Below are 115,343 nucleotides of genomic sequence, written 5' to 3'. Positions count from 1 at the left end.
TGTTTGGATTGCCAATCATTAGTCGAAGTTTGTACCCATCGCCATGGGGCGTGAGATTATCAATTGAAACGAGCAGTTCGCCGAGGTTTGTTTTTACTATGCCGTATTGCTTCGACGCTGGATCGAGCACCGTCGAAGTCTCCTCTTCGGTTGCACGATAGAACTCAAGCACACCTACGCGTTTGGATAGATCGCTTCGGTTTGCTGTGTAGCTTGCAGCTTGTTTGTCAGATCACTGACCTGCTTCTTCAAGGCTTCAATCTCAATCCCTGCTTTGTCATTCGAGGGACTCTGTGTGCACCCGAAGGCCAACGCGGCGATAATTCCGATCCCCAAAAGCTTAAAATTTGCTTTCATCTCATTCCCCTGCCCGTGTCGTTAGGTGCAGACGGCGCTATATTGTTGCCAAGGAGAAGATACCAAATACGACCCGCATCGAATTGCATCACCGAAGCCGAAATGCCCTTGTGACAGTCGTTTGGTTGCCAAGTGAACTTGTGCCGCGAAAGCGTCGACAATGGGCGATTATTGCTCGTCACGTGGGGCGTGAAGAGGTGGACGTCCCGAAAGAGCTCGGAAGCCGCCGCTCGTTTCTTGCGAGTTCCAACGTCCGCCGAGGGTCGCGTTCTGCCGATCGCTGATGGTCGAGCCGCCGGCGCGCGTAACGGCGGCTCGCTGAAATGTCAGCCCCCGGCTCTGGTGGGCAACGAAGTGCTGGTGATGGACTGCCATTCGCATGGCAGGCATCCGGCGTACTTTTCGTCGACCGACAACGACGATGACCGGCATGACGCGAAGATGGCACTCGTCATCGGCAACCGTCACCGTGCAACCCCGGGCATCGCCGTGCGCCTATGCGCAAAGGGGGCCCTCGAGGAAACGGAGCGCGCGCCGGCGTCGTGGTATGGCGCGTCGATCGGCGGCTCGTTGAACTCAACACCATTCATTTGACGCTTTCGCCTTCGAGACTCAAGTTTTTCCTGAAAATCGTCGTCAATCCGGTTACGGGACAAAGAGAGAGGAACGAATGAGCACATCAATCAGCTCGGCAGGTCCGAACGCGGCGACCTTGACCCAGCTCACGCTCGGTTCTCCCGCGTTGATGCAGTCTGTGCCAGGTACGGAAACCTCGCCGGCGCAAGCCACGGTGAGCGTCGTTGACCCGTCTGCTACAGCGGCTCGCGTCGCAAAGTATCTCGATGCCCTAGATGCACCGTTGAAGATGGGGAACGACGCGCGAAACGTCGCTAACGCCTTAACTTCCACGATGCAGTCAGTGGTGTCGGAGCGGCCGGACCTCGCCGATGCACATTTTGATTTCCATTCAAGTAACGGTTCAGTTCAGATTACATCGCAAGACATGAGCGCGAGCGACATATCGTGGCTTCAGGGCAAGCTGAACGGCAATACTTCACTGGTCGCCTCTGTAAAGGCCTTTCACGATGACGCTGTTAGCGGCTATGCGGAGTGGGCGGAAGCGGATGGAACCCCTCTCACCCAATCGCAGTCTGACGCGGTTAGTAAGAAGGCGGATGGACTTGGGGGTTTCATGTCGCTTTTCCAGTCGCTCGGACAGGATGCGCAGAAATATCAGATGCAGGACGGCAATTACGAGTTGGCGGACGGGAGCACGATGAATCTCGGCCAGGACCCGACCAGCGCAGCGGGTTTTCTGCTGTTCTCGAAAAGTGCGCAGGCGGCTGAAAACGGTACATCAAGCTTCGTTTCGACATCCGGCAAGACGCTTTATGGCGGCCGGATGGATATCTTCCAGAATACTTCCGTGATCCCTGGCTTCTTTCCGGACTCGGGAACCACGTCATTGGGATTTTCGCAGACGGCGTGAGCATAGTGGCCCGCCCGAGCGGGCCACCTTCCATCAGTAGCGGCCGAGATGCGTTTCTGAGCAAACGTGTGTGAAGTACGAGTACGACGAGTTGGAATCTAGAGCACCATTGTCGAGATAGGCCACCACGAATGAATTAGGGTTGTAGGTGATCTGCCAATGGTCGGCCGGTACAGCGGTGGTTGCAAAAGTGCCTGTGAAGGTTCCTTGTCCTTGGCAGACACCTACATTCACGGGGATAACAAGACTGCCAGCCGCGTTCGTGTATCCCGATGTAGCGGTCAGGAGCGTCAGTGCGCCGGTCGTGCTTCGGTCACGCGCCTGAACCGTTATATGTACGCTGTATCAGATGAATAGAGGCTTGATCTCTGCGCTGAGTGATTCGGGGTGCTCTCAAGATTCGGACTTTTTCGCGCGCGAGCGCCGACGCTGTCAGATTGGCGGCCTGGGCGGCCGGGAAGCAGCGACAGCCAATAACGAAACCAACTGTAGTCTGACGTGCTTCGAGAGCGGGCCTGACGTCCAGTTGAAGTACGCTTCAAGCCGCCAATCACTGGCTATCAAGGGCGCAATTCGGCCACGAAGGGACACTCGACGTCGGCACATAGATCGTTCAATTGATGCTCGAGGTAGGTCGAGCCGAATCGGATGTCTCAAGCTCCGTTAGCTTAAACTGTCGAGTCCGCGCCTCCCATGCGCGACTGGGGCGATGCTGTGCCGGCAACTGAAGTGGTGAAACTATACGGAGCCGCATGGAGTGTGTATGTGCGGATCGTCCGGCTTGCGCTGGAAGAGAAGCAGATTAACTACGACTTAGTCGAGGTAGATGTATTCGCGGCGACCGGCGTTCCACAGGAGCATTTGAAACGTCACCCGTTCGGCCGCATTCCGACCCTTGAGCATGGCGATTTCCATCTTTATGAGACAGGCGCGATTGTTCGCTACATCGACGAGGCTTTTCCCGGATGCAAACTTCAGCCGACAGATCCGAAAGCTCGCGCCAAGGTAAACCAGATTGTTGGGATACTGGACGCCTATGCATATCGCACGCTCGTTTGGGACATATACGTCGAGCGCGTGGCGTCAACTCGCGAAGGCCGGTTCGCAAATGAGCAGGTGATCGCCGCGGCGCTGCCGCGTGCCGGTGTATGTTTATCTGAGCTGGCCCGCCTGTCCGACGACCGGGGGTTCTTGGTCGGCAACAGCGTGACACTTGCTGATCTGTACGCTGCGCCGATCTTCGCATGCTTCATGCAGGCGCCTGAGGCCGGTCCACTAATGGACGGTTGCGAAAAATTGATCTACTGGTGGCAACGCTTCACGACCCGCGACAGCATGTTCCGGACACAGCCGTGATTGACCGCGTGCGGCACGCAACGGCCAAGTTCAGCCACTCGATCTAAGAGGCCAAAGTGTTGAAAATTTGACGATAGGCGTCAAGGACGCTTCGCCGTCAACAGCTTGATACCAAGAGAGAAAAAGATCAGTCCTGTGCTGCGTTTCGCTACCCCTAGCCATCGGCTGCTGCTTCCAAGTCCGTTGTGAATTCCACGAATGCTCACCGAGTAGATCGTGTGAACAAGCGCCACGATTGCCGCTACGGTCAAATACATGACGATGAACTGCTCGGGCACCGGACGGTCATGCGTGATGAACTGTGGCAAGAAGGCTGAAAGGAAAATAAGTGTCTTGGGGTTGCTGCCCGAAACCAGAATCGCTTCCCGAAAAATCTTTCCTTTGTTTAATACGTGCGCAAACTGCGCGTTGACAGAACGTGTCACCTCAGGCGCGGGACTTCTCAACTGCTTCAGGCCGAGGTACATGAGATAGACCGCACCGATCACTTTCATGCCGACGAACAGCGGCGGCATCGCAGCCAGCACTGCGCCCACGCCTAGGGCAACAAGGACGACCACCACCAACTGAGCCAACAGGTTCCCGGCAATTGTGGGAGCGGTGCCCCGGCCTCCGTACCTGACCGTGTTACGGATAACAAGTAGCACATTGGGACCTGGTGAAATCGTAGTGACCAGATATGCCGTTGCAAAAAGAAACCAGGTATGAAAGGACATTCTTTATTCACTGAATTTTTAGAAGATTCGCGCGGCAACCTGATTTTGCCATATTGTCTGGCTAAACGAATTTAAAGTCTCCAGCCAGTCGAATGCAGAGGCAGCGGATCGAACGACCGCTTTGGGAAACGGCGACGGGCTAGAGTGGGTTGAGTACCGGCGGTCGTAGTCTTAATAGATCCGATTGTGCATGCTGATTGCATTAGACAGAGGTCGGGCGACTTCCGGCCACTCGAACGCAGGCTCTAGGTCGTCAACAATAGCTATGCTCTGGGTACGTTGACATATGCGTGCCAGTTGGGCCAATCGCCCACTCTGGAAACGACGGTGGAATACGCATCGCCGTCCGTGCTCGTTGCAATCAAGCGCCAACACGTGCGCCGTCTGCGAAGACCTGCTTCCATGTCAGCACGCGAACCGATCGGCGCAAACCGGTGGGCCAGAACGGATCGTCCCGCACCAACCGGTCGACTGCGTCTGGCGCATCAGCCTCTACCAGCCAGAGCCCGCCAGCGGCCAAACCTTCCTGGTTGCGAAGGGGCCCGGCAGACCTGATCATTGACACATGTCTCGTCAGAAATTCCAGATGCGCTGGCATGTACCGGCTGCGCACATCGTCTGCGCAGTCGTCGTTGTCTTCAAATAAAACGGCGAACAGCATTGTGATATCTCCGGTAACAGTAGAAGTGCTCAGGCTAATACGGCATCATTGCCGCTTCAACGTAGAAAACCGCCGATCAAGACTGCAAAAATGCCTGCCCTCGACTGGAACGATCTTCAGTACGTTCTGGCGGTCGCCCGCGACGGTGCCTACGCCGCAGCCGGGCGACGCCTGAACGCCGATGCGACGACGGTCGCGCGGCGGTTGCGTGCCATCGAGTCGGCTCTGAACGCGAAACTCTTTGAGCGCGCGACGGACGGTCAGATGCGCCCGACTGAAGCCGGTGAAGTGGTGATCGAACGCGCGGGAATAGTCGAGGCACAGCTTGGAGGCCTGGGCGAGATCGTCGAGCGCGTGAATGCCGCCGTGAGTGGCTGCGTACGAGTGACCGCCGTGCCGGTGCTTGTCAATCGCGTATTTGTTCCCGCCTTGCCTACGTTGCTCGCCCAATTCCCCGACTTGCGAATCGAGCTGATCGCGGATGCGCACGACGTGAATCTCAGCCGACGCGATGCTGACATCGCCGTGCGTCTCGCGAGGCCCGGCACCGCCGTTGGCAATCGCGTATTCGCCCGTCGGATCGGCACGCTTCGTTATGCCGTGTATGCGTCCGTCTCTCGCCGGCAAGAAGCGCTGCAACTCCCTTGGGTGACGTACGAAGAAGCGATGTCCACGCTGCCTCAAGCGCAGTGGATCGACGAAACAGCTCCATGCTGTGGCGGTTTCGCCGCGGTTGCAGTCAACGATGCGGAGTCGGTCCTCCAATGTGTGCAATCCGGACTCGGGAAATCACTATTGCCCGTTGTGGTTGCCGATCGCACGGCTGGAATCGTTCGCGTTGACTCAGGCGGCCGAGTACTTCCCGAGCGGGAAATCTGGACGTTGACCCACCCGGATGTGCGGCACCTCGCGCGCGTGTCGGCGGTACTGGCCTGGATCGAAGCGACGCTAGACTGCGGCAAATAGCATCCGGGCGGATCGACACGCGTCCGCTACGGGTCCGATCGCGGGCGGTGGCATGAGGCTCTGATCGGCCAAGAGGCGACGCTCACTTGGGCGTTTGACCAGACGTTTGTACGGCGGCTTCACCTCCGCCATCGTTCATTCGCGACTTGCGGGTAGCGACCTGCCGTTCGACTCATAGGCGCTTCCCAGGCGGAAAGCCATGGGCCTTCGATCGCCATGCCGCGAACACGCCAATCACTAGTAGCGACGCGACCACCCACGGAAAAGAAGCGACACCTGCAGTCTCGAGTAGTACCCCGCCGACGATTCCACTGCCAGCAAACGAAAGATTGAATACCGTCACCAATGCGGACTGCGCGACGTCAGCGCCTTCGCCGGCTGCATCCGCCAAAGCGGTCTGAAGAAGTGTCGGCGCTCCACCGAAACTGAAGCCCCAGATCACAACGCCAACGCAGATGACCGTGGGTGACGTGGCACCCAACCCGAATATCAGCGAAACGAAGGCGAACGCTCCGAGCCCAGCCAGTACCAACAGACGAAGCCACCCGTCAACGAGAGAACCAATAAGCCAAATGCCGAGCATGGAAGAGATACCAAAGATCAGCAGCACAGAATCCACATCGCTCGCGAGTCCGACCGATGCCAGGTAAGGCGCGATGTACGTATAAAGAATGTAGTGTGGAAGAATCCAGGCCATCACCACAAACAGCACGGGTCGCACACCCTGCATCATGAGGACTCGCCACATCGGCAAACGGTGGTTCGTCATCTCGCCGGGATAATCGGGGACCTTCCAGCACACCAAGGCCATCAACGCTAGTGACATCCCGGACATAATGCCAAAGATGTTGCGCCAGCCGACCATACTGCCGAGCCAGACGCTTAACGGTACTCCGACCGACAACGCCAAAGGGATGCCGATCATCGCCACTGAAAGCGCGCGTCCCTGCATCGAAGCGGGAACCATACGCCGCGCGTATGACGCCAAAAGGCACCATGTCAGTCCGGTGGCGAGTCCCACAGCAAAGCGCGTAGCCAGCGTCAGCACGTAATTCGTCGACACCGCGGTGATCGCATTGCAAACCAAAAACGCGGCCAACGTCAGTAACAAGACATGCCGCCGTTGCCACTTACGGACAACTGCGGTCAGCGGAATAGCTGCAATACCTGACCCAAGCGCGCAGAAGGTCACAAGTTGCCCCGCCCAGGCTTCGCTGATGTGAAACCCTTGTGCAATCTCTGGAAGCAAGCCGGCCGGTACCGTTTCGTTCGCTGTGGCGATGAAGCTGGCCATTGCCAGCGCAAACAACGCTCCCACGGGGAGACGATTTGCCGTCGCCGCGCATCCGAGACCAACGCTCGCTTCCCCGCAATTTTCATCCATCTTGTTCTCCATTTCACCGTCTATCCCCGTTGGGGGCTTGCAGAGTGGCAGTCTGCCTGGTAAACATAGATTTGATAATTGGCTATACATTTGAATACTTTTCAAATCCGGATGAAGAATGGCAACTGATCGGCTGGGCGACATGCGTTTGTTCGTGGAGGCGGCGGCACTGGGCAACTTGTCCGCTGCCGGTCGTAAGCTGGGATTCTCACCGGCAGCAGCGAGCGCGCGGCTCACCAAACTGGAAGCTGCACTCTCGACAAGGCTTTTCGACCGCAATACGAGGCAACTGCGACTGACCGAAGAGGGCCGGCTGTACCTCCACCACTGCCGTATCGCATTGAGGGCCATCGAGGATGCCGAGGCCGCACTAAACGCGGGCCAGGAGGCAGCGCGTGGCAAGGTTCGGATTTCGGCATCGGCCGATTTCGGCCGTAATCTACTGACTCACTGGCTGGAGGCCTTCGTCCGCACGCAACCCGAGTTGAAAATCGCCCTTAACCTGACCGACTCCCTCTCCGACTTGCTACAAGACGACGTGGATCTTGCAATCCGATTTGGATGGCCAAACAACCCTTCACTGATCGCACGGCAACTTGCACCGAACTGGCGAGTGCTATGTGCGTCTCCTGAATATCTGGCCAACCACGGCACGCCGCGAGTCCCAGCTGACCTGGTTGCGCATCAGTTTGTCGTTCTGGTTACGGCCGCAGGCCCGTTGAACGATTTCCACTTCGTGTCCCAAGGCAAGCGCTGGAATCACACCGTAGCAATGGAAAACGCATGGGAAACAAATGATGGCGCCTTGGCCCGCGCGTGGACACTTTCCGGATTTGGTATAGCCCGCAAGACGATCTGGGACGCCGCAGCGGACATTCGTGCCGGCAAACTTCAGGTCGTGTTGCCGGAATGGGTCGAAAGTGAGCCCGGCATTTATGCCGTGTTGAACCGAAATCGGTATATGACTCCACGCGTGAGGGTGCTACTGGACTTCCTGGTCGACCGCTTCCAGCGTGCGATATCCGAGGGCATCCTGGCAGGGATACCCTCGCCATCCGTGTCGGAAAACCTAGACTAACTTGCGATAGCCACTCACCGTCAAAGTGCGCCAGCGGTGAGATTCTTGATTAGGCTTCGCTACTAGGTGTGGCTTGTGTAATGCGGTGAACAGACATTCGAGGCGCCTCTAAGTGAGAGTCTCACAAGGTCGGAATACGCACTGCCGACTGGCCGCTTCGGAGCAGCTGAATTCCAATGGCCGCTTTCCGGCGATGAAATTTGAAGCGCGGAGGGACGCAGAGCGACCCTTCTCGGCCGCTCGGGCTGTCGCCGACCGAATGGCGGTTCGCAGAGTATATCGGCCTTCCAATTGATCGGTGTCAGGCGGATCGTTGGCCGATTGTGCTTCGCCAACGAACGTTCGCGATTCCCGGCCATGCGTACGGGTAGCAAGACGGCTTTCGGTCGTACGCGCTGCGTGAATCGGTGCATGTCATCCGCCGGGAAGAACGACCACGGCAGGGCGAAACTCGCGAAAAATCTGTCTGCCGCGTCTCGCGACGCGGCAGACGCTCATGCAAGCGTCGGTGCGGTGGCTAAGGTTCAGTGCCCGGTGACTTGCCAGGTCAGAACGGGGTGCGTCGCTCCGGGCGGCATCGTCCATGCGCCGTTCGGCCCGAAATCCCAGCCAACAAAACTGGCCGGGTCGCTCATTTGGGCCGTAGTGAGCCCGTTCGACGTTGGCAGGTTGCCGCCGCTCGACGACTGTCCGGTTGTCTGTACGTTCCAGTAAACGTCGCTCCCAATGATGCCACCGCAACCGGGTGCGCAGATGCCGCCGGTCGCGGTCGAACTGCCGGTCGTGCCCGAACTCACGGGACCCGCAACGAAAGACTGAGTGATCGTTCCTTGTATGATCGTTCCTACGTGTCCCACGTACATTACACTTTCGTTGCTCAACACGAGTCCTCCCGCGGAGACGTAGGAACGTTCAGATCCGGTGACTGATCCGGTCGTGTATGACTCAGTGATCGTGCCCCCGTTAGTGATGGCCAGCCCGGCGGCACCAGCCCCCTGTAGGGTTGCGCTGCTGCCCGAGCGGGCGATCAGCCCGTCGTTCTCAGCGACAAGTCCGGCGATGTCGGTGTATGAATTGCTGACCTGTGTGCCAAAGGCCCCGGAGGTAAAGACGTTGGCGATCGTTCCGTAGTTATAAAAGGCCAGTATCCCGGCGCCGAGGGGTAAGGTTACAGGGGGAGCCGTGGGGCTGACGTTCGAGATGACGTTCACATCGCGCACGACACCGGTTGCGCCAATATCTTGAAAGATCGCGAGACGGCTCGGCACGACGTTGGAAATCGTATGCCACATACCGTCGAACTGGCCGGTGAACAAAATCGGAACCTCAGGGGGAGGAACACCGAGTGTTACGAACGCGAAATTGGTTCCATCGATGTCCTTGCCGAGTGCGTAGTTGCCGGCCATGTTGTTCGCGACATTCTGCAGGTCTGTCACCGAATTGACGAGTTGATAACCAGTTATCTGTGTCACGAGCCCGCTGTAAAGCGGTGCGCTCCATACCGAATTGGCGACAAGCGTGCCGGGGCTGTAACTACCGTTCATATCGTAGAGCGCGCTGACGATGCCCGTACTCTTCGACCAGTCGATCGTGCCGTTGTTGATGACGCTGCCACCGTTGTCAATTCCCGACGCGTCGGCGCGCAACGTCAGGTTGCCCGCACCGGAGTTCGCGACGGTCGTACCCGTCGCTACCGAGACATCGTGGTACGCGGCAAGCGTGAGCGAAGCCGGACCGGACCAGCGCAGGCTCGACGCGACGCCGAGGTCGCCCGTTGCACCGTTCGCGCCCGTCGTGGTCACGTCGACCGAAGTGCCCGCGTTCAGACTGCGCTGCAACGCATGCGCGGCGGCGTCATCGATCGTGAAAGCGGGCGTCGAGAGATTCCATTGGCCTGCATCGACCACCGCGTGCTGGCCGAACGTCAGTTGTGCCGCTTGTGTATCGACCGTTCCGCCGCTGCCGTCCGCGTTGCTTGCGGCGATCTTGCCGAGCTGCTCGACGCGGCCGCTGTCGGCGACCAGCCATACATGGCCGTCGCGGCTTGCCGTGCCCGTCGCGCGGATGCGCGTGCCGCCGCCTGCGAGCGCATACACGTTGCCATCGGCGGCCTGCAGGCTGACCTGCGCGGCGTTGATGGGCCCCCTGTTGACCACGGTGCCCTCACTGCCCGTCTGCACGAACACCTGCCTGCTGCTGGCCGAGTCCTGCAGCAACACGGTCTCGCCGACAGCCAGTTCCGCCGTACCGTTGGGCGCGGTGATAGTGCCCGCGTTGATGGCGGCACGCCGGGCGATCAGGAACACATCCCCGCCGCTCGAACTGACCTTGCCCAGGTTGATTACGCTTGCAGCGGAGTCGCCCGAGAATGTAAGCGCGCTGCTTCCGGTCATGAATGCACAGTTGCAGACATCGAGCGTCGACGCGACGAAGCGGCCGCCCGTGCTGATCACGCCCGATGGGCCCACAACGATGCCTTGCGGATTGATCACATAGAGGCTTCCCGTTGCACTGAGCCTGCCGAGAATGGCCGACGGCGAGCCTCCCGCTACCCGGTTCAGCGTCGCGCCCGAGCCGTTATCGAACATCACGCTGTTGTGCCTGCCGATCGAAAAACTGTTCCAGTCGATCACGCCGCGCGTCGAACCGGGTTGCGTGATGACGAGACCGTTCCCGTTGCTGGCTATCGTGCCCGTGCCCGCCACATAAGTGCCGCCTCGTGGAAGTGTGCCCGCCGCGAGCGCCGCCTGGGTAAAGGACAGTCCGGTGAGCGCGCCGCCGATGACGAGCCACCGGCGTCCGTGTGACTGGCCATGGTGCGGTGCGCGTAGCGCGGGCCGAGGTAGTTTTAGATTTGACATACAACCCCCTTTCCGCGTGGGGCGCGGAATGGCTGACGACGACGCGCGAGCCGTCCTGGAACGCGTTAGTCCCAGCGTCTGAAGAATAGCCGCTGGAGTCGCGAATGCATGCCGATACCTCTGCTTTTTGCGCCTGCTTGACTCGCCGTTTGTGGCCGCTTCTCGTGTGGGATCTTTTGACGCGCTTGCGAAATCGGCTCGAAACTGCTCGACGGCGAATCAAATGCGCCCCGTTACCGCGCCTGATGCCGAAAGAACGGGGACACTAGGCAGTGACGTTGGGCCGACGTGTTCGAATTGGCCGAACCCGGGCCAACGAATCCAACAGATCGTTCGAACGTTGAGCCGAATTCGGGCTGCGCCTTGAAGCAAATATGTGGGCAAGATGATCCCGCGTCGAAAACCCCGCTTACAGCCCTATGACTGACTCCACGTCTGTCATTGCGCCAGTTGCCAGCGCAGCACCGGATGCGTCGCGCCGGCAGGCATCGCCCACACCCCCGTCGGACTGAAGTCATAACCCACGAATGATGCCGGTGTGCTCATCTGCGCGGTGGTCAGCCCGTTCGCCGCGGGAATCGGCGTGCCGTACACGACGCCGACTGTGGCGGTCGTGGTGTCGGTGTCCCAGTACACATCGTTCCCGATCGTGCCGGTATTGGCCCGCGCGATACCGATCGGTCCATACAACGGCTGCGTCACGAGGCCGGTTGCGAATGACTGGCTGATCGTTCCTTCGTTCGTAACGACGAGTCCCGCGCCACCGCATGGCGTACCGAAAGCACCTCGGCAATAGCCCCGAAGCGTTGTCGAGCCGGTTGCATAAGACTGGTTGATCGTGCCGCTGTTATCGCCGACAAGGCCGCCGCCGCCCTCATTGATATAACTCAGCGAAACGACAGGACCCGTGGCGAACGACTGGTTGATCAGGCCGCTATTCGCGCCCGCCAGACCACCGAGCACATGCCCCGCGGTCACGGCGGCGCTGCTCGAAGAACGCTGGATTGAGCCGGCGTTAGCGCCCACGAGCCCACCGGCTATCGAACCGTCGCTCATAACAGCGGCCTCGGGTCTGCTGTTCACCACCACCGTGCCGGACGTGCTCACGCGCAGGACGGTACCGAAGTTCGCGCCGGCGAGTACCCCATATCGAGGGTTGGGTACTCGAGGTCCACGCTCACGTTAGACAGGTTCGCCGTGCCCGAAACGTCGAGGTTGCGTATGACACCTTGGGTGCCGATCACACCGAACATGCCCATCTGTGGCCGTTCGGCCCTGGTACCCACCCACTCGCCCAGCGTGAGCGAACTAATCGTATTGCCTTGTCCGTCGAACTGGCCCGTGAATCGTGTGTCGACGTTGCCGATCGGAACGAATGGCGTGTTGCTCGTCGCGCTCGCATCGATATTCTTGCCGAGCGCGTAGTTTCCGGTGAGATCGTTGGCGACGTTCGACAGATCGGTCAGCGAGTTCACAAGCTTGTACGCGGTGATTTGCGTAACGAGGCCGCTGAAGGCTGGAGGCGTCCACGCCGGGTTGCTCAGCTGGGTACCGGCAACGTAGGTGCCGTTCATGTCGTAGAAAGCGCTCAGCGCACCGGTGCTCTTCGACCAGTCGAGCGTGCCGTTGTTCACGACGCCGCCGCCGTTGTTGATGCTGGTTGCGTCGGCGCGCAAGCCGAGATTGCCCGCGCCATTGTTCGCGATCGTCGCGCCGCTTTCGACCGACACGTCGCGGTATGCGGCGAGCGTCAGCGACGCAGGACCGCGCCAGCGCAGGTTCGAGGCGACATCGACATCGCCCGTTGTGCCCATCGCGCCTGTCGTGGCGACATCGACAGAAGTGCCCGAATTCAGGCTGCGACGCAGTGCGCGTGCAGCGGAATGATCGATCGTGAATGCAGGCGTCGAGAGATTCCATTCGCCCGCATGGACCGCTGCCTTGGCGCCGAACGCCAGTTGTGCCGCGTCAGTATCGACCGTCCCGCCGCTGCCGTCGGCGTTCCTGGCCGTGATCACGCCCGACTGCTCGACCCGGCCGCTGTCGGCGACGAGCCACACATGTCCGTCGCGGCTTGCCGTGCCCGTCGCGCGGATGCGCGTGCCGCCGCCTGCGAGCGCATACACGTTGCCATCGGCGGCCTGGAGGCTGATCTGCGCGGCTGCGATGCGCCCACTGTTGACGACCGGACCAACGCTGCCCGTCTGCACGAAAACCTGTCTGCTGCTGGTCGAGTCCTGCAACAACACCTGATCACCTGCCGCCAGTTCCACCGTGCCGGCAGGCGCTTTGATCGTGCCCGCGTTGACGACCACCTGTCGCGCGATCAGGAAGACATCGCCGCCGCTCGAACTGATTTTGCCGAGGTTGATCACGCTCGCATTGGAATCTCCCGACAGCGTGAGCGCATCACCCTTCATGAACGCACAGTTGCAGACATCGAGCGTAGACGCGACGAATCGGCCTCCCGTGCTGATCACGCCCGATGGCCCCACGACGATGCCCTGCGGATTGATCACATACACGCTGCCTGTTGCGCCAAGTCTGCCGAGGATGGCCGACGGCGAGCCGCCCGTGACCCTGTTCAAGGTCGCGCCCGTGCCGTTGACGAACGTAACGCTGTTGTTCCCGCCGACCGAAAAGCTGTTCCAGTCGATCACACCGCGGGTCGAACCGGGTTGGGTGATCACGAGGCTGTTGCCCGCGCCCGCTATCGTGCCCGTGCCGGCGACGTAACGGCCGCCCTGCGGCAGGCTGCCCGCCGCGAACGCCACGGGTGTCAGGCAAAGTCCAGTCAGCGAAATGCCAATGGCGAGCCAGATGCGTCCGTTTGACTGTTGACGATGCGGTGCGCGTCGCGCGGACCGCGGTGGTTCTGCACGTGACATACAGCCCCCTTTCCGCATGCATGCGGAATGGCCGCCAACGACCCGCGGAGCCGACCGGAGACGCGTGAGTCGCCGTGTCTGAAGAATAGCAGTTGGCGTCGCGCATGCATGCCGATATCTCAGCGTTTGGCACCTTCTTATGGGGACTTTTGTGCCACTTCGCCAGGTCAGAACGCGGTAACCATAAGGGAAACAAGGGAAGGTCCAAACCAAGGCTGTAGATATACCGAACCCGAAGAAGGCGGACCAGGAAGATCAGTTGTGTTCCGGTGGCCAATGGCCGCTGGCGGCTGCAGAACCGACGTCTAAATGTCTGGTCAACAGTAGCGGCGAATGACACTTCCTGGCCGACTACAGCCCGATGCGTGGCGTGGCGACGGGGCATCGTCGACCCGGCCGCGTCGGTCAGAATTCGGACCCATTGCTGACAGTCGAGCGGTCAGAGGTGCAACGGCGGGTGTCGGAGTTGAGCCGTCGCTCGATACTGCAGCTCACGGACGTCAAATAGAGCGAAACCTGCTGCCAGCAGCCAGGTCTCAGTCTGGATTCCGCACACCGGCAGGCGAAAGCCTAACTCTTTGCGACGGGTGCAGGAGGTACGGGCAGGATGATCTCAGAAGCAACCTTCCAGTCCTTCCCGACCTTTATCCAGTTGATGATCATCAGAAACGGCTTGGGAGTTCCGTCCTGCCCTGCATACGAGACCGTGATGTTCACCGGCGCGTAGGATTGCGCTACGTCCGGCGTCAAGCCGACGACCTTGAGCTTTGAGTAATCCGGTCGGAGGACGACCGGGCCGGAGGTGCCGATGTCGTGCAGCTTCCGATCGATTGCCTCGTTGCCCCAGAAGCCTGCCCAGTTCCCCTCGGAGGGAATTGCGCTTTTGGCGACGAGAAGGGCCGAGGGGGATTGCCAGAACATCTCGTGCAGAGCCTTGAAATCGTGTCGGTTGGCTAATTCCATGAGTTCGCCGAACTCTGATTTGATCGTGTTCAAGGCCTGAGCGTCCAGCGGCTCCTTGTAAGCGGCAGGAGCAGCCGCGAGAGATCCGGCGGAGACGGTCAAGGTGATGGCAGCGGCCAATAACGTCCTGTGCATGGTCAGCATTCCTTTGGGGATTCCATAGCTTCGTTGTGGTGCGGAGCAATCCTACGCGGCGTTCCTGGCGGAGTTCGCCGCGCCCCAGAGCGAGCCCGAATTAGCGTGGTCGGGGTAGAGTTCGAGCATCGCGTCGTAGAGTTGGACGACCACCTCGGGACACAAGGCCCAGCATATTCGATTGGCTGATCGGAAAACTTTAAATTCCCTACATCCGTTTTCTGGCGTGCGCTTAACTCCTCCCGCTGGGGATGCGGATTTCGCGTCATTGCGCTCGTATGTGCGCGGCGTCGAGCCATGCCGGTCACCCCTTCAACTCAAAGATGCTGTCAATCTCAACCGGGATACCCATCGGCAACGAATGCACTCCCAGCGCGCTTCGAGCCGGCAGATTGTCTTGCCCAAACAGCGTCAGCAACAGATCACTGGCGCCATTGGCCACTTGCGGATGCTGGGTGAACGACTGTGCTGCACGCACGTAAACTGTTAGCCGGCTGCATCGCCGGACGTTGTCGAGTCCGCAGGCCTGTTCGACACAGGCCAAGATCATGAGCATCGTTAGGCGCGCCGCGTCTTGAGCCTGTGCCAGAGAAATATCGCGGGCGACCATTCCGACGATTGGCTTGCCATCCTCGAAAGGGCCGAGCCCCGATACATACAGTTGATTCCCCGAAACGGAAACCGTTCGATAGGACCCAAGTGGGTTGATGGGCGATGGCAATTTTAGGCCCGCTTGCGCGAGGCGTTCGGATACGTTCATGTTCGGGCTCAACGTAACGTGAAAAGGAAATGGACTTGGCCTGATGAAATTAGCGCGATGCAGTGAGCTCAACCGTCCGATACACCGAACGACGTTCGTCGGTTGAGGCTCGATACGCTCGCGGATGCTTGTCCTGCGTACGATGCATTGACGCAATCGATCAGTTCGGTCAACGCATCACGTATCAAGAAGCGTGCGAGTCCCGTTGTTCGGGCCCTGATATGTACGCACTACGGGAAAGTCAATCTCCGTGTTTGCAACGACGTTGGCGTAGTTCGTCAAGACGCTCAGTGCGATGTGCACGACAATCTCGACGATCTGCGCATCAGTGTAGCCGGCCTCCTTGAGGACGCGCAGATCTTCGTCGGATACGCGGCCACGTTCGTGCGCGACCTTCGCGGCGAACTGCACGGCAGGGGCAGCCTTTGGTTCATTCGAGCCGCCATTTCGATTGGCGGACATTTCCGCATCGTCAAGCTTCGCCACGTTCTTTCCTAAATAGCTGTGCGCCGACATGCAATAGTCGCAGCCGTTGATTTCGGCGACGGCGAGAGCTATACGTTCGCCGGTTTGTGCTGGAAGTGCACCTTTTTCCAAGGCTCCGGCCAGACCGAGGTACCCCTCTAGCGCCGCGGGGCTATTGGCTATCAGACGAAACAGATTCGGTACAACACCCAGTTTCTTGTTGACGGCCTCCAGGAAGGGCTGAGAAGCAGCTGGTGCAGCTTTGATCGTGGCGGGTATCTGAAGACGGAACATATCGGTTCTGCCTTTTGAAAACACGAGAAATTGTCGAAGACAACGGACGCGTATGCTTCTATTGGAAAGAGCATCCCGGCACAGACCATCGAAGAGCGGCCTGCAGGACGGTACGCGGAAGCCCGGATATAGCAGCCCTCTGCCCGGAGCAACACTCTCGAAGGCAAAGCGCGGGATGACGAAGCCTCCCGCCTTCGCTTCCCCGGACCGACCGTAAGCCGCCTATTTCGCAGCGGCCTCGATCGCCTTTGCCAGACCGTCGGGATCGGTGAGGAACGGCGTATGACCGGTCGGCAGGGAGTACTCGGCTCTCACGGGGGTGGCGGCAACCATCTCGGCCTGGAACGAGGGGCTGATGACCTGGTCCATGGCTGTGTGGATATAGACCTTGTCGACCTGACCAAAGTTGGGGGAAGTCACGTGTACAGGCGTAGCCAGCGGGCCGACGGGTTCATCCAGGATCAGATCCGGGATTGCCTCGCGTAGTTTGTCAGGACCTCCATTGGCAAACAGATCGGCACGTGCCGGATATTCGATGGAGGCAATGCCCTTTTCCTTATCGATCTGCAGGTGCGGGCCGATCTTGGCGTCGGCATCCTTACTGGCCATTGAAACGAGCGAGTCGCCGTCTTGCGGCAGGTAGGCAGCAACAAAGACCAAGGTCTTGATCTTCTTCGGTGCCGTTTCCGCGGCGTCGGCGATGACGATGCCGCCGAAGCTGTGACCGACCACGACGGCCGGGCGATGGGATTTGTTCAGCGCTGCGACCACGGTGTCGCGATAGAGGTCAAGGCTGACTTTGTCCGGTGTGGCTGGCGCGCCCGGACGCCCTGGCAGATCAACAGTCACCACCTTAAAGCCGTCGGTTTGAAGCCTGGATGTGACATAACCCCAGACCTGGGCGTCTTCGAAAGCCCCGTGGACCAGAACGATAGGGGGCTTTTCCGCAGCCATCGCACCGGTACCAAAGGCGAATGCTGACATGGCGAGAACAGCGAGGATGAGTTTCATCTACATTGCTTCCTTGAAGAGACATCGGTGCCGATGTCGTGAATTGAAACCTGCATTTGAAAGATCCGTGGGCATGCCTCGATCTCTCGATTCCGTTTGGGAATCCAGAACTCTATTATGTTGTGACGGAACTGAACTGCACCCGATCGACGAATTGCCCGAGATCAGCCGACGTTACTTATGCATCGCGGCATGCCCGGCCTTCATGCCGCCTATACGACGGTGAAGCTAGCGGCTCCGCTTCAGCTTCCGATCCAGACGCATGACGGAAGCGTGGGTGCTGCAACGAGAAGTGTTATCGCAAACCGTCTGAGTTGCCTGAGCATGAGAGATCCGAACCATAGTGCGTGAGAGCCTTTCCTCCTATTCAGATACCGGAGGACCTTGGCTATCCACTCTAAAGAATGTATTCGAGACTGACCATATCTCGGCGTCTGATATGCATGATCCATCGTACGATCGACGCACTCGGACAAGCGAGCAGATCGGCGCCGCCTGGGGACCGACGCGATGTCATTGAAAGGAAACCGCCGCAATGACAGTTTCAACTGACGAATCAAGCCAACAGTGTAAAGAGGACTCTCAGAGGAGTTCCGCACTTCGCGCGACAAAGACTCCGGTCTGTGCGATTCGATGCGCGTCACGCGGTGGATAGCCAAACTCCTCCTTGAAGGCGCGACTGAAGGCAGCGTCCGAACCATAGCCGGCACCGTGGGCCACTTCGGTCACCTTCAGGGTCCCTCCCCTTAGCAAGTCTGCTGCGATTGTCAATCTCCATCGTGTCAGGTAACGCAACGGTGGCAGTCCCACCACCGCCGTGAAGCGATCCGAGAACGTCGATCGCGACATCATCGCCGTCTCGGCGAGGGCCGAGACCGTCCATGCACGGTCAGGTTCCAAATGCATTGCGTTCAACGCACGGCCTACGCGTTCGTCGCTAAGTCCGGACAGCCAGCCGAGCCGATCGCCTTGCTGGCTGACCCACATCCGCAAGGTGCGGATAACGAGTAGATCAATAAGCCGCGAGATCATCAGCGATGACCCTGGGCCGGCGCTACGCGATTCCACGTCAAGGAAATGTGAGATAGAGGCCAGCCAAGGGGGCTCGCTGACTTTGTCGCATGTCAGATGAATCAGACCGGGAAGCCCGGTGAGCAAAGAGCGTAACGGCGCCCCGTCAAAATAGAATGATCCTGCGAGAAAGGATCCTGCAATGCCGTCATCAGCCGCCCATTTGAACGTCCGAGCATCTCTGCTGGGGGTAAAGTCCACCGCCGCCTCGAAGCGTTGATGTGCTTTCCGGCCCGGCTTGCTTCGAATCGCATGTCCGTCCGCATGTGGCAAAAGAACGAAGTCGCCTGACCGCAGCGTCACGGAGGGGCCATTGCGTTGAGACACCGACAGTTCGCCGGCACGCAGATGCAAAAACGTTGCCGGCCCTGGCGGAAAAATCACTTCGGTGGAACTTCCCAACTCGCCGTGGAAAACATGATCTCCGCGAAGGCGAATCAGCCTGAGTACCTGTGACAAGACATCGGCGTGCTCGGACGGCATGGGCTACTCCTCTGGGGCATATTCGCAGGGCTGCGCCCATCAACGATGTATGCGAGGTCAAGAGACTGACGGTTGCCTCAGGGCCACCATCGTACCGTGCCGCTTCCGGTATGCGGACGTATCCGAGTGTGGATACGGACAACTCAGACCCGGCGAGCTAGCGATGCGCGCGCCTCAATCCTTGCCACCACTGCGGCGAAGCCTGAATGCGATCTTCAGGTTCTGATGCGATTTGGCCGGCTACAACCGGGTCGGCCAAGCCGCCATTGACAGCAAGCCGTTGCTCTGCAAAAAACGGGTGATGTTCGCTGTGACGCAAACGCAGGCTCTGCGCCTCTGCGCGCCGACGCCAGAGCGCACTTCAAGCGGGCAGAACTCGGTTTCATATGCTTGGTTGGTTCATCGCCCGATCCGAGCACGAAGGTCTGTTATTTGAGTGGAAGGGACGCCTGAATGTCCAAGCGATCGCGTGCGCGAATGACAGTTCCTGGCCACCTCCTGCCGCTGGACCGCCATCCACCCTAGGCGCACGGTCGACGGTTATACCCGCACCGGTGTCCCGTCACGCAGCCAATCGGTGCTCGTAGTACGGTCGATATCGATCATCCAGGATCGCGTGAAGCGCCGTCAGATTCGCCGGATCCGGATTTGGCCAAGCATCGATATTCTCTGGCTTGATCGGCACGATACAACGGTCGTGGCCAGCCGAGGCAACCTCCGCCGGCAGTTCGTCCGTGATCGCAGCGAACGACAGCAGATCCGCCTCGCCAGGTGCCTTCCAGTGTGACCACAGACAGGCGACCAGCATCTGGCCGCTCGTGTTCGGCCGGAATTCCAGCACCACGTTTTCATCCTGCTCGACGTCCTGCAGATCGCGCCCTTCCATCTTGGCGCGGCTGACGTTCTCGTAGAACGCGCTGACGACCATCAGGTCGTGTGAGTAGCCGAATAACTCCTTCCAAAAGCCCTCAAGGTTGTCCCGTCGCGCGTTGTAGGTGCCGGGATATTTGGTGTCGTAGAACTTCGGTTTGCCAGCCGGCCGGCACTGGTAGCGCATGGGTTTGATCACCCGCTGGCCTTCCTCCACGACCATCACCGGCGCGTAGGTGCCGGGAAAGATTCGCGAGTCGCGGTCCTGCAGCTCGACACGCCGGAGATCGTCGAGTCGGCGGATCGTCGCGTCGATCTTGCCTGCGGCAATGCGCTTGCTCTCGGTAGCGGGAACTGCTCGCGGTAGTAAGCCGTGATTTGATCGATCCTGCCCGCCAGGCGGGCCGCTGAAACCGCATTGGATTGCAGCCAGTTATAGCCAACCGCATGCACCGGAAACTGGTACTTGTATGACAGCGAAACTTCTGCCCGATCCAGTTTCTCAAGGCCGGGAGTAACGATATGACACAGACTCTCGCGCAACCCGTTGCGCCCGTAATCGGCGTTTTCAAGCCAGACCAGCCACTCGCCATAGCTCATGGCCGCGACCTCGCCCTAGCCGCGCCGGCGAAGCTCGGTTTCCGATTGAGCCGTGCCGGACGGAATCACACCGCCGTCATGAACTTGAGTTTTTTCCGGATCCAAAACCCGCTGGCGATAAGCTGGACCCTTCGTCATCCATGACTTAACCGTTGCCGTGCTGTCGAGAAGCCAGACTGGCTGCGATTGCCCGAAGTTTTTGGTTGCCAGATTCGTTCCCATTATTCCCGGCACAAAAATCACCGGGATGATTCGGTTAGGCACCATGTGACACACGGCCGTGCTGTCGTCTGGCGACGAGCTTACAGATGAATAGTGAACCGAACCAGACCGGCTGGGTCGCTCGCTGAAAGATCTGATCTACCTGGTCGAGCGGCTTGACGCCGCCAGCGTCGGCCTGCGAAGCGTGCAGGAGAATTGACACCGCATCGATCGTGGTCGACTCGTGTTTCACCTGTTTGGCGCATTGGCTGAGTTCGAACGCAATCTGGTCCGCGAACGCGCCCGCGCCGGCCTCTCGGCCGCCCGCGCCCGTGGTCATAAAGGCGGACGCAAGAAGCGACTCGTACAACTATTTGACCGAGTCAGAACGCAATGCCCAGCGGGCGGCGTAAGGCGATTCCGCCTGACTCGCTGATGCAGCTGCGGCAGCGGCTCGACCGTCTGCCGCATAAAAGTCCCGAACGGGCCGCTCGGGTCGGAGCGGTCGCCGATCTGTACGGTGTGTCGGCGACGAGCGTCTACCGCCCGTTACATCAGCTCCAGCAACCACATTCCGCGCATCGGGCCGGCTACGGCAAGCCCCGCGTCCTGAAGCAACCTGAGCTCGAGCGTTACTGCGAAGTGATCGCGGCGCTGAAAGTGATAATCCGGGTTCGCGCGCGCCGTCAGTTCCAGTTAGTGCTGGCCGGAAATCGCGTCGAACGCAGGTTCGTCCGGTTCCAAATGCCGGTCGCTACGCATAGCGGCCGGTTGTCCCTTGGGATGGGCAGACCGCAATAGCGTAGCCAACGAATGTCCAGTATTTTTACTGTGGCTTTGGTGACCTCTTTCCTGTGGCACAAAAAAGGATTGCTCATGCTGACGCTCTACTCCTATCCGGATCTCTTCGGCGTCGCCGATAACAACCCTTTTGGTCTGAAGGTATTTGCGTTCATGCGATTGTGCGGGCTCGCCTTTGACCATCGCCACGTCCTCGACACAAGCCTCGCGCCGCGTGGCCAGCTGCCGTACCTTGTCGACGGCGATCAGACAATCGGCGACAGCGACAGCATCATCGCTCACTTGACACGTCAATACGATCTGCGTATCGACCGCGCGCTTTCGCGGGAAGATCTGAACCTTGACTTCATGGTCCGTCGAACGCTCGACGACCTGTACTGGTCCATGAGCTTTTCACGCTGGCGCGACGAGCGCTTCTGGCCGTCCTTTCGCGACGCCGTGCTTGCCGCGCACCCGGATGTCCGCGCGAGCGATCTTGACGCAGCGCGCGAGTACAACCGCCTGCGGTACCACTATCAGGGCATCGGCCGATATGAACCGGAGCAGATTTATGCGCGAGGTATCGCAGATCTGCGCGTCGTGGCTGACATGCTCGGCGACACTGGCTATGTTTTCGGCCGCGATCCTGCCACCGTTGACGCAGTGATTTATGGCTTCATCGCCAATATCTATTTTTACCAGATCGATACGCCGCTGAAGCAATACGTGGTCTCCCGCCCGTCGCTGGTGCGCCATTGCGAAGCCATCCATCAGCGGGTCGGCACGACCGCCAGCGATTCGCCAGTATGAACGACGCCCAGGTCGGACCATTTTTTAGCGGACGCTGCAGCTGTTCCCGGCTCTCGTCTGCGGTCAGTCGTGCAGATGCAGGTCGACGATCTGCATGGTGCGCCTGCAACGTTGAAGCGCAGGTCTCCGCTTTCCCGCACGAGTACGCCCATTCGATGACCGCATGGCTGCTCGGATACAAACTGAATCCGTTAAATATCGATTACGGCAGGTTTAATTGGAAAAACGTACTGTTCGTGGACGGGATCAATGAGCACGTTAATTTTTTTCTGATATGTCTTTTCGGAGATAAGTTCGCCATAGGTTGATAGCTTTCGCGGGGCCATTTATTGCCACATTACTACTGCATCTGCTTTCCTTGCACCTCCTGAATTCAAGCAAAATAAAACGCTGGCCTTATTTTTTCTATTTCGTACTTTGGATCAACGTTACCAATTTGTCAGAGTTGATAAGCTATGTCGCGCTTCGCTCGATTACCAGGCATGGCGATTTGGGACATATCGCGTTTGCGTGGGGCGTATCTCAATGGCTTGTTTTCACTGTTGGGTGTGTCCTGTTGTCTATCGCAACATGGCATTTTTTTTCGCGCACGATCCTGGATTTGTATCTACTCGCCGGGACCGACAGCATTTCAATGAAATGTTTTTTATAAGCTTGTTTTCGGCTATGTTACTCGCGTATCCCGCTGCGCGCGTGCTGATGGAAAACAATGACGTGTTCTCGATGAGTATGTCGATTCTCCTTTGCATTATTACTCCGGTTGTCGTGATTGTCTGCTGGCCGGGACGCGAATGGGTAAAAGAGCGCGAGCGCGCCTATCTCGCTTGTTAGGGCGGAGAGGTCTTGAACATCCGAGCACCGGCCGCAACAACGTAGCTACGTGCCACGCTGTCAATTGAAGCTGTGCATGCGCGAGGCACTGCCGAGAGCTGGTGGATTGTCTGAGCTGAGGCCCCCGGAGGCATTCCCTATCGGAACGGATCAATAGACGGACCCGCAGGAACCTGGCACATTACGCGAGCTCGCCGCGTCTGATTGCGGAGCTACTGTATTTGCAGCATGCGTTCGATCTCTCGGACGACGACGTCGTTTGGCAATGGGTGGAGAGGCCGTATTCGCTGCGTATGCCGCGCGTGACTTGGGGTGTCCTCAAGAAGCGGATTTTTTTGTACGCTAAACCGCTGCTGGAAGCGCGCTTTGATCCGTCGTCGCGCGCTACTCACGCTGCCAAACCGGAAATGCGTACGGCGAGTCCGGCTGCCTCAACGCCCTGAGAAGGCTTGGTTCGGCACTTTTGGGAAATCTTGAGCCGCGGAGCTTCTGTTGATCAAGGGTGCGTAGCGTCATGGCGATGACATGATACGAAGCACTGGCCTTCCGCCGACGTCTTTCAGCGCAAAAAACGAATGATGTGTAGCCGGATCGATGGCGACGACATGCGCATTCGGTCCGAGACGGCCCTCACCGATCTTTTCGATATTCGCGCCTCTGAGGCTGAACATCGAAACGATGCCAGCTTCGCCCGCCACATAAAGCGTGCCCGGTGCCGGATCGAACGCGAGCACGTCCGGGTCGCTGCCGATGCCGAACGACTGGATAATGCGCCCTGCTCCGATATCGAAAACGAGCAGTTTGTCGTTTCCCTGGCAGGCGATAAAGGCGAGCCGATCCTGAGCATCAATCAGCAGCCCGTGATTGTGTTCGGCTCCCGGAAGCCTGAAACGGGCAACGATCCGGTCGACGGCAGGGTCGATTTCAATGAGTTCGTTGCGGCTCTGAACGTTGACGAAGATGTGATGGGATCGCGGATCGTATTGGGTATTGCCGACCTCGCCGCCAAGCGGAATCGTCGCGACGCGCTGGTTGCTGCGAACGTCAATGACGGTCTCGGTATTGCCGGTCTCGTTTGACACGTAGAGCTTGTGCACCTCCGGCGCGTAAGCCATGCCGTCCGGATAATGCCCCCCTGGCATGCGGGCGACTATTTTGAGCGTCGCTTCGTCGATGGCGACGATTTGGTCCGTTCCTGTTGCCGAAGCAAACACGCGTGCCAGGTCGGGAATGGCGAGCACGCCGTGAACGGATGAGACGCCAGCAATGCGTGCGATCACGCGCGAGTCACCCACATCGAAGACGATCACTTCCCCGTCGCCGAGGTGGGCGATGAACAGCAGATGGCGAACGGGATCGTAGCTTTCGTAATCGAGCCGCGTGGCGCGACCCGGCAGCGGGATGTCGGCGACATGCGTCAGCGGCAGGCCATGGGCTCCTGCTTGCGCGGCGGCGGGTGGAACCCTGTACAGCACAACGCCTACAACTGCGGATAAAACGAGAAGGACGAGGTACGACAGGACCGCTGAGCGCAAGCGCCAAGGTTGCAAGGCTTTCATGAAACCCTCCCGCGGCGCGACCACCGCCCCCTGCGTACGAGGCGCAGCGGCTTCATCGCGCATTGAAATCCAGCGTTATTGCGTGCTTGCGCTCTGCGCGTCCAGCGCCGCCTTGACGCCCTTTGCCAAATCGACAGCCTTCCCTTTGCCCCAGTAGTGCAGGAACAGGATGCGCGGCTGCTCGTCAGTCATGTGCTGATGGATGGCCACAATGTTGATGCCCGATGCGCGCATGCTTTAGCACGCTCTGCAGCTCGCTTTCACGCATCGCGAAATCGCCATCGACGACAGCGTCGTCGTCTGTGCCGGCGAATGCAGCCCAAGTGTTGACGCCCATCTCGTTGCCGACCTTGGCGCCATGCATGCTGGCTGTTTTGCCGATGACCACCTTGAACATACCGTTGTTCGTCTGCCCTTTCGATCCGAACACTGCCTCCAGCGGCACCGGGCTGAGGCTGCTCGCGCTGGCGATATGTCCGGGAAAGACGTTCTCCGGATCGGCGTGCGCGGAACGGATCTCGCCGATCTTGTCGTAGACCTTCTTGACACCTTCGGCGAGCCGGGCCGGGTCCCCTGTGCCACCGATATGCATGAAGTAGACCTTCGGGTGATCGAAGAAGAAGTGATTGTGCAGCGCGGTGACCTCCAGTCCCGAATCGAGCGCGACGCTCATGACGGGATTCACCTCGTCTTCAAATAACACGGTGTCGCCCATCACGAAATGCGCCAAGCAGCGAGAGGTCGTAGGTGATCTTGAGCACGCCGCACGCGACCAGTGGCGCACCGGCCCAGCCCAATGCGATCAGTGCCGTGACGATTCCGCGCGACGGACCGAGCGGCGCACTAGTAGCGCGCGTCGGTGCGGAAGGCCCGGGCAAGCGCAGATACAGCAACCACAGCACGACGCCCGTCAGCGCATAGAGGACGAACGTGGCGCGCATGCCGGCAAGCAATGACATGCCCGTGTGCGACGCCAGCCAATCGGGCAGTGCCGCGACCAGCGCACCGACGGCGGCGGAAAGCCTGCGAGCCTGGTGCGATCGCAGGCGAGTGGGTTCACTGAATAGGTCATCAATGTCTCCATGCGCGGCGGCAGTCAGTGATGCAGAAGCGGGTAGGCAATCAAGCCGACGAATGCGGCCGCGACGACGATCACGGGCTCCTGCAACTTCCTGAAACGCCATAGCAGCAGGGCCGCGGCAAGTGCGAGCGCGATAGTGGGCCAATCGACGATCGATCTTCGCGCAATGACAATCACCGAGCCAGTGATGGCGCCGACCGCTGCGGCCGTGATGCCGTCGACAAGCGCTTTGACGGCGGGCAGCTTGCCGTATTTCTTGAAGTACGGCGCGGGCAGCACGGTGAATAGATAACAGGGCAGGAAGGTCCCGAGCGCGGCGACGCAGGCGCCCGCAAAGCCCGCAACCAGGTAACGATGAAACCGACCGTAATGACGACCGGCCCTGGCGTGATCATCGCGACGGCCACCGCGTCCACGAACTGCTTGTCGTTGAGCCAGTGATGCTCGGTCACAACGCCGCCATAGAGGAACGGCACGATCGCGAGCCCTGAGCCGAACACGAATGCGCCGGCCTTGGTGAAGAAAAGGCCGATCTGGCCGAGCAGTGGCAGATCCAGACCGCTGAGGACGCCGCTCACAGCGGGCGCCTGTGTCGCTGCCAGCGCATTCAGCCCACCCTTGCCGAGCCATTTCGGAGGAGCACGCAGGAACCAGTTGAGCAGGCCGCCCGCGATAAAGAGCCACGCGATTTCAGACTCGGTGACGACGGTCACCACCGCAAGCGTCAGATAGATCGCCCATAGGAGCCGGTCTGTCCCGATCGTCTTCGTCGTCAGCTTGTACGCGCTCATCGCGATGATGCCGACCACGGCGGCGCCGACGCCATAAAAGGCCGCCTGCATCCAGGAGAGCCCACCGAAATGCGCGTAGGCCCAACCCAGCGCGACGACCATCAGGAACGAAGGCAGCACGAATGCGATACCAACCAACGTCGCGCCGACGACGCGGTAGTGCACGAAGCCGAGATAAATCCCGAGTTGCGCGGCGAGCGGCCCCGGCATCATTTGAGCCAACGCCAGCCCCTCGCGGTAATCGGCGTCGCTGATCCAGCCACGCCGCTCGACCAGATCACGGTGCATATAGCCAACGAGCGCCACGGGTCCGCCAAACCCGAACGCGCCAAGTCGCAGCATGTACAGGATCATCTGGCCCAGGGTATAGCCCGGCGCCATCGCTGTGGTGGTGTTCATGAACGGAGCCCCGCGTTGGCGTTTTTTGTGGTCGCCACAAAGTGCGTGTAGACCAAATCAAGTACGCGGCTCATTTCATCGAACAGTTGATCGTCATCCGACGCGCGTTCGCGTGCACCGGCCATCACCGCTTCAAAGCCGACCGCCTCGGGCACCGGTGCTCCGCCGACATCGAGTGCGTGAACCATTTCACCGAGCCGCAGCAGCGCCGGGTCCTTGTCAAGGCCAAAGCTGGCAACCAATGCTTCGAACGTCACGCGATCGCCGACGTGCGTGAAGGCCGCACCGTCAAAGTCAAAGCCCAGTGCATCAGTGGGACACGCATCCGGGGATGTGAGCCAGATGAAGCGCGCGTCCCGATCGATGAAGCGCCGGATCAGCCATGCGCTTGCCACGCGATCGACCCACAGGCGCTGGCGGGTGGCCCATGTCCGGCCCTGGTACTCGTCGAGCGGCAGCAGACGGATGGTCCGTTGGACGGGGTGCGGCTCGCCGGGGGACAGCACTGTATCGACGAGCGCGACGAAGTCCTGCCAGGCGGCCTCCGCGCGCGTTGCCGCATCGTCAGGAAAATAGTCGATCGCGACGATCGTCTCGTAATCCCTGCGCAACCGACGCAGCAACCGGGCCAGGTCGGCGGCGGATTGACCTGAGATGGTCTTGCGCGCGTCTGCAAGCGTGCGGACAAAGTTTGCGTAGTCGTCGCGACGATCGAACAACGCGCGGAATTCGGCTTCCTGGGATGCGTCGAGGCTGGGCGCTCGCAACAGGTGGGCCGTGCCGCCGCTGTCGGCGATGGCGTCGGCGAGTTCCCGCAACATGCCCTCGCGTTCTTCGGTGTAAGGAAGCAGGTAGATCCCGTCCCGCAGCACGGCGCAGCCCTTTGCCTTCAGCGCGCGCCAGAACCGCATGCGGGCCGTGGCGTTTTCCGTAGGCAGCGTCAAAACCAGGAGCGACCAGGTTGCGATTGTTTCCATGTAGGAAAGGCTACGCCAGCGTAGCATCCTCTACAAGTTTACTTCAGGTCGGTGCGCCGCCGGCGGGGTGCGGTTTGACCGAGGCAGCACGCGAGGCCTCGACAGTGCTCGGCCAGGATCGCCTTAGCGTACGAAAAAGTCCGCTTCTTGAAGGCACCCCGACTTGCAGCCGCCGATCAGCCCTCTTCACGGCGTCTCACAGCGATCCGCAGCCGACGCCGGCTGCACCGCATTCAGATCGAACTCCGCTTCCTGCAGCCCTTTCGGACTCGTCGCGACCCAATGCAATTGCGTCGGCGACCGCACAAGTCCGAGGCTGCCCGTGTAAGTCCATTTGATCGGCGACGGCTGCGTGCCCACCAGTTCGATCGATGCCCCAGTCAACCGCAAATGCAGCAGCCGCCCATCCTGTGACGGCGTGAACGCACGATCGCCGATCACCGCAATGCCCGCTTCCCGCACCGACGCCGGCATGCACGCGAGCGTCGCGGTCGTCGCGCCGTTTTCATCGACGAGTTGCGCAAAGCCTTTGCCGTCGCCGCTCGTGGCGACCACCAGAAAGCGGTCGACGGACGGCACGTAAGCCGCCGCATACGTGTAGTACTGCAAGCGCGGCGCAATCACACGCGCCTCGCCAAGAGCGCCGGTCGCGGGATCGAGCGTCGCGGCCTTGAGCCGCGCGAACGTCTCGCCTGCCACATATTGCTGCCATACGAGCAGCGCGCGCGTCGGCGAACCGGCAATCATCGGCCACCACTCGCGCACTCGCGGCGCGACATCGACCGCCTGCACCAGCACGCCGTCACCGTCGTAAATCTTCGCGTAGACGCCGTTGCCGGTGCCCAGATTGTCGACGCCGCCTCCGTCGATCCAGTCGTTCGAATAGAACACCACGAAGCGCGAGCCGACCGCCGCGACGTGCCCCGAATGACCACCCGACAGCACGTCGACAGGATACGGCCGCACCGCCCGAAGATTCGACGTGTAGACGCCATAACGCTGGCTCACCTCGTTGGGCGTATTCCATCCGTCCTCGAACGTCACCATCACGCGACCACCGTCGTTCTGCGCAACCGACACCGGCTCCTGCGCTTCAGGCCGGCTGATGAATCCGCGCGGCCTGCCGAGCTTCGCCTTCTGCGGCGTCCAGCGCGCGATGTACACGTCGTGCGTCCAGTTCCTGTCGCGGCCCGCGCCGCGTGGCGGCAGGCCGGAGCTGCTGAAGAACACGGTCGATACGCCGCGCGCGTCGGTCGCCACGCCGATCCCGTGCATATAGGCGCGCAAATCGCCCGTCGGCACGCGCGCCGCGCCGGCGGCCTTGGCGTTGGTCTTGGCCCCGGCCGCCGAAGCGCACGGTACGAGGCCAGACGCGAGGCCGCATGCGGCCGCCACTGCGAGAAGTGCAAAGGTCGTTCGCATGCTGGCGGCTTACTCCACGGTGACGGATTTCGCGAGGTTGCGCGGCTTGTCCACATCGGTGCCGCGCGCGCAGGCCGTGTGATACGCCAGCAACTGCAACGGCACCACGTGCAGGATCGGCGACAACGGCCCATAGTGCGCGGGCAGCCGAATCACGCGCACGCCTTCGCCGCTCGCGATCTGCGCATCGGCATCCGCGAGCACGAATAGTTGTCCGCCGCGCGCGCGCACTTCCTGCATGTTCGACTTCAGCTTTTCGAGCAGCGCATCGTTCGGCGCAATCGTGATGACCGGCATCTCGTTCGTGACGATCGCGAGCGGCCCATGCTTCAACTCTCCTGCGGGATACGCCTCGGCATGCACGTACGAGATTTCCTTCAGCTTCAGCGCGCCTTCCAGTGCGATCGGAAAGTGCACGCCGCGGCCGAGAAACAGCGCATGCTGTTGGCGCGCCAGCGCCTGCGCCCACGCGACGATCTGCGGCTCCAGCGCGAGCACGCTGTTGAGCGCGGCCGGAAGACGATGCAGCTGGCGCAACGCGTGCGCTTCCTGGTCGGCGCTCACGCGGCCGCGTTTTTTGCCGAGCGTGAGCGCAAGCACGAACAGCGCGACCAGTTGTGTCGTGAAGGCTTTCGTCGACGCAACGCCGATCTCCGGTCCGGCGCCGGTGAGGTACTGCAATTCCGTGAGCCGCATCATCGAGCTGTGCGGCACGTTGCAGATCGCGAGCGTATGGTGATGGCCGAGCTGTTGCGCGTGCTTCAACGCGGCGAGCGTATCGGCCGTCTCGCCCGACTGCGAGACGACGACGACCATCGCGCACGGATTCACCACGCTCTCGCGATAGCGATACTCGCTCGCGATTTCCACCTGTGTCGGCATGCCGGCAATCGATTCGAGCCAGTATTTCGCCGTCAGCGCCGAGTAGTAGCTCGTGCCGCACGCCAGCAGCAACAGCGAATCGATCTCGCCGAAAGCGCGCTCTGCCTTCGCGCCGAACAGCGCTGGCGCGATCGCGCGCACGCGCTCGGTGGCATCGGCGACCACCTGCGGCTGCTCGAAGATTTCCTTCTGCATGTAGTGGCGATACGGGCCGAGTTCCGCCGCGTAGTGGCTTGCGTGCTGCGTCTGCACTTCGCGCCGCACGCTCGCGCCGTCGCGATCGACGATATGCACGCCGTCGCACGACAGCACCGCGACGTCCCCTTCTTCGAGGAAGATGAAATCCTCCGCGGTGCCCGACAATGCCATCGCGTCCGACGCCAGATAAGTGCCCCGCTCGCCGACGCCGACCACGAGAGGCGAACCGGCACGCGCGCCGATCACGCGGTCCGGCTCGTCGTTCGCGAACACCGCGATCGCGTACGCGCCGCGCAGACGCTGCAACGCGCGTTGCACGGCCGTCAGCAGATCGCGCGATTCGTCCTGTTCCCGCGTGTAGTGAATCAGATGCGCGATCACTTCCGTATCGGTATCCGATTCGAACGCGTAACCGAGCCCCTTCAATTCGTCACGCAACGCTTCATGATTTTCGATGATGCCGTTGTGAACCAGCGCGATCTCGTCGCGCGAAAAAATCGGGTGCGCGTTGTCGGTGACGGGTGCACCGTGCGTCGCCCAGCGCGTATGCGCGACGCCGATCGTGCCTGACAGCCGTGCGGCCTCGACCTGTGCCGCGAGACTCGCGACCCGCTCGACACTGCGCACGCGGCGCGGCGCGCCGTGCTGCAACACCGCGACCCCGCAAGAGTCGTAGCCGCGATATTCGAGGCGGCGCAAACCCTCGGTGAGTACCGCAACGACGTCGCGTTGCGCCACTGCTCCTACTATTCCGCACATGGTGGTCTCCGTGGTGCGTTCAATACTGATTGCGATATTTGCGCGCGGCTCAGGCCGCCTGACGCTGGAATTCGGGCATGGACACGACGTGCGAGACAGCGCCGTCGTCGTCGTGATAGGCGACGAGGCAGCGGCCCGCGTTGCCGACGGCGATTTCGCGTGTGGCATGGTGGAAGACGTCGTCGCTGGCGGGCATCCGGCGCGTGCGGTTGGTGTTCATCGCGTCCATCTGGCGCCCGATGGTCCAGACAGTCATCGCCGCGGCGACGACCGCGATGCCGGTGATGCCGGGCATGAATGCGTCGATCGACAACTCCTCTGGACTCGCATTGGCAAGATGCCAGCGTATGTAGACGGCCGCCAGCACCCACATGCACAGCACGAGCGCCGGCCGCACGACGCGATACCACGCGACCGTGCGCATCGCCCGGCCCTTGCTGCATTCGGTTGCGAACTGGGCGACGGACTGCTTCGAGACATCGATGATCGGGAAATTCATGGTGTGTACCCTGCTCAGGAATGTTGACTGGACTGCGTGACGTCGAGCGGGCCGCCGAACTGCGGCTGCGCGACTAACCCCGTAGATGAATCGGCGATCACGGCGCCGCTCGAGCGGATACCGCGATCGGGACTGACCCAGCGCGCGCGCTGGCGGCGCCGCTGGCTGACGACGCCGGGCAATGCGATGACCGACGCGATCATGCTGATGGCCCAGAACGCGGCCGGATACCAGACGGTGTCGATGAAATAGCGCAACAGGTTGTTGTCGTAGCGCCGGTCGATCAGACAGCCGACCAGGATCTGCGCGCAGCAGGTGGCGAACAGCAGTACGCCCGTGCCACGCGGCACGAACGCGAAGCGCCACGTTTCAGGCAGCGTGAATATCGCGGTGGCCGCCATCATCACGAGCGTGAACAGCATGCAGTACGCCCAGACGATACTGATCGCGTATTCGAAGAAGATCGGCCACATCATCATGTTGCGGCGGGACAGCACCTCGCCCGCATACTTGAACAGCACCTGAATACCGCCCTTCGCCCAGCGCAGACGTTGCTTGTAGAGGCCGCGAAAGGTCTCCGGCATCAGGATCCAGCTCAGCGCGCGCGATTCGAAATGCACGTGCCAGCCTTGTACCTGGAGCTTCCAGCTAATGTCGATGTCTTCCGTCAACATATCGGAGCTCCAGTAGCCGACTTCCTGCAACGCGCGCTTGCGGAACATCGACACGACGCCCGACACGGTCAGCAAACGCCCGTACATATGCTGCGTGCGTTTGATGAGGCCGACGATCGACGAGAATTCGCCGACCTGCATGCGTCCGAGCAGCGACGAGCGCGTGCGGATGCGCGGGTTGCCCGTCACGGCGCCCACCGATGCGTCGTCGATGAAGTGGCGCAGCATCCAGCCGATCGCTTCCTTGTCGAGCAGCGAGTCGCCGTCGATGCACATCAGATACTCGGCGTCACTCAACATCGCGGCCGTCGTCAGGCCGATCGCCTTGCCTTCGTTCTGGTGCTGATGCACGACCACCAGCTTCGGGTAGACATCGACCAGCTCGTTGAGGATCGCGCCCGTTTCGTCATGGCTGCCGTCGTTGATCGCGATGATGTTGTAGTTCGGATAGTTCAACCGATCCAGACACGCGATCACCTCGCGCACGTTGTCCGCCTCGTTATAGCAAGGCACCACGACCGATACTTTCGGATACGACGGCAGCGGCCCGACAGCCGTCTGGCTCCCGTCCTTCCGTTCGATCAACAGATAGTGCAGCAGTCCGCCCACCATCCACAGATACGCCATCAGCAGCGGATAGTAAAAGACGAAGTTCGACACGACGCTCATCACATTTTTCATTGTTGTCCCCTAGCATGGGCTTGCGGTGGCGGTTTCACCCGACGCTCAGCCCAACATTCCCTGGTTGGTTCGCAGCGTGCCTTGCACCGACATCACGTCGCGCAAGACGGTCGTGTCCGGCCGGTTGGCGATGAAGTCGTCGGGCCCGTAGCCCAGATGCACGACGCCCGCCGCATTGAGCCGCTGCATCTGCGCGCGCAGCACCCTCGCTTCGACGGGGCGTCGGGACTCACGGTTGACGGCCGGCAACTCGAACACCGTTTTCGCCAGAGCGCCGGGCTGCTTTCTCACTGCCTTCGTGAGTCCGTCGAGCCATTCATCGTCGGGCCCTTCGCCGCCTCCAGGCGCGGCGACCAGTGCCACGAAGTCGTAGTTCGAGAGCGACGACGCGAGGCTCTGCGAGAAGTTGAGTTCCGCGTTCGCATCGAATACGGCTTCGGCGGGCAGCGTGCGCGCGGTCAACACATTGCCGCCGCCCTGATAGGCGCGCACGCGCTCGGCGAGCTGGTTCGTGAACGCGTTCAGATAAGCGGTCTTGCCGGTGGCCCAGCGCTGCATCAGTGGGTCCGATGCATGGATCTGCGCGATATCCGCAGGCAGGCCCCACGACCGGTAGATGGCAAGCGCCGCGGCACTCGTGTCTTCGTAGGCGTTGAGCGCCGCATCCGGGCCGAACACCACGCCGTTGAAGCTCGCGTAGCGGGTGAGGTCGTCGTAAAGGTCCTGAATCACGGCGCGCGCGACCGGATCGAATGGGCTGAGGCGCGGCATGCGCGCATCGCGCCCGGCATTTGGGCTGCCGGCCGCCACTTCGACGAGACGGCCCGCGGCCGGATGCTGCGGCGGCAAGGCGAACGCGAGCAGCGGCATGCGCGCGTAGACCTGCACGCCGGCGCGGGTGATCAGTTGCCACGCGGTGCGGTTGAACAGATCGGCGCGCATCGGCAGATGGCGGTTCGGGAAGTACGTCGCGCGTGCCACACCCGTGTTGTCCGGATCCGAATAGGCCTGCAGATACACCGACTTCGGTTCGAGATCCTTGATGCGGTCGAGCAGCCGGCCAAGCTTCTCTTCACTCTTGTGCGGATCCGGGTCGTACATCTCGTCGAGCGATACATTGACGACGCGCTCCACCGGGTTGTGCTCGCCGCGATACGCTGGTGACGAACGCATCTGCGCGATCATCGTGCCGACGTCCCAGTCGTACGACACGAGCAGGCGCCGGATGCGCGTGAGCGGCACGTCGGGCGTGTTCGGCCCGTCGTCCAGCGTGAAGTGCACGGCCATGCCGAGCGCCTGCGACGCCTTGATCAGCGCGGCGTTGTACATGCCATACGGCCATACCGCGGAGCGCACGGTGACGCCCGTGTTCTGTTTGATCAGGTCGGCGCTGCGCTGCAGGTCGCCCTGCACGCGGGCGTGATATTCGTCGTCGGTTTCGTAGCGTTTCAGATCGGCGAGATACAGATGCGCGCTGGCGGCGGGCAGCTCGTTGCCTTGCGGATTCGCGAGCGCGCCGTGGTGCATGTCGTGCGTGTGCGACGCGATTTCGACGAGACCGGATTGCGCCATGTCGCGCAGATCGTCCCAGCTCATGAAGTAGTCGGGCGGCATCACGGACTTGTGGCTGATCCGCACCGCCTGACCGGCCGGCGTATCGGTCCAGCGCGTCACGACGCCGATCAGCGCTGGATAGCCGTATTGCTGCAACAGCGGGAACGCGCGGGTGTACTGGCTTTTATAGGCATCGTCGAAACTGAGCAGCACGGCGCGCGGCGGCAGGCGCGGCCCGCCGTTGCGTGACGCGACGATCTGATCGACGCTGACCGGGTGAAAGTCTTTCGCCTTCAGCCACGCGAAGATCGTGCCGAGCGTCGCGGTGCTGATCGCGCAGGTGTCGGCGACCGTCGACACGTCCGCGTGGAGGTCGTCGCGCACGTCGTGGATCGCGAGCACGCGGAACGTGAGACCGTCGTCGGCGTCCGGCGGCGGCAAACGGTCGAGAGCGAGGCGCGCCTGCGCGGCGGGAACCGCGGCGAGCCCGGCGGCGAAAGCAAGAAAGCGTCTGCGGGTGAGCTTGTCCATGATGGCCTACAGGGGAATGTTCAGGTTCAGGTAGATGAGCTTGCTGGTCTCGCGGGTTCGGTCCATGCGCTGGCTCGCCACGCCGATGCCGTAGGCGAGCGACGCGTGCGCGCTGAACTGCCACTGCTGTTCGAGACGGACCTCCCACAGCATGCTGGTGCCGATGTCGGTCTGACGGTAGCCGCCGACCGTTGCATAGGCGCGGTTCGCGAGCGACTGGTCCGCGTTGCGCCACGAGGTCCACTGGTACATCGCGGTGAGCTGCGCGGTCAGGTCGCGATGCGGACTGAAGTACGCGGTGTTCGTGAGCGTGTTGCTGCTGGTGTTCAGCTCGACCCACGTCGCGACGAGGTGGCTGGGCGTGTTGATCAGGCGCTCGTACCACGTCGCCACCCACGACTGGTTGAAATTCGTGTCGCTGTAGCGCGAAGCGCCGTAACCGACCTCGAAGTAGCGGTAATCGTCCACCTCGTAGCGGATCTCGCCCGTCGCCGCGCGGCCCGTCACGCCCGCCTGATAGGCCTTCCACGGCAGCGTGTTGACGTTGCTGTCGACGCCCGCCGAGAATTTCCAGTGGTCGTCGGGCGCGAAGCTCAGACTGCCGGCGCCGCCCGTTTTCGCTTGCGGTCCCGTCGACCGGTCCACTTCGGCGGCTGCGTCGATGCCATGAAAGCGGAAGTCGCCGCCGATGCCGTTGCGAATGCGGCTCACGCTGTTGCCGTCGCCGGTGTTTGCGCGTCCGCTGAACTGATGCGCGAAGATGCGCCAGTAGTCCGCGATCGGCATCGAATAGAGTTGCGTATCGACGCCCCAGTCGTTGTCGGCGATGACCGAGTTGCCCTTCTGTCCGTTCGCCGCGACGATCAGTTGCGGGCTCTGGTACGCCTCGAAGTCGTGTTGAAACGTCTTCACCGTGTTGTTGTCCGGGAAGCGGTCGCCGAACGTCGCGTTGACCTGCGCAGCGCGGTCGTACTGATTCAGTTGCAACGCGGTCCTGCCGAGGCCCGCAAGCGTTTCGACGTCGCCAGGATGATCGACGAGCGTGCCCGTGTAGACCTGCTCCGCTTCATGCGGGCGCTGCTGGACAAGCGTTGCATCCGCTCGTGCGCTGATCAACGCGGGATCGAACGGCGCTTCGTGACGCAGCTTGTCGAGCGCCGCCACGCCTTCGCGGGTGCGGTCCGTGTAGAGCAGGTACTGCGCCTGCAGCTTCTTCACACGGCCATAGTCTTCGTTCACGTCTTCCGGATGCTCGGCGAGATCCGCGCGAATCGGCGTGCTCGCCGCGATCGACTTCAGCAGTTGCTGCGCATGCTCATAACGGCCCGCGTCGAGGTAGGCGAAGAAGAGACCTTCCTGCACGTCGATGCGCTTGAGCGCATGCGGTTCGAGCGACGGTGTGAGCGGCTCGACGGGCGTGTGCAACGCACGCTCATAAGCCGGCGCGGCCTTGCGCGGCTCGTCGAGATACGTGTAGGCGTCACCCGCGGCGGCGTAGGTACGCGCAGGCATCGGTTGCGGCGAGCGCGCGAGGTCTTCGTATAGCGCGATCGCTTCCTTCATGCGCCCGACACCTTGCAGTGCCGCGACACGTTCGGCGAGCACCGCACGGCGCAGGTCCTCGTAGCCGTCGCCGGCCGGTATGCGAGCGAGCATGTCGTCGATGTGCTGAAGCGCGGCTCGAGTCTGCGCAAGACGATCGGGCTCGTCCGTGGCGAGCGATTGCTGACGTCCCCAATGCACTTCCGTTTCAACGACGAGCGCTTCGATCTGCAGCAGATCATGTTCGGAGAATGCGTCCGCACTGGCACGCGCCTCCTGCAACGCAAGTTGCGCAGCGCCCGCGCTGGCTTCTTCAAAAACGCGTTCGCGAAGCTGGTCGCGTTCGGTCACGACCTTCCCTTGCACGACCGTACCTTTCGCGATGGTCCCTTCTGCAACGTTCCCCGGTGCCTCCGACGCAGCGCCCGGCTGCGCGGCGCAATAGTCACGCATCAACAGCATCAGCAGCAGGGCTGTCGCCTTGACTGCCGCGTGCTTGCGTCGGCTAGCGCTTTTGGTTTTCATGGTTCCTCGTTTGTCGATACCGACGTTCAGACAAATCGAGGCCATGCGTCATGCAAATGACGCATGGAACATGCTGTGAGCCCCCGAGGTCTGGCGTGCGGTGTGGAAGTTCAGCGTCTTATTCAGCATCCGGTCACAGCTATCGCGACGACCAGGTCCACTTGCGCGGCGAGGCATATAGCGAAGTTCGTACCAGCAGGTGTCCGATCCTTCACCGGCAACGATTCGACTGCTGAAAGATGTTGCGACGCAATGACTCGCAGTTAAATACGTTTCATCGGTGAACGGTTCGGAGAACGCGAAATCATCGTGGGGGACACGAATAGCCAGATGAAGCGAAGGGCTCGCGCGACGCAGATCGATGCACAGCAATGGGCTGATTGTGCAATTGCAGTAGAAGTCCGAAGTGTTTCAAACGTGATACAGCACGCCAGCCATGCATCAAGGACGACGCGTAATTCAACGACGCAGCATTGCTTCGATAGCGTCTTGATGCGTGGAAAAAGCCCAATGAAATCGTTCTTGAACGGAAATAAGCCAGACCATCTCGATGCTGAAGTGCGCAGACCACTTCTGAAACATTTGCCGCAAAGCCATGTCGCTATGCTTGTGGCAACGTCCTGGCGGCGCAGCGTTCACATGTGGGCAAACGCACAGAGACAGCATGTGCGCGTTGTGTATTGTCTCGCTGCGGAAGAAAGAAGAGAACAAATCGGCGACTCTCCGAGAGGCGCGAAGATCGCCATAAGCTTTACATCAGTGGTACTGATTAACAATGCGTGAGGCATCAGCGCGCCGCTCCCGCCTGTGCCCTGCCCGACTTCACACGCCAGTTCGCGACTGCGCCGAGCGCCATCAGCAGGCTGGTGCCGAGAAACACCGCGCGCATGCCGACGTGTCCGCCGACGAAACCGCCTAACAGAGGCCCGGCCACCTGCCCCGCGTACTGCGACGAGACCGAGTACCCAAGAATCGCGCCCGTCACGTTCGCCGGCACGTTGTGGCGGATCACGCTCGCGATGCACGGCAACAGGCCGCCTAACGCGATTCCCATCAGGAAACGCAGCACGATCAACTGCCAGCTCGCGGTGACGAACGCCTGCGGAACCAGCAGCAGCGCCGATACGGCGAGGCAGCCGACGATCACATTCCAGTGCCCGGCGCGATCGGCGAGCTTGCCCAGCCGCGACGATGACAGCACGCTGCCGAGCGCTGCGCCCGACATCACGAAGCCCGCGATCATCGTCACGCTTTGAGGCTTCGTGAGCTGGGCGACGTAGACGGTGATAATCGGCTCGATCGACATGTTCGCGACCATCAGCAGCAGACCTGTGGCAAGCATCGCGATGGCTGGCCGCTTGTCGTCGACCGATGCCCACGCGCCCTGCTTCGACGCGCTGTCCGTGCGCTTGCGCACCGGCTTTTCGCGGATCAGGAACGCCGTCGCGAGAAAGGCCACGAAGATCGCCGCGCCTTGACGCCGAGCTGCTCGACGTAGAGCGGCAGGAACGGCAGCAGCAGCGTCATCGCGACGATGGTCGTGAACGAGCCGAACACGCATACGCCAAGATTGCGCTGCCAGTGCGCGGTGGCTTCGTCGGCCGTCGTGGCCCTGCGCTTGCGGCGGCAGCGGTTCCGCCGATGGGACGTCGAGCTTGCGATTCATCTTTGGGAGTTTCCAGGTTGACTAAACTAGTGGCCCGCGCGCGACGTACTGTGCGACGTCTGCGGCGCGGCCGCCGTCAATGCCGCCGCATCCGATACCCCGACCGCACCACGCCATTAGTCCAGCCGAAACCGTCCTGTAACGGATACTCGCCGCCGCCCGCGGACTTGTCGCTCGCGTCGCCGACGAAGCGGATGTTTAATGCCCCATTTCTTTAAAAGCGCTAGCGACTAGCGCTCCGGACAGGGTCGCCGGGTGTGCCGATCTGCTTCCAGCGAAATCGCGCATTCGGATGAAGCAGCCGAACGGTGTGTGAGCCTTGCATTACTCAATAGGGACAGTTCTTTGTCCGCCAGATCGTAGCCCCTAGCGGACATTTCTTGCGCTTGATTTTTGATGGCCTAGCATTAACCTCACGTTTTGCTAATAGCAGTATTTCCAAGAGGTGGCTACATGAATAACGTACATAACGTTATCGACGCTTCTCGGCTCGTTGCAGCTTTGATCCTCGCCGGCATGGCGGCCTCGGGCGCACAAGCGCAAAGTTCGAACGCGGCACCGGCTGCGGCATCTGCGCCGGGTCTTGCAACAGCCGCTCAGGCGTCGTCAAACGCACTGAACCCATTCCCTCATGGCACGCACCCGTCTGGCGTCGGACCGAAAGTGCCGCCAGCCTTCGCTCTCGATGGATCGGACGTAGACAAACAGAACGGCGGAGACAAGATCAATCCGAATAAATTCCTCGACGATACCGGGCCGGCGGTGGATACGCCGTACCGAGCTCCCGAACCAGCGACTAAAGCTACATTGAGCCGGACACCAGGGGCCGTCGCCGCGCCAACCTTTACGACGACCGACTGGCCGACGTATGGCATGAACAGGCAGCGGACTGGGTATAACCCGGTCGAGACGGTGCTCACCCAGACCAACGTGAGGACGTTGGTACAGCACTGGAAGTCACCTGTCCTGGACGGTGCCATCCTGACTCAGCCGGTACTGGCTACCGGGGTAATGATCAACGGGGTGCCAACCGATATCGTCTATGTTGCGACAGAGGGGAATACTACATGGGCACTGAATGCCGCGACAGGGGCGGTCATTTGGAAAAGCGCCCCTATCCCTCAAGCTATCTTGACGTCGGCCTGCACCGGGCTGTTCCAAGGCAAGATCGGGGTGCAGGGCACGCCCGTCATCGACCATGCCAACAACCGGATTTTCGTTGCGAGCGGGCGAGGCTACCTGCATGCGTACAACCTCCAGACCGGCGTGGATCTCCCGGGCTTCAACCTGCCACTTCTCGACGCAAACAACGCTTCTCCAAGAACGATGGTCTATGGCGGCTTGACGCTCAGTCCCGATAGTTCGTCGATATACGTGGCGACAGCCGGCGACCCCTGCGATACGGAGCCGTACCATGGACAGGTCGTCCGCGCGTCCACCACCAACCCAGCCGCGATTCTGCAACGCTGGTACCCAGACGGCGCAAGCGGGCCAGACGGGGGCGGTATATGGGGTGTGGGAGGCGTATCGATTCCGCCTGATGGGACGGTCGTCTATGCACTCACGGGCAACGCATTCGCCAATCCGGAAAATGCCGCGTTCGCGGAGCACGTCGTGAAGCTCACGCCGACCCTGGCGGTAGCCGCGTCGAACTCGCCGCTTTCTCCGCCCCTCTCGGACTCCGACTTCGGCGCTACAGCATTGCTCTTCCAGCGTCCCACCTGCCCGACGATGCTCGCGGCCTACAACAAGTCCGGCAACCTCTTCATTTATAACCGAGCCACTATTCAGCAGCAGGGCCCCATTGAAAGGTTGACGATTTCCCTCAGTTCAGCCGAGGGCAGCAACATAGGCATTCCTGCATTCGACCCGGTGCTAAATCGGCTTTACGTCGTGTCCCCTGGCGGTTCGGGGAGCAACAACTTATACAAACACGGGGTCATCGCACTGTCGATCGACAGCAACTGTACTGTGAACCCCAAACCCGTGTGGCAGGCGCAAGTCGGCTTGAACAGATCCTCGTTCAACCCGGCTATCCCGCCCGTCGCCGCAAATGGTGTGGTGTATTACGCAGACGGTTTGGGCAACGACTTTTACGCATTGGATGCAGCGGACGGGACCATACTCTTCCACGACCAATACACGGCAGTTCAAACCGGCGAGGGTAACTTCGCGTCGCCGACGGTCGTGAACGGGCAAGTCTTCGTCGCCGGTAGCGACCACGTGGTTCATGCCTATGGCCTCTGACTACTAAATTCGTTAGGAATACGGTACCTTTTTCGCAAGAGTAACCACTCTGCCCTTATTGCGCGCAGCGATTCGCAGTATCGCGCCGCTGCGCGCGTCCTGCGGACACATCGCAATTCGATGTCGTCGACGCAGGCATTGCCGCGAGCGCTTCACGACATCGCGAATCTTTTTTAATAGTTGATAGCAGCGCGTTCCTTCGCGCTCGGGTCCTTTATTCACAGTGCCCTGACATCGAGTTCGACGAGCCTAATCGTCGTAGCTCACTTTGCGGCTGCCATGAAAATGGAAGACGTATTTCGATGTACGAATAACAGCGTCGCAGATTTGACTGATGGTTTGGCGGATTTTAGCGCACTGAAATGTCCGATAATTCATAAAACGTCCTCCCCGCAGTTGATTGGCTTAGAACAGCGACGCGCTATGGAATACGGCTTCACTTCATCTTCGCTTGTACTATGATGAACCGGTGCGTTCCGTCCTGTCTCTTGAGTAGTCGCGATCGGTGCTGCGACCGGACGCGCGGTTATTAGCATCGGCACCGTTGGTGTTGGCATATTCGTGATGCACGTGATGCCAGGTTCGGTGCCTTCCGATATTCGCATGTATGTTCCTTGGGCAATGTGCTCGTCGCTACCTACGAAGGAGTAGCATGACTGCATCCGGTTCTAACGTGGCATCGAGGCGAGTCGCCATTCTGGTCCTGCTCTGTCGCGACTACGCAGCGCTCGAACTCACCCTCGCCAGTCACATGGCGTACCGGCCAACAGGCGTCGAGTTCATCCTGCTTCAGAACTGCCGGGGCGGCTATGACGCGGAACGCACGCTTGCCGTGGCGCGGCGCTACGCAAGACTTTTTCCGGGCATCGTTCGGGTCGTCGACGACATTCCGCCTGGCCCACCCTATCGCACGATCAAAAAACTACTCTCGCAACCGGCGTTCGCCGAAATCGACTTGATCTGCAAGGTGGACGACGACGCCTTCCCGATCGCCGGCGAGTGGCTCGACAAGATGCTCGCCACGTACGACGCGGCGGAACATGAAAGCGCGAACGAGCTTGCCTACGTCACCCCGCTGATCAACAACAACAACTGGGGCTTCCCTGAGGTAATGCGTGTGATGAACCTGGAGCGCGAGTACTTCACGAGCCAGGCGCATCCCCATTTCGTCGGAGCCGACGGGGACAAGCGCTTTCCGATGCGAATCATCCCTGCGGAGCAGATCGAGATCGGCACCAATGGCACGATATGGGGCTATCCGCACATCGCGCGCTGGCTGCATGAACGGACCACGCTTCAGCCTGATGCTTTCATCGCTGCCACGCGGGACCTCGAACCTTGCGAAGTGCCGTCAGAATCGCGCTATTCGATCGGCTGCATTCTTTTTCGCAAGCGGTTATGGGACATGATCGACGACGGTGGGCTCGATGACGAGCACATGATGCATGTCTACTGTGCGCGGAACCGGTTGCGAATCGTCTGTGCGCGCAGTGTGCCATTCGTGCACATCGCGTACTTCTCCCAGCGCGAGGAGAACCGCGACATCGTCGATGCCGCTCGCGCGCTTTACGACGCGAGGCTTGGCCATCCCTTCCCGATTGCACTCTACGCGGACCGTGAACGCGATATCGAAGCACGGCTGCGCTGGCTCGAAGATCACCCGCCGCAGGCCACCAAGGGGAAGCTTGAAGCGTCGAAGCGTGTGAGCCGCGCGATCTATCGGCGAGTGCGCGCGCTGTGGAAAAACGGTCGTCGAGCGTGGTATGTCGTGACTGGCAAGCGCGATGCGACGAGCGGCCGACGCTCTCCGTCGCCATGACGATGCGCAAGATCCATCCCCGGATCTTCTATTGCTTCGTGAGAAGCCTCAATAGCCGCTGACCCTGCGAAATGCGTCATCTGGCACATAATGCAGAGCGCGCTGCTATCTATCGAATCGAGTGCGCACTGCGCTTGTTCATGGCGGTGACTCTGGTGCCGTCAACTATCCGAACGATCACGAATACACGAGGATTACGGAGTTTTTCGACGATCAGCGTATCGCCGGGTACGACGTCATCGGCCTTGATACGCTCGATGAACGCGCCGAGCGCGCCGCCTTTCTTTACGTGCTCGCCCTTGTGAGCGGACTTGCCGCGGTCCTCCATGCGTAAAGAGCGATCGAGTATCAGGCCGTGCTGCTTGGCCCACGCTTCCGCGTAGGCATCCTGCCGCGCGATCGAGCTACCGTCTGCCTGCTGTGAACTCGAAAGACGGGCGCATGGATAGATTCGCGGCGTGTTGCTTATTGCGCTTTGCGCTTTCGTTGACTTGGTTCATCTATCCTTGGCTAGCTTTGGCCGTGTTCGGATCGAAGAGCCATTTCAGACGTTCACAAGTTGGGTGATGCCGGTGCCTTTATCACTACGGCGCAGCAGCGGTACGGCATTCAAATCAATCATCCATGTTGTTACCCTAAGGGACTCGAACGTCCATTCGGAGCCCGATATGGCTGCGTTTTGCGCTTGGTATAGTGAAGCCACGGAAGATACTCTTTCAGCAGCCCCAGATAGGCGATGAGATTTTTCCGTCGCGCAGGATGGCTGCCTTTTACTGCATGGATGAACAACATTGGGTTGCCCAGCCGACCGCTCGCATAGGTTTTTCCTACGTAGCGTGTTCTGCCCCGCAGAACCTTGATCGACGCGCGCATTCCGTGTTGCGCGAGCGTCTGATTCAATTCCGACCACGCCACGCTGTGGTCCGCTGAGGCGACCGGCCGTGTATGCAACACGGCAAAACGGTCGACAATGCCAACCTTCCCTAGCGGGGCGACCTGTTTGGACCACAGAAAATCCAGACCCCAGCCTGTGCTGGTCCATCCAAAGCTGTCCTTTATCGCATGCAAGGCATTCGACGAGAAACATGGCACCATCACTTCCACGAAATTGGTTTCACGAAACTCGAACGCCCTGTTCTGCAACGTCGTTGCGTGACTGAAGTAGCTTCTCTGGTCGAGAGACGGTTGCGCGAGTGCGAAATTCTCCCGTTCTACATAGTCGAAGAACTCGTTGAGCGTTTGAACATCGGTCAGGATATCGTCGTCCGGGAGCCAGATGTAGCGGTATTGCAAAACCAATTCGGCGTTTCGCAACATGAAGTCGTGAAGACCTTCCCACTTTGATCCCTTGAATCGATGTATGGTTTTAGCAAAGTCGTCCGAAAAATTTTTGTCTTTCCCGTAGTAACTCAGTATCAGGTCAAAGCGCGGGGTCTGTCCGCCGCTGAACCATTGCGGATGCAAGGAGCGGTCTCCACACCTCAGAACGACCAGGTACTTTTCCATCTTCCGAACTCCCTATGCGATGCTCCGAATCTTCCAGTCAGTCCCAGGAAAGCGCTCAGGTGCCCGCTAGCACTCGCTGATTGCTGCACCCTGGATGAGCCCTTCCGCAGCTTTAAGCGACGCACCAACGACCTGGTCCATGTTGTAGTAGCGATACTGCGCGAGCCTGCCCACGAAAGTAATATCGGCAACTGTCTCCGCAAGCGCGTTGTAGCGCAGGAACAATGCCTCGTTTTCCTTGCGTGGAATCGGGTAGTACGGCTCACCTTCGGCTCGCGGATACTCCCTGACGATCGAGGTTCCCTGATGCTGCTGCCCGGTGAGGTGCTTGAACTCCGTAATCCTCGTGTATTCGTGATCGTTCGGATAGTTGACGGTACCTGTCGTCTGAAAGCGCTCCACGTCGCTCAGATGCTGGTGCTGAAAATCCAGGCTGCGGTACGGCAGCTTGCCGAAGCGATAGCCGAAATACGCGTCAATCCGTCCTGTGTACACAAGGTGTCCGCATTCGATACTCGCTTTCACCTCGTTATAGTCGGTCGACAGACGTACCTCGATGTCCGGACTGCCAAGCATCCTTTCGAACATCGCGGTGTAGCCTTGCGCCGGCATGAATTGATACGTATCGGTGAAGTACCGGTCGTCGTCGTTCGAACGTGTCGGGATTCGCGCAGCGACACCCGCGGACAGTTCAGAAAGATCGAGTCCCCATTGCTTGCGCGTATAGCCACGGAAAAACTTCTCGCACAGATCGCGGCCAACGCTGCTGAGCACCGCGTCTTCGCTGGTGGAGACGGTTCCTCGCGCTTCACGTACCGACTCGAGAAACGCCACGGTGGCCTGCTCGTTCAGGTCGAGGCCATATAACCTGTTGATCGTCGTGCGATTAATCGGTATTGGATAGAGGCCCCCGTCTACATAGGCCTTCACGCGATGCTCGTAGAAGCGCCAATCGGTAAAAGCCGACAGGTATTCGAATATCCGCTTGCTGTTGGTATGAAAGATATGCGGACCGTACGGATGGATCAGCACGCCGTTCTCATCGTGCCGGTCGTAGGCGTTGCCGCCTATATGATTCCGTTTGTCGACGACGAGCACGCGTTTTCCGCTTGCCGCGAGGCGTTCGGCACAGACCGCGCCCGCAAAGCCGGCACCTACGATAAGGAAGTCATATTTCATCTGTGCGCACCCTCGTTTGGAAAGCCGGAACCTTGCATTTGATCAGGTGAAGCGCCATCGAGGCCGTGACGAGAAACTCGGTGGCCAGCGCTGACATTGCCGCGCCCTGAGCGCCGTAAAACCATACAAGCGGCACGAGGATGGCAAGATTGAACAGGCCGGCGACGATCAGGATCTCGCTGACCTTCTTCTTCATGCCGAGCGGCAGCATCAGCTGAACGCCGAATACACCGCTCAGCCCGATGAGCAGTGGCATCGGCGCCATCCACTTCAGGACGATCACGGCCGGTTCGTACCCGGAGCCCATCGCGATACGAAGGATCAACTCGGCGCCGCCCCACAGCGCGACCGAAGCCAGCAACATGGACGAGACCGCCAGGTAAAACATCTTGCGCACCAGCGCAAACGCCTGGGCGGAGTCTTCGGAAAAGAGCGCCGTCACGCGCGGGTACACCGCGTTGGCGACCGGTACGAGCGGCGCCTGGGCGAGGTTGCGGATCTTGTCGGCGACGCCAAAGAAGCCAACAGCGGCATCCCCCGCAATAAATCCGAGCACCACGGTATTGGTGGTGGTGTACAAACTGATCGCTGCGGTGGAAATGAACGTGTGCCAGCCGTCACGAAGCGTCTCCAGGATCTCCGCCTTGCCCGGCACCATCGCGACAATCATCCGGTCTTTTACGATCAGGAACGAGGCGACGAGTCCGGCAGCAACCACGCTCATCGAGCTGATCAGCGAGGCGATCCACGTGTCGGCCGGCGAGTGCACCAGGACGAACGTGAGCGGAAGCAGCAGCAGCCGCGCGCTCAGCATCGAAACGGTAGTCAGCGTCATCTGCTCCAGGCCCTGAAACAGCCACTGCGGAAACAGCACCGTTCCGATCACGACCGGATAGGTCGCCAGCAGAACCGGCAGCAATTCGCGCAGCCTTGCCACGAACAACGCCGCTAACAGCAGCATCGCGAGGCAGACCACCGCGATCAGCGCCTTGGCGCCTTGTGTCGCCCAGAAGATCTTCGACACCGCGTACCGGTCATTCTGGACCCGTGCGACGTGGGCAGTCGATGACCAGTTGAAACCGTAGTCGGTCAGCAGTACGAGGTAGCCAATGATGGCTTGTGCGAAGATGTATGCGCCAAAGTGTTCCGGGCGCAGCACGCGCAACAGGTAGGGAATGGTTGCAAGCGGCAGCAGCATGTTAGCCGCCTGCAGGATGGTCAGCGCGACGATGTTCTGTCGGAGTCGATTCGCCATGGTTAGACCGTTTTCAATACTTCGATTAAAGTTCAGGACAAGCGCGGCATAAGCATAAGCCCATCATATATGTCATACGCACAGGGTCACCAGATTTCGTCGTCAGTAGGCGCGGCCGGTTGGGGTACGCAAACGCCGTGCCTTTCAGAGGGTTAAACGGATACTTCCAACGCGCTCTGCGTTATGTGCCAGATGGCGCATTTCGCAGGATCAGTGATGATTGAAGCGTCTCACGAAGCAATAGAAGATCCACGGATGGATCTTGAGCATCGTCATCGCAACGGAGAGCTTCGGCCGCCCGTCCGCATACATGCCGATCAGGTGCTTCACACGCAGCTTTTTCGAAACGCTATATAGGATCGGCCTCGCGAGCTCGTAGCTCGGCGCGGTCATAGCGGTGTGAAACGCGATCGTGCGGTATCCGAAGATGTATCTGAGCCGGAACAACAGACGTTTGTAGTCGGGAATCGGGAGGAACGCAGTGCGTTTTTCAACGCGGTCGATGATGACAAAAAGATCGACGACCCGCGGGTTGAAGCGCCTGGAAATTGCCGATTCGCGGAACATGTAGGAGTAAAGGCTGTCCGGAATGAGCCGCACGATTTTCGCGCTGGCGAGCGTCTGCACCGTCACGCAAATGTCTTCGTAGATGAGACCGCACGGATGGTCGGCCGCGACGAAAATGGAGCGGCGCACGAGTTTGTTCCAGCAAAAGGCTTGCAGTTCCAGTCCCATGAGTTTCTGCACGGCTTGCACGCCGGTGATGATGCAGTCGCCGGAATCGATGCGAGCGTTGACGGCGCCATCGGGGCTAACGTGTTCGGCGGCGAAAATGACGACATCGGCGTCGTGCTGATCGGCTTCGCGCAGCACGGTGCGAATCAGATCGCGATGAACGTGGTCGTCGCTGTCGACGCAGAGCACATAGTCGCCGCGCGCTTCCGATGCGGCGATTTTTCGCGTTTCAGCGAGCCCTTTATTGTCGGTGTTCCTGATCAACTTCCATGGAATGCGATCCTGTTGCGCGAGCAGGCGGGCGGCGATTTCACCTGAGCGATCGGGGCTGCTGTCGTCGACGGCGATGATTTCGAAATCAGTGCAGGTTTGTGACAGCAGGGAATCCAGACAGTCTTCGATATAGTCCTCGACCTCGTAGATCGGCAGCAGAACGCTGATTCTCGGCGCGGACATGGACAGGCTCCTGGAAGCTTCGGTTTCTCCGGGCCAAGCGATGCTCGTTGTTTTGCTCTGCAACTTTGACCTCAATCTTCGTCACCATCGTTGCCGTCAAGGCCGTAGCGCCGTTTGTCCCGGCAATCCCAGCGGTGACGACCTGGGAGTCCGGTGATCTTGCGGATCCTGAAACCATCGGCGACATACAGCGCTCCGTCACGCCCGAACGCGAGCCCCTTGGACCCGACAGCATCGCCTGAACCGCGAGACCGCCGTCACCCGCGTAGCCGCCGCACCAACCATGCACGAATGGGACATCTCATGACACACACCCTTGGATCTGTCCTGACGCAAGTAGTCGACGGAATGATCCGTCGACGCCCGTAGCGGGCGATCAGCCGGAAGGCAGGGTTTGAATATAGTCCTTCGCGCGAGGGCATTTGAAACACTGACCCGAAGCGCTGAAGATCTGGCGCGTTTGTGCGAGTGTATGCGTCATCCAGTTCAATGAACCATGCGAGAAAACTTCACATGTCCAGCGGGCGAAGCCCTACCGGGCGGTGACAAAGCTCCAAAGCGCTGCGCATTCTGTATCGCTGAACGTGTATTGCGGCATCGCTTTCTTCAGCTCGATTCCTGTCGGATCGACGCCGACATTCACGACACGGCAGAACGAGCCCAAATCGTAACGACTCGGCGGGCCGCCGCGTCGGCGGGTATCGCTGAGCAGATACTGGCTTGTCAACGGGGGCGCAAAAGACGCTGCGTTGTCCGCGTGGCCGTGGCAATTGATACACCGGACCGCATTGTCAGGCAGCGTACGATTGTCGACGGGTGGAAAGAGCTGAATGAAATCGATCTCGAACGGGAATAAGCCAGACCATCTCGATGCACGAGCGCGCAAAAACACTTCTGCAACGCTCGCCGCAAGATGTGTCGCAACGCTTGCGGCAACCCGCTTTCGGCGCAGCGTTCACGTGTGGGCTAACGCACAAAGCAAGCCTGTGCGCGTTGGGTATTGTCTCGCTGCACCAAAAGAAGAAACCCACGCCGGCCACGCTACGAATGCACGACAGTCAAACAGCCATCCCGATAACAAAAGCGTACGGACGCAGCAACACCGGGCGAGTAAGGTCCACCTGCGCGGGAACCGGCATGACGTCCTTCTCTCGCACCGTCTTCTCATCACAGATAAACGCGTGGAAAGACACCGTCCCCCCACGAAGCGTCAGTCGCACTTCACGCTCGCTATCGGTCAGATTGGCGATTACGATTCGAATCCGCTCCTGCGCGTCGCGCGCGGCCAAGCATGCGATCGCGGAGCGCTCCGCCGCCGCGACGGCGACAGCGAGCCTGTCGGACCCGGCCATCGCAGCCAGCGCGCGCGCTACTTCGTACATCGGATACCGCTTCACCCCATCGCTAACGTCTGCGAGACCTCGCTCGCCCGTCAACGCGCCTAGCGTCAATGTGTCGATCCGCGCACCTTCCAGCGCCGCCGCGTAACCGGCGAGCCACGCGCCGCCAAACAGCGCGGTTTGGCGCGGATCGAAGCCGGCCATCGCCATCCGTTCGCGGTGCGGATTGGGCATCACGCGCGAGCCGTACGGGTTCTGGCGCATGCCGATCGACACCGGACCGATTGCGTAGCGCTGAGCGCCCACCAGCGCGCGGCACGAGCGCGTGATGTGCGGAATCGCTTCCAGCGTTTGCATGACGCTGCGATCGTCGGCCGCGTGGACGATCGGACACGTCGCGTGGGTGACCCAATCCGCCAGTTCCAGCGGCGGCCGCTTGCGATTCAGTTCGGTGAAATAGCTCAGCATCCCGCCACCGATCCTGAGTCGCGGAAAGGCAGCGCGCGCGGCGCGATACACGTCGTCGAGCGCCGGACACGGCGGGCTGATGCTGCCCGGCGGGTTCGACTGCCGATGCACGCACGGACTGACGACGATGCCGACGATCTCCAACCTGGCCGCCTCGATCAACGCGGCCAGCGCATCGAGTTCGCGGCGCGGTTCATCGACGCCCGGCAGCGCGTATTCGAGCACAGCAGCAATACCCGCGCGCCGCTGCAATGCCGAGAATCGCTCGAGTTCGGCCAGCCCGTGACCCGCCACCGGATCGAAGCTCAACGTGAGTTGTTGGGGCGCAAGCCCGGCCAGCAGTTCGGGATGCGCGAGCGCCGCGTCGATCTCGCTGGCGGCAATCGCGACGCCGAGCGCCGGCATCGTTTCGGCCGCTTCCTGAACGAGGTCGAGCGTGATAGTCACCGCGTCGTTCTGCTCGGGGATCGACGGCGCGCGGGCGCTGCCAGGGAAAAAAACCCCGCTCCGCTCTTCGACGCTTAGGGTCACGCTCTGGCGCGTGGTAACACCCGCTTCGAGCGTGTAAGGCCAAGGCAATGCCAGCGGCCGTGAGTAGGTCTTGAACGATGCATCGGACCAGTTGCGCTGGTCTTCCATCTCGAACACGTCGCCCGCGAATGCGCAGCGCACCGTGAGCCCGCAGGCAAGGTCGTGTTCGATCGCGCAGATGTCCTTGAACGGCTGCCACGGATCGATCAGCTCAGGAAATGCCGATTGCTCGTGCGTTCCATCGCCATGCTCGACGCGTGCGGGCGCACCCGCCACACCGTCGATCGGATGCAGCACGCAGAATCCGCAGCGTGCCGTCAGAAAGGCATCCTGCGCGGTCACGGACGCCTCGAAGCGCAGCGCGCCATCGGCCGGGCAGACGATGCGCTGGTCGTAGTTCAGCACCTGTCCATCGGGATTCGCACACTGCGCCCGATAAGCGATGCGAAAGCCGTGCTCGTCCTCGTCGAGTTCGACGCCCTCCCGTTTTGGACGACAGGTGCCCCAGTCCTTATCGCGAACCAGCAACGCGACCGAGCGGATCACTTCGACATCGCGATAGCGGATTTCGCGCAACGCACCGTCGACCAGCAGCGCCGACCACGGGCCGGCCCGCACGCACCGCTCCGGTTCCCTGCTCTGCGTCGTGCCATAGCGGGCTATCGCGACGTCCACGCTCATTGCGCCTCCTTCGCAGCGGCGCCGTGCATCTCGGTCATCTCGATGCTGCGTCGTTCCCGCGCTGAAACATAAGTCGCCTCGACGAGCGCGAGCGTCGCGAGATTGTCGCGCCCGCTCGTCGCCGGCTCGACGCCGCGGCGCAGGCAATCGATCCAATGCGACTGAATGCTCGCCACGCTGCCCTGGATCGCCTCCCACGGCGCGCTCGCCCACGAAAGCGGCGGCGGCGCCACGTCGCGCATTTCGGTTCCCGCCGCGGTATGAATCTGCAACCGATAGTCCGCGAATAGCCGCAGCGTGCCCGCCGAACCATCCACTTCGACCAGCGTTTGCGGAAACAGCTCGCGCGGCAGCCGTGTCGCGTAACTGCAATCGACGATACAGGTCACGCGCTGCTCGTGGCTCAGCATGATCGTCGCAACGTCCTCGCCTCTGATCGCCGGATTCACGCGCGATGTGCTCGCATACAGCCGCTTTACGTCGCCGAACAGAAAACGCGCGATATCGAGCACATGAATGCCGAGATCCTCGACGATAAAGCGCTCGCCTTCGGCCAGATACGGTTGGCCGCTGAACACGTCGAACCCCGAGCGGAACGACACGCGTCCCCAGAACGGCTCGCCGATCTCGCCGCGATGCAAGGCCGCGCCGACCGACTGAATCGCGCTTTGCCAGCGGAAATTCTCGTGAACCATCAGTGCTACGCCCGCCTCGTGGCACGCGTCAACCATCGCGCGCGCATCGTCGAGCGAGCGCGCGAACGGTTTCTGACAGATCACTGCGAGCTTTGCCCGCGCGGCGAGTTCGACGAGCGCTTTATGGCTCGCCACCGTGGTTGCGATATCGACGAAATCCAACTGCTCTGCCGCCAGCATCGCGGCCGCATCGCTGTAAAGACGCTCGATGCCGAACTCGCGGCCGGCCGCCTGAAGCCGCGTTTGGTCTGCGTCGCACAGCGCGACGATGCGCGCCTCGCCGATTTCGCGCCACGCGTGCAGATGATTCCGCGAGAAAAACCCACAACCGATCAACGCGCCTTTGAACACTGTCTGTGCCCCGTTGGAATGCGTGTTCGTGCCCGCTCCGCTCATCGCTCAGCCCCCCGTCGCCGCTTGCTTCTGCAACGCGAAGCGCTGCTGCACGCGCCGCTGGATCTGGTCGACGACCACCGCCGCGACGATCACCACACCCTTGATCACGGTCTGCCAGAACGCGCTGACGCCCATCATCACGAGCCCGTCCGACAGAATCCCGATCACGAACGCGCCGATGATCGTGCCGCCGATCTTGCCGCGCCCGCCGGACATCGAGGTGCCGCCGAGCACGGCCGCCGCGATCGCGTTGAGCTCGAAGGTTTCGCCGCTCATCGGATGCGAGGCGACCAGTTCCGACGCGATGATCAAGCCGACGATCGCCGCGCACAGCCCCGAGAACATATAGACGAACATCTTCACGCGATTGACTCGCACGCCGGACAATTGCGCCGCGCGCTCGTTGCTGCCGACCGCGTAGATCTGACGGCCGAGTGGCGTGCGCCCGGCGATGTACGCGGCGATCGCGCCGACCGCGACGAGCAGCCAGATCGTCAACGGAATCCCGAGGATCGTCGCCGAGCCGATGACCGGAAAGCCGGTGGTGCCGTAGTCCGGGTCGCCGGTCAGATTCGGGAACGTCTCGCCGTTCGACGACAGCAGCGCGGCGCCGCGTGCGATATACAGCGTGCCGAGCGTCGCGATGAACGGCGCAACGTTCAGCCGCGTAATCAGCAGTCCGTTGATCGCGCCGACCGCGACGCCCGTCAGCAGCGCGACGACGATCACTTCGGGCACGCTCAGGTAAAGCGTGTATTCGTCGCCGAGCGGGATGCCGTGCAGAATCAGCCCGCCCGCCACCATGCCCGACAGGCCGACGATCGACCCGACCGACAGATCGATGCCGCCCGCCACGATCACGAAGGTCATGCCGATCGCGAGAAAGGCATTGAGCGCGACATGGCGCGACATGATCAACAGGTTCTCCCAGCTCACGAAGTTGTGCGCCGCGAACGAGAAGAAAATCACCACCGCGAACAACGCGATGAACGTGCGCAGTTTCAACAGCAACAGGAGCGGCGCCTCGCTCAGGCTCGCGCCCGACATCTCGCCCTTCAAGATGATCGCCATCCGGTTCTCCCTCATGCAGTGATTGTGTGGTTGGATGCGCTGACGTGAGCGGTACGATGCCCGATCGCCGATGCGGCGACGAGCGCGTCCTGGGTCGCGTCGGCGGCGTCGAATTCGGCGGTCAGCCGCCCGTTCGACATCACCAGAATGCGGTCGGACAGCGCCATCACCTCTTCCAGATCCGACGTGACGAAGAGAATGCCGAGCCCTTTCACGGCCAGATCGCGCATCACCTTGAAGATGTCCGCCTTCGCGCCGACGTCGATGCCGCGGCTCGGCTCGTCCATCAGCAGCACGGTGGGCGTGGTCATCAGCGCGCGCGCGATCACCACCTTTTGCTGATTGCCGCCCGACAGCGAGCTGACCGGCAGCCGCCAGTCCGCGACTTTGATCGCGAGCTCGCGGATGAACTGGCCGATCGAGCGCTGCTCGCGCGCGGAATTGATATGAAAGCCGCGCGCGAACTCGGCGAGGCTCGCGATCGTCATGTTCTCGCCGATCGACAGCACCGGTAACAGCGCATCGGTCTTGCGATCCTCGGGAATCAGTGCGATGCCCGCCGCGACCCGGCCCGCCACCGGCTTGCCGCGCAGCGGCTTACCGTTGAGCATGACCTCGCCGCTCGCGTGGCGGTGACAGCCGAGAATGCACTCGAACAGCTCCGAGCGCCCCGCGCCCATCAGCCCATACATGCCGACGATTTCACCGGCATGCAGCGTCAGCGACACATGATCGACCGTGAAGCCGTGGGTTTTGCCCGGCAGCGATATGTCTCGCACGCACAGCACCTCGTCGCCGCGGGTGTGTCCGATCGGCCGCGAGAAATCCTTGGTATCGCGGCCCACCATCTGGCGCACGATCCACGGCACGTCGACCTGTGCCATCGGCTGATGGCCGGTGATATGGCCATCGCGCAGCACCGTGATGTAGTCGCCGATCCGGACCAGTTCCTCTAGCCGATGTGAGATGTAGACGATCGCCACGCCCTGCGCTTTCAGTTCGGCGATGACCCGGAACAGTACGTCGACTTCGGCCGCGCTCAGCGCTGAAGTCGGTTCGTCGAGAATCAGCACACGCGCATCGTGCGCGAGCGCTTTCGCGATCTCGACCAGCTGCTGCTGGCCGATGCGCAGATCCTCGACCAGCGTGTCCGGACTCAGGTCGAGTTCAAGACGCGCGAGCAGCTGCCGCACACGCTGCCGTTGTGCATCGATGTCGATGTGTACGCCGGCACGCGTGAGTTCGTGCGCGATGAAGACGTTCTCGGCAATCGACAGGTTCGGAAACAGATTGAGTTCCTGATACACAATGCCGATGCCTCGCTGCAATGCGTGCGCGCTGTTTTCCAGCTCGATCGGCGCGCCGTCGAGCATCAGCCGTCCCGACGTGGGCTTCTCGGCGCCCGCGATGATCTTCATCAGCGTGGACTTGCCTGCGCCGTTTTCGCCGACCAGCACGTTCACGGCCGCGCGCCGCACCGCGAAGTTCACTTCCTTGAGCGCGATCGTGCCCGGATAGACCTTCGTCACCGCCTCGACTTGCAGAATCACCTCGTCCCGAGTGTGCGTCGCGCTCATGGCTTGTCTCCGACGGCAATGGCGAGCGGCACGACTTCCGGCTGTTGCGCCGACGAGTCGTACGAGAACGCACCGGTCACGGTGATTTCCTTGCCCTTCAGGCCGTCGCGCGATAGCGGTTTCATCACATGCGTCGCGGCATAGCTGTTGAGCGCCGAGCCGAACTGCGCGTATTCGATCTGATTGCGAAAGCTCTCGAACGAGATGAAATCGAGCGTGTCGCGCAGCGTGGTGCCGAGCACCGTCGGGCCGATATCGACGATCACGTCGACCTTGCCGCCGCCATCGACATCGACGCCGACCGTGCCCTGGCTCGATTGCGTGTCCACTTCGACGATCTTGCCGTGCAGCTTGGTCGGAAAATTCCACGGCGCGCTGTCGTCTTTGCCGCGATAGCCGTACTTTCGGCCCGCCGCGTCCGGGTCCGCGTTGATCGCGTCGCGCAACGTCGGGTAGTCGGTCGCGCGCTTCTCGACATCGGGCAGGATCTTGCTGGACCACATCGACGCGACCATCGCGTTCGGATCGTAACCCGCGGATGCGTACGCATCGCGCGAATGTTTCGACGCCTGCGCGTCATGCTTGACCAGCTTGCAGCCGGTCAGCGCACCGCTCATCGCGATGATGACGAGCGCGCCGCAGATGCAACCTCTCATGGTTCACCTCATGCCACACCGATGGAACAGCATGTCGCGCCGCGGCGATGCTCCCCGGCATCGTCGCGGCGCTCCGCGATCAGCGCAGCGCGAACATGTCGAGCTTGCCGGCGTTCGCCTTGGTGATCAGCGTGCAGTTGATCAGCTGCTTTTCGGGCTTGCCGGTCGAGCCCGTCTTCAGATACTTGTCCGCCTGTTCGACCGCTTCGTTGGCGGCCAGCGCGGCCGGCTGCAGCACGGTCGCGCGGATTTCGTCGCGCTTGATCGCGTCGCGCACGTCGTTGCTGCCGTCGAAGCCGACCACGATCACGTCCGGCCGTTTTGCCGCTTTCAGCGCGGCCGACGCGCCCATCGCCATCGTGTCGTTGCCGGCGATCACACCCTTGATGTCGGGATGGCTTTGCAGAATCGTTTCCATCACCCGGTACGCTTCCGTTTGGCTCCAGTTCGCCGATTGCCGCTCGACCATCTTCAGGTTCGGGAACTGATCGATCACATCGTGATAGCCCTTCGAGCGGATACCCGCGTTGATATCGGACTCGCGTCCGACCAGTTCGACGTAATTGCCCTTCTCGCCCAAGGCCTTGACGAACGCGCGGCCGCCAAGTTGCGCGCCCTGATAGTTGTTCGACACGATCTGCGCGACCGCGATGCCGGTCGCGTTGATTTCGCGGTCGATCAGGAACGCCGGAATGCCCGCGTCTTTCGCCTTCTTGACCGCCGAGATCGACGCCTCTGAACCGGCGTTGTCGAGCACGATCGCCTTCGCGCCGCGCGCAATCGCGGTGTCGACGAGTTGCGACTGCTTGTTCGCGTCGTCGTCGTGAACCAGCACGATGGTGCTGTAGCCGAGCGCCTTCGCGCGGGCATCCGCGGTATCGGCTTCGGCCTTGAAGAACGGATTGTCGTGCGACGGCGTGATGATGGCGATCAGGCCGGCCGCCTGCGCGCTCGTCGTACCGACGACCGCCAGGGCAACCAACGCGAGGGCGAACAACCGCTTCGATGCTGTCATGGTCTGTCTCCTGTGTACTTCGTTATCGGGTACCGCTATATCAAGCACTGCGTCTTGCTCATCTGCTCACTTCCAGAATTCGAGCGCGCCCGCCAGCGCACGGCTGCGCTCTGCATGACGCTCGAGCGGCACGCCTTCCATCGCCGCGATCCACGCTTCGCGCAATGCCTCGACGCCCGCCGCCACGCCGTGCGGATGACCGAAGATGCCGCCACCCGCCGTATGGATCAGGTCCGCGCAGCCGATTGCCGCATACGTGTGCGCCGCTTGCAATCCGGTCTGCCCCGAACTGAACACCGGCATCGCGCGCATCGGCGCTGCGTCGGTCGCCGGCGCGAGCACCGCGCGCGCCGCCGCGATCACGCTGTCGTCCGGTTCGCTGAACTTGTTGCGCAGGCCGTTCACGTGCAGGTGATCGGCGCCCGCCAGACGCCAGAGCTTTTGCCACGGCGCGTAGTCCCAACCGAGCGCCTCGCAGCGCGTCAGATAGCCCCAGCCCGCGCGATGCGCGTGAATCGGCACCTGGCTATGGCGCCGCAATTCGTGAAGCCCGACGAGGCCGATCGAATTGAGTACCGCCATCACGCAGGTGCCGCCTTCGGCCAGCACGAGATCGTGACGGCGCTTCATCTGGTCGAGCTCGCCGGTCAGGTTGAACGCGACCATCACCTTCTTGCCGGTGCGCTCCGCGTGCTCGTTGACCACCCGCATCACCGCGCGCACGCGCTCGTCGAACGGGCAATGCGGACCGTCGCCCTGCAGTTCGTCGTCCTTGATGAAATCGATGCCGCCCGCGACCAGCTGCTTCACCTGCTCGGCGGTTTCCTGCGGCGACAAGCCGACGCTCGGCTTGATGATCGTGCCGATCAGCGGGCCGCGCGTGACCCCCGACAGCCGGCGCGTACCGTCGATGCCGAACGCGGGCCCCGGATAGGCGGCCGCGAACGACGCCGGCAGTTGCAGATCCTTGAGCCGCAAGCCCGACACCTGGCGCAGCTCGAACAGGTTGCCCGCGACCGTCGACATCAGGTTCGGCAGCGATGCGCCGAAGTTCTCGATCGGCCATGACAACTCGAGCATGCACTGCGTATAGCGTTTCGCCTGCACGCCACCGCTCAGACTGGGCGTGTCGCTGTGACCGAGCACCGCCAGACGCTCTACCCGCGCGCCGGCGCGCGCTTTCAGTTCCGGCGTTTCGTTGGGCAGCGCGACAAAGGTGCCGCTCGACTGCTCGCCGGCGATCACGTCGGCGGCCTGTTGCGGGTCGACGCCGGTTTCCAGCCAGTAGGTCGCGTGGATGCGTTCGGTCACGATGTGCTCCTTGATGAGTAGGGTCTGTTTACATATGGAACGCACGTGCGTTGCCGCGAGAAGGGCCGCTCGCAAGGACTGCGACGCCGCGAATACTCGACGTATTCGCAAGGAGCATGACGCAGCGAGCGGCCCTTCTCGCGGCAACCCCATTTCTAGATTTCATTCCAGGGGAATGCCCGCTATCGGCCGCATGGCGGCGTCGCGCGTCGCTCACGTGGCGCGGCCACGCAGCGCTCCTTACTCCTTGCCCTGCGGCCGATAGCGGGCATTCGCACGTGCGTTCCATATGTAAACAGACCCTAGTATTCGGATAGAGCGGCGGGTCTGCGTGCCCCGGTGACAGGCAGCCTGACCGCATAGAGCGAGGTGGTCGCGCAAATGAAAAGCTGATTGTGTTGCGGCCCGCCGAACGCGACGTTCGCGACGGGTTCGGGCGTGCGAATCTTGCCGAGCAGCGTGCCGTCCGGGTGATAGCAATGCACGCCGTCGGCCGCGCCGGCCCACAGCCGCCCCGCGCTATCGACGCGCAATCCGTCGAACATGCCGGTCGTGCAGCTGGCGAACACCTCACCGCCGCGCAGCGCGTGCCCACTGACATCGAAAGCGCGGATATGACGCGGACCGTTTTTCACATGGGTGACGCCGCTGTCGACGATATACAGCCGCTGTTCGTCCGGGCTGAACGCGAGACCGTTCGGGCGGATGAAGTCATCGGCGACGATCGTGCATTCGCCGCTGTGCGGGTCGATCCGGTACACGTGGCACGCGCCGATTTCCGACGGCGCGGCGTGGCCTTCGAAGTCGTCGTCGATGCCGTAGGCCGGATCGGAGAACCAGATCGAGCCGTCCGACTTCACGACCACGTCGTTCGGGCTGTTCAGGCGCTTGCCGTGATAGTGGGACGCGAGTGTCGTCACGCTGCCGTCGTGCTCGGTGCGTGTCAGCGAACGCGAGCCGTGTTCGCAGCGCAGCACACGCCCTTCGCGATCGAGCGTGTGGCCGTTCGCATAGCGCGCTGGCGTGACGAATACGCTGACGCGGCCGTCGGTTTCGTCCCAGCGCAACACGCGATCGTTCGGGATATCGCTCCACAGCAGATAGCGGCCCGCCGGCACGTACACCGGTCCTTCGGCCCAACGGCAGCCGCTGTATAGCTGATGCACGTTCTCGCTGCGCCGCACGCAGCGGCTGAAGCGTTCGTCGAGTTCGAGAAAGTCACGCTCTGACATAGCCTGATCGCTCCGTTGTGCCGCTCAAGCCGCCGGACGCGTCGCGCCGCCACTCGCCGGCGGCGTGGCCGAGCGGGCTTTGCGGATCGAGCGGCGCAGCGCGCCGCCACCCGCCAGCGCGAGCACGGTGATGATCACGATGCCCTGCACCACATCCTGGATGCCAGGCGGCAGACCCGCGATCTGCATCGTCGTGACGACCAGCACCAGCAGCATGCTGCCGATCAGCGTGCCGAGCGGCGTCGCCGAGCCGCCGAAGATCAGCGTGCCGCCGAGCACCACCGCGCCGAGCGATTGCAACAGATAAGGCTGGCCCATTTCGAGGAACGCGCCGCCCACATAGCCGCCCAGCAGCAGACCCGCCACCGCGGCCAGCACCGAGCTGGTCAAAAACGCGCTCGCGGTCACTCGCGCCGTGCGTACGCCGGCAAGCCGCGCGGCGCGCACGTTCTGTCCGACCGCCGACAACATGCGGCCATACGCGGTGTATCTGAGGGTCGCGCAAAACAGCGCGGTCACGCCCATCGCGACCAGCACGATCACCGGCATCGCGCCGATCCGGCCTGTCGCGATGAAGTGAATCGCGGGCGAGACCTTGAAGCCGGGGATCGCGCGATTGGCGAGCAGCGTCGCGGTCGCAAGGATATAGCCGGTGGCCAGCGTCGCGATGATCGCGGGAATCCGGCATAGCACGACCAGCGCCGCGTTCACCGCGCCGACCGCGAGGCCGAGTCCGAGCGTCGCCGCGACGCCTGCCATGAGCCGCGCGTCGCTGCCGCCCATCACGATCAGCGCGAGATAGGCGGACAGCGTCATCACGCTTGCAATCGACAGATCGATGTTGCCGCGCCCCGTGGTCACCACCGCCATCTGGCCGAGCGCGCACAGCGCCAGAAACGAACTCGACACCGCGACGCCCGACAGCGAGCTGACGCTGAAGTTTCTGGTCACGACCGACAGCGTCAGCCACAGCAGCACGACGGCAAGCGCGGCCCATGCCCAGCGGTTGCGCGCGGTCCACTCCGCCAGTTGTGTTGAAGTCGAGCGCTTCATTCTTCACTCCCGTTCCGGCTGACCAGCGCCCGCAGCGCGAGGATCACGACCAGCAGCGCACCCTGCACCGCCGCGTTGAAATCGGAGCTGACGTTCAGCGTGCCGAGCAGCGCGCCGATCAGCGCGAGCGCGACCGAGCCGGCCACCACGCCGGCTGGCGAAATGCGTCCGCCCATCAGGCTGCAGCCGCCGATCACGACACCCGCGACGCCGAGCAGCGTATAGCTCGATCCGGCATTGACGTCGCTCGCGGTGTTGATCGCGGTGAGCGCGAGGCCCGCGGTGACGATGAAGGCGGCGGCGAGCACGTAACGCACCGCCGCATAGCGCGGCGCGGACCAGCCGGCACGCGCCATCGCGACCGGGTTGTTGCCGAACGCCCGCAGCGTGACACCCAGCGGCGAGCGATCGAGCATCCACGCGGCGAGACCGGCGACGACGATCAGCACCGGCGAAGTCGGCACGCCCGGCACCTGCCACGTGAACAGCGCCGACAGCCACGCGGGGCTCGCACCGCCCGGCGTCGCTTGCAGCGTGTGGCCGATGCCCATCCAGATGAACGACGCACCGAGCGTGATCACGATGGCCGGAATCCGCCGCGCCTGAATCAGCCAGCCGAGCGCGCTGTAGGTCGCCATCGCGGCGACGAGGCTGAGCACGCCGAGCGCCGGCTGGTCGAACAGCAGCGTCGCGCTCAAGACGTTCACGAGCCCCGCGAACGCGCCCGCGCCGAGGTCGATCTCACTGCCGCCGACCACGAACATCTGCCCGAGCGCGACCAGCACCAGCGGCAACGCCGGGCCGAGCAGCAGATCGAGGCCGAACACACCGGCAGTAGCCGGATTCGCGATCATCATCGCGGCGAATACGATCGCGAGGCTGATGAACGGCGCCATCCGCACGACGCGACGGGCGAGCGCACTCGTCCCCGCACGCGAGGTGGTGGACGTCGCGGCCGTGCCGGCCGGCTGCACGAACGAGGCATCGACGATCGCCTGCTCGCTGATGTCCGTGCCGTCCAGCTCGCGCACTACGCGGCCGCCGGCGAACACGAGCACCCGGTCGCATTCGAGAAACTCGAGGTCTTCGGTCGAGTGCCACAGCACCAGCCGGCCCGAGCGCGCGACCTCGGCGACGAGCCGGTAGAAGTCGCGCTTGGCCGGGATGTCGACGCCGCGGGTGGGATCGTCGAGCAGGACGATCGGTGCGTCGGAAACCAGCGCGCGGGCCATCAGCGCCTTTTGCTGATTGCCGCCGCTCAGATCGAGGATGCCCGACGCGAGACGGCTCGCATCCAGCCGCAACTGCGCCGCGGCGTTCGCGGCGATAGCGCGCTCGCCCGCCGGCGTGACGAGGCGAAACGGCGAGCCCGCCGCAAGACTGCCGATCGAAATGTTGGAGAGCACCGTCCACAGCGGAAATACCCCCTCGCGCTGGCGGTCGCCCGATACGAAGCTGACCGCGCCGATGCGTTCGACCTTCAGCGCATCGCGTCGCGCGGCCGCGAAAATCTGGTGCAACACCTCTTTCTGGCCGCTGCCTTCAAGACCCGCGAGCCCGACGATCTGGCCGCGACGCAGCGCGATCGTGTTGCTGCCGGCCGCGCCGCCGGCGAGGCGCAAGCAGACATCGGCGGTCGTACCGGTGGCGCCTTCAGCGGGCTGCGCGTGGCTCGCCTCGCGCAGCGCGGCGGCGGCTTCGCCGCCCATCAAGCGCACCAGCACCGGCACCGATGCCTCCGCGACCGGGCCTTGCCACTCGAGCCGGCCATTGCGCAACAGCACCACGCGCGTCGCGACGTCGACGATTTCGTGCAGCTTGTGGCTGATGAAAATAAACGCGAGCCCTTCGAGCGCCTTCGCACGAATGTACGCACGCAGTTGCCGGCTGCGCTCCAGTCCGAGCGACGAGGTCGGCTCGTCGAGGATCGCGAGCTTCACGTGAGGCGCGGCGACCGTGCGGGCGATCTCGACCATCTGCCGCTCGCCGATCGGCAATTGCCCCGCTTCGGCGTCCACGTCGATGCCATGGCCGGGGAACACCGCGTCGAGCGCGGCGCGCGCCCGCTCACGATAGACGCGGCGCCAGCCAGGCCGCGGCTGCGCCGCTTCGGGCGCTTCCAGATAAAAGTTCTCCGCCACCGTGAGATTCGCGCACAGCGACAGTTCCTGATGCACGATGCGAATCCCGCGCTGCTGGGCGATGCCCGCATCGTAGGCGCCGGCCGCCGACGCTTCGTCGCCGAACTCGATCGTGCCCGAGTCGGGCGGCGTGGTGCCGCACAGCATGCGCATCAGCGTGCTCTTGCCGGCGCCGTTGCCGCCGACCAGGCCGATCACGTCGCCGCAGCTCACCGCGAGCGAGATATCGTCGTTGGCGCGCGTCGGCCCATAAACCTTGGTCAGGTTGCTGGCGCGGACGATGAGCCGCGCGCGGTTCTGCAACTGCACCGTGTCCTCGCGGTTCATCACGCTTGCTCCACGTTATTTGCTGGCCAGCAGATTCTTGTCGACCCATAGCTGGGTGTAGGTGGGGCTGATGATCATCCCCGATGGGCTGTTCACGAAGTCCTTGAGGTTGTCCTGAGTGACGGTGGCCACCGGCATGATCATCTTCTTCGGCGGCTGCGCGCCCTTCACGAGCGACAGGCTCAGATAGAACGCCGCCGCGCCGATGCCGGGCGTCGTGTTCATCGAGATCGTCGTGTAGCCGTTCTTCCTGTTCTGCGCGTCCCACCACTTGATGAAGTCGGTACTGCCGCCGCCTTCGATCACCGGCATCTTGTCCTTGTACTGGCCGCCGTACTGCTCGAACGCCTGGGCGATGCCGAAGTCGTCGCTGCCGCCCTGACCGAGCACCGCATCGACGTGCGGCAGACTCGGCAGCACGTTGGCGATCGCCGACTGCGCGACCGACGCGGTCGCTTGCCCGTACACGGTCGCGACGACCTTGACGTCCGGATAGTGCTTGAGCACCTCGACCTGCGCGTTGTACATGTCGTTGTCCGGTGCCGAGCCCTTCACGCCGCGCACCTGGATCACGTTGCCCTTGCCGCCGATCTTTTTCATCACCCACTCGGCTTCCTGCTTCTTGTAGCCGGTGAAGTCGAAGTTCAGTTGGTAGTTGCACGGCGCGCTGGCGACCGAGTCGAACGACACGACCTTGATGCCGGCCTGGCAGGCCTTCTGGATCATCCCGTTCACGGCGGTCTCGGAGGCCGCGTCGACGGCGATGGCATCCACTTTCTTGAGGATCAGTTCGGCGATCTGACTGTTCTGCTGCGCGACCGAGCCGTCGCCGTTGACGACGATGTAGTCGGCGATCTTGCCTTCCTGTTTCGCCTGCTTCGCGGCCGCGTCGAACGAGTCGACCATCTGATGCCGCCAGGTGTTGCCGTAGTAGGCATTGGCCAGCGCGATCACCGGTTTGTCCGGTGACGCGACCGCATTCGGCGCGAGCGTCGAGACGAGCGCGAGTGCGCCGAGCGAGGCGGCGAGCGTTCTGAGTTGCATGTCTGTCTCCTGATTTTCGACCCGTCGCCGATGCGCGGCGAGGACTGTTCGAATGTGTGCATTCGTCTTGTGTGTGAATGCACTTTAGTCACGCGGCAACGGCGGGACAATCGATTTGTTCTCGGCAAGCTGTGAGAAAATCTCATACACGACAGAGAAAACCCGTACTCGGGTTCCGTGCCGACAGGGCTTTCGTCGACGCACAAGGAGACATTCATGCACACCCCGCGCCCTTCCCTGAACGCGTTGCGCGCGTTCGAAGCCGTTGCCCGCTTGCGCAGCATGACGCTCGCCGCGCACGAGCTGTGCGTGACGCACGGCGCGATCAGCCGGCAGATCAAAACGCTGGAAGAAACGCTCGGCCTCACCCTGATCGTGCGCTCTGCGCAAGCATCCGATCCGACACCCGAAGGCGCGCGCTTCGCCGAGGGGCTGAGCGCCGCATTCAACCTGATCGATGCGAGCATCGAGCAACTGAAGCCCGAGCCGCTGACGCTGTCGTGCTCGACGTCGGTGATGATGTATTGGTTGATTCCGCGCATTGCGGGCTTTCATCAGCGTTATCCGCAGACCGAGTTGCAGTTCAACATGAACTACGACCAGATCGATTTCGTGCGTGACAAGATCAGCGTGGCGATCCGTGCGAACACGATCGAGCCGCCGAAAGACGCGCTCACGCGCCAACTGATGGACGAGTGGATCGGCCCGGTCTGCTCGCCCGCGTATGCGCAGGAGCACGGCCTCGCGACCCCGCGTGATCTCGAACGTGCGGCGCTGCTGTCGACCAGGACGCGTCCGGAAGCGTGGTCCGACTGGTTCAGCGCAACCGGACTCGATGCGGTGCCGCAGGAAGCGGCCGGCGCTTACGATCACTTTTATCTGCTGATTCAGGCGGCCGTGTGCGGTCTCGGCATCGCGCTCGTGCCGCAGATGCTGGTGATGAACGACCTGATCTCGGGCAAGTTGTGCGCGCCGTTCGGCTTCGTGCGTGGGCCGCGTCAACTGGTGCTGTGGGTCGCGCCGCATCTGCGCGCGCATGCGGAGGTCAAGCAGCTGGAGCAATGGCTGATTGCACAGATGAACGAAAGTCTGAAAGAGATGACCGCGTTCCTGGCGACGACCGACAAGGCCGACACGCGAGGCGATGCGCACTGGCACGCGGCGGGTCGGGCGTCGGATTAGCGCGGCGCAAAGCGCGCCGCGTTACGACAGCATCAGCTTGCCGTACAACGCGTTCGCGCGGCTCAGATGGGCGTGCATCGCCTTCGCGGCGGCCTCGCCGTCATGGCGCGCGATGGCCTCGACTATCCTTTCGTGCTCCGCAAGCGTCAGTTGCTCGGCGCCGGGCGCGCGCACCATCGGCCGATAGTATTCGGCGGCCCAGCGGAAAATCGATTCGACGATGGACGGATAGATCGGATTACCGGTAATCGACGCGATCTCGCGATGAAACACCATATCGCACTCGACAAACGCATCGCGGTCCGTGAGCGCCGTGCGTTGTTCCCGCACCTTCGCGCGCAGGCGTTCGATATCGGCGTCGCTCGCGCGCTCCGCGGCCATCCTGGCCGTGCCGGTTTCCAGAAAGAGGCGCGCTGATTTCAAATGATCGAGCATGTCCGGCTGCGTGCGCAGCAGATGCATCGTGCCGACCGCGATCTGCGCGATCAGGCTTTGCGCGGTGGGCACGACGACCCGCGCGCGCTCGCCGTGGGCGATTTCCACGATGCCCGCGCGTTCGAGCGTTTGCAGCGCCTCGCGGATAGCCGGCCGGCCCACGCCGTAGGTTTCCATCAGCTCGCGCTCCGAGGGCAGTTGCTCGCCGGGCGCGACCTGGCCCGACTGGATGCGCTCCATCAGCCGGTCCAGCACTTCCTGATAAAGCTTGCGCCGCTGAATCGTTTCGGCCATTCCGGTTGCTCGCGTCGATGAGTCGCGTCAATGACTCGCGTCGAATAAACCAACATTATTCCAGAAGCCGCCCCGCGCGCACCGAGCCGAAGAACGACGCCGCGCCGACCTGACCGCCCTTCAGCGCGATTTCGAGGCCATCGCGCGCCGGATCGTCCGACCATGCGCGACACAGCGGCGAGCCGGGCGCCATGCCCGCGGCGACGCTCAGCGCCGCGATGCCGAGCCGGCTCGCCACTTCGCCCGAGCTGTCGCCACCCGCCACCACCACGCGCGACACCGCCGCGCGTTCGAGCGTGCGCAACATCACGTCGGCGAGCGCCTCGCCGACGCGGCGCGCGGCCTGCGCGCGAGTGAGCCGCGCGCACGCGGCGATGTCGTCGAAACCGAGCACGTCCGGGTCGTCCGGGCCTTCCGCGCTGAACACGAGCGAACTCTGGGCGCGCGATAGCGCGTCGATGCTCACCTGCACCGCGCGCTCGACTTCGGCCTCGCGCGTGTCCGCGTCCAGCGCGCGCCGCAGATCGAGCCGCTCGACTCGAAAGCCGTTCTCACGCGCCCAGCGGATCTGTCCGGCCGTCACCGGCGAGCAGCTGCCGCTGACCGCGGCGATCGCGTCGACGGGACCGGCCACTGGCAGACCCGGCGAGGCGGGCACGAGTCCGAGCGCGCGCCAGTGCGCCGTCAACGCATACTGCAAGCCCGACGACGACGCACTGAACACGCCCGCGCCGCGCTGTTCCCAGACGAGCCGTCCGGCGGCGGCGAGCGACGCTTCGTCGAGCACGTCGATCAGCACGACCGGTGGATCGTCGCGCTGCAGCGTGCGCAACCTGGCGGCCGCATCGGGCGACGCGAGCTGCACGAAGTCGATCAGTCCGATCTCGCGTGGCGTCTGCCGCGCCAGATGCACGCGCAGGTCCGCTTCGTTCATCGGCGTGACCGGATGGCGCGACATCGTCGGATGACGGTCGAGCCGATAGCCGGTGCCGTCGACCGCCGCGAACAGGTTGCCGAACGCCTGATAACGCTTCAGACGCGGCGCGCCGACTACCATCGGCGACCACCTGCCCGGCATCTGCCGCACGCCGATATCGATCGCGCGCCCGATCGAGCCGGTGTCCGGCGATGAATCGAACGTCGAGCACACCTTGTACTGCAGGATCGGCGCACCGAGCGCGGCGAGGCTCGCGAACGCGCGCGGCAACTCGTCGTCCATCCATTGCGGACTGCGCCCGCGCGACGATCCGGCGAGCCCCACGCAGCGCACGCCGGGAAAGCGCGCGAGCAACTCGGGCGTCGGCACGTCGAAGCACAGCAGCGTGGGCACGCCGGCAGCGCTCATGGCTTCCATCGCGTCGGTCGAGCCGGTGAAATCGTCGCCGTAGTAGGCGAGCAGCAGGCCGTCCGGCCAGCGAGCGTCGGTGGCTTCGCTCATCACGTAATGCGGCGAATGCTCTCGGCGATCTCGGCGCGGTCGAACACATTCTTCCAGTCATCGCGCATCAAACGCGGTTTGCCGAACTCGATCGCCTTGTTGCATGCATCGGAGAACGCGCCGGGAATCTCGTTGAAGATCACCGCGGCCAGAATGTTCATGTGGCCGAGCAGGAAGTCGCGCGCGGCCTGCTCCGGCACGCCGCGTTTCACGGTTTCGTCCATCGCCTCGCGCATCACATGCAGCAGCGTCGCGCAAACCGTTTCCGACAGACCGGGTTCGAGAATCGCCATCTGATCCACACTCAGGCGATACGAACGCAGAATCGGCGCGTAGATCACCTTCGCGACCGCTTCGCCGAGATCGAACGCCTCCTCCGGACCTTGCATCAGCGCGCTGACGACCGACTGCTTCGCGTGCGCGCCACCGAAGTGGTCGTGCAGCGACTTCTCGTCGGTGTCGTAATTGAAGATGATCGGATGGCACGGATGCGCGACGAAGTACGTCAGATCCTTGCGATCCGGCAGATGGCCGGCGAACGGCGCGGCCGCGTCGAGCGTCATCACCATCGTGCCGGGGCGCAGTTTCGGCGCGATTTCATGGCTCAGCTTGCCGATCAGCGTATCGGGCACCGCAAGAATCACGACGTCGGCGCCGTCGAGCGCGGCATCGGCGGGGACGACGTCGATATCGAGTTCATCCTTCAGGCGCTTTTGTCCCGCCGTGCCCGGCTCGACGTGCGCGACGCGGTAGTCCGATTTCAGCAGGTTGCCCGACAGGCGCACGCCCATCTTCCCGCCCGCGCCGAACAGTGCGATTTTCTCTTTCATGCCAGCTTCTCCTTCAGCAGTCGATGTAGGCCGGAACGCGCGGCCCCGGCGAGGTGAATGGCCAAATTGGCGAGTCGGTCAATGTCAGTGTGCTTCCACTGGCGCGAGCGACGCTTCGGGGCTGGTGCGTCCGACGGTGAGTGCCAGCACGGCGGACATCAGCATCATTGCGCCGACGATCAGCATCGGCAGTTGATACGAGCCGCTGACGTCTTTCCCGATGCCTGTGAGGTACGGCGCGACGAAGCCCGCGACATTGCCGACCGTATTGATGAGCGCAATGCCTGCCGCGGCCGCCGCGCCCGACAGAAAGCGCGCGGGCAGCGCCCAGAAGTTGGGCAGCGCGGAGAAGATCGCGCAAGCGGTCAGCGTGATGATCGCGATGCTCGCGGCAGGCGAGCCCATCTGCAATGCGAGCGGCACGCTCACCGCGCCGATCAGCGCTGGCACCGATAGATGCCACGAGCGCACGCCGCGGCGGGTCGCATCGCGGCTCCACAGGTATAGCGCGAGCGCCGCGGGCAGATACGGAATCGCGGTGATCAAGCCCTTCTGGAAAACGTTGAAGTGCGTGCCGAAGCGCGTCTCGAAACCGCCGATGATGGCGGGCAGGAAGAACGCGAGCGCATACAGGCCGTAGATAAGCCCGAAGTACATCAGCGCGAACGCCCAGACGCGGCCGTTGGTCAGCGCGGCAAGCGGATTCCCATGAAGCGCCGGCGCGCCTTTTCCGCCCTTCTCGTGTTCCTCGGCTTCGAGCTTCGCGGTGAGCCAGTCGCGCTCCGCGGCCGTCAGCCAGTTGGCCTGCGACGGCTTGTCGGTCAGATAGAACCACGCCACCACGCCGATCAGAATCGCGGGAATCGCGACGCCGAAGAACATGATGCGCCAGCCGGCGAGCCCGAAGAGACCATGCGCATCGATCAGCAAGGCCGCGACCGGCGCGCCGATGACGATCGTCAGAGGCTGCGCGAGATAGAACAACGCGAGGATATGGCTGCGATGCTTCGCCGGCACCCACGTGCTCAGGAACAGGATTGCGCCGGGGAAGAAGCCCGCTTCGGCCACGCCGAGCAGAAAGCGCAGGATATACAGGCCGCTCAGGCTGCTGACCCACGTGAACAGCAACGCAACGATGCCCCACGTGACCATGATGCGTGCGAGCCAGCGCCGCGCGCCGAACTTGTGAAGCGCAAGATTGCTGGGAATTTCGAGCAGGATATAGCCGATAAAAAACACGCCCGCCGCAAGTCCGAACTGCGCGGCGGTGAGCCCTAGATCCTTGCTCATCCCGTTGGGTCCGGCGAACGAGATCGCGGTCCGGTCGAGAAAATTGATGAAGAACATCAGGGCGACGAACGGCACCAGCCGCCACGACACCTTTCGAATGGCCGACCGTTCGATGGCCGCCGGATCTGGAATGCTCACGTGTCCTCCCGATGAACTGCGCTGTGTGTCGTCGCCGAACTGGTGTGATGAGTAGACCATCCTCGGGAGTGGAGACGACATAGGCGTTAACACCGGGTTCGTGCGATTTTTTCTCACAGCCCGGTGACAAAAGATCCGCCGTCTGGTTGCGAGCGCTCGACGCGATATCGATATCAGAAATGGTTCGTTTGCCGCCTCGCGCAGTCTGTCTAGACTGCACTTCCATCTTGTTATGACAAGCCAACGATGTCACGAACGAACCTGGTCGCGCTCTCACCACAGCCGCTATACGTGCAGATCAAGGACACGCTGCGCGAGCGCATTCTGGACGGCACCTATGCGCCGCACAGCCAGATGCATTCCGAGCACGAGCTGTGCGCGATGTTCGGCGTGAGCCGCATCACCATTCGACAGGCGCTAGGGGACCTGCAAAAGGAAGGACTCCTGTTCCGCTTGCACGGCAAGGGCACGTTCGTGTCGAAGCCCAAGGCGTTCCAGAACGTGACCTCGCTGCAAGGCTTCGCCGAGGCAATGTCGCCGATGGGCTATGAGATCGTCAACCAGTTGCGCAGCCTGAAGATCGTCAAGGCCGATCGCCATGTCGCGCACCGGCTCAAGCTGCCGGAAGGTGCGCCGGTCGCGGAGATTCATCGGGTGCGCATGCTCAACCGCGAACCCGTTTCGCTCGAGCTGACGTGGGTGCCGGAAGTCTTCGGCAAGCGGCTCGCCAGTGCGGACCTTGCCACGCGCGACATCTTCCTGATTCTCGAGAACGACTGCGGCGTGCCGCTCGGTCATGCCGATGTCTCGATCGACGCGATTCTCGCCGACGACGATATCGCGCGGGCACTGCGGGTCGAAGACGGCAGCCCCGTGCTGCGCATCGAACGCCTGACGCACGACGCATCCGGCAATCCGGTCGATTACGAATACCTGTACTTCCGCGGCGACGCCTTCCAGTACCGGCTGCGCGTGGACCGCCAGAAAGCCCGCGCGCGGGGAAGGAAAACACAATGAATACACAAGTGCTCGAATACGACATCGTCGTGGTCGGCGGCGGCACGGCTGGCCCGATGGCCGCAATCAAGGCGAAGGAGCACAATCCGGCGCTCAAGGTACTGCTGCTCGAAAAGGCGAACGTCAAGCGCAGCGGCGCGATCTCGATGGGCATGGACGGGCTGAACAACGCGATCATTCCAGGGCACGCGACGCCCGAGCAGTACACGCGGGAGATCACCGTCGCCAACGACGGCATCGTCGACCAGCAGGCGGTGTACGCCTATGCGCGCCACAGCTTCGCCACCATCGAGCAGCTCGACCGCTGGGGCGTGAAATTCGAGAAGGACGGCAACGGCGACTATGCGGTCAAGAAAGTCCATCACATGGGTGCTTACGTATTGCCGATGCCCGAGGGACACGACGTCAAGAAGATTCTCTATCGGCAGCTCAAACGCGCGCGCATCGACATCACGAACCGCATCGTCGCGACCCGGCTCATGACCGACGACCACGGCCGCGTGAGCGGCGTGCTCGGCTTCGACTGCCGCACTGCACAGTTCCACGTGGTGCGCGCAAAGGCGGTCATCCTGTGCTGCGGCGCGGCCGGGCGTCTGGGTCTGCCATCCTCCGGCTACCTGATGGGCACGTATGAGAACCCGACGAACGCGGGCGATGGCTACGCGATGGCGTATCACGCAGGCGCCGCGCTCGCGAACCTCGAATGCTTCCAGATCAATCCGCTCATCAAGGACTACAACGGCCCCGCTTGCGCTTACGTCACCGGGCCGCTGGGCGGTTTCACCGCAAACGGCAAGGGCGACCGCTTCATCGAATGCGACTACTGGAGCGGGCAAATGATGTGGGAGTTCTATCAGGAGCTCCAGAGCGGCAACGGCCCCGTGTTCCTGAAGCTCGACCACCTCGCCGAAGAAACGATCCAGACCATCGAGCAGATCCTGCACACGAACGAGCGGCCTAGCCGTGGCCGCTTCCATGCGGGCCGCGGAACGGATTACCGGCGCCAGATGGTCGAGATGCACATCTCCGAGATCGGCTTTTGCAGCGGGCATAGCGCATCGGGCGTGTATGTGAACGCGCGGGCGGAGACCACCGTGCCTGGTCTTTATGCGGCGGGCGATATGGCGGCGGTGCCGCACAACTACATGCTGGGCGCCTTCACCTACGGCTGGTTCGCCGGCAGCAACGCCGCGCAATACGTGGAAGGCCGCGAACATGCGAGAGTGGACGACGCTCAGGTCACCGCCGAGCAGGCGCGCGTGCTCGCGCCGCTGCAACGCGCAAATGGGCTCGCGCCATCGCAGGTCGAGTACAAGCTGCGACGCATGGTGAACGATTACCTTCAGCCGCCCAAGGTGACGCGCAAGATGGAAATCGGCCTGCAACGCTTCGACGAAATCGCGGAAGACATCGAATCGATCAAGGCCAATAACCCGCACGAACTGATGCGTGCGGCCGAAGTGCGAGCGATCCGGGATTGCGCCGAAATGGCAGCGCGCGCGTCGCTATTCCGCACAGAGAGCCGCTGGGGACTCTATCACCACCGCGTCGATTATCCGCAGCGCAACGACACCGACTGGTTCTGTCATACCCATCTGCGAAAGGACGCGGCCGGCCGCATGACGAGCGAAAAACGCGCCGTCGAGCCGTACATCGTTCAGCTAGCGGACGGTGAGCGCGATGCCTATGACCAGTTGCGCATCCGCGAAACCCAAGAACTCATTGTCGCAAGCTGAGGGATCCGAAACATGTCTTATACACCGCACGAAATCTTCCAGCGCAGCAGCGCTCCGGTCACGATCGACGAAAGCCGCTGCATCGCCGACAAGGGCTGCACTGTCTGCGTGGACGTGTGCCCGCTCGACCTGCTCGCCATCGACCTGAGCAAGGGCAAGGCCTACATGCAGTTCGACGAGTGCTGGTACTGCATGCCCTGCGAACGCGACTGCCCGACCGGCGCTGTCAAGGTCGACATTCCGTATCTGCTGCGCTAGACGCTGCCGCATCGCGACAGCTTCCTCTCCCACTGCTAGTCCGTGAGACCATGAAAACACGCCAACGGCTTCTCCGCCTTTTTGCCACGCCGCTTCTGCTCGCCGCAGCCGTCACCGCTCACGCCGAGACCATTCGCGTCGCGATCGGCACCCAGGACACGACGATCAACTGCGCAACCGGCGGCCTGCTGATCCGGGAACTGCATCTGCTCGACAGGTATCTGCCGCACACCGGCAAATACGCCAACGTCACTTACGACGTGCAGTGGAAAGACTTCACTTCCGGCGCGCCGCTCACGAACGAAATGGTGGCAGGCAAGCTCGACTTCGGCGCGATGGCCGATTTTCCGGGCTCGCTCAACGGCGCGGCATTCCAGAAGGCGGGCAGGAGGAGCATCTTCATCACCGTGCTCGAAGGCAGCACCGAGGGCAGCGGCAACGGCATCGTCGTGCCCGTGAACTCGCCGGTGCATTCGATCGCCGAGCTAAAGGGCAAGACGATCTCGGTTCCGTTCGCGTCGACCGCGCACGGCATGCTGCTGCGTGCGATCAAGGCTCAAGGCTGGAACCCGGATACCGACGTGAACATCATCACTCAGGCGCCCGAGGTGGCGGGCAGTGCGCTGAAGGCCGGCAAGATCGACGCTCACGCCGACTTCGTGCCGTTTGCCGACCTGTTCCCGTATCGCGGCATTGCCCGCAAGATTTATGACGGCGCACAAAGCCATGCGCCGACCTTCCACGGCGCGCTCGTCGATGCCGCCTACGCGCAGAAGTACCCGGAAGTGGTCGTCGCGTATCTGCGCGCGGCCATCGAGGCCAACCGGCTGATCGCGCAGGATCCGGAAAAGTACAGCCTGCTCATCGAAAAAGTGACGGGTATCGAAGCACCCGTCGACTATCTCTATCATGGGCCGCTCGGCCTGCAAACACGCGATCTGACCTGGAAGCCGGAATATCGGCAAGCGGTCGCGACCGCCCTCGATACGTTGAAGCTGCTAAAGAAGACGGACGTCAATCTCGACGCGAACACGTTCATTGACGATCGTTACATTCGCCAAGCGTTCAAGGAGTCGGGGCTCGACTACGATGCCGCCCTGAAGAACTACGGCAGGCAACCGCTCATCGCCACGGACGCGAAGACGGGCCAGCCGATTCGCGACTTGCGCGCGGTGGCACAGGTCTGGCTCGCCAACGAAGCGCATGTGCGCAACTACGCAAGCGCCGCGCAAGCGTTCGCGGCACTGGCGAAGATCGAGCAGTCCGGCGGCAAGCCGCGCGCGGTGTACGTGCAGGACCACGATAGCGGCCAGAAGCTATTCGCCTCGGACGCGTGGTATGTGCGCGACGCACGTGGCAATCTCACCGCCTTCCTGCAGAAAGCCAGCGCCGATGCCTATGCGCAACAGAGCTCGGGCACAGTCGTCGACTATGCCGCAGCGCAAACCGGCGCGCCGCAGGCGATTGCCGCTCGCTAGCTCCCGTTCATTCGCATTAGCCGAGGAATCTGCATGTCTGCCACACTCGATCTGACCGGACGTCAACGCGAGGCCGCGCGCGAAGCCACGCCTGCAAACGCCGTTGCTCGCCCATCATCCCCGCTGCGCCGCCGCGCGTGGCGCGCCGCATCGATTGGGCTATTCGTCGCCGCCTGGCAGGCCGTGGTCCACTATCACGTGTCGCTCGGCATCGTCACGTTTGCGAATGTGCCGTCGCCGGGCGAGGCGGTTCCGGCGCTATGGGCGCTGCTGCACTCGCCGAAGCTGCCCATGCATCTGGCCGCGAGCGTGACGCGCGTGCTCGCGGGATTCAGCGCGGCGGCCCTTGTCGGCGTCGCGCTTGGGCTCGCGATAGGCCGCTATCGCGCGCTCGAGGACATCCTGCTGCCGCCGCTCGAAGTGTTGCGCCCTATTCCGGCGGTCGCCTGGATTCCGCTAGCGATCCTCATGTTTCCTTCGTCCGAACTGAGCATGATGTTCATCACGTTCATCGGCGCGCTGTTTCCCATTCTCCTGAACACCATTCATGGCGTGGAAGCCGTCGATCCCCGCCTCGTCGCCACCGCGCGCGGGTTGGGTACCCGCACGCTGTCGCTTTACGCGGAGGTGGTACTACCGGGCGCGGCGCCGTCGATCTTCACCGGTTTGTCGATCGGCATGGGCACCGCGTGGTTCTGCCTCGTCACCGCGGAAATGATCGCGGGGCAGTACGGCATAGGCTACTTCACGTGGGAATCCTATACGTTGCAGAACTATGCCGACATCGTCGTGGGCATGACGCTGATCGGCGTGCTCGGCATGGGCAGCAGCCTGCTCGTCAAGCGCGTTGGCGCCGCGTTGACGCCATGGTATCGGCCGCGTGGAGAACATCGGTGAGTACGCCCATCGCCACTCGTCCCGACGCCCGCTCGGCGCCGCTCGCGTCTCACGGCCCCGGGCGCATCGAGGCGCGCTCGCTCACCGTGGAGCTCGGGCCGCCGCACGCGCATTTCGCCGCGCTCGACGCGCTCGACTTCCACATCGCGCCCGGCGAGTTCGTCTGCGTGCTGGGTCCGTCAGGATGCGGGAAATCGACGCTGCTCGGCGCCATCGCGGGACACGTCGCGGCCACGCACGGCGAAGTTGCCGTGGACGGTGTTACCGTCGACCGGCCGCATCCCGATCGCGGCCTGGTGTTCCAGCAACATACGCTGTTTCCGTGGAAGCGCGTGATCGACAACGTTGCGTTCGGCCTGAAAATGAAGGGCGTCAGTGCCAACGACAGACGGCGCGAAGCCGCAGAAATGCTCGCGCTGGTCGGACTCGCGGGGTTCGAATCGCACTATCCTGCGCAGCTCTCGGGTGGCATGCAGCAGCGCGTGGAGATCGCGCGCGTGTTGATCAACCGTCCGCGCATCCTGCTGATGGACGAGCCGTTCGGCGCGCTCGACGCGCAAACGCGGCGCATGATGCAGATGCTTTTACTCGACATCTGGGCGCAGATTCGCACCACGGTCGTGTTCGTCACGCACGATGTCGACGAAGCACTGTTCCTCGGCGACCGCGTGGTCATGCTGTCGCAGCGGCCCGCGCGGCTCCTCGCCGATCTGGCGGTGCCGCTCGCGCGGCCGCGCGGCGACGGGACCACGACCGAAGTGGCCTTCGTCGATATCAAACGCCACTGCCTTTCGTTGCTGCGCGAAGCGGCGTAAGCGCAGCCGGGCCGAACGCACCCCGAACGCGCCCCGAATGCGCCGCCATGCACCCTCTACCCGACCGATGACTGCCTGAATCCATGACCGTATTCGCCCCACCCGTGCCGAATGCGCACGACCTGACCGACGAAGCGAGCGCCCTGCTCGCGCGTCTCGCCGATGCCGATGCCGCCGTGCGCCGCATTGCGCTTTTCGAGCTCGCGGATCTCGAAGACGCCGCGCTGCTGCCCGCGTTCGTCGCAGCGCTGAGCGACGATCCCGCACCAGAGGTGCGGCGCGAAGCCGCCTGCGTGCTCGGCGCCTGGGAAAGCGACGAAGTGGTGCAGGCGCTTTGCGTGGCGTTGCTCGATGCCGACGCCGAGGTGCGCGAGGCGGCGGCCCAGAGTCTCTCGGCAATGAAGGAACCTGCGTCGGGCCATGTGCTGAGCCGCTGGGCGGATCGGCCCGAGCCCTTCGTGCGCCGCGCGGTGCTGCGAGGCCTGCGCGAACTGCGCTTTGCCCAGGCATTGGACCCCGCCTTACGGGCGCTCACTGACCCCGATGCCGATGTACGGCTTGAGGCCGTGGCCGTGCTCGGCTGGCTGAAAGACGCACGAGCGCTGGCACTGCTCGCCTCGATCGCCGCAAACGACGCCAGCGCGGAGGTTCGTCGAGCGGCCGTTGGCGCGCTGGGCTTCGCCTCAGCGGACGACCGGGCCATCGTCGACGCGCTGCTCGCGGCGCTACGCGACAGCACGTGGCAGGTGCGCGAAGAAGCGGCGACCACGCTCGGCAAGCTGCGCGCCGCTGCGGCGCGCGCAGCGCTCGTCGAGGCGCTCGACGATGCGTACTGGCAGGTGCGGCTGCGCGCCGCCCGCGCGCTAGGCCAGTTGCGCGATGCACAGGCCGCGGCCCCCGTGGCCGCACTGCTCTCGCAGGCGATCAGCAACCTGCGCAAGGAAGCGGCGCTCGCGCTCGGCGAGTTGGGTTCGCGCGGCTCGCTGCCCGCGCTGCAAGCCGCGCTGGACGACCGCGACCCGGAAGTACGCAAGGCCGTGCGGATCGCAATCGCTCAGATCGAAGGCGGCGCGCGGTGAACACGCCTGACGAAATCCACAACGACGTCACGGCGCGCGCGCTCACGCTGCATTGGGCGGCCGGCCGAACGCAGCGCATCGCCCATAGCCGCCTGCGCGAGGCGTGCCCGTGCGCGTTCTGCAAGCGCATTCGCCTCGCGGGCGGCGTGCCCACGGCGGCACCCGGCCTCACGCTCACCCGCATCGAGCCGATGGGCTACGGCGTGCAGCTCGCGTTCAGCGATGGGCATGAACGAGGTATTTATCCGTGGTCCTGGCTGGAGGCACTCGGCCAAGATTGAGCATGTTCTGTCCCGTCGCGGCTATGCGGGTTCGCGTAGCACTGCGGCTTTCTCCTCGCGCTCAGATCAACACGCATAGGGTCGTTAAAGGTCGTCTCCGGCGTCGCGCCTGCTCGCGCGACGCAAAGCGTGTTGCCGCTGAACCGTAGCGTCCAGCCTTGGGAGTATCCTTGTACGTGCTTGGAGTGCCGTGTAGGACGGAAGCGGGAGGGTGACATATGGATTCCCCGGACAACGAATTCCTGCTGGTGGGAAGCCTCGACGAGCTCCGAGCGAAAGAGCGCCGCATTGTGCAGGGTGGCCAAGGTCCAATTCTCGTCATCTACGACCGCGGGCGCGTCTTCGCGCTCGACAATCGTTGCCCCCATATGGGCTTCCCGCTCGAGCGAGGCACGGTCGAAGACGGCATCCTGACCTGTCATTGGCACCACGCCCGCTTCGACCTGGAAAGCGGCTGCACCTTCGACCTCTGGGCGGATGATGTACCTCGCTACGCGGTCGAGATGCGCGATGGCAACGTCTGGGTGGCGACCCTGTCAGTTCACGCAGATGCTGCCGCGCACTGGCGTCAGCGCCTCGCGGACGGCCTTGCACACGACCTTGCACTTGTCATCGCCAAAGCCGTGCACGGCCAACTCGCCGCCCGTGTTCCGGCGGCCGATATCGTGAAGCAGATCGCGCTGTTCGGAGCGCAGAACCGTGACGGCTGGGGCGTTGGTCTCACGATACTCACGGCGCTCGGTAACCTGCTTTCCGTACTGCCGGAAGACACGGCTTATCTCGCCCTCTTTCACGGCGCGCGCCACGTGGCGGCGGACTGCGATGGCGAGGCGCCGCGGCGAACACGTGCGCCGCTTTCAAGCCGGCCGGAGCACTCCACGCTCGACGGTTGGCTGCGCCTTTGGACCACCGTGCGCCATCGCGAGGCGGCCGAGCGCACGCTGTTGACAGCGATTGCCAGCGGTCTTTCAACCGTCGAACTCGCGGACACCTTGCTGTCGGCCGCGACCGAGCGGGTGTTCGCGGACACTGGTCATTTGCTCGACTTCGTCAACAAGGCGTTCGAGTGCCTCGACGTGATCGGCTGGGAGCATGCGTCAGCGTTACTGCCGACTGTCGTCGCCCAGCTAGTCAGCGCCCGCGGCGCGGAGGAATCGACCGCCTGGCGTCAGCCCCTCGATCTCGTCGCGCTGTGCGACGAAGCAGCCAGCCGGATGTCGCACCTTTTTGCTCAAGGGCGCAGCGAGCAAGGATGGTCGCATCATGCGGCGCTTGCCCGGGAACTGCTGGGAGACGATCCCGCGAAGATCGTTGACGCCCTGAACACGGCGGTGCGCGCAGGCGCCGCGCCCGTTGACCTGGGACTGTCCCTCGCTTATGCCGCGGCGTTGCGCGTGGCCCGCTTTGGCAACGCCAACGAGTACGCCGACTGGGAGACGGCGCATCACGTCTTTACTCATGCCAACGCGCTACACCAGATGCTCATGCGCGCAGGTACCGCGCGCGTCGACAGTCCGATTACGTGCGTTCGCGGCATCCTGCACGGAGCCATGGCGCTCTATCTTGCACGGTATCTGAACGTGCCACCGGCGCGCATGCCGGGCGAGGGCGACGATCTGCTCGACGATCTTCCTGCCGATGAGGAGACGATCCGAAGCGCCTTGCTTGACGCCTTCGACCGGCAGAGACAGGTCGATCTTGCGGCGAGGCTCGTGGCTCGGCATCTTACGCTCGGCCATCCGCCGCAGGCGCTGATCGCTACGCTGACGCTTGCGGTGCTCCGTGAAGATGCCGGCTTTCATGCCTATCAGATGCTGGAGGCCGGCGTCCGGCAATTCGCTGCGTGGGGAAATACTGCAGAAGGCCGACATGTCCTTATTGCGGTCGCCCGCTATCTTGCGGCCCACTCACCGACTGAACGCGCAATGTTGCAGACGGCCGACATCGCGCTGCGCTTGATGCGCGGCGGCGACCTGCATCAGGAAACTGTGCCGACGAAATATGTCTAAAAGTGCGTGCCGGCGTGACACCCGCCGAAGGCGCCACCATTGGTCGCCGAAGCGCCGCAGCCGAACAGGCCACAGCCACCGAGTAGTGCCGACGCGGCGATAAGCATCGCGGCGATGATCAGTTTTGGTCGTAGCATGATCGTCTTTATGGGTGAGCTTCAGCAAAGGGGAAACAAAGCCGGTTTAGACGGTAGCGATCTAACCCAGCGTTTCGGCCACGATCCGCGCAGCCGTTGCTACCACGTCGTTGCGCACCGGCGCGTCCTTGTCGGGCTGTGTGAAGTAGACAGCAAGCACAATAGGAGGCTTCCCGGGCGGCCACATCACGGCAATATCGTTGGTCGTGCCGTAGTCTCCGCCGCCGGTCTTGTCGGCAACTGACCATGCCGCGGGCACGCCTGCGCGTATTTTTGCCGCGCCAGTGGTGTTGCCGCGCATCCATTCGATGAGCATTGCGCGCTCCGGCGCACCTAGCGCATCGCCCAACGCGAGACGTTGCAGGCTTCCTGCCATTGCAGCAGGCGTGGTCGTATCCCGTGGATCGCCCGGGATCGCCGTGTTGAGTTCAGTCTCCCAGCGGTCGAGCCGGAATGGGTCGTCGCCGATCGAGCGTGCAAACGCGGTCACGGCGGCTGGACCGCCAAGCATCTTTATCAGCAGGTTGCCTGCCGTATTGTCGCTGTGCTGCAGAGCGGCTGCGCAGAGTTCAGAAACCGTCATGCCGGTGCCGGCATGCTCTGCGGTAATCGGTGAATACGCGACGAGTTCGTCTTTCGTATAGGCGATGTGCTGTCGTCGCAGGCCGTTTTCGGTCTCGCTGCGCTTAAGGATGGCGGATGCCGCCATGACTTTGAAGGTGCTGCAAAACGGAAAGCGCTCGTCAGCGCGGTGTTGCACCTGGGTGCCGTCGGCCGTATTCAGCGCAGCGACGCCGAGTCGGCCGCCCGTTGCGGATTCGAGTGCGCCAAGGCGACGCTGCGCCTCGGTGAAACCGCGTGTGCTGTCCGAACCCAAAGTACACGCTCCAGTGAACGGGACTGAAGCAACTGCAAGCAGCAGCGCGCGACGAACTGACGAATGTTTCATTTGTTCTTCTCGGCGACGTCAAAGAACCGTTTCGACTGCAACGTATCTGACGGGTTCCTTTCAGCATGCTTGCGCATATCAGGCGGCAGCCCTGGCACCAGCTGCCCGCCGGACACGCAAACACGGTGAGCGCGGACACGCCCGGACGTGCATCATTCCGGGTCCTTCTGAAGATCACCGGATGCGACCAGTTCCTGATCCATCAGCGTGAGCTTAAGCGGCGCATCGGCAGACAGCTTCTTCTTCGTGATCGCGTATTTCCAGCCATCGCCGTTGCCGGGATGACGATAGAAGGCGACGATCGCCACGTACTTCGTGTCTGCCTGCATGGGCTGCGATAGACTCACCGACGCGCCGGGATTGACGACGGCTGCCATACTGGCCTGAAGGTCCTGCGCGAGTACGGTTCTATCGTTCTTCAACAGATCGTCGTAGGACACACCGTCAAACAGCTTGCGATCCTTGAGCTGATAGACGCGGACCGCCAGCGACGTCGAACGTCCCGCGTCGTCCGGGTTCAGCTCGGCACGTGCGGTCAGATCGACGTTCAGCACCTTGACCTGTTTGAAAAACACCGCGTGATAGGCGCTCGAAGTGCCGTCGGACACCGACTGCCAGGCACCGCACGCGGAGAGCAGAACGCAGGACGCAACGGTGGCCATGGTTAAACGAAAAGACATAAGTTCTCCTGATTCAGGCAGCGCGCGGCATCCGATGCGGGTTCGGTCCGGGCGCGGGGAACGCTTCGTAGACGCCGAGCGCAATGGTAATGATTCGCTCCTCATTCGAGGGCAACACGATGGTCCATCCAAGGCGCGGCGACGGCGCCGCAGAAGCCGTGCCGACCGAGGGCGCCGGCGCGAGACGCGACGATACCTCCATGCGCAGGTGGACGTCGGCCTTGGTGCCGACATACAGACGGAGGAACGCCATCAGCTCGCGATGCAGCCACGCGCCGGGCAGCAGGTCGTGCGCCTGCTGTCCGCCCGAAGGGCGCAGCGTCACCCGCACGGCACGACTGCGATACGTGAGGCGATTGCCGAGCACATAGCCGCCGCCGAGTCCGCGACGCTGGCTGTCTTCCTGAGCGCGCCCCGAAGCAAGTCCGCCGGGGGGACCGGCGAGTCTGCCTGACGACGTGAGCGGCCGCGGCTGACCAGCACGCATGACCGTTGGCCAGAATTCGTCGACGCGCACCTCGACGCCGGGTGCGGCCAGCGCCACCACGCCGGCGAGTCCCTCCGGCGTGCGCGTGCGCTGGACCATGAGACCGAGCAGCGCGAGCACGCGCGAATCCGCCAGACCCGAGCGGCCCGGCTTGTCGCCCCAGCCGAAGCCGGCGAGACACAGGAGGTTGCGCGACTGCGCATCCGTGCCGCCCGGGCGGAAACTCTCCGGATAGCGGTATTTCTTCCAGGCGCGGTACAGCAGCGTCACGTAGCGGTGGTTGAACTGGTCGAGAAACGCCTCGACAGCCTCGTGCCCCTCCTCGCGCAGCACGATCTCGTCGACCATGTGCGATGGCATCGCGGCGTCGACACCATACAGACCGAGGAAGGTCGTGCGCACGGTCGGCGGCGCATCGGGTAGCTCGTCGTCGAATTCGACCCCTGCGATCTCACCGGCCGGAAACCCGAGGCGCGCCCGTGGGCGGAACCGCACCGGCTCGTGCTCCGGCGTATCGCGCGTGCCGAAACCGGGTTGATTCTCCGGCGGGACTTCCTTCGGGGCGCCGGATAGGCGCACTTCAAGCAGCCTGCACAGCTGCATGAAATTCATCGTCGGGGCGCGCGCAAGCAACGACGCCACCAGCGGGTCCAGGTTGGGTAGCTCGCGTGGTGTCATAGGGGAGCGCGCTGCGCCTTGCTGCGCGGCCATTCGGTACGGGTCTGCGACGGCAGGCTCACGATGGCGAGCTTCGTGAACAGGTTGATCTCCGCATACAGCCCGAAGAACCGGTGCAGCAGTTCGCCGAACAGCATCACGTCGCCCTCGCCCGCGAACGCGTGGGCATCGAGCGTGACTTCGATCAGTACGCCGCGCTCGACCGCCCCGCCGGATACCTCCTCGAGCAGTTCCTCCGACACGTGCAGGATGCCGGCAAGACGCCGGCGGTTGAGCTCGTCGCTGGTCCAGTCATAGAGCGCCAATGCACCGCGCAGCACTTCCGCGTCCATCATCGACAGGAAGTTGGGCGCGAGATGCGACAGTACCCGCCACTGGAAGCGGTCGCCGGTCGGCGGATAGAGCGGCAAGGTCGGCGCAACCAGATTGCGCACGCCCGCGACATTCGGCGTGCTCGCGGCCAGTTCATCGATGCTCGCCTCGCGCAGACCCTTGCGCGGCAGCAGCCCGTTCGTGCCGGTCACGCGCAGCGATACGCTCTCCTCGGGCAGATCCTCCATCGTCTCCCACGCGTGGCCGCCGAGGATCACCCAGGTTTCGTGAAGACCGGTCACGCCGGGCCGCACACGGGTGTGGAAATACCGCTCCGGCGCCTCGTGCCGCAGCATGCCGCCGCGATGCCGGAAGGTCGCGAACGGCACATATTCGTAGCGCTCCGCCGTCACATGGTCGAACGATTCGATCGCGTCGACCGAATACGTCTCGACGTGTTCACCCCGGTGCCCGGCCGGCACGACCCGGTATTCGGTCTCGTGGTGATCGATCACGACCGGCTCGGCGTCGAGTTCGAACAGGTTGATGACCGGCGTGCAGAAGAGCCGCAGGTTCTCCGCACTGAAACGCTGGTCGGACGGATACGCACGCTGGAGCACGATCTCCAGTTCGAAGCGCGTCGTGCTCGCGGGCAACTTCTCGACGTCGAGACCACAGAGGTCGGCGAAGAGGAATTTCTCGCGGAACGTGAAATATTCGAGCAGCAGCTGGTAGCCAGAAAACGACGCCTCGGCTTTCGGCCAGAGGCGCTCTTCAGTCGAGAAGCCCGCCGGCTCGATGCTGACGCCAGCGAGCGGCAGCGCCTCGCCATCGCGCACTTCGGGGATCCGCCACGCAATCGAATCCACCTGGCGGGTCAGCGCAAGATGCATCGCGAACGCGGTCGGCAGATCCGCGTTCAGGTACAGCCGCACACGGGACAGGTCCGTCGCCTCGCGGCGCGCGGACTGGTCGAGCTCGAACCCCACGCGGATCACGGAGCGGCCGTCATGTCGCACCGTCGGGCTCGCGTGCGTCAGACGCAGCGGCTGCAACGTCACCTCTTGCGTGGTCCGGTACAGGCACTGTACGGTCTTCGGCGTGGTGCCCTCGGCGCCCGCTGCCGGCGGCACAGCGATCGATGCCGAGCGCACCGGCACGCCGGCGGGCACTGTTTCGGTCTTCTGCAGTTTCTCGGCGAGCGGAATCAGCTCGACCACCGACAGCGATGGAATCATGCGCAGATAGTGTGGCCACAGCAGGCTCACGAGGCCCTCGGTCAGCTCGGGCAATTCATCGTCGAGCTTCTGCTGCAGGCGTCCGGTCAGGAACGCAAAGCCTTCGTGCAGGCGCTCGACGTAGGGATCACGGTCGCCGACGCGATCGAGATTGAGCATGCGCGCCCGGTCAGGATGCGCTTTGGCGAACTCTTTGCCGGACTCGCGCAGATAGCGCATTTCGGCTTCGTAGTAGCGCAGGATGGGATCGTCGTGTTCCATGGATTTTCGTTCTTATGAGAGGGTCACCGCACGGGCGGGGTCGAGCACGCTCAGCTGATCGCGCAACTGCTCGATGCGGCGTGCGAGCGCCGGTTTGTCCGCATCCTTGCGGCTGCTCGCGGCTTTCAGGGCTCGCATCAACTGATGCTTGACCTCGAAGATGAGCGCCGGCTCCCAGCGCATCAACGGCAACGAGCAGGCGGCCGAATCGAGTTCTCCCAGCAACGCTATCGCCGTGTCGGCGCGGCCCGCGTGATCGGCGAGTCGCGCCATTACGAGCCGCTGCAGGTAGCGCTGGCGTTCGGTCCGGATGCCCGGCAGTGCGTCGAGCCACGCGAAGGCCGCTTCGATGCCGTCGCCGGCCGCCATGTCGCGCGCCTGCGCTTCGATCTCGGGCCAGTCGCCGGCGGCGCCGTCGTCGCTGTCGGCGGACACCGGCAGCGGTGCGACGCTCTCGCCCGCCTCCAGATCACGCACGACCGCGTGCCGTGCAATCCACTCCAGCGTCGCGTCGTCGGCGAACGGCGTGCCGTCGTTGAACGCGAGCCGCTCGATACCCGGTAACCGTTCGAGGAACAGCGCGAAGTCGGCGCGCAGCAGCTCGCGCCACGCGTTGTACGGTGCGCCGACGTGATCGAGCGCGACGTGCTGGAAGTACTGCAGGTCGAACCAGAGGTGATTGACCCCCTCCATGTACGCCCCTTCGACGCGCTCCAGCAGTTCGTGCCACTGCTTCTGCAGCACGAGCCGTTTCATCTGCTGACGCAGCTCGCCGCGAGGCGGCACAAGCCGCGTGCGTGCGGCCGCGTCCGCGGGCGGGACCTCGTGCAACGTGTCCCAGCGGATGCTGCGCACGAGCCGCACCGAGGGCAGATAGCCATTTTCCTGATCGCGCAGCCACGTCGCCATCGTGCGCGCCTGGTCGAGCAGATCGCGCGTGGATGCGATCGTGCCGGATGCCAAAGCGGCACCTGCCACGGCGAACGGCGCGGTCGCGTCGGGCTCCGCGCTGCGCGCGGGCTCGTCGTTGCGCTCGAAGCGGGACACGAGCGGGCGCAGGTTCGGCTGAGCCGCTTCCGGCCAGGCCCCGGTACGCGTCACCAGCAGGTCGAGCGCGGCAATCGCGCGTTCGAGATCGGCCGGCGCGAACTCACCGCGGCTTGCCAGCAGCTCGATCACGCGGGTGGTGGCCAGCATCTCGAGCGCACCCTTCTTCGCCTCGGCGCGTGCGGGCAGCAGGGCATCGCCGAACCGATCGATGAGCGCGGCGGCCAACTCGAGCCCGTCCGCGAAACCGGCCGGGCCGTCCTGTCGCAGCCGTGCGGACGCGTAGTAACTGGCTACACGAAGGTCCTTGCCGGTTTCCTTCGTGAGCTGTTCGCAGGAGCGGACGATCAGGCCGTCGTCGATGCCGGAAAGCTTGCTGGCCTCGTCCTTCAGTTCGAAGAACGCATCCTCGTAACCCGGATCGCGGCCCACGCCGTGATCGCCCGGCAGTGGCTGCAGCCAGGCGTCCCACGCTTCCAGACGCGCGCGCACCAGTTGCTCCGCGTCGCGGGACGGAAAGAGACTTTTGAGCAGACCGGCGAGCATTATTCGACCTCCGCAAGGAAGCCGCGAGGCAGCGGCGTTGCGGCGTGCCTTGCCGCGGTGATTGCCGCCGGCGGCAGCGGCGGCGGAGCGGCCTCAGCCAGCTTCTGCGTGACCCGGGCGCCGGCCGTCACGAAGATCCGCGTTGGCAGTGTGAAATGGCGCAGTTCGAGCACGTCGAGCGGGCCCTGGCCGGCCTCGCTGCGCAGCTGCACGCGCAGCGGGATACCCTGACTCCGGTCCGGGGTCCACGACAGCAGATAGCGCGCACTGTCCTGCGGTGTGACCGTGGCGTGCTCGAACAGACGGATCAGCCCGAACCTGCCCTGCGCATCGAGCGTCGAGCGCAATCCGCCCTGCTCGGTCTGCCACTCGATATGCGTGAGATTCTCCAGCGAGTCGCCCGGCCAGACGAACGGCGTCCACGCTTCCTTCTGGTTGAAGTAGTGCAGCTCGCGGCCCGACAGCACGAATTTCATGTCCGTCACGCCTGGTGTTGGCACCGCGCGCAGTTCATAGCGCACCTGCGCATCGCCGGATGGAAACAGCACGGTCGCCACGCGCGTGAGCCTGTTCAGCTCCGTGAGGAAGCCCGGATCCAGTGTGAGCGCGCCGTGGCTGGTGCCATGATCAGCCCCCTGGGCAGCGACCCATCGGTCGCCCTGCCGTTCGACGATACCCGCCAGCTGCGTCGTCACGAACCCTGTGATGACGCCGCTGTCCGGGCGCATGAAGCGCGCCATCTCCGGCAGCGACGCATCGTTGTCCGAGTCCGCGAACGGATAGCGTCCGCCGAACGTCCGGTTCCAGTCCGCGACGATCGCCGTGCGCCAGATGTCGTTCAGGCTCGCCGCGGCCGGCTGCACCACGACCTGCCAGGTCTGCTCGAGCGGCGCCTGAAAGAGATCGCCGAAGCCCGCCCACTGTTCGCCCAGGCTCGCGGCAAGCCGGCTCGCATAGTCGCGGCTGTCGGCGATGTCCGAGGTCCTGCCCTGCAACACGGCCTGCGCGGCCGAGCGCGCCATGGCATCGGGATCGGCACTGTCGACCATCTGCTGGGCCTTCAGCCGCATCGCGCTCACGCGTTCGAGATAACGTGCGAGGCTCAGGTCGCCCGTGGCGGCCTGCGCGACGGACTTGCCGTTCGCTGGCGTCGCTGCCACCAGGTCGCTGCCCGTCAGGCACAGGATGGGTCCGAAGGCCACGGCCAGCGGTGCCAGTTGCGGCTGCGTCTGCTTCGACGGATCTTTCCCGTCGGCGCCGACAAGCTGCTGCGCCTTGCTGATCAGGGTGTCGGACAGCGATTGCGTCGCGCTCCCCGCCCCTGCCTGATAAACCACTGCGTTCATCAGGGCGACAAGCGGCGAGCGCTGCGGATCGCTGAGCAGCGTGAGCTGGTCAACCGTGCCGGACAACGTCGGCGCCGGCTGCCAGCGCAGGCTGTTGAGGAACGTCTGCCACGCGCGCGCGTAGTCGTCGAAATAGCGTTGCCGCAACTCGGCCTTCAGGGACCCGGTAGACGATGTGCTCGCGCGGACGTCCGAGAGCACCCAGTCGCCAGTCACATTGCGCTGCTCGCTCGCGTCGTCGATCGCTTTCGCGATCCGCTCGTCCCACGCAGTGCGCGTGAACACGCCCGGTACGGTCGCCGCGGTATTGAACAGCCCCTTGCTGCTCGTCTCGCCGAGCAGCGTCGCGAGCGACACGGGTGGATATTTCGGCTTCGCGTCGTCGAGGATCTGCTGGTAGATCGTGTCGGTCGAGTTCTGGATGCCGCGCACGCCGATGATGGTCTGCCGCGCCGTAGCCACCAATGCGCCGTCCGGAACGATCGCGAGCGATGAGTCCCCGGCGGATCCCCGGCGCCCCAGGTGATTCGCAAAGAATGCGATTGCATGCTGGCGCAGGTCTTCCCACGTGCCGGGTGTCAGCGGGGAACTGGCCGGGCGCGCTGGCACGGTCGTGGCAATCAGCTGCGGCGTCAGGAATGCGGCAACCGCGCGGTCCGGCCTCGCGAGCATCAGGTAGGTCCTGAGTGTGTCGTAGGCGGCCTGGACCTGCGCGTTGCCGCCGCTGGCGATCTCCGCATCCGAGAGCGAGGCGAGCTGGTGCAGACGCTCCTCCAGTTTCAGGCGGATCGGCGCGACGAGGATGCGGCTAACGGCGTTTTCATAACCGGGCCAGGCGGCGTTTAACAGCGCATCGTCGTGGTTCAGGCCGAAGCGGCTGGTCCACGGTGCGCCGTCGCGCTGACGGACTTCGAGCGTGTCGAGCTGTTTGTCCAGGCTGTCGAGTGCGAGCGCCGCCTGGGTGCGGTCCTGCGTCGTCGACAGTTTCGTCAGTGTGCCGGCCGCTGTCTGGATCGCCGAGCGGTTGGTGAAGCCCGACAGCATCGTGCCGGCGATCCAGCATCCGATGAGCGCCGTCGTGACCCATGCCGCCATGGTCGACAGCGAGAAGCCGACGCGGCGGCCGTGAATCTTGCGGCTATGGTCGGCGACGGTTTGCCAGATCGTGCGTTGCTGCGGCGGGAACGGTTCGCCGTCTTCAGAATCGTGGTCCGCAATGGACGGATCCAGTTCCCGCTCCTTGAACAGCGGCGCAAACAGCAGGCCGTGGACCGCGTTGCGCCAGAGGCGTGAGTGGCCGGTCTGCAGTACCAGGTCCGACAACGCACCGCGGAACCCCGCGATGTGGTGCGATAGCTCGGCCGGGTACCGGTCGTTCGGGTCCTGAGTGAGGCGCACAACGCCTGCATCGGCGAGGTTGTCTGCGAGGCCTCTCAGGGAGACGTCGATTTCGTTGGGATCGACGCGCTCGTTCGACCAGGTGAAGCCGATTGCTTCATCCTGGCCCGAAGATTCGCCGCCGAAATCGGTGACGTTCAGCAGATAGGCGGGCGCGGCCCAGCGCAGCGCGCGGGCGTGGCGCGCGAGTCGCTGCGCGGTCCCTTCGGCGTCAAACGCGCTGGCTGAACTGCGGTTTCGGGTCACGGCGACGATCGCGTCGACGGGGCGACGGCGGCGCAAACGACGGATCTGGTCGAGCCATTCGGTCTCGAGCTTGTCGGTGGTTTGCTTTGCGTACAGCAGGACAATGTCGCCGTTGATCGCGTAACCGTCGTCAGCAAGTCCCGGCACGATTCGCTTGACGAGCGGTTCGTCGCCGGCGATGAGCACCCAGCGTTCGCGATAGCGCCAGCGCCAGCCGTGGCGCTCGCCCAGTCGCGCTTTCAGAATTTGACCTCGATACTCGTTGAGGTTGACGACGTCTTCCTTCTGAGCAGCACCGACACGGGCCATCGGGTCTCGATCGTATTGCTTTCCTGCGCGCCCCGGCGCGTTTCGCGCGACAAACTTCCACGCGCCCGCCAGTGGAGCGCGAAGCAACAGAATGAACGAGCCGATCAGAATCACAACGACGATACGATGGAGCGGCGACGGATCGAGGGCCGATCCTTTGAAGTAGGCGAAGAGCGCCGTCGCGGTCGTCGCAGCAATTACAAAAGTCCAGTAGCCCGAGATTTTGCGTGCCTTCATGCGTTGGATTCCACTTGTTCTTTTGATTGCGCAACAGGTTGAGCGACCGCAAGGCGCAACGAACCTTCGCGCCATGCCATGAATTGAGGTGCGCGGGTTTGCGCGGCATGTTCGATTGCGAATGCCGCAGCGAGCCACCCGGCACACACGCCGGGGTTGCCTAGTGCTGTGTCGATATCGTGTACGCCCGCCAGTTCAGCGGTTTGCGAGAGGCCCAGTTTCGTGTCCGAGGCCATCTGAAGAAGCTCTCCTTTGTCAGCGCCGTACAATCCGGCTTGCCAGAGGTCGTTGACCTTCTCCGGCGCTGTTTTGCCCCACAACAGCGCCAACTGGACGACGTCGTCGATTGGATCGGTACCCACTACCAGGGGACGATGCAACATCGCCATGGACCGCAGTCCGCGGCGTTCAGCCAGAGGCGCCCATCCAAGCAGCAGCGCCACTGCGGCTTCGGCACTATTCTCGGGAGGGCTATCGTGTACCTGCACTGACACAAACAGAACAAACCGCTCGAGTGAGGGACCACCTTTGATGTCCAGCCACGCGTCAAGCGCCATCAACCCCAGGTCCGTCGAAAGGAGCGTCGCGGGTGCGCGGCGCAGGTCGGCCTGGGACCAGGATCGACACCATGCCTGAAGACACGGTTCTCCCGCATCGCTTTCAGGTAAATGCAGACGCACATCTAGCGCCACGTCTTGCGGGAGCGCCGTGATTGCGGGACGTATCCGGTTCAGTAGACTCTCGAAGCACGGGCCATAACGTCCCATCCCGTCCTCGTTATCGATCAACGACAGCGACGTCTGACGCTTCCCGTCTTTACCTTCGGGAGACGTTTGCGCGGCGAGCGCGGTCTCGCCCTGCGCGATCTTGCTTGCGACGTCTGAAGCGCCAGCACCACACAGGTAGCTCAACCCCATGACGGCGAGAGGTTCGCTTGCAAAGCGAATCGCTTTGCCCCGGTCCTCCTGAAGAACTTCATGCTCCGCTTTCAGCCGCGCGATCTCTTCGTCGTAGTAATGCAGCCGCAAACCAAAGGCGAGCGTCCACGCGAGTGTAGGCAACACGAGCAACTGCACCCAGAACCACGGCGTGCCGGTGGGTTCCGTTTTGGGCCAGGTGAGCAGCGTACCCACGATCCCGGCAAGCATAAAGACCACGAAAAGCGCCAGCCACACGATGGCTCGCGGGGGGCGAGGCTCGTCCGACAGCTTTGCGGGAGAGACGGGAAGTACAACTGGCATCTTGTGTTCTTCAGACGAGGCTGGAAATCAGGCGGCAACCGCACATGGCCCGATAACCATGGCGAGCGACCGGCATCCCGTCATCTTTCATCGTTTCGTCACCATCAATAATGAGATTGGGCTTGATGTCATGTTTAGGGCAGGACACCTCGTCGCCTTTGCGCGCAACGAGACGGCCGCCGAATTTCATTGTTTTCGAGGCGGTGATCACTTCCCCGCCATGATCGGTGGAATCGCCCAGGAGAACCAGATCGATCATGCTTTAGTCCCTGATGAGATTGTTGAGTGAGGAAGCATTGCCAATAGACGAACCAAGCCCCAATGGATCCGGGTATCGCTGCGAGCCCTGGCTCCAGGTTCCGGCATCCTGAAGTCCTTTCAGCTCCGCCTGACGGATCCGGTCCGGGTCAGGCAGCAGTTTCTTCCGCGCGTCGCTGGCAGCGTCATTCACCTTGTCGTGCAGTTGATCCTTGCGGCTCTTGTCTTCGATCGACCGCAACTGCAAAAACACTCCATCGCCGAGCGAGACGTTATTCGCCCGGGTGATGGTGTTATGGACAAAGTTGTCGAAGAAGGCCGTCACCTCTGCCGACAAAGGTGCCGGTTTCACCCACGCCGTCGCTAACTCCCGGATCGCCGGATCGCGAATGTCGTCCAAGGTGTGGGTCTGGCCCATCAGATCAGGCCGCAGCGCCCCTTGCTCCGCCTCCTTGTAATAGTCCGCCCGGACGCCGAAATCGGGCGTGGGCGCGCCAGCGAATATCTCGTTATAGACCGACGCATCGATCATGTTGACGAACAGATGGTTGCCGGTACTGTCCTTGCCCGTGCGATCGTGCAGGGTACGCGCCCACGACACGAACAGTTTCTGATGCGCGAGGAAGTGATGCTCGAGTGTGCTTTTTCCACTGGGCATCAAGGCCGCATACGCGCCAAACAAATCATTGACCGTAAGCGCTTTGCCATTGACCAAAACGCTCTTGGTAAAAGTAAATTGCCGAAGGGTATCGGGGTCGCCTGCTGCACGCAGTTCCTCCAATCTCCGCACAGGCACACCATACGCCCAAGCCTGGTCGAGCATGTTTCGTGCGGATACCTTGGCGAGTTCAGCCGATTTTCCGTCGTCGCCGTCCACGAAGCCACCACCCACGTCAGACTGGCTTCCCGGATACACGATTTCCGTCAGGTTGCCGGATCCTTTCGAGTTCCGCGAAGAATCCAGCGGTTTGTAGAAACGCAACTCGGTGGCAGCCACATGGTGAACAACTTTGCGAAACACACCGGGCGTATCGAACTCACCAAGCGAGCGCTTGCCAGCTGCAATCAATTGACTAATGCCCTCGATGCTGACTCTGGCCGCGACCCCGCCCAATCCGCCCGCTTCAGGAGTGGCAACGGTAGCCGCCGCCGTCAATACCTGCGTTCCCACTTTCGCAAAAAACGAGTCAGCATAGGCGCTGGAAACGCTGTCGAACAGACCCATGAAATCGAACAGCACTTCCGCGCCTTGATAGGTGATTTTTTCGGCGTCCTTCTTGCAGACTTTCTCGATCAGATCACTGGCGAACTTTCGTGCGGCCACCGCGCCGCGGTCATAACCAAACATTGCAATCCGGATGAACCGGATCGGTCTGGGATCGCTTTGGGCCTGCTTAATAATGGCCGTAAAGTCCTTGGTCGCCGCATCGACGCGCGCGTCAAAACCTGTCCCCAGCCAGGCCGCCGCCAGTTCGCTGTCCCGAAGCGAAGGAATGGCGTTCACCGCGACCTGAACGCCGGTTGAAACAATCAACTTCGCACTCGCTAGACCAGTGCCGACTTTCGTGGCAATTGCGCCTGGCTGGATTCCTTCCTCGAATTTCCCAAGAGCGTTGAGAAGCGCGGATTTGATGCCGCCTTTGGTGCCAGCCTTGTAGGCAGCCGTCGCCTCTTTTGTAAAATCCTTCGTCGCATCCTTGCGCGCATCGCTGATGCTATCTTTAACCTGGTCAGCAACTGCGTCCTTGGCCCGATTTGCGGCCTCGGAAGCCAATGCGCCAGCTACCCCCGTCCTTTCCTTGGACAGTAAGCGCCCCATTCCCTCGTAGTAGAGTCTGTAAATTCCCTCTGACTTATCTGTTCCTCGATGCGCATGGTATAGACGGCTCACGTTCGAAGAAGGGTCACTGCTCTTCAGGCTTTGTCCGAACCCATCGAAGAAAAAGCTGACGTAAATTTCCTGATGGCAGCGGTAACAGCCATCCGGTGGCGTGGACGGCTGAGTGCTGGTAAAACTGACTGCCCGTGTCACGCGATCGGCCATCGACGGGCTGGTTTCCGTCGCGGCGGTCGCGGAAATCGCCGTTTCATTCTTGCTCATATCGTCCCACCTCAGTTCTTAGCGTTTGGGATGTGCGGCGTGGTCGGAAAATCCACCCATTTCGCCTCTATTTTTCTTTCTGGCAGGAAATGAAACTCGATATAGCCATCGCGCTTGTTTGGTAACTCCGGCACTGCAATATCTGTTTCGTACGTGTCATTCGGAAGATTTTTGTTATATTGATCCCACGTCAAACCAAGCACGACTTTGATATGCAGCGTTTTGGCACGCTTCGGGATATCGAGACAACAAACAATTCCACCGCCGCCGCCTTTTTCGTGCGCTTGCGAATCTCCGCCCCCGAAGTCGTCAACATCAAATGCGGCTATATTCCGATCCGTATAGTTGTATCCAGTGACGTGATACGGCCCATACGTTTCCTGAGAGCACGCTTTGCCTACCGTAAATACAGTGACACCGGCTAGTAGTAGCAAACTTCCCCAGCGTTTCATGGTCTTCAGCATCGTTTTGTCCTGTTCTCAGTTCGTAGCGTTCGGGATGTGCGGCGTGGTCGGAAAATCCACCCATTTGGCCTCTATTTTTTTCCTGGCAGGAAGTGAAACTCGATGTAGCCATCGCGCTTGTTTGGTAACTCGGGCACTGGAATGTCGGTTTCATACGTGTCATTCGGGAGGTTCTTGTCATATTGATCCAAGGTCAAACCAAGTTTGACCTTGATAGCAGCGTTTTTGCATGCTTCAGGATATCGAGGCAACATACTTCACCACCGCCTCCACCAGACTGGCGAGCTTCGGATCTTCCCGCGCCGAATTCGTTGACATCAAACGCCGCAATATTTCTATCCGTATAGTTGTAGCCAATGACCTCGTATGGGCCGTACGTTTCCTGGGAACACGCTTTGCCTACTGTAAATACAGCGACACAAGCCAGCAGCAGTAGACTTCCCCACCGTTTCGTAATCTGCAGCATCGTTCTGCCTTGTTCTCAGTTCGTAGCGTTGGGATTGCTTGATGTTATTGGACAGTTCACCCGTTTTGTTTCGATCTTCGTGTCCGGCAGAACAGCATTCAAAGATTCGTGTCGTGGGTTTTCGAAGCCTACCAACCCGTTTCGATCACTATGTTGCGCAACACCATCAGCGGATAGATTGCGGCCAGCAGACACAGAAACAGACCAATAACGGAGAACCAGCTAGTTCCTCCCCGGCGTCGCACAGCCACTTGGAACTGCTCCTGGGAGAGGCGCGTGGCACGCAGACGTTCGATTACGGTATGCACGTGCGCCTTATACCAGCCGTTACCTCGCCATCCAAGTGTCGCCGCTATTCCGATATTCAGGACGTCGAGCACCTTGTTACCAAGGGGAGGCGGGAAAAAAGTGATCGACAAAAAGAACACGACACTCCACGCGAAAAGCACAAACAATGCCTGCCAATACATCCTGCGGTATGCCATCCAGAATCCCGAGAAAAGGAACGCAGCCCAGTTCCACGACACTCCGCTTCTTCGACGGGTACCGACCGCCCATTTCTGCTGGTAGTAGTCCGCCTTCTTTCCAACGAAAAATGCGACAGCGACGTCATTCGGGTCTTGCATATGTTCAGTTTTCAATTAGCGCGTCAGTAGAAAATTAGTGAAAGCTCGTTGTCGACAACAGTTCATCCCATACGTCGCCTGGCACCGAGGAGATCTTTTCCTGAAAAGTAGTGCTGCCCCGCTGCTGCGGGTCTAGATGTATAACGATTGCCGGATGCAAATCAAACATCGGATTTATGTTCAAGCCGATGAGCGTGAAGAGCATCAGTTCATCCCGGTTCTTAAGAAGATGTTGCTGCATTGCACGGTCTAGAAGTTCGCGCGTGTGGGCAATGGCGGTGCGGCTGTCGATTCCGGACATCGGCGGCAAGAGTTCGCTCTTGATCTCGTTATAGAACGTTTCGGCCAATGTGGCCCTCGCCAGTCTCTGTTGCTGCCCGATGGTGAGCTTCAGACCGTCGGTCGTCGCGGTGAGACTGGCGGCGTCGTGATCGAAGCCCTCGACGTCTTTCCAGCTACCACGCCAGTACCGCAGCGCACGAAACGGCGCGACGAACCGCTCGCGCTGCTCCGGTGTAAATGCCATCAGTAGCGCTTCGAGAATCAGGGGATCATAGTAGCGAAGCAACGCCTGTCTGCCATCCGCCAATTCGACCTCCGCGAACGGATAGAGCTGATAACTCATATCGGCCAGCGACACGCGCGACGCAACCCAAAGCACAAGATCCATGCGCTCGCTCTGCCGCAGTAGCGCCCGTGCGAGCGCCGCGTGCCCCTGATTGTCCAACCTGATCTCGACCAGGTAAGGCGCAATCGCGGGCGAGGCCGCTTCCAGCATTGTCTTGGGATAAAGGCATTGCCATGCCGCCTCGCGCTCGGTCGTGAGGCGCAACATGTCTGCGTTCAATGCGCCGTCGACGAGCGCATAAAGCTGAAGTGGCGTATCGCGACCCGCACCCAGCGATTCAAACCATTGAGTGAGTTCGGCGAACCGTTCGACCTGAAAAGGAACTACGTTCATATCGGATCTCCTACGCTCGCGGCGTCAGTGCGCTCCGGCTCTGAGCAGCCTGCATTCTGCAATCCTGGCAAACGCCCTGCGGCAATTCTGGCATCTGAATCTTGTCGCTCGCAGCGGAAGGTTTGTCCCACGACGCGCATTTTTCGAGGATATCGCCCGGTGTGCCGTTTTCGATACCGTTGGGTGTGATCTTGATGTACGATCCGCCCGCGCCAATCCAGACCTCCTTCGTGGCGGCGAGAATGAGCTTACCGTCAACGCTGGAGATCTTCAGATCCTTCAACGCACTGATTTCCATCTCGTCTGTCTGGGCCTGAATTTCGATCTTTCCCTGCGCCGCCAAAAATTTCATCCCGCACTTCCTGGCGAACAGCGAAATCGCCTCGCCCGCCGCGACCGTAAACTTCTTGAGTACGCCGATATCGGCGGCCCCGCCGGCGCTGACCGCCAGATTTTGGCTCGCAGCCAATTGAAGGTGCTGACCGCTGGTCATTGCGATACCGTCCGGAGCGGAAGCCAGAATGACGGCCCGTTGCAGCCCATCTAACCGTTGCTCAAGAAACTGTTTTTGCTGCTCAAGCTCGGCCAGATGAGCACGAGCGGCTTGCGCACTGGAAGTCAGATCCTGCATCAGCGAGAATGCGTCTCCAAGCTGAGCCTTCGCTGCGGTCATGTCGAGTTGCTTGCCGTTTGCCCCTGCTTGCACTTCGGAGGAAACCAGCACGCCCTTACCTCGGACAGCCGTCGGCCCATCGGAGCGCAGTTCCGCGCCCTGTCCACGTTCCTTGCTATCCGCGTCGACCATGTGCCCGAGGTTCAGCTCACTGGTCTGGTACGGCGTCGTCAGGTGGCTGTGCTCGACACCTTCCTTGTCTTCGATTCGCCACTCGGTACCACCCGCGGTACGAACGATGTTCCGGGTGTTGTTGAGGTTATTGACGAGGTCGGGATGCAGACTGTCGTGCATCGAACCGATGATGACGGGCCGATTTGGATCCCCCGCCGTATGGATGATGGCGACCTCCGCCCCATCGATCAGCGGAAAATGGTGGCCGTAATTGTCGCCGCTGTATGGCTTCGCCAGGCGCACCGGCCGGCTTGTGCCCCCCGGGCTCCACTCGTCGAGATCAAACGGCAGCTTGATCACGTACCAGCCCTGCTCGGTCAGGTACGCGTATTTGTAGTTGCCCGGCGACGTGATACGCGCCGGCAGGATACCGTCGATCACCGGTCTCCTGATCGTGTCGAGCGACGTGCGCCACACCCGGTCGGCCGGGATCGCCGTCAGCGTATTGGTGTAGGACTGGCTGCGGCCACCGCTGGATTCCACCGACGTGATAAAAAGCCCATGCGGCGCATCGACCGGATTCTGGTCGAGCCGTACGACCTCGCCAGCCTCGATGGCGAATGCGTTGCCCGTTGCCTTGTAGGTGATCTGTGTTGCGAGCCAGGCTTCATGCCGCAGCCGTGCGATGCGCCGCCCTTCTTCAGGCGTCTCGTAATGTTCGCCCCAGCGATAGTCAACCGCATTGGTCGTGCTGTCGTCGCGCGCGGCGTTTTCCTCGACGAGCAATGAGACATCGGCCTGCCGGTGGTTATAGTCTTGCAGGCGGACGGCTTCCGGGACACGCTGCGTGTATCGTTCAAGTGTCTTGATCGCATCTACGCCGACGCTTTCCAGCCCGGAGTGAAGCCGGAACGGCACAATGCGCTGATTGCGGGCATACGCGTCCAGGTCATCGCCGAAGATAATCACGGCGTGATCGCGCTCCTGCTCGAAGCGGAACCAGATGCCTTCCTCCGCGCAGATCCGCTGGATGAAGGCAAACGTCGTTTCCTCGCACTGTGTGATGTACTCGTGCCGCTTGTATTTCGCGCGTAACTTGAACTCGAAGTCGACGCCCGCGCGGAAACTATAGTGGCGCAGTGTATCGGTAATGATTTCTTCGACCGACTGCTTCTGGAACAGCCGGCTCGTGACACCGCGATCGAGGTCGGCGAGCTTCGGCTCCATCACGACCTTGTAGCGCGTCTCGTCAGCCGAAGTCCCGAGCTCATCGAACTTCGTGATGATGCCGTGCACTGAGTGTGCAGGCGGCATCGTGCTGAACTGTTCAGCGTTCTCGCCGAACATCTTGCGCAGATAGCCCATGTTCGGGTCGATCGGGTCGATGATGAATGTCGCCGGACGCCCCAGCACCTGATCCATCGGAATTCCGGCCATCGGGCTCGTGAATTCGATCTCGTACCTGTAAAGCTCGCTGACCGCGTCGCGCCCGCTGAACTTGAGGATCGAGAACGGCGCCGGGTGCGGCGCCAGTTTCAACTCATAGGCCTGGGAAGGCAAAACCATCGACATTTTCGAAAGACCCCTTGAACACGCGTCACATCGAAGGACAACGCCGGGACGCATGTTTCAGCGCCCCGGCGGGGTTACATAAGTAAAGCGGATCAGCTCTTGGCCTTCGGCATCTGCGACACATCCCGGTCACGAGGCCCTTGGTCCAGCTGTTCAGCTCAAGCTCGAGCAGACGCCGGTCCTGGATCGGCTCGAAGTCGTTCAGCGAGTGCAACGATTGAGATGCGACTCTTTGGAATTTCGCGCTGGAAGCTGTCCATTAGCGCTCCTCGGTTGAACGACGTTCCGGGTTCCCGCAGAACTCGCCCGGTGCGATGCGGTGAGCTCTTGCGAACGGGCGCAAACGCGCGCTTCGCTTCGGACGACTTCTTCAGGTATCCCATAGCGCGGCCTCCATTCATGCGATCTTTATGGCCACGCCATTAAACAGGTTTACCCGATTTTAGTCAAAGCGTGATGACGTTGTTAAATCGATACGGATTGTCAATACAATGTTAATCATTGTTAATTATCGGCCACTCAATACGCATCCACGCTCATCACATGTCGATAATTTGATAAAGCCGGTATGCGGATACGCGAAATTTCCCCCCAAATCCCTGCTGGTCAAGGATCACACTCGCATGACACTTTCTGACATTGTTTCGATCGCCAAGGCAGTATGATCGAAACATCGCGCTCACCATGTGTCGTGAGCGCTGCCTATGCCGATACGGAAAATGTCTCAAAAATAATCATGGTTAATTTCATGTAGTTGGGACGCTTAACCACTTTCTGACTATGCCAACAGAGAATGTGGCGTACAGAATCGGCCCTCGCCATAATCCCGGACAACGGCACAAACCACACCCATGCGGATCGGCAAACCGCTTTTTTACGAAGCGCTGACCTTCACGCAGCAGCACTTTTAGCAGCAGGATCTCCGGTTCACCCACGTATCCCGTCAGGTGACGTGGCTGCATCCGCGCATCATTCGACCTCCGCAAGGAAGCCGCGAGGCAGCGGCGTTGCGGCGTGCTTTGCCGCGGTGATTGCCGCCGGCGGCAGCGGCGGTGGAGAGGCCTGAGCCAGTTTCTGCGCGACCCGGGCGCCGACCGTCACGAAGATCCGCGTTGGCAGCGTGAAATGGCGCAGCTCGAGCACGTCGAGCGGGCCCTTGCCGGCCTCGCTGCCGGAAATGATCTTGCCGCCGTGACTGATGGAATCACCTTCGAGTATCAAATTTGGCATGATTCGTTCTATTTTCTTGGCATGAGGTACGGCTCGATTGTTTCTTGTTGGCATTGTTGCCGGGACAAAATCGCCCTTCTGCGTTCAACAATGACGCCGGCCGAACCCATGTCCCTGCGATTTTCCAATTTAACGGTATATATGTAGTCACCGTTCTCGAACAATTCTGTCTCTTTTTCGTCATCGTTATTAATCGACACCGGCTTGGTCAAAGACAACTCAATTTTCCGTCCGAAGCCATATCGATACTCAAGAACCGCAGCGCCATTGTTGTTTCCGGAGCAGATCGAGATAATTTTTTTGTCAAGTTTGCAAACAAATACATCAAACTGGTCCTCACCACATAGGCTAATGTTTTTCCCCAAGAACTTCCGCCTTAAAAGATTCGCCATCGACGAATCGACCTCATTGCTTAGGCGGTCGGTATAATTTCGTGCAAACAAAGGATCCAGCTTGAGCATTTCGTCCATCAGGACTGGCATGGTAAAAAATATCGCCGCATTGTCAAGAGCTTGATTTCCGTCCGGGCCAACGAAATCAGCTCGATTTGCCGCAATTGATTGGATCAAACGTACCATCTCGACTTCACCAGTTCTCTTGATCCATTTTGGCGAGATTCTGTCGATTCGAATATATCTCCCGTTATCCAGATCAGACTCAATCTCGCCGATTGCTGTCAAGCCATCGTCGGCAGGATAGAGATACGTCACATTGTACGTACCGCTCATGCCTCCATTTTTTCTGAAATTGACAACAGTCCAAAGGCTATTTTCTTGACAACGGCAGGTGCATGAACCGGAAACGTATATACCTCGGGCGTATCTTTCTTCCCGGTCTTGTAGGTCACCGTTGCAAACCCCCAGATGCCATCAGGATTGGAGGGCACGGCAGCACTGCTTAATTCCAGAGTGAAATCACCTCCGGACACGGTTCGCCCTCTCAGTACATTCGAGAATGCAGGCGCAGACAAAAATGCGGACCCTGTGAGGATCATAAGTAGGGCTAAACCATTTGCTCGACGTCGTAATGAAATCACCTATAGCCCCTTGCTAGGAGTTGATGTCTCACCGCGAGCGCGTTCTTATATTTGTATGTTACGGAGTGGACTGCTATCTGTGCCCTGCATCCAGTTTCGGACAGTGGCTGCAGCCAGGCGTCCCACGCTTCCAGACGCGCGCGCACCAGTTGCTCCGCGTCGCGGGACGGAAAGAGACTTTTGAGCAGACCGGCGAGCATTATTCGACCTCCGCAAGGAAGCCGCGAGGCAGCGGCGTTGCGGCGTGCCTTGCCGCGGCGATTGCCGCTGGCGGCAGCGGCGGTGGAGCAGCCTCAGCCAGTTTCTGCGCGATGCGGGCGCCGGCCGTCACGAAGATCCGCGTTGGCAGCGTGAAATGGCGCAGCTCGAGCACGTCGAGCGGGCCCTTGCCCGCCTCGCTGCGCAGCTGCACGCGCAGCGGGATGCCCTGACTCTGGTCCGGTGTCCACGACAGCAGATAGCGCGCACTGTCCTGCGGTGTGACCGTGGCGTGCTCGAACAGACGGATCAGCCCGAACCTGCCCTGCGCATCGAGCGCCGAGCGCAATCCGCCCTGCTCGGTCTGCCACTCGATATGCGAGAGATTCTCCAGCGAGTCGCCCGGCCAGACGAACGGCGTCCACGCTTCCTTCTGGTTGAAGTAGTGCAGCTCGCGGCCCGACAGGACAAACTTCATGTCGGTTACGCCTGGTGTCGGTACCGCGCGTAGCTCATAGCGCACCTGCGCATCGCCGGATGGGAACAGCACGGTCGCCACGCGCGTGAGCCGGTTCAGCTCCGTGAGGAAGCCCGGATCCAGTGTGAGCGCGCCGTGGCTGGTGCCATGATCAGCCCCCTGGGCAGCGACCCATCGGTCGCCCTGCCGCTCGACGATGCCCGCCAGCTGCGTCGTCACGAACCCGGTGATGACGCCGCTGTCCGGGCGCATGAAGCGCGCCATCTCCGGCAGCGACGCATCGTTGTCCGAGTCCGCGAACGGATAGCGCCCGCCGAACGTCCGGTTCCAGTCCGCGACGATCGCTGTGCGCCAGATGTCGTTCAGGCTCGCCGCGGCCGGCTGCACCACGACCTGCCAGGTCTGGTCGAGCGGCGCCTGAAAGAGATCGCCCAAGCCGGCCCACTGTTCGCCCAGGCTCGCGGCAAGCCGGCTCGCATAGTCGCGGCTGTCGGCGATGTCCGAGGTCCTGCCCTGCAACACGGCCTGCGCGGCCGAGCGTGCCATGGCATCGGGATCCGCACTGTCGACCATCTGCTGTACCTTCAGCCGCATCGCGCTCACCCGTTCGAGATAACGCGCGAGGCTCAGGTCGCCGGTGGCGGCCTGCGCGACGGACTTGCCGTTCGCTGGCGTCGCTGCCACCAGGTCGCTGCCCGTCAGGCGCAGGATGGGTCCGAAGGCCACGACCAGCGGTGCCAGTTGCGGCTGCGTCTGCTTCGACGGATCTTTCCCGTCGGCGCCGACAAGCTGCTGCGCCTTGCTGATCAGGGTGTCGGACAGCGATTGCGTCGCGCTCCCCGCACCTGCCTGATAAACCACGGCGTTCATCAGCGCGACAAGCGGCGAGCGCTGCGGATCGCTGAGCAGGGTCAACTGGTCGACCGTGCCTGACAACGTCGGCGCCAGCTGCCAGCGCAGGCTGTTGAGAAACAGCTCCCAGGCCCGCGCGTAGTCGTCAAAATAGCGCTGACGCAGTCCGGCTTTCAGCGAGCCGGTCGACGGTGCGCTCGCGCGGACGTCCGAGAGCACCCAGTCGCCGGTCACATTGCGCTGCTCGCTCGCGTCGTCGATCGCTTTCGAGATCCGCTCGTCCCACGCAGTGCGCGTGAACACGCCCGGTACGGTCGCCGCGGTATTGAACAGCCCCTTGCTGCTCGTATCGCCGAGCAGCGTCGCGAGCGACACGGGCGGATATTTCGGCTTCGCGTCGTCGAGGATCTGCTGGTAGATCGTGTCGGTCGAGTTCTGGATGCCGCGCACGCCGATGATGGTCTGACGCGCCGTGGCCACCAGTGCGCCGTCCGCAACGATCGCGAGCGACAGGTCCCCGGCGGATCCACGGCGCCCCAGGTGACCCGCAAAGAATGCGATTGCATGCTGGCGCAGGTCTTCCCACGTGCCGGACGTGAGCTGGGAACTGGCCGGGCGCGCTGGCACGGTCGTGGCAATCAGCTGCGGCGTCAGGAATGCGGCAACCGCGCGGTCCGGCCTCGCGAGCATCAGGTAGGTCCTGAGTGTGTCGTAGGCGGCCTGGACCTGCGCATTGCCGCCGCTGGCGATTTCCGCATCCGAGAGCGAGGCGAGCTGGTGCAGGCGCTCCTCCAGTTTCAGGCGGATCGGCGCGACGAGGATGCGGCTGACGGCATTCTCATAACCGGGCCAGGCGGCACTCAACAGCGCATCGTCGTGGTTCAGGCCGAAACGGCTGGTCCACGGTGCGCCGTCGCGCTGACGGACTTCGAGCGTGTCGAGCTGTTTGTCCAGGCTGTCGAGTGCAAGCAACGCCTGGGTGTGGTCCTGCACGGTAGAAAGCTTCGTCAGCGTGCCGGCCGCTGTCTGGATCGCCGAGCGGTTGGTGAAGCCCGACAGCATCGTGCCGGCGATCCAGCATCCGATGAGCGCCGTCGTGGTCCATGCCGCCATGGTCGACAGCGAGAAGCCAACGCGGCGGCCGTGGATCTTGCGGCTATGGTCGGCGACCGTTTGCCAGATCGTGCGTTGCTGCGGAGGTAACGGTTCGCCGTCTTCAGAATCGTGGTCCGGACTGGGTGGAACCAGTTCCCGCTCCTTGAACAGCGGAGCAAACAGCAGGCCGTGGACCGCGTTGCGCCAGAGGCGTGAGTGGCCGGTCTGCACGACCAGGTCCGGCAATGCTGCACGGAGTTCCGAAATGTGTCGCGACAGCTCGGCCGGGTACCGGTCGTCCGGATCCCGAGTGAGGCGCACGACGCCGGCATCGGCGAGGTTGTCCGCGAGGCCTCTCAGGGAGACGTCGATTTCGTCGCGATCAATGCGCTCGTTCGACCAGGTGAAGCCGATTGCTTCATCCCGGCCCGAAGATTCGCCGCCGAAGTCGGTGACGTTCAGCAGATAGGCGGGCGCGGCCCAGCGCAGCGCGCGGGCGTGGCGCGCGAGTCGCTGCGCGGTCCCTTCGGCGTCAAACGGTGCGCTGGCTGAACTGCGGTGTCGGGTCACGGCGACGATCGCGTCGACGGGGCGACGGCGGCGCAGACGACGGATCTGGTCGAGCCATTCGGTCTCAAGCTTGTCGGTGGTTTGCTTCGCATAGAGCAGCACGGTATCGCTGGTGATCGCGTAGCCCGTGTCGGTGAGCCCGGGTGCGAGGCGCTTGACGAGCGGTTCGTCGCCAGCGACGAGCACCCAGCGGGCGCGGTAGCGCCAGCGCCAGCCGTGGCGGTCGCGAAGCGTATCGCGCAGCGTAACGATCTTTTGCGGTGCTGCGACGTGCGCAAACGCGGGGCCTTCGCTGGCGCCTTGCTGCCGCTTTTGCGAATCGTAGCGAGCCAGCCACCGCGTCGCGCGCATCGAGGCGACCCAGAGCAGGACGGCTTCAAAGTACTTGACGAAGATCAGTGCGAGAAGCAGCCCCGAGAGGAGGCACAATTCGATGATGATCCGTGTCTCAAACGACCATCCGCGCGCCGGCCCCTCCATCCAGACGGCCAGACCCAATGCAACGAAGAGGATGCAAATCCCGACGCCAATGAAGAACGCTACCGGTTCAGACTTATGTTCATTCATGTTTGTTTTCTGCACATGAGCGCGATCAGATCGCTGCCTTCCCGTGTAAGTATGAGTTGCGGGTCGCCAGTGCGCGCCGCGAGTTCTGCGGCGAGCGCGGTCGCGAGCCATCCTCCCGCCTCACCACAGTCCCCGACCGTTGTTTTAAGGTCGATATTTGATCTTTGTCCGCCGAGTTGAGGCGCAGACCTGATTGCTGCCTCAAGCTCCGGAGAAAGTCCGTGACTCCAGACGGCGCCAATGTGCGTGCTCGTCGTTTGTCCCCAACGCATCGCGTGCTCAAGTGTCTTGCCAACCGCGTCGGCCGGGCCTCGCGCTGGACGATGCAGACGTAGCAGCGGGCTTTCCGTCCTTGTTTTGGCAAGGCTCGGGTGCCCCAACAGCAGCGCGACGCCCACCTCGGCAACGCCGTCCTGCAGGCGCTCGCTGACTGCATTGCGCAATTGAACGGCCACTAGCAAATGAGCGACTTGCGGCTTCATGCGGTCGAACCACGCGTCCGTCTGAAACACTGACGAGGGCTCGGCGGGTGGGTTTATCGTTACGCGTAGCGATGGCGACTTCGCGGAAACAAGCTGCTGCAACCGGGCACGCACGTCAGCTGCCTCAAGTGCGCAATGCAGGCTCGCTTCAATGTGGAGCGCGGTGCGCGCCGGAAGAGCCGCTAGTTGCGGCGCCAGGCTGTCGATCAATCGGACCAGAAGCCAATTGCAAACCGCCTGATGGCGAGCGCATTCGGTCAGTTCGTTTCCTGCATAGAACTGCTGATCCGGGAGTTCTATCCAACGGGCACTGACGTCGGTGTTGGGCTCCGCCCGGCTCGTCCGGGTGCGCAACGCCAAGCTGCCATCGGCCAGCCCCTCGATACCGTTCTCGCCGCGATCGGCGGAGAAACACCACGCATGGCCAAGCAGCGTGAGCGGCTCGCTGGCAAGGGCATGACAACGTTCGGCTTCGCGGTCGCTGACGCGATTTGCAGCTACGGCCGCACTGCGGCGCACGTACAGGTACCCAAGACGAATGCATAGCAAAAACGCCCAAGCAAGCATCGGATAACCGAAGACACAGAACCAGAACCAGGCGGTGTTGGTCGACCTTCCTTTGGGCCACACGGCAATCGTCAGCGCCGCACCAAGGCACAGGACGACACCGAGCAGAACGGTCCAGACCGGTTTTGAGAGCTGTGGTGGCGCAGGGACCGCGATCCGCGGTGGTACGCGAGCAAAGTCAACCGGCATTTATCTATCGGACCGTCGCGCCATCGGACACAGCGATGAGGACACTCCCGCACTGGGTCCGGTCCCCATCGCGCGAAAGCGGCGTGCCCGCATCCTTCATGCTGCTTCCGCCTTCCACGATTTCGTTGTCGCCATGAATCGGGCAGGACACAAGATCTCCCACGCGCGCCGCGCGGCGACCTTTGACCTTGATCCGGTCCGAGCCGGTAAGGACCTTCCCGCCGTGACTCGTCGCGTCGCCTTCATACGCTAATTTTTTCATTTCAATATCCCTGTTCAGGCTGACTCGATCAATGCGACGCGTTGGCATCGTCGTTTCTGTACGGTTGCGGACGCCACTGGCGCAGTGCGTCTGATAACTGCTTCAGACGTGTCCGGTCGCGAGCGGAGACCGGATGCACGGTATGGTCCGAGTCATTTTGCTTCACTATGCCTTTGCTTGTATTGATAACGAGCTTGCCGCCTTTGAACGTCAAATAGGTTGGATCGAATGCTTTTTTAACGATAAGCTAGTCAACATGTCAGCATTATCATTCCAACGAAACCGCCTGAATCCATTTTTGGATGACACGTCCATTCGATTGCCTGTACTCAACTTTCACCCAGTCTGCTCCAGATTTATCAAGCATCCTTACTCGATCTCCCTTCACCAGGTACATCCGCGTTTGAGTGGACAAACTAGGTCCGTCATACAGGCGTGCTTTATCAACTGATATTGTCAAGCCTTGAGACTGGGCAGAAGTATTTCATTTCATTCCGAGCTTCTTGTCAATGTAGCTGGCATCAGAGAAATTTCCGTCGTTTCTCAGCTGACGAGCCATCGCAGCGTAAGCATCAAGATTGTCGGCTGCCGGCGGTTGACAGGCCATCAAGTTGGTGACGCCTAAATTTGAAACCAAGGCATTATTTAGTGTATAACGAAAGGTCTTCGCGTTTGCCGCCAGATATTCTCGCCATACAATGTTCACATTCTGGAATTGGTAATCAAGCATTGCTTTGTTTGAATCACCCCCATAACCGGGCACTACCCATAAATCTTTCCTTTGGTCCCAGCTACCACCGCATAAATCGCCGGACTGAACACTCACGACGCATCCTGTATCGGTATCCAAAACGGGGCAATACTGCCTTGTTTCAGGTTCTGGTTTCCCGTTCGGACCAGGATCGACAATGCCTGCTCTGAGAATGTCGAGAACAGCGTATCGTCCAGAAGGCGAAATTTGAGGTGCATACGGGCCTTGAAATATTACGCCGCCGACTGTAAATGCTTCCATCGGGAAGAGATCAACCTGTTCACCCGTTGCGCCGCGGTATGTCGCTTTCGTCCAACCAAACCCAAATTTTTCGTGTAATTTTCCTTTAAGCGGAGCGGAAAATACAAGAGCGGATCGATTCGAAAATTCAATGCGATTCTCTTTTGCAACGCCTGTCATTGCAATGAAGGTTAAGCACAGTAGTGCCGACATACGCTTAGCGGAATTCCTGGCCATCAATTTATCCCTCGTCATGCCAAACTTTCTTTGATAGCAGGATACCTTACTGGGGCAACGGATAACTATCTATTGGGATTCAATATTCTCGTACGGCTCGTTCGTTATGCTACTGTATGCAGCCTGACGAATCGAGGCGTCGTTGCCGCAAATGTTCCCCAAAAGTTTTTTGCTGCCGCGGTACACAATTATTCCAGCCGAAAATTCTGGGCCGTCGCCGGTTTTTATGGACTTATCATAGAGATAATAAGTGTACCGGGCCCTCGAAAATCTGATATGTGCTTCGCCACCGCCGGCGTAAAAGACATTACTAAAATAAAAAACGGCACCGTTTCTCGGCCCCATATCCGACACTTCAAGGTCAATTTTTTTCATCGTGCCATTGCGATACGTCAAAACGCCTGTACCTTTCATCTCACACAGGGAGGCAGTAGTCCTGCCCAATACGCAATTAAATACAGCTTCTTCTGACGCCTGGCACATACCTTCTGCATGCGCGGCAGCCGTGAAATTAACAATAATTGCGAACAAAAATCCGAAATAAATATTCTTCACAATTTCACTCTGTTTGAAGGCCCAAGATCGGATCGTCACAATCATGACGCCTGCAATCCCCACTCCATACCTCGCGAGTTATCCTCGATGCTTTTTAACGATAAGCTATCAACAAGTCAGCATTATCATTCCACCGAAACCGCCTGAATCCATTTTTCGATGAAACCTCCATTTGATTGCCTGTACTCAACTCTCACTCAGGGGCACGGCGAACGTCTTTACATGCGTCGACGTCCTCACAATGAATCCAACGAATAAATAATTTTTTCCCCTGATAACGTATTTTTATAAACCTTCCATCATCAGACATTTCCTGTACTACCACAGAGTCGCCTTTGATCGCATACGCTTTTGTGACCGACACATCTGACGGAGCGCTATAAAAATACGCTTTATCAACGATCACCCTTCTATTTGCCCGCGATGGACTCGCATTTTCTTTTGCTGGCGAAGACCGAGATAACGTTGCTCGCAACGGGCCATAAAATTCACCATCGGGCGATTTAACGACGCGCCAAGTCAATCGTCCGCCAGCCATCGTTATTTCAGCCACGCCGTTCGTGCCACCGAAGAATGAGAAGAAGGTAACCCTTGCCTTGCTACCAGAAATAAACCCACTGATATTTTCGTTATCACTGGGATCACAGTCGATTTTATTTCCGTACTGAGTTACATAGCAGTATTGCCCGCGCACCACACCTGCTATAATATGTAACTTCAAATCGAAAACAGACATCGGCTCTGCTTTTCCGAATGGATTTTCTGTCGCGGTCCATGAGCCACTTATTTCACTCAGATTTTCAGCATAAACAACGTTACCAGCAAAAATCGACAAGGCAACAAAAAACCATGAGCTTATTTTAAAGCGAGAAATTTTCATGAAATATTAGCCTGCGAACAGTCGTTTACTCGATTTATCCAACCAGCGAGGAACTGAAGTTGCGATGGGTGGCCAACCGTTAGCGCTGTATAATAAGCACGCCTGGATTCGGCAATTTTTTCGATCAGCACATTTTGATCTGCAACGCTATTAATTGCATCGACCATGAGCTGATCCATCGTACTATTTAGATGCAACGATTTATTGAAATAATCGTTCAAAACCTTCTTTACTTTCCCGATAGCGCCACCCGACGTAATCGTCCAATCGTAAACCATAAGTGCCGTTTTTATGTTTTGTATTTTACAGAAGCCGCGGGGCTCCCAATATCTCATTAGATATATTTTTTTTGCTTGCTCATCAGTCATATGAATTAGATTGTTGAGCGTCGGAGCAACTCCGGTATCCTCCTGCGCGTGTGCCTGCCATACTGGCCAAGAAATCCCTTTATTTGTCGCTCCTCCGGTGTCAGCCGGGTTATTCACGTAACCCCCTTCGTGCCTTAAAATTATCGCCGCGATTTTTTCAAATCTTTCCGCGCAGCGGCAGTCACCGTGTGTACGAACAAAATTCCCCACCAACCCGATCGGATGGATATGAAAGACATTCGACGCAGGGAAGTCCGTCAGCTTGGCCTTGACCTCATCCCACCAGACCAGCTTTTCGATCCGTTTCTGTTCCTCGGCGTGCTCGGGCCGAGGCCCCGTGCGCGTCTCAATCGCGGCAATCAACTGCTTCCATTTGTCGGGATTAGCCCACTCGCTCTCGTGCTGAATGATCAGCCTCGACATACGCAGCGCATTCCACGGGTCGTTCGCTGCGTTGCGCAGATCATCGGCCGCTTGTGTCTGGTCGCCAGCTAGATTCAACGTCTGGTAAATCGACGTCATCAGCGGGCTGAGTTTGTCCAGCGAACCCGGGTTCGGCACATCCGCACCGACCGAATAGTCGACGAACCCTTGCGTGGTCGCGAACATCGTATGCGTCGGATCGTGCGCATCGTCCAAGGGTAGAAAGTCCACCCACTTCTGCGCAAACTCCCGCGTGACACGGCCGCCTGCGAAGCTCTGTTCACGCACCCACCCGTCGATCGGCTGGTGGCGAACATCCGCGCTCTCCACCTTCCACCAGTGCCGCTTTTCACCGTCGCTGCCGGCCACCGTCTCCATGAACTGATGATCTGAGTCTGCCTTCGCCAGCGCCGCGAGCGGGAAAACCTCGATCACACCGGTCTGTTTTGGCTCCGCACCCTCCTGGTTGGGCTGTCCGTACAACCTGGTCTGGCTGTGAATCCGCAGGATTGTCGGATCGCCGGGCAGTTTCAATTGCTGCCATGCGTTGACGTGTGCGCCGTTCTGGCTGATCCAGCTACGCCCCTGGTCGATAAACGATTTGACGCTGCCGTCGCAGAAGACCTCGATGTGCACCATGCGGTTGCCCGAAGTCTGCTGGGACAATGAGTCGTATCGCCCAAGATGGCCGATCAGTTCTCCCGCCTTGATCTGGACCATTTCGGCAGGATCGGACAGCACGACCACCTGGTCCAGCGAAGAATCAGGCATCACTTCCTTGGCCACGGGCCCACCGTTTTCCACGCCAAGAAAGATCCATCCGTTCATCCACGCCGAGGGCTGCACGAAGCCACCTGCGGTTGGCGGATAGAGCGATACGCCACTCGCGTCCTTGATCTGCCCCCAGCCGCCCTCGCGCTTTCCAATGCTCACCTGTGCCCCCTGCGGCAGGATGCCAAGCACGGCGCCATGCGGTTTCGATGCCCGAATCCGCAGCCCCCGCTGGTCACCCGGTGCCGACTGGCCGCCCGCTCCTGCGGTGGGGCGGTCCTGCGCGTAAGTGGTCACCTCGAACCGCGTCGTCCAGTACTTCGGCCTGGGAAGGGACGGGCCTCTCTCGTAGTCCGCGAAATCCTGCAGGTGTGCGTACAGGCTGTAAAAGGTCAGTTTGCTGTCTTTCGGAAACTCCATCGAATGACGCACCAGCGCGAAACCGGTGCTGTACGGCGCGCTGATCGCAGGATTGCCGTTCTGCGCGGGCATTTCGCTTAACGGGTAAGTGTGGTTGAGGCGCCAGGCCACCACTTCGCCGTCGGCAATGCAGCGCACCCCGCTTTTCAGATCCAGCGAGGCACCGGCGCCAGCCTCGGTCACATGGATTCCACCGTGCCACATGCCCTTGCCGCTGACCGAATAGGCGCCCGATGGCTCCTGCCGCAACAGTTCGTGGAATTCATGTTCATCGGTGAAATCGGCCGATGCCGCGTCAGTGCCCGGTCCCTTCTTGCGAAACGGAAAGGCAAAAGGAAGAAGCTTCACGGGTGTGCTGGGCGGATTCTGTGGAGTCGTATTTGCCATCATTGTGCTTATTCTGAAAACCCGAAGTTCATGTTTCCCTTGGCATCTTTCAGGGGGCTGCCAGACCAGCCGGGAAAGGTAAAGTTGCCCTTCGCCGGGCCGTCAACATCCAGTCCACCCTTCACCTGTACTTCGCTCGGGCTCGCAATCTCGATCTTTCCGTTCGCGATCTTCAGATATGCCCCCGCCCCATCACCTAGAGTGACCCCTTTCCGCGCGGTAATGACGACCTCGCCATCGGACGAACTCACCACCATGTCCTTTAGCGACATCAGCTCCATCGCATCGCCTTGGGCCTGAATCTGTACCTTGCCTTTTGCCGCCAATATCCGGATGCCCACCTTTGCCGCAAAGACCGAAATCGCGTCGCCGGCCGCGATCGTGATGCGCTTGAGGACGCCAATGTCGAGCCCTTCGCCTGCCGTCACGAACATCTGCCTTGCAGCGGCCAGCTGCATATGCTGACCACTTGCGACACCGATGCCTTCGGGGGCACTCGCCACGATTACCGGCTTCTGGAGTTTCGCGAGCTTTTGCTCGACGAGCGCACGCTGCTGATCGACTTCAGCCAGCCACGCCTGCGCGGCGCTTGCGGAATCATTGAGCGAGCGCAGTATTGCCTCGGCCTGCTGAAGCGTGGCGTCCGCATTTGGCATCGCGAGCTGCTCGCCTGAGCCACCGGGCTGCGCCTCGGCGCTGATCAACATGCCCTTCGCTGCCCGCGCCGACAGATGCCCATCCGTACGCAACTCCGCACCCTGCCCCCGTTCCCTGCGATCAGCGTCAACCATATGCCCAAGATTGAGCTCACTGGTCTGATACGGCGTCGTCAGATGGCTATGCTCAACGCCCTGCTTATCCTCAACCCGCCACTCCGTCCCGCCCGCCGTACGAATAATGTTCCGGGTGTTGTTGAGGTTGTTGACCAGATCCGGATGCAGACTATCGTGCATCGCACCCATGATGACGGGGCGGTCCGGGTCCCCATGCGTATGGATGATCGCCACTTCCGTACCGTCAATGAACGGAAAGTGATGACCGTAGTTGTCGCCACCGTACGGTCTCGCGAGTCGCACCGGTCGGCTCGTCCCGCCCGGACTCCATTCGTCGAGATCGAACGGCAGCTTGATCACGTACCAGCCCTGCTCGGTCAGATACGCATATTTGTAGTCCCCTGGCGACGTGATGCGTGCCGGCAGGATGCCGTCGATGACCGGCCGCTTCGCCAGATCAACGCTCGGGCGCCAGACCCGATCGGCCGGAATCGCCGTGAAGGTGTTCCAGTAAGCCTCGCTCCTGCCGCCGCCCGACTCGACCGACGTGATGAAGAGTCCATGCGGCGCATCCGCCGGATTCTGGTCGAGCCGCATGACCTCGCCCGCCTCGAGCGAAAACGCGTTGCCCTTGCCGGAATAGGTGATCTGCCGCGCCAGATGCGCTTCGTGGCGCAGACGGGCGATGCGCCTGCCTTCCTCCGGCGTTTCATAGTGCTCGCCCCAGTGGTAGTCGACCGCATGGGTGGTCTTGTCATCGCGCGCGGCGCTTTCCTCGACCAGCAGCGACACGTCCGCCTGCCGGTGGTTGTAGTCGTGCAGCCGCACGGCTTCCGGCACCCGCAGCGTCTGCCGCTCAAGCGACCTGATCGCTTCGGCGCCCGCACTTTCGAGCCCCGCGTCGCGTCGCAACGGCACCGTGCGCTGGTTACGCGCATACGCGTCCAGGTCGTCGCCAAAGATGATCACCGCGCGATCGCGCTTCTGCTCGAAGCGAAACCAGATGCCCTCCTGCGCGCAGATCCGCTGGATGAACGCGAAGGTGCTCTCGTGGTACTGGGTGATGTATTCGTAGCGCCTGTACTTCGCGCGTAGCTGGAACTGGAAGTCGACACCCGACTGATAGCCATAGTGCCGCAGCGTGCCGGTCACGATTTCCTCGACCGACTGCTTCTGGAACAGCCGGCTCGTCACGCCGCGATCGAGGTCGGCGAGCTTCGGCTCGAGCACCACCTTGTAGCGCGTCTCGTCGGCCGACGTTCCGTACTCGTCGAACTGCGTGATGATGCCGTGAATCGTCCGCGCGGGCGGCTTGTCGCTGAACTTCTCCGCGTTCTCGCCGAACATCTTGCGCAGGTAGTCGAGGTTCGGGTCGACCGGGTCGATGATGAACTTCGCCGGGCGCCCCAGCACCTGGTCCATCGGAATGCCGGCCACCGGACTCGTGAACTCGACCTCGTAGCGGTACAGCCTGCTGACATCGTCAAATCCGCGGTACTTCAATACCGAGAACGGCGCCGGATGCGGCGCAAGCTTCAACTCGTAAGCCTGGGACAGCAGAATCATCGATCCCACAAACGACTCCTCAAGCGTGTCATTCCACGCGCGTGATGTCACAACAGATGCCAAAGACGAGAACGCCGGGACGCGTGTTCCAGCGTCCCGGCGGGTTACATCAGAGACAACCGGTCAGCCAGCAGTGAATCAGCTCTTGGCCTTCGGCATCTGCGACACCAGCGACAGTCCGATGTCCATGCCCTCCACCTGGAAGTGCGGAATGATGAACAGCTTGATGCGGAAGAAGCCCGGGTTGTCCTCGATATCCTCGACCGTCACCTTCGCATCACGCAGCGGGTGCGACGCCTGCAGTTCGTCACCGGGGTCCTTCATCTCGGTCACGAGGCCCTTGATCCAGCTGTTCAGCTCGAGCTCGAGCAGACGCCGGTCCTTGGTCGTGCCGATGTTCTCGCGCTGGATCAGCTTCAGGTAGTGCGCAATGCGCGAGAGCAGGAAGATGTACGGCAGGCGCGCGTTGATGCGGCTGTTTGCCGTGGCTTCCTTGGTCTCATACAGCGAGGGCTTCTGCGCGGAACTGGCCGAGAAGAAGCACGCGAAGTCGTGATTCTTGTAGAACGACAGCGGAATGAACCCGAGGTTGGCGAACTCGAATTCGCGGGTTTCGGGAATCAGCACTTCGGTCGGAATTTTCGGCTGTGCACCGGTGCCCAGGTCGTACAGGTGAACCGGCAGGTCCTCGACCTTGCCACCTGCCTGCGGGCCACGGATCTGCACGCACCAGCCGTTGTTGACGAAGCTGCGCGTCATGTTGGCCGCGAACGCGAACGACGCGTTGACCCACAGGTATTTGTCGTGGTCCGGACCCTTGACCGCTTCCTCGTAATTGAACGAGCGCACCGGCGTCGTATCTTTGCCGTACGGCAAGCGGCCCAGCACGCGCGGCATCGTCAGACCCACGTAGCGGGCATCGTCGGTGTCGCGGAAGCTCTTCCACTTGATGTACTCGGCGCGATCGAAATAGTTGCCGATGTCCTGGATCGCGGCCACTTCCTCCATCGACTGCTTGCCGAAGAACGCGGCGCCCACCGAGCCAATGAACGGCATGTGCGCGGCGGCCGCCACCTTCGAGATGTTACGCAGCAGCGCCACGTCCTGCGGCGAGTTCGCGAACTCGTAGTCGCTGATCATCGCGCTGATCGGCTGGCCGCCCGGCGTGTCGTATTCCTCAATGTAGGTCAGTCGATACAGGCCGCTCTGGATGATCTCCGGCGTATCCTCGAAATCGCGCTGCAGCGCTTCCTTCGACACGTCGAGCACTTCGATGCGCGCGTTGCGGCGGAAGTCCGTCCGGCTCACGAGCATCTTGAGACCCCGCCAGCGGCCCTCGAGCGCCTGGAATTCCGGCGTATGCATCACGGCGTCGAGCTGCCGGCTGATCTGGCGGTCGATCTGGCCGATATGGAAATCGAGCAGCGACTTGTCGAGCCGGTCGACCGGCTTGCTGCCCTGGCTGATCAGATCGAGCAACGCGCCCATGCCGCGCGCGATCCGCTCGTCGGCCGACGCCTCGGACAGCATGTCGCTGTCGCGGAAGGCGACCAGCGGCCGTGCTTCGGCAACGGGATTCAGGTTGATCTTGCTGCACAGCGCCGCATAGACGCTGTCATTGCCCCCGTGGGGGGCGTCGAGCACGACGGTTTCGGTCGTGCCGCCTTGCTGCGATTCGGTGGGATTCATTCCGTGTCCTGTCTGCGATGCCATCGCTATCTGCTTATCTACCCGGTTATGGATTGCAGTTAAGGCCGTGCTGGGCCGACGCCGTTCAGGCATTGCCTTCCGGCTGGGTTGCCGCCGTCGCGATCTGGGCGAGTTCGCCGCGCAGCTTGTCCGATAGCGGCTTATCCTTCAGGATCTTCTCGAACTCACGGCGAAACGTGCCGTTATCGAGCAGATTCGATTTCAGGTCACGCAGCAGGTTGCGCACCGCCAGCAGCGCCTGCATTTCCGGAATCTGACGCGCAACCTGCTCCGGCTCGAAGTCCTTCAGCGAACGGAACGACAGGTTCACCGGCAGTTCCGAACCGTCGCCGGCCAGGGTGTTTGCCGCGGCGAGCCTGAGGTCCGGCGCGTAGTCGGCAAGCACCGCGTCGAAGTTGTTCTTGTTGATGTCGGTCTTCCTGCGCTCCGCAAGCGGCGCCTGCTCCTTGCCCGCGCTGAAGTCGCCGGCGACGAGCAGCTTCAACGGAAGCTCGACCTTCTTCTGGGCTCCGCCCGTATGCAGATCCAGTGTGATTGATACGCGACTTTTAGGAATTTCGCGCTGGAAGCTGTCCATTAGTGCTCCTGAGTTGAACGACGTTCAAGGTCCCCGCAGAACTCGCCCGGTGCGATGCGGTGACCTCTTGCGAACGGGCGCACACGCATACGCGTGTTTCGCTCGCGAAGGACTTCTTCCGGCACCCCATAGCGCGGCCTCCATTCATGCGAACTTTATTGCCACGCCATTAAACAGGTTTACCCGCTTTTAGTCAAAGCATGACGGCGTTGTTAAATCGATACGGATTGCAAAGACAATGTTAAACATCATTAAATACCGTCTATTCAATAGGCATCCACACACTTCCGATATCGAAAATTTGACAAATACGGTTCTCCGGCACGCGAAAATTTCCCCAGAACCGGTGCTGGCAAAGGATCACATTCTCATGACATTTTCTGACATTGTTTTTGTTACTAAGGCAGTATGATCGAAACATCGCGCTAATCATGCGTCGCGAATGCTGCCTATGCTGATACGGAAAATGTCTCAAAAATAATCGTCGTTCATTTCATGTAGTTCGCATGCTTAACTACTTTTTGACTATGCGAACAGAGAATGTGGCGTATAGAATCGGCCCTCACCATAATTCCAGACAACGGCACAAACCACACCCATGCGGATCGACAAACCGCTTTTTCATGAAGGGCTGATCCTCACGCAGCAGCACTTCCAGCAGCAGGATCTATGGTTCACTCACGTATCGCGTCAGGTGGCTGGGGCGTGCCTGGCGGAACCATGGGGCACGCAAGGCGTGAGGATCGATGAAGAGGCGCTCGCGGCCGGACGCCTGAAGCTCACGCAACTGAAGCTGCGCTTTCCGGACGGCACGCTGATCGACACGACGGTGGCCGATGCGCTGCCGCCCGCGCGTGACCTCACACAGGGCCTGTCGCCCGATGTGCAGAGCGTGGTCGTGCTGGCCGCGTTGCCGCTGTTCAATGCGACCGGCAGCAACTGCCGGTTCGACGAAACGACGCTGGCACGGCCGCGGCGCTCATACCGCGAGTTCGTCAAGGTCATCGACCTCAACGGTACCGGCGAAGCCGAGATTGCCGCCGAACGCCATGCGGTGCGAGTGCTGTTCGACTTCGAGTCGCATGCCGACGACACGGTGTGTGCGATCGCGCGGCTGACGCGCACCACGA

General features: G+C 61.6%; 92 protein-coding genes and 6 pseudogenes (2 of these 98 cut by a window edge). 22 read left to right on the top strand and 76 right to left on the bottom strand.

The genetic code is table 11. From position 1 onward, the window contains the following. Both BJG93_RS30645 and BJG93_RS30640 read right to left on the bottom strand, forming a co-directional pair. Nucleotides 1–172: the start of a DUF3251 domain-containing protein gene (locus tag BJG93_RS30645; RefSeq protein WP_034477380.1), read on the bottom strand. Its footprint begins 251 nt before the window's first position; the window shows 172 of its 423 coding nt (coding positions 1–172); it begins with the start codon at nt 170–172; its stop codon lies beyond the left edge, outside the window. A 2-nt stretch (nt 173–174) separates the two neighbouring features. Next, entirely contained in the window at nt 175–357 is a 183-nt protein-coding gene (locus BJG93_RS30640; protein WP_027194228.1) for a hypothetical protein, read from the bottom strand. A gap of 237 nt (nt 358–594) precedes the next feature. Here BJG93_RS30640 and BJG93_RS30635 point away from each other — a divergent pair, with 237 nt between their 5' ends. The 3 genes from BJG93_RS30635 to BJG93_RS30625 all read left to right on the top strand — a co-directional run bounded on the left by BJG93_RS30635 (nt 595) and on the right by BJG93_RS30625 (nt 3,202). Then, nucleotides 595–951 carry a Mov34/MPN/PAD-1 family protein gene (locus tag BJG93_RS30635; protein WP_407675356.1) on the top strand — a complete coding sequence of 119 codons (357 nt, stop codon included), beginning with the start codon at nt 595–597 and terminating at the stop codon, nt 949–951. Between the two features lie 76 nt (nt 952–1,027). Next, nucleotides 1,028–1,846 (top strand): hypothetical protein, encoded by an 819-nt coding sequence (locus BJG93_RS30630; RefSeq protein WP_027194226.1) that lies wholly within the window; start codon nt 1,028–1,030, stop codon nt 1,844–1,846. A 693-nt stretch (nt 1,847–2,539) separates the two neighbouring features. Further along, nucleotides 2,540–3,202 carry a glutathione S-transferase family protein gene (locus BJG93_RS30625; protein WP_051374179.1) on the top strand — a complete coding sequence of 221 codons (663 nt, stop codon included), beginning with the start codon at nt 2,540–2,542 and terminating at the stop codon, nt 3,200–3,202. Between the two features lie 80 nt (nt 3,203–3,282). On the opposite strand, the gene BJG93_RS30620 is transcribed toward BJG93_RS30625, so the two are convergent. Together BJG93_RS30620 and BJG93_RS30615 are read right to left on the bottom strand one after the other, a co-directional pair. Further along, complete coding sequence (locus BJG93_RS30620) at nt 3,283–3,918, bottom strand: LysE family translocator (RefSeq protein WP_027194224.1); 636 nt, start codon at nt 3,916–3,918, stop codon at nt 3,283–3,285. 361 nt (nt 3,919–4,279) lie between these two features. Beyond that, nucleotides 4,280–4,579: a YciI family protein gene (locus BJG93_RS30615; protein ID WP_027194223.1), complete on the bottom strand. Its 300-nt coding sequence runs from the start codon at nt 4,577–4,579 to the stop codon at nt 4,280–4,282. Nucleotides 4,580–4,669: 90 nt separating this feature from the next. On the opposite strand from BJG93_RS30615, the gene BJG93_RS30610 reads away from it, so the two are divergent. Then, a complete protein-coding gene (locus BJG93_RS30610) occupies nt 4,670–5,545 on the top strand; it encodes a LysR family transcriptional regulator (RefSeq protein WP_051374178.1) in 876 nt (291 codons plus the stop codon). 172 nt (nt 5,546–5,717) lie between these two features. Here the strand turns inward: BJG93_RS30610 and BJG93_RS30605 are convergent, their stop codons facing one another. After that, nucleotides 5,718–6,929, bottom strand: coding sequence for an MFS transporter (locus tag BJG93_RS30605; RefSeq protein ID WP_027194221.1), 1,212 nt, complete (start codon nt 6,927–6,929; stop codon nt 5,718–5,720). Between the two features lie 118 nt (nt 6,930–7,047). Here BJG93_RS30605 and BJG93_RS30600 point away from each other — a divergent pair, with 118 nt between their 5' ends. Beyond that, a complete protein-coding gene (locus tag BJG93_RS30600; RefSeq protein WP_027194220.1) occupies nt 7,048–8,007 on the top strand; it encodes a LysR family transcriptional regulator in 960 nt (319 codons plus the stop codon). A 524-nt stretch (nt 8,008–8,531) separates the two neighbouring features. Here the strand turns inward: BJG93_RS30600 and BJG93_RS30595 are convergent. The 10 genes and pseudogenes from BJG93_RS30595 to BJG93_RS30555 all read right to left on the bottom strand — a co-directional run bounded on the left by BJG93_RS30595 (nt 8,532) and on the right by BJG93_RS30555 (nt 20,675). Further along, a complete protein-coding gene (locus BJG93_RS30595) occupies nt 8,532–10,868 on the bottom strand; it encodes a two-partner secretion domain-containing protein (RefSeq protein WP_027194219.1) in 2,337 nt (778 codons plus the stop codon). A gap of 438 nt (nt 10,869–11,306) precedes the next feature. Then, a complete protein-coding gene (locus BJG93_RS36580) occupies nt 11,307–11,924 on the bottom strand; it encodes a hypothetical protein (protein WP_407675355.1) in 618 nt (205 codons plus the stop codon). 47 nt (nt 11,925–11,971) lie between these two features. Next, complete coding sequence (locus BJG93_RS30590; RefSeq protein WP_407675354.1) at nt 11,972–13,756, bottom strand: two-partner secretion domain-containing protein; 1,785 nt, start codon at nt 13,754–13,756, stop codon at nt 11,972–11,974. Between the two features lie 570 nt (nt 13,757–14,326). After that, the gene (locus tag BJG93_RS30585; protein WP_027194218.1) at nt 14,327–14,854 is read right to left on the bottom strand and encodes a hypothetical protein; all 528 of its coding nucleotides are present in this window, start codon (nt 14,852–14,854) and stop codon (nt 14,327–14,329) included. 304 nt (nt 14,855–15,158) lie between these two features. Further along, entirely contained in the window at nt 15,159–15,614 is a 456-nt protein-coding gene (locus BJG93_RS30580) for a RidA family protein (RefSeq protein ID WP_027194217.1), read from the bottom strand. Between the two features lie 177 nt (nt 15,615–15,791). Next, nucleotides 15,792–16,373 carry a carboxymuconolactone decarboxylase family protein gene (locus BJG93_RS30575; RefSeq protein WP_027194216.1) on the bottom strand — a complete coding sequence of 194 codons (582 nt, stop codon included), beginning with the start codon at nt 16,371–16,373 and terminating at the stop codon, nt 15,792–15,794. Between the two features lie 222 nt (nt 16,374–16,595). Beyond that, nucleotides 16,596–17,384, bottom strand: coding sequence for an alpha/beta fold hydrolase (locus BJG93_RS30570; protein WP_027194215.1), 789 nt, complete (start codon nt 17,382–17,384; stop codon nt 16,596–16,598). Nucleotides 17,385–17,966: 582 nt separating this feature from the next. After that, the gene (locus tag BJG93_RS30565) at nt 17,967–18,938 is read right to left on the bottom strand and encodes an AraC family transcriptional regulator (RefSeq protein ID WP_027194214.1); all 972 of its coding nucleotides are present in this window, start codon (nt 18,936–18,938) and stop codon (nt 17,967–17,969) included. A gap of 562 nt (nt 18,939–19,500) precedes the next feature. Then, nucleotides 19,501–20,157, bottom strand: a pseudogene (locus tag BJG93_RS30560) (SOS response-associated peptidase family protein); the annotation flags it as partial. 266 nt (nt 20,158–20,423) lie between these two features. Then, the gene (locus tag BJG93_RS30555; RefSeq protein WP_154671686.1) at nt 20,424–20,675 is read right to left on the bottom strand and encodes a hypothetical protein; all 252 of its coding nucleotides are present in this window, start codon (nt 20,673–20,675) and stop codon (nt 20,424–20,426) included. A 67-nt stretch (nt 20,676–20,742) separates the two neighbouring features. Here BJG93_RS30555 and BJG93_RS30550 point away from each other — a divergent pair. The 3 genes and pseudogenes from BJG93_RS30550 to BJG93_RS30540 all read left to right on the top strand — a co-directional run. Beyond that, nucleotides 20,743–20,973, top strand: a pseudogene (locus tag BJG93_RS30550) (recombinase family protein); the annotation flags it as partial. Between the two features lie 29 nt (nt 20,974–21,002). After that, nucleotides 21,003–21,272: pseudogene (locus BJG93_RS30545) on the top strand (helix-turn-helix domain-containing protein); the annotation flags it as partial. Between the two features lie 213 nt (nt 21,273–21,485). Further along, on the top strand, nt 21,486–22,199 hold the full coding sequence (locus BJG93_RS30540; RefSeq protein ID WP_027194210.1) for a glutathione S-transferase C-terminal domain-containing protein: 714 nt from the start codon (nt 21,486–21,488) through the stop codon (nt 22,197–22,199). A 1,343-nt stretch (nt 22,200–23,542) separates the two neighbouring features. Here BJG93_RS30540 and BJG93_RS30535 read toward each other — a convergent pair. The 11 genes and pseudogenes from BJG93_RS30535 to pgaA all read right to left on the bottom strand — a co-directional run bounded on the left by BJG93_RS30535 (nt 23,543) and on the right by pgaA (nt 37,104). Next, the gene (locus BJG93_RS30535) at nt 23,543–24,589 is read right to left on the bottom strand and encodes a YncE family protein (protein WP_071336720.1); all 1,047 of its coding nucleotides are present in this window, start codon (nt 24,587–24,589) and stop codon (nt 23,543–23,545) included. Nucleotides 24,590–24,664: 75 nt separating this feature from the next. Beyond that, nucleotides 24,665–25,307, bottom strand: a pseudogene (locus BJG93_RS30530) (DUF1259 domain-containing protein); the annotation flags it as partial. Beyond that, nucleotides 25,282–25,773, bottom strand: coding sequence for a hypothetical protein (locus tag BJG93_RS36290; protein ID WP_174566137.1), 492 nt, complete (start codon nt 25,771–25,773; stop codon nt 25,282–25,284). The gene BJG93_RS36290 and the pseudogene BJG93_RS30530, both read right to left, overlap by 26 nt. Further along, nucleotides 25,686–26,860, bottom strand: a pseudogene (locus BJG93_RS30520) (chromate transporter). Before BJG93_RS30520 ends, BJG93_RS36290 begins: the two are co-directional and overlap by 88 nt. Further along, nucleotides 26,857–27,837: a chromate resistance protein ChrB domain-containing protein gene (locus tag BJG93_RS30515; RefSeq protein ID WP_027194956.1), complete on the bottom strand. Its 981-nt coding sequence runs from the start codon at nt 27,835–27,837 to the stop codon at nt 26,857–26,859. The pseudogene BJG93_RS30520 and the gene BJG93_RS30515 overlap by 4 nt, the downstream one beginning before the upstream one ends. Before the next feature lie 186 nt (nt 27,838–28,023). Continuing rightward, nucleotides 28,024–29,259, bottom strand: a complete 1,236-nt coding sequence (locus tag BJG93_RS30510) for a hypothetical protein (protein ID WP_027194955.1) — start codon at nt 29,257–29,259, stop codon at nt 28,024–28,026. A gap of 9 nt (nt 29,260–29,268) precedes the next feature. Continuing rightward, nucleotides 29,269–31,098 (bottom strand): glutamine--fructose-6-phosphate transaminase (isomerizing), encoded by a 1,830-nt coding sequence (gene glmS / locus BJG93_RS30505; RefSeq protein ID WP_027194954.1) that lies wholly within the window; start codon nt 31,096–31,098, stop codon nt 29,269–29,271. A gap of 49 nt (nt 31,099–31,147) precedes the next feature. Next, on the bottom strand, nt 31,148–31,597 hold the full coding sequence (locus tag BJG93_RS30500) for a hypothetical protein (protein ID WP_027194953.1): 450 nt from the start codon (nt 31,595–31,597) through the stop codon (nt 31,148–31,150). 14 nt (nt 31,598–31,611) lie between these two features. Continuing rightward, entirely contained in the window at nt 31,612–32,952 is a 1,341-nt protein-coding gene (pgaC, locus tag BJG93_RS30495; RefSeq protein WP_051374223.1) for a poly-beta-1,6-N-acetyl-D-glucosamine synthase, read from the bottom strand. Nucleotides 32,953–32,997: 45 nt separating this feature from the next. Next, nucleotides 32,998–35,037 (bottom strand): poly-beta-1,6-N-acetyl-D-glucosamine N-deacetylase PgaB, encoded by a 2,040-nt coding sequence (pgaB, locus tag BJG93_RS30490; RefSeq protein ID WP_027194952.1) that lies wholly within the window; start codon nt 35,035–35,037, stop codon nt 32,998–33,000. Between the two features lie 6 nt (nt 35,038–35,043). After that, on the bottom strand, nt 35,044–37,104 hold the full coding sequence (gene pgaA / locus BJG93_RS30485) for a poly-beta-1,6 N-acetyl-D-glucosamine export porin PgaA (RefSeq protein ID WP_027194951.1): 2,061 nt from the start codon (nt 37,102–37,104) through the stop codon (nt 35,044–35,046). Between the two features lie 330 nt (nt 37,105–37,434). On the opposite strand from pgaA, the gene BJG93_RS30480 reads away from it, so the two are divergent. After that, nucleotides 37,435–37,887: a hypothetical protein gene (locus BJG93_RS30480; RefSeq protein ID WP_154671715.1), complete on the top strand. Its 453-nt coding sequence runs from the start codon at nt 37,435–37,437 to the stop codon at nt 37,885–37,887. A 4-nt stretch (nt 37,888–37,891) separates the two neighbouring features. Here BJG93_RS30480 and BJG93_RS30475 read toward each other — a convergent pair. Both BJG93_RS30475 and BJG93_RS30470 read right to left on the bottom strand, forming a co-directional pair. After that, a pseudogene (locus tag BJG93_RS30475) lies at nt 37,892–38,770 on the bottom strand (MFS transporter). Between the two features lie 76 nt (nt 38,771–38,846). Next, complete coding sequence (locus BJG93_RS30470) at nt 38,847–38,966, bottom strand: trehalase family glycosidase (protein ID WP_154677416.1); 120 nt, start codon at nt 38,964–38,966, stop codon at nt 38,847–38,849. 257 nt (nt 38,967–39,223) lie between these two features. Between BJG93_RS30470 and BJG93_RS30465 the strand changes: the two genes are divergently transcribed. Together BJG93_RS30465 and BJG93_RS30460 are read left to right on the top strand one after the other, a co-directional pair. Further along, on the top strand, nt 39,224–41,017 hold the full coding sequence (locus BJG93_RS30465; RefSeq protein ID WP_027194950.1) for an outer membrane protein assembly factor BamB family protein: 1,794 nt from the start codon (nt 39,224–39,226) through the stop codon (nt 41,015–41,017). A 652-nt stretch (nt 41,018–41,669) separates the two neighbouring features. After that, nucleotides 41,670–42,836, top strand: coding sequence for a hypothetical protein (locus BJG93_RS30460; RefSeq protein ID WP_027194949.1), 1,167 nt, complete (start codon nt 41,670–41,672; stop codon nt 42,834–42,836). Nucleotides 42,837–42,945: 109 nt separating this feature from the next. Here BJG93_RS30460 and BJG93_RS36575 read toward each other — a convergent pair whose 3' ends face one another. From BJG93_RS36575 to BJG93_RS30375, 17 genes are all read right to left on the bottom strand, one after another. Beyond that, entirely contained in the window at nt 42,946–43,236 is a 291-nt protein-coding gene (locus BJG93_RS36575; protein WP_407675358.1) for a recombinase family protein, read from the bottom strand. 230 nt (nt 43,237–43,466) lie between these two features. Then, on the bottom strand, nt 43,467–44,342 hold the full coding sequence (locus tag BJG93_RS30450) for a DUF707 domain-containing protein (protein ID WP_027194947.1): 876 nt from the start codon (nt 44,340–44,342) through the stop codon (nt 43,467–43,469). A gap of 66 nt (nt 44,343–44,408) precedes the next feature. Next, on the bottom strand, nt 44,409–45,521 hold the full coding sequence (gene glf / locus BJG93_RS30445; RefSeq protein WP_027194946.1) for a UDP-galactopyranose mutase: 1,113 nt from the start codon (nt 45,519–45,521) through the stop codon (nt 44,409–44,411). Then, a complete protein-coding gene (locus BJG93_RS30440) occupies nt 45,511–46,776 on the bottom strand; it encodes a flippase (protein WP_027194945.1) in 1,266 nt (421 codons plus the stop codon). Before BJG93_RS30440 ends, glf begins: the two co-directional genes overlap by 11 nt. Nucleotides 46,777–46,986: 210 nt before the next feature. After that, entirely contained in the window at nt 46,987–47,967 is a 981-nt protein-coding gene (locus tag BJG93_RS30435; RefSeq protein WP_027194944.1) for a glycosyltransferase family 2 protein, read from the bottom strand. A gap of 532 nt (nt 47,968–48,499) precedes the next feature. Next, nucleotides 48,500–48,853 carry a hypothetical protein gene (locus BJG93_RS30430; protein ID WP_231337664.1) on the bottom strand — a complete coding sequence of 118 codons (354 nt, stop codon included), beginning with the start codon at nt 48,851–48,853 and terminating at the stop codon, nt 48,500–48,502. 172 nt (nt 48,854–49,025) lie between these two features. Next, nucleotides 49,026–50,987: a D-apionate lactonase gene (apnL, locus tag BJG93_RS30425; RefSeq protein WP_034477650.1), complete on the bottom strand. Its 1,962-nt coding sequence runs from the start codon at nt 50,985–50,987 to the stop codon at nt 49,026–49,028. Then, nucleotides 50,984–52,078, bottom strand: a complete 1,095-nt coding sequence (locus tag BJG93_RS30420; protein ID WP_051374220.1) for a Gfo/Idh/MocA family protein — start codon at nt 52,076–52,078, stop codon at nt 50,984–50,986. The genes apnL and BJG93_RS30420 overlap by 4 nt, the downstream gene beginning before the upstream one ends. Nucleotides 52,079–52,081: 3 nt before the next feature. Continuing rightward, a complete protein-coding gene (locus BJG93_RS30415) occupies nt 52,082–53,149 on the bottom strand; it encodes an ABC transporter permease (RefSeq protein WP_051374219.1) in 1,068 nt (355 codons plus the stop codon). A gap of 11 nt (nt 53,150–53,160) precedes the next feature. After that, the gene (locus BJG93_RS30410) at nt 53,161–54,726 is read right to left on the bottom strand and encodes a sugar ABC transporter ATP-binding protein (RefSeq protein ID WP_027194941.1); all 1,566 of its coding nucleotides are present in this window, start codon (nt 54,724–54,726) and stop codon (nt 53,161–53,163) included. Further along, nucleotides 54,723–55,382, bottom strand: coding sequence for a DUF2291 family protein (locus tag BJG93_RS30405; RefSeq protein WP_034477646.1), 660 nt, complete (start codon nt 55,380–55,382; stop codon nt 54,723–54,725). The genes BJG93_RS30410 and BJG93_RS30405 overlap by 4 nt, the downstream gene beginning before the upstream one ends. A gap of 79 nt (nt 55,383–55,461) precedes the next feature. Then, nucleotides 55,462–56,397 (bottom strand): D-ribose ABC transporter substrate-binding protein, encoded by a 936-nt coding sequence (locus BJG93_RS30400; RefSeq protein ID WP_027194939.1) that lies wholly within the window; start codon nt 56,395–56,397, stop codon nt 55,462–55,464. 66 nt (nt 56,398–56,463) lie between these two features. Next, complete coding sequence (locus BJG93_RS30395; RefSeq protein WP_027194938.1) at nt 56,464–57,708, bottom strand: ribulose-bisphosphate carboxylase large subunit family protein; 1,245 nt, start codon at nt 57,706–57,708, stop codon at nt 56,464–56,466. A 302-nt stretch (nt 57,709–58,010) separates the two neighbouring features. After that, a complete protein-coding gene (locus BJG93_RS30390; protein ID WP_027194937.1) occupies nt 58,011–58,940 on the bottom strand; it encodes an SMP-30/gluconolactonase/LRE family protein in 930 nt (309 codons plus the stop codon). 24 nt (nt 58,941–58,964) lie between these two features. Continuing rightward, nucleotides 58,965–59,993, bottom strand: coding sequence for an ABC transporter permease (locus tag BJG93_RS30385; RefSeq protein ID WP_051374218.1), 1,029 nt, complete (start codon nt 59,991–59,993; stop codon nt 58,965–58,967). Next, complete coding sequence (locus BJG93_RS30380; protein ID WP_051374217.1) at nt 59,990–62,461, bottom strand: ATP-binding cassette domain-containing protein; 2,472 nt, start codon at nt 62,459–62,461, stop codon at nt 59,990–59,992. Before BJG93_RS30380 ends, BJG93_RS30385 begins: the two co-directional genes overlap by 4 nt. A 15-nt stretch (nt 62,462–62,476) precedes the next feature. After that, nucleotides 62,477–63,505, bottom strand: coding sequence for an ABC transporter substrate-binding protein (locus BJG93_RS30375; RefSeq protein WP_027194935.1), 1,029 nt, complete (start codon nt 63,503–63,505; stop codon nt 62,477–62,479). A gap of 216 nt (nt 63,506–63,721) precedes the next feature. Here BJG93_RS30375 and BJG93_RS30370 point away from each other — a divergent pair, with 216 nt between their 5' ends. Then, nucleotides 63,722–64,687: a LysR substrate-binding domain-containing protein gene (locus BJG93_RS30370; protein WP_051374216.1), complete on the top strand. Its 966-nt coding sequence runs from the start codon at nt 63,722–63,724 to the stop codon at nt 64,685–64,687. A gap of 21 nt (nt 64,688–64,708) precedes the next feature. Here the strand turns inward: BJG93_RS30370 and BJG93_RS30365 are convergent, their stop codons facing one another. From BJG93_RS30365 to BJG93_RS30350, 4 genes are all read right to left on the bottom strand, one after another. After that, nucleotides 64,709–65,416, bottom strand: coding sequence for a transcriptional regulator NanR (locus tag BJG93_RS30365; RefSeq protein WP_027194934.1), 708 nt, complete (start codon nt 65,414–65,416; stop codon nt 64,709–64,711). A 55-nt stretch (nt 65,417–65,471) separates the two neighbouring features. Continuing rightward, nucleotides 65,472–66,854 carry a 3-oxo-isoapionate kinase OiaK gene (gene oiaK / locus BJG93_RS30360; RefSeq protein WP_027194933.1) on the bottom strand — a complete coding sequence of 461 codons (1,383 nt, stop codon included), beginning with the start codon at nt 66,852–66,854 and terminating at the stop codon, nt 65,472–65,474. After that, a complete protein-coding gene (locus BJG93_RS30355) occupies nt 66,854–67,684 on the bottom strand; it encodes a phosphogluconate dehydrogenase C-terminal domain-containing protein (protein WP_027194932.1) in 831 nt (276 codons plus the stop codon). The genes oiaK and BJG93_RS30355 overlap by 1 nt, the downstream gene beginning before the upstream one ends. Nucleotides 67,685–67,768: 84 nt before the next feature. After that, a complete protein-coding gene (locus BJG93_RS30350) occupies nt 67,769–69,112 on the bottom strand; it encodes an MFS transporter (protein ID WP_027194931.1) in 1,344 nt (447 codons plus the stop codon). Between the two features lie 246 nt (nt 69,113–69,358). Between BJG93_RS30350 and BJG93_RS30345 the strand changes: the two genes are divergently transcribed. The 9 genes from BJG93_RS30345 to BJG93_RS30305 all read left to right on the top strand — a co-directional run bounded on the left by BJG93_RS30345 (nt 69,359) and on the right by BJG93_RS30305 (nt 78,682). Continuing rightward, nucleotides 69,359–70,129, top strand: coding sequence for a GntR family transcriptional regulator (locus tag BJG93_RS30345; protein WP_027194930.1), 771 nt, complete (start codon nt 69,359–69,361; stop codon nt 70,127–70,129). After that, nucleotides 70,126–71,865 (top strand): fumarate reductase/succinate dehydrogenase flavoprotein subunit, encoded by a 1,740-nt coding sequence (locus tag BJG93_RS30340; RefSeq protein ID WP_027194929.1) that lies wholly within the window; start codon nt 70,126–70,128, stop codon nt 71,863–71,865. Before BJG93_RS30345 ends, BJG93_RS30340 begins: the two co-directional genes overlap by 4 nt. A 12-nt stretch (nt 71,866–71,877) precedes the next feature. Beyond that, entirely contained in the window at nt 71,878–72,123 is a 246-nt protein-coding gene (locus tag BJG93_RS30335; RefSeq protein WP_027194928.1) for a 4Fe-4S dicluster domain-containing protein, read from the top strand. A 50-nt stretch (nt 72,124–72,173) separates the two neighbouring features. Next, nucleotides 72,174–73,601, top strand: coding sequence for an ABC transporter substrate-binding protein (locus BJG93_RS30330; protein ID WP_027194927.1), 1,428 nt, complete (start codon nt 72,174–72,176; stop codon nt 73,599–73,601). Between the two features lie 33 nt (nt 73,602–73,634). Next, nucleotides 73,635–74,498 carry an ABC transporter permease gene (locus BJG93_RS30325; RefSeq protein WP_027194926.1) on the top strand — a complete coding sequence of 288 codons (864 nt, stop codon included), beginning with the start codon at nt 73,635–73,637 and terminating at the stop codon, nt 74,496–74,498. A gap of 8 nt (nt 74,499–74,506) precedes the next feature. Next, nucleotides 74,507–75,313 carry an ABC transporter ATP-binding protein gene (locus BJG93_RS30320; RefSeq protein ID WP_027194925.1) on the top strand — a complete coding sequence of 269 codons (807 nt, stop codon included), beginning with the start codon at nt 74,507–74,509 and terminating at the stop codon, nt 75,311–75,313. An 83-nt stretch (nt 75,314–75,396) separates the two neighbouring features. Continuing rightward, nucleotides 75,397–76,392: a HEAT repeat domain-containing protein gene (locus BJG93_RS30315; protein ID WP_034477641.1), complete on the top strand. Its 996-nt coding sequence runs from the start codon at nt 75,397–75,399 to the stop codon at nt 76,390–76,392. Continuing rightward, the gene (locus BJG93_RS30310) at nt 76,389–76,673 is read left to right on the top strand and encodes a DUF971 domain-containing protein (RefSeq protein WP_027194923.1); all 285 of its coding nucleotides are present in this window, start codon (nt 76,389–76,391) and stop codon (nt 76,671–76,673) included. The genes BJG93_RS30315 and BJG93_RS30310 overlap by 4 nt, the downstream gene beginning before the upstream one ends. A 218-nt stretch (nt 76,674–76,891) precedes the next feature. After that, nucleotides 76,892–78,682, top strand: a complete 1,791-nt coding sequence (locus BJG93_RS30305) for a Rieske 2Fe-2S domain-containing protein (RefSeq protein ID WP_027194922.1) — start codon at nt 76,892–76,894, stop codon at nt 78,680–78,682. Between the two features lie 198 nt (nt 78,683–78,880). Here BJG93_RS30305 and bla read toward each other — a convergent pair whose 3' ends face one another. From bla to tssB, 27 genes are all read right to left on the bottom strand, one after another. Continuing rightward, nucleotides 78,881–79,768, bottom strand: coding sequence for a class A beta-lactamase (gene bla, locus BJG93_RS30300; protein WP_027194921.1), 888 nt, complete (start codon nt 79,766–79,768; stop codon nt 78,881–78,883). 152 nt (nt 79,769–79,920) lie between these two features. Next, nucleotides 79,921–80,448 carry a type VI secretion system lipoprotein TssJ gene (tssJ, locus tag BJG93_RS30295; RefSeq protein WP_174566138.1) on the bottom strand — a complete coding sequence of 176 codons (528 nt, stop codon included), beginning with the start codon at nt 80,446–80,448 and terminating at the stop codon, nt 79,921–79,923. A 13-nt stretch (nt 80,449–80,461) separates the two neighbouring features. Then, entirely contained in the window at nt 80,462–81,646 is a 1,185-nt protein-coding gene (tssG, locus tag BJG93_RS30290) for a type VI secretion system baseplate subunit TssG (RefSeq protein ID WP_034477639.1), read from the bottom strand. After that, nucleotides 81,610–83,424, bottom strand: coding sequence for a type VI secretion system baseplate subunit TssF (tssF, locus tag BJG93_RS30285; RefSeq protein ID WP_027194918.1), 1,815 nt, complete (start codon nt 83,422–83,424; stop codon nt 81,610–81,612). The genes tssG and tssF overlap by 37 nt, the downstream gene beginning before the upstream one ends. Before the next feature lie 12 nt (nt 83,425–83,436). After that, complete coding sequence (tssA, locus tag BJG93_RS30280) at nt 83,437–85,017, bottom strand: type VI secretion system protein TssA (protein ID WP_034477636.1); 1,581 nt, start codon at nt 85,015–85,017, stop codon at nt 83,437–83,439. Continuing rightward, on the bottom strand, nt 85,017–88,553 hold the full coding sequence (locus BJG93_RS30275; RefSeq protein WP_071336698.1) for an ImcF-related family protein: 3,537 nt from the start codon (nt 88,551–88,553) through the stop codon (nt 85,017–85,019). The genes tssA and BJG93_RS30275 overlap by 1 nt, the downstream gene beginning before the upstream one ends. Beyond that, nucleotides 88,550–89,728, bottom strand: coding sequence for a hypothetical protein (locus BJG93_RS30270; RefSeq protein ID WP_231337662.1), 1,179 nt, complete (start codon nt 89,726–89,728; stop codon nt 88,550–88,552). Before BJG93_RS30270 ends, BJG93_RS30275 begins: the two co-directional genes overlap by 4 nt. Nucleotides 89,729–89,804: 76 nt before the next feature. Next, nucleotides 89,805–90,053: a PAAR domain-containing protein gene (locus BJG93_RS30265; RefSeq protein WP_027194913.1), complete on the bottom strand. Its 249-nt coding sequence runs from the start codon at nt 90,051–90,053 to the stop codon at nt 89,805–89,807. 3 nt (nt 90,054–90,056) lie between these two features. Beyond that, nucleotides 90,057–92,153 carry a DUF2235 domain-containing protein gene (locus BJG93_RS30260; protein WP_051374215.1) on the bottom strand — a complete coding sequence of 699 codons (2,097 nt, stop codon included), beginning with the start codon at nt 92,151–92,153 and terminating at the stop codon, nt 90,057–90,059. Between the two features lie 11 nt (nt 92,154–92,164). Beyond that, on the bottom strand, nt 92,165–92,617 hold the full coding sequence (locus tag BJG93_RS30255; RefSeq protein ID WP_082194497.1) for a DUF3304 domain-containing protein: 453 nt from the start codon (nt 92,615–92,617) through the stop codon (nt 92,165–92,167). A gap of 193 nt (nt 92,618–92,810) precedes the next feature. After that, entirely contained in the window at nt 92,811–93,083 is a 273-nt protein-coding gene (locus BJG93_RS30250; protein WP_231337661.1) for a DUF3304 domain-containing protein, read from the bottom strand. A gap of 128 nt (nt 93,084–93,211) precedes the next feature. After that, nucleotides 93,212–93,724: a DUF2628 domain-containing protein gene (locus BJG93_RS30245; protein WP_154671714.1), complete on the bottom strand. Its 513-nt coding sequence runs from the start codon at nt 93,722–93,724 to the stop codon at nt 93,212–93,214. 19 nt (nt 93,725–93,743) lie between these two features. Continuing rightward, nucleotides 93,744–94,670: a DUF4123 domain-containing protein gene (locus BJG93_RS30240; RefSeq protein WP_051374213.1), complete on the bottom strand. Its 927-nt coding sequence runs from the start codon at nt 94,668–94,670 to the stop codon at nt 93,744–93,746. Nucleotides 94,671–94,680: 10 nt separating this feature from the next. Next, on the bottom strand, nt 94,681–97,029 hold the full coding sequence (locus BJG93_RS30235; protein ID WP_027194912.1) for a type VI secretion system Vgr family protein: 2,349 nt from the start codon (nt 97,027–97,029) through the stop codon (nt 94,681–94,683). A 969-nt stretch (nt 97,030–97,998) separates the two neighbouring features. Beyond that, complete coding sequence (locus BJG93_RS30230) at nt 97,999–98,259, bottom strand: hypothetical protein (RefSeq protein WP_027194911.1); 261 nt, start codon at nt 98,257–98,259, stop codon at nt 97,999–98,001. Between the two features lie 8 nt (nt 98,260–98,267). Beyond that, entirely contained in the window at nt 98,268–98,987 is a 720-nt protein-coding gene (locus tag BJG93_RS30225; RefSeq protein WP_027194910.1) for a hypothetical protein, read from the bottom strand. After that, a complete protein-coding gene (locus BJG93_RS30220) occupies nt 98,984–99,187 on the bottom strand; it encodes a hypothetical protein (RefSeq protein WP_154671713.1) in 204 nt (67 codons plus the stop codon). The genes BJG93_RS30225 and BJG93_RS30220 overlap by 4 nt, the downstream gene beginning before the upstream one ends. A gap of 307 nt (nt 99,188–99,494) precedes the next feature. After that, complete coding sequence (locus tag BJG93_RS30215) at nt 99,495–103,055, bottom strand: ImcF-related family protein (protein WP_071336701.1); 3,561 nt, start codon at nt 103,053–103,055, stop codon at nt 99,495–99,497. Then, on the bottom strand, nt 103,052–104,293 hold the full coding sequence (locus BJG93_RS30210; protein WP_027194908.1) for a hypothetical protein: 1,242 nt from the start codon (nt 104,291–104,293) through the stop codon (nt 103,052–103,054). The genes BJG93_RS30215 and BJG93_RS30210 overlap by 4 nt, the downstream gene beginning before the upstream one ends. 4 nt (nt 104,294–104,297) lie before the next feature. Then, nucleotides 104,298–104,603 (bottom strand): PAAR domain-containing protein, encoded by a 306-nt coding sequence (locus BJG93_RS30205; RefSeq protein WP_407675352.1) that lies wholly within the window; start codon nt 104,601–104,603, stop codon nt 104,298–104,300. Between the two features lie 436 nt (nt 104,604–105,039). Beyond that, nucleotides 105,040–105,801 (bottom strand): hypothetical protein, encoded by a 762-nt coding sequence (locus BJG93_RS30200; protein ID WP_231337660.1) that lies wholly within the window; start codon nt 105,799–105,801, stop codon nt 105,040–105,042. A gap of 51 nt (nt 105,802–105,852) precedes the next feature. Continuing rightward, complete coding sequence (locus tag BJG93_RS30195; RefSeq protein WP_027194905.1) at nt 105,853–106,383, bottom strand: hypothetical protein; 531 nt, start codon at nt 106,381–106,383, stop codon at nt 105,853–105,855. A gap of 148 nt (nt 106,384–106,531) precedes the next feature. Continuing rightward, nucleotides 106,532–107,218, bottom strand: a complete 687-nt coding sequence (locus BJG93_RS30190; protein ID WP_154671711.1) for a hypothetical protein — start codon at nt 107,216–107,218, stop codon at nt 106,532–106,534. Then, complete coding sequence (locus BJG93_RS36570; protein WP_407675357.1) at nt 107,215–108,009, bottom strand: glycoside hydrolase family 108 protein; 795 nt, start codon at nt 108,007–108,009, stop codon at nt 107,215–107,217. The genes BJG93_RS30190 and BJG93_RS36570 overlap by 4 nt, the downstream gene beginning before the upstream one ends. A 1,586-nt stretch (nt 108,010–109,595) precedes the next feature. Continuing rightward, on the bottom strand, nt 109,596–111,926 hold the full coding sequence (locus tag BJG93_RS30180) for a type VI secretion system Vgr family protein (RefSeq protein ID WP_027194904.1): 2,331 nt from the start codon (nt 111,924–111,926) through the stop codon (nt 109,596–109,598). Nucleotides 111,927–112,064: 138 nt separating this feature from the next. Further along, nucleotides 112,065–113,615 (bottom strand): type VI secretion system contractile sheath large subunit, encoded by a 1,551-nt coding sequence (tssC, locus tag BJG93_RS30175; protein WP_027194903.1) that lies wholly within the window; start codon nt 113,613–113,615, stop codon nt 112,065–112,067. A gap of 85 nt (nt 113,616–113,700) precedes the next feature. Beyond that, the gene (tssB, locus tag BJG93_RS30170; RefSeq protein ID WP_027194902.1) at nt 113,701–114,213 is read right to left on the bottom strand and encodes a type VI secretion system contractile sheath small subunit; all 513 of its coding nucleotides are present in this window, start codon (nt 114,211–114,213) and stop codon (nt 113,701–113,703) included. 598 nt (nt 114,214–114,811) lie between these two features. Between tssB and tssK the strand changes: the two genes are divergently transcribed. Beyond that, nucleotides 114,812–115,343: the 5' end (the start) of a type VI secretion system baseplate subunit TssK gene (gene tssK / locus BJG93_RS30165; protein WP_027194901.1), read on the top strand. 821 nt of this gene lie beyond the right edge of the window; 532 of the gene's 1,353 nt are visible here — the first part of the coding sequence; the start codon lies at nt 114,812–114,814; the stop codon falls past the right edge of the window.

It is taken from the genome of Paraburkholderia sprentiae WSM5005 (assembly GCF_001865575.2).
Taxonomy (GTDB): Bacteria; Pseudomonadota; Gammaproteobacteria; order Burkholderiales; family Burkholderiaceae; genus Paraburkholderia; species Paraburkholderia sprentiae.
The sequence above is the reverse complement of the archived record's forward strand: the minus strand, read 5'-3'. Positions and strand labels throughout refer to the sequence as shown.

Bases quoted from the DNA above. Each gene is read 5' to 3' on its own strand.
- BJG93_RS30640 (WP_027194228.1), bottom strand. From the start codon at position 357: ATGAAAGCAAATTTTAAGCTTTTGGGGATCGGAATTATCGCCGCGTTG.
- BJG93_RS30630 (WP_027194226.1), top strand. From the start codon at position 1,028: ATGAGCACATCAATCAGCTCGGCAGGTCCGAACGCGGCGACCTTGACC.
- BJG93_RS30625 (WP_051374179.1), top strand. From the start codon at position 2,540: ATGCGCGACTGGGGCGATGCTGTGCCGGCAACTGAAGTGGTGAAACTA.
- BJG93_RS30620 (WP_027194224.1), bottom strand. From the start codon at position 3,918: ATGTCCTTTCATACCTGGTTTCTTTTTGCAACGGCATATCTGGTCACT.
- BJG93_RS30615 (WP_027194223.1), bottom strand. From the start codon at position 4,579: ATGCTGTTCGCCGTTTTATTTGAAGACAACGACGACTGCGCAGACGAT.
- BJG93_RS30610 (WP_051374178.1), top strand. From the start codon at position 4,670: ATGCCTGCCCTCGACTGGAACGATCTTCAGTACGTTCTGGCGGTCGCC.
- BJG93_RS30605 (WP_027194221.1), bottom strand. From the start codon at position 6,929: ATGGATGAAAATTGCGGGGAAGCGAGCGTTGGTCTCGGATGCGCGGCG.
- BJG93_RS30600 (WP_027194220.1), top strand. From the start codon at position 7,048: ATGGCAACTGATCGGCTGGGCGACATGCGTTTGTTCGTGGAGGCGGCG.
- BJG93_RS30595 (WP_027194219.1), bottom strand. From the start codon at position 10,868: ATGTCAAATCTAAAACTACCTCGGCCCGCGCTACGCGCACCGCACCAT.
- BJG93_RS36580 (WP_407675355.1), bottom strand. From the start codon at position 11,924: ATGAGCGACGGTTCGATAGCCGGTGGGCTCGTGGGCGCTAACGCCGGC.
- BJG93_RS30590 (WP_407675354.1), bottom strand. From the start codon at position 13,756: ATGTCACGTGCAGAACCACCGCGGTCCGCGCGACGCGCACCGCATCGT.
- BJG93_RS30585 (WP_027194218.1), bottom strand. From the start codon at position 14,854: ATGCACAGGACGTTATTGGCCGCTGCCATCACCTTGACCGTCTCCGCC.
- BJG93_RS30580 (WP_027194217.1), bottom strand. From the start codon at position 15,614: ATGAACGTATCCGAACGCCTCGCGCAAGCGGGCCTAAAATTGCCATCG.
- BJG93_RS30575 (WP_027194216.1), bottom strand. From the start codon at position 16,373: ATGTTCCGTCTTCAGATACCCGCCACGATCAAAGCTGCACCAGCTGCT.
- BJG93_RS30570 (WP_027194215.1), bottom strand. From the start codon at position 17,384: ATGAAACTCATCCTCGCTGTTCTCGCCATGTCAGCATTCGCCTTTGGT.
- BJG93_RS30565 (WP_027194214.1), bottom strand. From the start codon at position 18,938: ATGCCGTCCGAGCACGCCGATGTCTTGTCACAGGTACTCAGGCTGATT.
- BJG93_RS30555 (WP_154671686.1), bottom strand. From the start codon at position 20,675: ATGGTGCCTAACCGAATCATCCCGGTGATTTTTGTGCCGGGAATAATG.
- BJG93_RS30540 (WP_027194210.1), top strand. From the start codon at position 21,486: ATGCTGACGCTCTACTCCTATCCGGATCTCTTCGGCGTCGCCGATAAC.
- BJG93_RS30535 (WP_071336720.1), bottom strand. From the start codon at position 24,589: ATGAAAGCCTTGCAACCTTGGCGCTTGCGCTCAGCGGTCCTGTCGTAC.
- BJG93_RS36290 (WP_174566137.1), bottom strand. From the start codon at position 25,773: ATGGCGTTTCAGGAAGTTGCAGGAGCCCGTGATCGTCGTCGCGGCCGC.
- BJG93_RS30515 (WP_027194956.1), bottom strand. From the start codon at position 27,837: ATGGAAACAATCGCAACCTGGTCGCTCCTGGTTTTGACGCTGCCTACG.
- BJG93_RS30510 (WP_027194955.1), bottom strand. From the start codon at position 29,259: ATGCGAACGACCTTTGCACTTCTCGCAGTGGCGGCCGCATGCGGCCTC.
- glmS (WP_027194954.1), bottom strand. From the start codon at position 31,098: ATGTGCGGAATAGTAGGAGCAGTGGCGCAACGCGACGTCGTTGCGGTA.
- BJG93_RS30500 (WP_027194953.1), bottom strand. From the start codon at position 31,597: ATGAATTTCCCGATCATCGATGTCTCGAAGCAGTCCGTCGCCCAGTTC.
- pgaC (WP_051374223.1), bottom strand. From the start codon at position 32,952: ATGAAAAATGTGATGAGCGTCGTGTCGAACTTCGTCTTTTACTATCCG.
- pgaB (WP_027194952.1), bottom strand. From the start codon at position 35,037: ATGGACAAGCTCACCCGCAGACGCTTTCTTGCTTTCGCCGCCGGGCTC.
- pgaA (WP_027194951.1), bottom strand. From the start codon at position 37,104: ATGAAAACCAAAAGCGCTAGCCGACGCAAGCACGCGGCAGTCAAGGCG.
- BJG93_RS30480 (WP_154671715.1), top strand. From the start codon at position 37,435: ATGAAGCGAAGGGCTCGCGCGACGCAGATCGATGCACAGCAATGGGCT.
- BJG93_RS30465 (WP_027194950.1), top strand. From the start codon at position 39,224: ATGAATAACGTACATAACGTTATCGACGCTTCTCGGCTCGTTGCAGCT.
- BJG93_RS30460 (WP_027194949.1), top strand. From the start codon at position 41,670: ATGACTGCATCCGGTTCTAACGTGGCATCGAGGCGAGTCGCCATTCTG.
- BJG93_RS30450 (WP_027194947.1), bottom strand. From the start codon at position 44,342: ATGGAAAAGTACCTGGTCGTTCTGAGGTGTGGAGACCGCTCCTTGCAT.
- glf (WP_027194946.1), bottom strand. From the start codon at position 45,521: ATGAAATATGACTTCCTTATCGTAGGTGCCGGCTTTGCGGGCGCGGTC.
- BJG93_RS30440 (WP_027194945.1), bottom strand. From the start codon at position 46,776: ATGGCGAATCGACTCCGACAGAACATCGTCGCGCTGACCATCCTGCAG.
- BJG93_RS30435 (WP_027194944.1), bottom strand. From the start codon at position 47,967: ATGTCCGCGCCGAGAATCAGCGTTCTGCTGCCGATCTACGAGGTCGAG.
- apnL (WP_034477650.1), bottom strand. From the start codon at position 50,987: ATGAGCGTGGACGTCGCGATAGCCCGCTATGGCACGACGCAGAGCAGG.
- BJG93_RS30420 (WP_051374220.1), bottom strand. From the start codon at position 52,078: ATGAGCGGAGCGGGCACGAACACGCATTCCAACGGGGCACAGACAGTG.
- BJG93_RS30415 (WP_051374219.1), bottom strand. From the start codon at position 53,149: ATGGCGATCATCTTGAAGGGCGAGATGTCGGGCGCGAGCCTGAGCGAG.
- BJG93_RS30410 (WP_027194941.1), bottom strand. From the start codon at position 54,726: ATGAGCGCGACGCACACTCGGGACGAGGTGATTCTGCAAGTCGAGGCG.
- BJG93_RS30405 (WP_034477646.1), bottom strand. From the start codon at position 55,382: ATGAGAGGTTGCATCTGCGGCGCGCTCGTCATCATCGCGATGAGCGGT.
- BJG93_RS30400 (WP_027194939.1), bottom strand. From the start codon at position 56,397: ATGACAGCATCGAAGCGGTTGTTCGCCCTCGCGTTGGTTGCCCTGGCG.
- BJG93_RS30390 (WP_027194937.1), bottom strand. From the start codon at position 58,940: ATGTCAGAGCGTGACTTTCTCGAACTCGACGAACGCTTCAGCCGCTGC.
- BJG93_RS30385 (WP_051374218.1), bottom strand. From the start codon at position 59,993: ATGAAGCGCTCGACTTCAACACAACTGGCGGAGTGGACCGCGCGCAAC.
- BJG93_RS30380 (WP_051374217.1), bottom strand. From the start codon at position 62,461: ATGAACCGCGAGGACACGGTGCAGTTGCAGAACCGCGCGCGGCTCATC.
- BJG93_RS30375 (WP_027194935.1), bottom strand. From the start codon at position 63,505: ATGCAACTCAGAACGCTCGCCGCCTCGCTCGGCGCACTCGCGCTCGTC.
- BJG93_RS30370 (WP_051374216.1), top strand. From the start codon at position 63,722: ATGCACACCCCGCGCCCTTCCCTGAACGCGTTGCGCGCGTTCGAAGCC.
- BJG93_RS30365 (WP_027194934.1), bottom strand. From the start codon at position 65,416: ATGGCCGAAACGATTCAGCGGCGCAAGCTTTATCAGGAAGTGCTGGAC.
- oiaK (WP_027194933.1), bottom strand. From the start codon at position 66,854: ATGAGCGAAGCCACCGACGCTCGCTGGCCGGACGGCCTGCTGCTCGCC.
- BJG93_RS30355 (WP_027194932.1), bottom strand. From the start codon at position 67,684: ATGAAAGAGAAAATCGCACTGTTCGGCGCGGGCGGGAAGATGGGCGTG.
- BJG93_RS30345 (WP_027194930.1), top strand. From the start codon at position 69,359: ATGTCACGAACGAACCTGGTCGCGCTCTCACCACAGCCGCTATACGTG.
- BJG93_RS30340 (WP_027194929.1), top strand. From the start codon at position 70,126: ATGAATACACAAGTGCTCGAATACGACATCGTCGTGGTCGGCGGCGGC.
- BJG93_RS30335 (WP_027194928.1), top strand. From the start codon at position 71,878: ATGTCTTATACACCGCACGAAATCTTCCAGCGCAGCAGCGCTCCGGTC.
- BJG93_RS30330 (WP_027194927.1), top strand. From the start codon at position 72,174: ATGAAAACACGCCAACGGCTTCTCCGCCTTTTTGCCACGCCGCTTCTG.
- BJG93_RS30325 (WP_027194926.1), top strand. From the start codon at position 73,635: ATGTCTGCCACACTCGATCTGACCGGACGTCAACGCGAGGCCGCGCGC.
- BJG93_RS30315 (WP_034477641.1), top strand. From the start codon at position 75,397: ATGACCGTATTCGCCCCACCCGTGCCGAATGCGCACGACCTGACCGAC.
- BJG93_RS30305 (WP_027194922.1), top strand. From the start codon at position 76,892: ATGGATTCCCCGGACAACGAATTCCTGCTGGTGGGAAGCCTCGACGAG.
- bla (WP_027194921.1), bottom strand. From the start codon at position 79,768: ATGAAACATTCGTCAGTTCGTCGCGCGCTGCTGCTTGCAGTTGCTTCA.
- tssJ (WP_174566138.1), bottom strand. From the start codon at position 80,448: ATGTCTTTTCGTTTAACCATGGCCACCGTTGCGTCCTGCGTTCTGCTC.
- tssG (WP_034477639.1), bottom strand. From the start codon at position 81,646: ATGGCCGCGCAGCAAGGCGCAGCGCGCTCCCCTATGACACCACGCGAG.
- tssF (WP_027194918.1), bottom strand. From the start codon at position 83,424: ATGGAACACGACGATCCCATCCTGCGCTACTACGAAGCCGAAATGCGC.
- tssA (WP_034477636.1), bottom strand. From the start codon at position 85,017: ATGCTCGCCGGTCTGCTCAAAAGTCTCTTTCCGTCCCGCGACGCGGAG.
- BJG93_RS30275 (WP_071336698.1), bottom strand. From the start codon at position 88,553: ATGAAGGCACGCAAAATCTCGGGCTACTGGACTTTTGTAATTGCTGCG.
- BJG93_RS30265 (WP_027194913.1), bottom strand. From the start codon at position 90,053: ATGATCGATCTGGTTCTCCTGGGCGATTCCACCGATCATGGCGGGGAA.
- BJG93_RS30260 (WP_051374215.1), bottom strand. From the start codon at position 92,153: ATGAGCAAGAATGAAACGGCGATTTCCGCGACCGCCGCGACGGAAACC.
- BJG93_RS30255 (WP_082194497.1), bottom strand. From the start codon at position 92,617: ATGCTGAAGACCATGAAACGCTGGGGAAGTTTGCTACTACTAGCCGGT.
- BJG93_RS30250 (WP_231337661.1), bottom strand. From the start codon at position 93,083: ATGCTGCAGATTACGAAACGGTGGGGAAGTCTACTGCTGCTGGCTTGT.
- BJG93_RS30240 (WP_051374213.1), bottom strand. From the start codon at position 94,670: ATGAACGTAGTTCCTTTTCAGGTCGAACGGTTCGCCGAACTCACTCAA.
- BJG93_RS30235 (WP_027194912.1), bottom strand. From the start codon at position 97,029: ATGTCGATGGTTTTGCCTTCCCAGGCCTATGAGTTGAAACTGGCGCCG.
- BJG93_RS30230 (WP_027194911.1), bottom strand. From the start codon at position 98,259: ATGCCAAATTTGATACTCGAAGGTGATTCCATCAGTCACGGCGGCAAG.
- BJG93_RS30225 (WP_027194910.1), bottom strand. From the start codon at position 98,987: ATGAGCGGTACGTACAATGTGACGTATCTCTATCCTGCCGACGATGGC.
- BJG93_RS30215 (WP_071336701.1), bottom strand. From the start codon at position 103,055: ATGAATGAACATAAGTCTGAACCGGTAGCGTTCTTCATTGGCGTCGGG.
- BJG93_RS30210 (WP_027194908.1), bottom strand. From the start codon at position 104,293: ATGCCGGTTGACTTTGCTCGCGTACCACCGCGGATCGCGGTCCCTGCG.
- BJG93_RS30205 (WP_407675352.1), bottom strand. From the start codon at position 104,603: ATGCCAACGCGTCGCATTGATCGAGTCAGCCTGAACAGGGATATTGAA.
- BJG93_RS30200 (WP_231337660.1), bottom strand. From the start codon at position 105,801: ATGACGAGGGATAAATTGATGGCCAGGAATTCCGCTAAGCGTATGTCG.
- BJG93_RS30195 (WP_027194905.1), bottom strand. From the start codon at position 106,383: ATGATTGTGACGATCCGATCTTGGGCCTTCAAACAGAGTGAAATTGTG.
- BJG93_RS30190 (WP_154671711.1), bottom strand. From the start codon at position 107,218: ATGAAAATTTCTCGCTTTAAAATAAGCTCATGGTTTTTTGTTGCCTTG.
- BJG93_RS36570 (WP_407675357.1), bottom strand. From the start codon at position 108,009: ATGTCGAGGCTGATCATTCAGCACGAGAGCGAGTGGGCTAATCCCGAC.
- BJG93_RS30180 (WP_027194904.1), bottom strand. From the start codon at position 111,926: ATGATTCTGCTGTCCCAGGCTTACGAGTTGAAGCTTGCGCCGCATCCG.
- tssC (WP_027194903.1), bottom strand. From the start codon at position 113,615: ATGAATCCCACCGAATCGCAGCAAGGCGGCACGACCGAAACCGTCGTG.
- tssB (WP_027194902.1), bottom strand. From the start codon at position 114,213: ATGGACAGCTTCCAGCGCGAAATTCCTAAAAGTCGCGTATCAATCACA.